The sequence below is a fragment of the Streptomyces sp. NPDC059002 genome (assembly GCF_042740435.1).
In the GTDB taxonomy this organism is placed as follows: domain Bacteria; phylum Actinomycetota; class Actinomycetes; order Streptomycetales; family Streptomycetaceae; genus Streptomyces.
The window spans coordinates 55,580-170,922 of sequence record NZ_JBHYJI010000002.1 but is presented as its reverse complement, the minus strand read 5'-3'; the positions used below and the strand labels follow the sequence as shown (position 1 = coordinate 170,922).

92 protein-coding genes and 3 pseudogenes (2 of these 95 running past the window's edge) are annotated in these 115,343 nt (G+C 71.7%); 49 read left to right on the top strand and 46 right to left on the bottom strand.

Going from position 1 to position 115,343, the window contains the following annotated elements:
* Positions 1-667, top strand: the 3' portion of a protein-coding gene (locus ACFWZ2_RS02705; protein ID WP_384541254.1) for an MFS transporter. 455 nt of this gene lie to the left of the window's left edge; only the last 667 of its 1,122 coding nucleotides appear in the window; its start codon lies off the left edge, out of view; its stop codon occupies positions 665-667.
* On the opposite strand, the gene ACFWZ2_RS02700 is transcribed toward ACFWZ2_RS02705, so the two are convergent.
* Positions 645-1,379 carry a class I SAM-dependent methyltransferase gene (locus ACFWZ2_RS02700; protein WP_384540752.1) on the bottom strand — a complete coding sequence of 245 codons (735 nt, stop codon included), beginning with the start codon at positions 1,377-1,379 and terminating at the stop codon, positions 645-647. The genes ACFWZ2_RS02705 and ACFWZ2_RS02700 overlap by 23 nt on opposite strands.
* Positions 1,380-1,426: 47 nt before the next feature.
* A complete protein-coding gene (locus ACFWZ2_RS02695) occupies positions 1,427-1,645 on the bottom strand; it encodes a DUF5999 family protein (RefSeq protein ID WP_384540750.1) in 219 nt (72 codons plus the stop codon).
* Between the two features lie 153 nt (positions 1,646-1,798).
* On the opposite strand from ACFWZ2_RS02695, the gene murJ reads away from it, so the two are divergent.
* Together murJ and ACFWZ2_RS02685 are read left to right on the top strand one after the other, a co-directional pair.
* On the top strand, positions 1,799-3,400 hold the full coding sequence (gene murJ / locus ACFWZ2_RS02690) for a murein biosynthesis integral membrane protein MurJ (protein WP_384540748.1): 1,602 nt from the start codon (positions 1,799-1,801) through the stop codon (positions 3,398-3,400).
* Positions 3,401-3,472: 72 nt separating this feature from the next.
* Positions 3,473-4,801 carry an ROK family protein gene (locus tag ACFWZ2_RS02685; protein WP_384540745.1) on the top strand — a complete coding sequence of 443 codons (1,329 nt, stop codon included), beginning with the start codon at positions 3,473-3,475 and terminating at the stop codon, positions 4,799-4,801.
* Between the two features lie 60 nt (positions 4,802-4,861).
* Here the strand turns inward: ACFWZ2_RS02685 and ACFWZ2_RS02680 are convergent, their stop codons facing one another.
* Positions 4,862-7,024, bottom strand: coding sequence for an ATP-binding protein (locus ACFWZ2_RS02680; protein WP_384540743.1), 2,163 nt, complete (start codon positions 7,022-7,024; stop codon positions 4,862-4,864).
* Between the two features lie 418 nt (positions 7,025-7,442).
* Here ACFWZ2_RS02680 and ACFWZ2_RS02675 point away from each other — a divergent pair, with 418 nt between their 5' ends.
* The 3 genes from ACFWZ2_RS02675 (at position 7,443) to ACFWZ2_RS02665 (ending at position 11,654) form a co-directional block, all read left to right on the top strand.
* Complete coding sequence (locus ACFWZ2_RS02675; RefSeq protein ID WP_384541250.1) at positions 7,443-9,236, top strand: ABC transporter ATP-binding protein; 1,794 nt, start codon at positions 7,443-7,445, stop codon at positions 9,234-9,236.
* A gap of 179 nt (positions 9,237-9,415) precedes the next feature.
* On the top strand, positions 9,416-10,228 hold the full coding sequence (locus ACFWZ2_RS02670; protein ID WP_384540741.1) for a maleylpyruvate isomerase N-terminal domain-containing protein: 813 nt from the start codon (positions 9,416-9,418) through the stop codon (positions 10,226-10,228).
* A gap of 202 nt (positions 10,229-10,430) precedes the next feature.
* The gene (locus ACFWZ2_RS02665; RefSeq protein ID WP_384540739.1) at positions 10,431-11,654 is read left to right on the top strand and encodes a serine hydrolase domain-containing protein; all 1,224 of its coding nucleotides are present in this window, start codon (positions 10,431-10,433) and stop codon (positions 11,652-11,654) included.
* Positions 11,655-11,717: 63 nt separating this feature from the next.
* On the opposite strand, the gene ACFWZ2_RS02660 is transcribed toward ACFWZ2_RS02665, so the two are convergent.
* Positions 11,718-12,326 carry an NADPH-dependent FMN reductase gene (locus tag ACFWZ2_RS02660; RefSeq protein WP_384540737.1) on the bottom strand — a complete coding sequence of 203 codons (609 nt, stop codon included), beginning with the start codon at positions 12,324-12,326 and terminating at the stop codon, positions 11,718-11,720.
* 184 nt (positions 12,327-12,510) lie between these two features.
* Between ACFWZ2_RS02660 and ACFWZ2_RS02655 the strand changes: the two genes are divergently transcribed.
* Both ACFWZ2_RS02655 and ACFWZ2_RS02650 read left to right on the top strand, forming a co-directional pair.
* A complete protein-coding gene (locus ACFWZ2_RS02655; protein WP_384540734.1) occupies positions 12,511-13,944 on the top strand; it encodes an MFS transporter in 1,434 nt (477 codons plus the stop codon).
* A gap of 111 nt (positions 13,945-14,055) precedes the next feature.
* Positions 14,056-14,922: an ABC transporter substrate-binding protein gene (locus ACFWZ2_RS02650; RefSeq protein ID WP_384540732.1), complete on the top strand. Its 867-nt coding sequence runs from the start codon at positions 14,056-14,058 to the stop codon at positions 14,920-14,922.
* Positions 14,923-14,976: 54 nt separating this feature from the next.
* On the opposite strand, the gene ACFWZ2_RS02645 is transcribed toward ACFWZ2_RS02650, so the two are convergent.
* Together ACFWZ2_RS02645 and ACFWZ2_RS02640 are read right to left on the bottom strand one after the other, a co-directional pair.
* Positions 14,977-16,269 carry an LCP family protein gene (locus ACFWZ2_RS02645; protein WP_384540730.1) on the bottom strand — a complete coding sequence of 431 codons (1,293 nt, stop codon included), beginning with the start codon at positions 16,267-16,269 and terminating at the stop codon, positions 14,977-14,979.
* A 115-nt stretch (positions 16,270-16,384) separates the two neighbouring features.
* Positions 16,385-17,851: an NB-ARC domain-containing protein gene (locus ACFWZ2_RS02640; protein ID WP_384540727.1), complete on the bottom strand. Its 1,467-nt coding sequence runs from the start codon at positions 17,849-17,851 to the stop codon at positions 16,385-16,387.
* A gap of 354 nt (positions 17,852-18,205) precedes the next feature.
* On the opposite strand from ACFWZ2_RS02640, the gene ACFWZ2_RS02635 reads away from it, so the two are divergent.
* Positions 18,206-18,856: a hypothetical protein gene (locus tag ACFWZ2_RS02635; protein WP_384540724.1), complete on the top strand. Its 651-nt coding sequence runs from the start codon at positions 18,206-18,208 to the stop codon at positions 18,854-18,856.
* A complete protein-coding gene (locus ACFWZ2_RS02630; protein WP_384540721.1) occupies positions 18,853-19,455 on the top strand; it encodes a hypothetical protein in 603 nt (200 codons plus the stop codon). The genes ACFWZ2_RS02635 and ACFWZ2_RS02630 overlap by 4 nt, the downstream gene beginning before the upstream one ends.
* A 120-nt stretch (positions 19,456-19,575) precedes the next feature.
* Here the strand turns inward: ACFWZ2_RS02630 and ACFWZ2_RS02625 are convergent, their stop codons facing one another.
* Positions 19,576-20,037, bottom strand: a complete 462-nt coding sequence (locus ACFWZ2_RS02625) for an ATP-binding cassette domain-containing protein (RefSeq protein WP_384540718.1) — start codon at positions 20,035-20,037, stop codon at positions 19,576-19,578.
* A gap of 107 nt (positions 20,038-20,144) precedes the next feature.
* On the opposite strand from ACFWZ2_RS02625, the gene ACFWZ2_RS02620 reads away from it, so the two are divergent.
* Both ACFWZ2_RS02620 and ACFWZ2_RS02615 read left to right on the top strand, forming a co-directional pair.
* The gene (locus ACFWZ2_RS02620) at positions 20,145-20,471 is read left to right on the top strand and encodes a DUF952 domain-containing protein (RefSeq protein ID WP_384540714.1); all 327 of its coding nucleotides are present in this window, start codon (positions 20,145-20,147) and stop codon (positions 20,469-20,471) included.
* Between the two features lie 18 nt (positions 20,472-20,489).
* Positions 20,490-21,164: a M15 family metallopeptidase gene (locus ACFWZ2_RS02615; RefSeq protein WP_384540710.1), complete on the top strand. Its 675-nt coding sequence runs from the start codon at positions 20,490-20,492 to the stop codon at positions 21,162-21,164.
* Here the strand turns inward: ACFWZ2_RS02615 and ACFWZ2_RS02610 are convergent.
* Together ACFWZ2_RS02610 and ACFWZ2_RS02605 are read right to left on the bottom strand one after the other, a co-directional pair.
* Entirely contained in the window at positions 21,104-21,895 is a 792-nt protein-coding gene (locus tag ACFWZ2_RS02610) for a TioE family transcriptional regulator (protein ID WP_384540707.1), read from the bottom strand. The two genes, ACFWZ2_RS02615 and ACFWZ2_RS02610, sit on opposite strands and share 61 nt — an antisense overlap.
* A gap of 70 nt (positions 21,896-21,965) precedes the next feature.
* Positions 21,966-22,220, bottom strand: a complete 255-nt coding sequence (locus ACFWZ2_RS02605; RefSeq protein ID WP_384540704.1) for a Rho termination factor N-terminal domain-containing protein — start codon at positions 22,218-22,220, stop codon at positions 21,966-21,968.
* A 150-nt stretch (positions 22,221-22,370) separates the two neighbouring features.
* On the opposite strand from ACFWZ2_RS02605, the gene ACFWZ2_RS02600 reads away from it, so the two are divergent.
* Positions 22,371-22,757, top strand: coding sequence for a PPOX class F420-dependent oxidoreductase (locus ACFWZ2_RS02600; RefSeq protein WP_384540701.1), 387 nt, complete (start codon positions 22,371-22,373; stop codon positions 22,755-22,757).
* Here the strand turns inward: ACFWZ2_RS02600 and ACFWZ2_RS02595 are convergent.
* The 6 genes from ACFWZ2_RS02595 to ACFWZ2_RS02570 all read right to left on the bottom strand — a co-directional run bounded on the left by ACFWZ2_RS02595 (position 22,747) and on the right by ACFWZ2_RS02570 (position 28,045).
* The gene (locus tag ACFWZ2_RS02595) at positions 22,747-23,775 is read right to left on the bottom strand and encodes a tetratricopeptide repeat protein (protein ID WP_384540698.1); all 1,029 of its coding nucleotides are present in this window, start codon (positions 23,773-23,775) and stop codon (positions 22,747-22,749) included. The genes ACFWZ2_RS02600 and ACFWZ2_RS02595 overlap by 11 nt on opposite strands.
* A gap of 127 nt (positions 23,776-23,902) precedes the next feature.
* Positions 23,903-24,970 (bottom strand): hypothetical protein, encoded by a 1,068-nt coding sequence (locus ACFWZ2_RS02590; RefSeq protein ID WP_384540695.1) that lies wholly within the window; start codon positions 24,968-24,970, stop codon positions 23,903-23,905.
* Positions 24,971-25,065: 95 nt separating this feature from the next.
* On the bottom strand, positions 25,066-25,656 hold the full coding sequence (locus ACFWZ2_RS02585; RefSeq protein WP_384540692.1) for a vitamin K epoxide reductase family protein: 591 nt from the start codon (positions 25,654-25,656) through the stop codon (positions 25,066-25,068).
* Between the two features lie 104 nt (positions 25,657-25,760).
* Positions 25,761-26,390, bottom strand: coding sequence for a disulfide bond formation protein B (locus ACFWZ2_RS02580; protein ID WP_384540689.1), 630 nt, complete (start codon positions 26,388-26,390; stop codon positions 25,761-25,763).
* Positions 26,391-26,400: 10 nt separating this feature from the next.
* On the bottom strand, positions 26,401-26,565 hold the full coding sequence (locus ACFWZ2_RS02575; protein ID WP_384540687.1) for a DUF5993 family protein: 165 nt from the start codon (positions 26,563-26,565) through the stop codon (positions 26,401-26,403).
* Between the two features lie 109 nt (positions 26,566-26,674).
* Positions 26,675-28,045, bottom strand: coding sequence for an NAD(P)/FAD-dependent oxidoreductase (locus ACFWZ2_RS02570; protein ID WP_384540684.1), 1,371 nt, complete (start codon positions 28,043-28,045; stop codon positions 26,675-26,677).
* A 409-nt stretch (positions 28,046-28,454) separates the two neighbouring features.
* Between ACFWZ2_RS02570 and ACFWZ2_RS02565 the strand changes: the two genes are divergently transcribed.
* Together ACFWZ2_RS02565 and ACFWZ2_RS02560 are read left to right on the top strand one after the other, a co-directional pair.
* Positions 28,455-29,579: an alpha/beta hydrolase gene (locus ACFWZ2_RS02565; RefSeq protein ID WP_384540681.1), complete on the top strand. Its 1,125-nt coding sequence runs from the start codon at positions 28,455-28,457 to the stop codon at positions 29,577-29,579.
* Positions 29,580-29,779: 200 nt separating this feature from the next.
* Entirely contained in the window at positions 29,780-31,726 is a 1,947-nt protein-coding gene (locus ACFWZ2_RS02560; RefSeq protein ID WP_384541247.1) for a collagenase, read from the top strand.
* 5 nt (positions 31,727-31,731) lie between these two features.
* Here ACFWZ2_RS02560 and ACFWZ2_RS02555 read toward each other — a convergent pair whose 3' ends face one another.
* Genes ACFWZ2_RS02555 through ACFWZ2_RS02535 form a run of 5 tightly spaced genes read right to left on the bottom strand, consistent with a single transcriptional unit; the run spans position 31,732 to position 39,058 of the window.
* Complete coding sequence (locus tag ACFWZ2_RS02555) at positions 31,732-33,903, bottom strand: trehalase family glycosidase (protein ID WP_384540678.1); 2,172 nt, start codon at positions 33,901-33,903, stop codon at positions 31,732-31,734.
* Entirely contained in the window at positions 33,900-35,927 is a 2,028-nt protein-coding gene (locus ACFWZ2_RS02550; protein WP_384540676.1) for a beta-galactosidase, read from the bottom strand. The genes ACFWZ2_RS02555 and ACFWZ2_RS02550 overlap by 4 nt, the downstream gene beginning before the upstream one ends.
* Positions 35,924-36,763, bottom strand: a complete 840-nt coding sequence (locus tag ACFWZ2_RS02545) for a carbohydrate ABC transporter permease (protein ID WP_384540672.1) — start codon at positions 36,761-36,763, stop codon at positions 35,924-35,926. Before ACFWZ2_RS02545 ends, ACFWZ2_RS02550 begins: the two co-directional genes overlap by 4 nt.
* The gene (locus tag ACFWZ2_RS02540; RefSeq protein WP_384540669.1) at positions 36,760-37,692 is read right to left on the bottom strand and encodes a carbohydrate ABC transporter permease; all 933 of its coding nucleotides are present in this window, start codon (positions 37,690-37,692) and stop codon (positions 36,760-36,762) included. Before ACFWZ2_RS02540 ends, ACFWZ2_RS02545 begins: the two co-directional genes overlap by 4 nt.
* Positions 37,693-37,696: 4 nt before the next feature.
* Positions 37,697-39,058: an ABC transporter substrate-binding protein gene (locus ACFWZ2_RS02535; protein ID WP_384540666.1), complete on the bottom strand. Its 1,362-nt coding sequence runs from the start codon at positions 39,056-39,058 to the stop codon at positions 37,697-37,699.
* Between the two features lie 153 nt (positions 39,059-39,211).
* On the opposite strand from ACFWZ2_RS02535, the gene gcvPA reads away from it, so the two are divergent.
* The 6 genes from gcvPA to ACFWZ2_RS02505 all read left to right on the top strand — a co-directional run bounded on the left by gcvPA (position 39,212) and on the right by ACFWZ2_RS02505 (position 46,884).
* Positions 39,212-40,597 (top strand): aminomethyl-transferring glycine dehydrogenase subunit GcvPA, encoded by a 1,386-nt coding sequence (gene gcvPA, locus ACFWZ2_RS02530; protein ID WP_384540664.1) that lies wholly within the window; start codon positions 39,212-39,214, stop codon positions 40,595-40,597.
* Positions 40,594-42,183 (top strand): aminomethyl-transferring glycine dehydrogenase subunit GcvPB, encoded by a 1,590-nt coding sequence (gcvPB, locus tag ACFWZ2_RS02525; protein WP_384540661.1) that lies wholly within the window; start codon positions 40,594-40,596, stop codon positions 42,181-42,183. The genes gcvPA and gcvPB overlap by 4 nt, the downstream gene beginning before the upstream one ends.
* On the top strand, positions 42,180-43,340 hold the full coding sequence (locus ACFWZ2_RS02520; RefSeq protein WP_384540658.1) for an ATP-NAD kinase family protein: 1,161 nt from the start codon (positions 42,180-42,182) through the stop codon (positions 43,338-43,340). Before gcvPB ends, ACFWZ2_RS02520 begins: the two co-directional genes overlap by 4 nt.
* Positions 43,341-43,367: 27 nt before the next feature.
* Positions 43,368-44,114 (top strand): SDR family NAD(P)-dependent oxidoreductase, encoded by a 747-nt coding sequence (locus ACFWZ2_RS02515; protein ID WP_384540656.1) that lies wholly within the window; start codon positions 43,368-43,370, stop codon positions 44,112-44,114.
* Positions 44,115-44,163: 49 nt separating this feature from the next.
* Positions 44,164-44,805 carry a GntR family transcriptional regulator gene (locus tag ACFWZ2_RS02510; RefSeq protein WP_384540652.1) on the top strand — a complete coding sequence of 214 codons (642 nt, stop codon included), beginning with the start codon at positions 44,164-44,166 and terminating at the stop codon, positions 44,803-44,805.
* 111 nt (positions 44,806-44,916) lie between these two features.
* Positions 44,917-46,884, top strand: coding sequence for a M13 family metallopeptidase (locus tag ACFWZ2_RS02505; protein WP_384540649.1), 1,968 nt, complete (start codon positions 44,917-44,919; stop codon positions 46,882-46,884).
* 56 nt (positions 46,885-46,940) lie between these two features.
* Here the strand turns inward: ACFWZ2_RS02505 and ACFWZ2_RS02500 are convergent, their stop codons facing one another.
* Entirely contained in the window at positions 46,941-47,483 is a 543-nt protein-coding gene (locus ACFWZ2_RS02500; RefSeq protein ID WP_384540648.1) for a DoxX family protein, read from the bottom strand.
* A gap of 1,000 nt (positions 47,484-48,483) precedes the next feature.
* Here ACFWZ2_RS02500 and ACFWZ2_RS02495 point away from each other — a divergent pair.
* Positions 48,484-49,620: an FAD-dependent oxidoreductase gene (locus tag ACFWZ2_RS02495; RefSeq protein ID WP_384540645.1), complete on the top strand. Its 1,137-nt coding sequence runs from the start codon at positions 48,484-48,486 to the stop codon at positions 49,618-49,620.
* A 29-nt stretch (positions 49,621-49,649) separates the two neighbouring features.
* Here ACFWZ2_RS02495 and ACFWZ2_RS02490 read toward each other — a convergent pair whose 3' ends face one another.
* Positions 49,650-50,117 (bottom strand): cupin domain-containing protein, encoded by a 468-nt coding sequence (locus ACFWZ2_RS02490; protein WP_384540642.1) that lies wholly within the window; start codon positions 50,115-50,117, stop codon positions 49,650-49,652.
* Positions 50,118-50,185: 68 nt separating this feature from the next.
* Between ACFWZ2_RS02490 and ACFWZ2_RS02485 the strand changes: the two genes are divergently transcribed.
* On the top strand, positions 50,186-50,737 hold the full coding sequence (locus tag ACFWZ2_RS02485; protein WP_384540639.1) for a TetR/AcrR family transcriptional regulator: 552 nt from the start codon (positions 50,186-50,188) through the stop codon (positions 50,735-50,737).
* Positions 50,738-50,750: 13 nt separating this feature from the next.
* Here the strand turns inward: ACFWZ2_RS02485 and ACFWZ2_RS02480 are convergent, their stop codons facing one another.
* Both ACFWZ2_RS02480 and ACFWZ2_RS02475 read right to left on the bottom strand, forming a co-directional pair.
* A complete protein-coding gene (locus tag ACFWZ2_RS02480; protein ID WP_384540637.1) occupies positions 50,751-51,212 on the bottom strand; it encodes a VOC family protein in 462 nt (153 codons plus the stop codon).
* Positions 51,209-51,829 (bottom strand): DinB family protein, encoded by a 621-nt coding sequence (locus ACFWZ2_RS02475; RefSeq protein WP_384540635.1) that lies wholly within the window; start codon positions 51,827-51,829, stop codon positions 51,209-51,211. Before ACFWZ2_RS02475 ends, ACFWZ2_RS02480 begins: the two co-directional genes overlap by 4 nt.
* 62 nt (positions 51,830-51,891) lie before the next feature.
* Here ACFWZ2_RS02475 and ACFWZ2_RS02470 point away from each other — a divergent pair, with 62 nt between their 5' ends.
* Together ACFWZ2_RS02470 and ACFWZ2_RS02465 are read left to right on the top strand one after the other, a co-directional pair.
* Positions 51,892-52,914: a helix-turn-helix transcriptional regulator gene (locus ACFWZ2_RS02470; RefSeq protein WP_384540633.1), complete on the top strand. Its 1,023-nt coding sequence runs from the start codon at positions 51,892-51,894 to the stop codon at positions 52,912-52,914.
* Positions 52,915-52,925: 11 nt separating this feature from the next.
* The gene (locus tag ACFWZ2_RS02465) at positions 52,926-53,150 is read left to right on the top strand and encodes a hypothetical protein (RefSeq protein ID WP_384540631.1); all 225 of its coding nucleotides are present in this window, start codon (positions 52,926-52,928) and stop codon (positions 53,148-53,150) included.
* A gap of 25 nt (positions 53,151-53,175) precedes the next feature.
* Here ACFWZ2_RS02465 and ACFWZ2_RS02460 read toward each other — a convergent pair whose 3' ends face one another.
* Complete coding sequence (locus ACFWZ2_RS02460) at positions 53,176-53,763, bottom strand: TetR/AcrR family transcriptional regulator (RefSeq protein WP_384540628.1); 588 nt, start codon at positions 53,761-53,763, stop codon at positions 53,176-53,178.
* Positions 53,764-53,866: 103 nt separating this feature from the next.
* Between ACFWZ2_RS02460 and ACFWZ2_RS02455 the strand changes: the two genes are divergently transcribed.
* Complete coding sequence (locus ACFWZ2_RS02455) at positions 53,867-54,310, top strand: nuclear transport factor 2 family protein (protein WP_384540625.1); 444 nt, start codon at positions 53,867-53,869, stop codon at positions 54,308-54,310.
* Positions 54,307-55,165, top strand: a pseudogene (locus ACFWZ2_RS02450) (NAD(P)H-binding protein). The gene ACFWZ2_RS02455 and the pseudogene ACFWZ2_RS02450 overlap by 4 nt, the downstream one beginning before the upstream one ends.
* A gap of 4 nt (positions 55,166-55,169) precedes the next feature.
* Here ACFWZ2_RS02450 and ACFWZ2_RS02445 read toward each other — a convergent pair.
* A complete protein-coding gene (locus ACFWZ2_RS02445) occupies positions 55,170-55,559 on the bottom strand; it encodes a hypothetical protein (protein ID WP_384540622.1) in 390 nt (129 codons plus the stop codon).
* Positions 55,560-55,564: 5 nt separating this feature from the next.
* Positions 55,565-57,292, bottom strand: coding sequence for a cytochrome c oxidase subunit I (ctaD, locus tag ACFWZ2_RS02440; RefSeq protein WP_384540619.1), 1,728 nt, complete (start codon positions 57,290-57,292; stop codon positions 55,565-55,567).
* Between the two features lie 105 nt (positions 57,293-57,397).
* Here ctaD and ACFWZ2_RS02435 point away from each other — a divergent pair, with 105 nt between their 5' ends.
* The 3 genes from ACFWZ2_RS02435 to ACFWZ2_RS02425 are packed head-to-tail and all read left to right on the top strand — an operon-like array spanning position 57,398 to position 59,548.
* Positions 57,398-57,970, top strand: a complete 573-nt coding sequence (locus ACFWZ2_RS02435) for an RNA polymerase sigma factor (RefSeq protein ID WP_384540616.1) — start codon at positions 57,398-57,400, stop codon at positions 57,968-57,970.
* Complete coding sequence (locus ACFWZ2_RS02430; RefSeq protein ID WP_384540614.1) at positions 57,960-58,997, top strand: CU044_5270 family protein; 1,038 nt, start codon at positions 57,960-57,962, stop codon at positions 58,995-58,997. The genes ACFWZ2_RS02435 and ACFWZ2_RS02430 overlap by 11 nt, the downstream gene beginning before the upstream one ends.
* A gap of 56 nt (positions 58,998-59,053) precedes the next feature.
* On the top strand, positions 59,054-59,548 hold the full coding sequence (locus ACFWZ2_RS02425) for a hypothetical protein (RefSeq protein ID WP_384540611.1): 495 nt from the start codon (positions 59,054-59,056) through the stop codon (positions 59,546-59,548).
* Positions 59,549-59,582: 34 nt separating this feature from the next.
* On the opposite strand, the gene ACFWZ2_RS02420 is transcribed toward ACFWZ2_RS02425, so the two are convergent.
* Positions 59,583-61,844 carry an FUSC family protein gene (locus ACFWZ2_RS02420; protein WP_384540608.1) on the bottom strand — a complete coding sequence of 754 codons (2,262 nt, stop codon included), beginning with the start codon at positions 61,842-61,844 and terminating at the stop codon, positions 59,583-59,585.
* 207 nt (positions 61,845-62,051) lie between these two features.
* Here ACFWZ2_RS02420 and ACFWZ2_RS02415 point away from each other — a divergent pair, with 207 nt between their 5' ends.
* The gene (locus ACFWZ2_RS02415; protein ID WP_384540605.1) at positions 62,052-62,522 is read left to right on the top strand and encodes a peroxiredoxin; all 471 of its coding nucleotides are present in this window, start codon (positions 62,052-62,054) and stop codon (positions 62,520-62,522) included.
* An 18-nt stretch (positions 62,523-62,540) separates the two neighbouring features.
* Here the strand turns inward: ACFWZ2_RS02415 and ACFWZ2_RS02410 are convergent, their stop codons facing one another.
* Together ACFWZ2_RS02410 and ACFWZ2_RS02405 are read right to left on the bottom strand one after the other, a co-directional pair.
* Complete coding sequence (locus ACFWZ2_RS02410) at positions 62,541-63,941, bottom strand: 2-oxoadipate dioxygenase/decarboxylase family protein (protein ID WP_384540602.1); 1,401 nt, start codon at positions 63,939-63,941, stop codon at positions 62,541-62,543.
* 59 nt (positions 63,942-64,000) lie between these two features.
* A complete protein-coding gene (locus tag ACFWZ2_RS02405) occupies positions 64,001-65,185 on the bottom strand; it encodes an NAD(P)/FAD-dependent oxidoreductase (RefSeq protein WP_384540599.1) in 1,185 nt (394 codons plus the stop codon).
* A gap of 193 nt (positions 65,186-65,378) precedes the next feature.
* Here ACFWZ2_RS02405 and ACFWZ2_RS02400 point away from each other — a divergent pair, with 193 nt between their 5' ends.
* Positions 65,379-66,353 carry a LysR substrate-binding domain-containing protein gene (locus ACFWZ2_RS02400; protein ID WP_384540597.1) on the top strand — a complete coding sequence of 325 codons (975 nt, stop codon included), beginning with the start codon at positions 65,379-65,381 and terminating at the stop codon, positions 66,351-66,353.
* A 169-nt stretch (positions 66,354-66,522) separates the two neighbouring features.
* Here the strand turns inward: ACFWZ2_RS02400 and ACFWZ2_RS02395 are convergent.
* Both ACFWZ2_RS02395 and ACFWZ2_RS02390 read right to left on the bottom strand, forming a co-directional pair.
* Positions 66,523-67,170 (bottom strand): annotated as a pseudogene (locus ACFWZ2_RS02395) (hypothetical protein); the annotation flags it as partial.
* A 223-nt stretch (positions 67,171-67,393) separates the two neighbouring features.
* Positions 67,394-68,824: a helix-turn-helix domain-containing protein gene (locus ACFWZ2_RS02390; protein ID WP_384540594.1), complete on the bottom strand. Its 1,431-nt coding sequence runs from the start codon at positions 68,822-68,824 to the stop codon at positions 67,394-67,396.
* 205 nt (positions 68,825-69,029) lie between these two features.
* Here ACFWZ2_RS02390 and ACFWZ2_RS02385 point away from each other — a divergent pair, with 205 nt between their 5' ends.
* Positions 69,030-70,373: a M64 family metallopeptidase gene (locus ACFWZ2_RS02385; protein WP_384540592.1), complete on the top strand. Its 1,344-nt coding sequence runs from the start codon at positions 69,030-69,032 to the stop codon at positions 70,371-70,373.
* Between the two features lie 153 nt (positions 70,374-70,526).
* On the opposite strand, the gene ACFWZ2_RS02380 is transcribed toward ACFWZ2_RS02385, so the two are convergent.
* The gene (locus ACFWZ2_RS02380) at positions 70,527-71,507 is read right to left on the bottom strand and encodes a LacI family DNA-binding transcriptional regulator (RefSeq protein ID WP_384540589.1); all 981 of its coding nucleotides are present in this window, start codon (positions 71,505-71,507) and stop codon (positions 70,527-70,529) included.
* A 279-nt stretch (positions 71,508-71,786) separates the two neighbouring features.
* Here ACFWZ2_RS02380 and ACFWZ2_RS02375 point away from each other — a divergent pair, with 279 nt between their 5' ends.
* From ACFWZ2_RS02375 to ACFWZ2_RS02365, 3 genes are all read left to right on the top strand, one after another.
* Entirely contained in the window at positions 71,787-72,734 is a 948-nt protein-coding gene (locus tag ACFWZ2_RS02375) for a nucleoside hydrolase (RefSeq protein ID WP_384540586.1), read from the top strand.
* Positions 72,731-74,182, top strand: coding sequence for an MFS transporter (locus ACFWZ2_RS02370; protein ID WP_384540583.1), 1,452 nt, complete (start codon positions 72,731-72,733; stop codon positions 74,180-74,182). The genes ACFWZ2_RS02375 and ACFWZ2_RS02370 overlap by 4 nt, the downstream gene beginning before the upstream one ends.
* Before the next feature lie 165 nt (positions 74,183-74,347).
* Entirely contained in the window at positions 74,348-74,938 is a 591-nt protein-coding gene (locus ACFWZ2_RS02365) for a lytic polysaccharide monooxygenase (RefSeq protein WP_384540580.1), read from the top strand.
* Between the two features lie 36 nt (positions 74,939-74,974).
* Here the strand turns inward: ACFWZ2_RS02365 and ACFWZ2_RS02360 are convergent, their stop codons facing one another.
* On the bottom strand, positions 74,975-75,901 hold the full coding sequence (locus tag ACFWZ2_RS02360) for an SMP-30/gluconolactonase/LRE family protein (protein WP_384540578.1): 927 nt from the start codon (positions 75,899-75,901) through the stop codon (positions 74,975-74,977).
* 85 nt (positions 75,902-75,986) lie between these two features.
* Here ACFWZ2_RS02360 and ACFWZ2_RS02355 point away from each other — a divergent pair, with 85 nt between their 5' ends.
* Positions 75,987-76,439, top strand: coding sequence for an Lrp/AsnC family transcriptional regulator (locus ACFWZ2_RS02355; RefSeq protein ID WP_384541245.1), 453 nt, complete (start codon positions 75,987-75,989; stop codon positions 76,437-76,439).
* A 17-nt stretch (positions 76,440-76,456) separates the two neighbouring features.
* Here the strand turns inward: ACFWZ2_RS02355 and ACFWZ2_RS02350 are convergent, their stop codons facing one another.
* The 4 genes from ACFWZ2_RS02350 to ACFWZ2_RS02335 all read right to left on the bottom strand — a co-directional run bounded on the left by ACFWZ2_RS02350 (position 76,457) and on the right by ACFWZ2_RS02335 (position 82,232).
* On the bottom strand, positions 76,457-77,332 hold the full coding sequence (locus ACFWZ2_RS02350; RefSeq protein ID WP_384540575.1) for a 4Fe-4S domain-containing protein: 876 nt from the start codon (positions 77,330-77,332) through the stop codon (positions 76,457-76,459).
* Between the two features lie 170 nt (positions 77,333-77,502).
* Positions 77,503-79,938, bottom strand: a complete 2,436-nt coding sequence (locus ACFWZ2_RS02345) for a GMC oxidoreductase (protein WP_384540572.1) — start codon at positions 79,936-79,938, stop codon at positions 77,503-77,505.
* 1 nt (position 79,939) lies between these two features.
* A complete protein-coding gene (locus ACFWZ2_RS02340; protein ID WP_384540569.1) occupies positions 79,940-81,034 on the bottom strand; it encodes an alpha/beta fold hydrolase in 1,095 nt (364 codons plus the stop codon).
* Positions 81,035-81,323: 289 nt separating this feature from the next.
* A complete protein-coding gene (locus ACFWZ2_RS02335; protein ID WP_384540566.1) occupies positions 81,324-82,232 on the bottom strand; it encodes a LysR family transcriptional regulator ArgP in 909 nt (302 codons plus the stop codon).
* Between the two features lie 68 nt (positions 82,233-82,300).
* On the opposite strand from ACFWZ2_RS02335, the gene ACFWZ2_RS02330 reads away from it, so the two are divergent.
* Entirely contained in the window at positions 82,301-82,915 is a 615-nt protein-coding gene (locus ACFWZ2_RS02330; RefSeq protein WP_384540563.1) for a LysE/ArgO family amino acid transporter, read from the top strand.
* 10 nt (positions 82,916-82,925) lie between these two features.
* Here ACFWZ2_RS02330 and thrS read toward each other — a convergent pair.
* Together thrS and ACFWZ2_RS02320 are read right to left on the bottom strand one after the other, a co-directional pair.
* A pseudogene (gene thrS, locus ACFWZ2_RS02325) lies at positions 82,926-84,164 on the bottom strand (threonine--tRNA ligase); the annotation flags it as partial.
* A gap of 300 nt (positions 84,165-84,464) precedes the next feature.
* Positions 84,465-85,007, bottom strand: a complete 543-nt coding sequence (locus ACFWZ2_RS02320) for an AAA family ATPase (protein ID WP_384540560.1) — start codon at positions 85,005-85,007, stop codon at positions 84,465-84,467.
* Between the two features lie 152 nt (positions 85,008-85,159).
* Here ACFWZ2_RS02320 and ACFWZ2_RS02315 point away from each other — a divergent pair, with 152 nt between their 5' ends.
* The 3 genes from ACFWZ2_RS02315 to ACFWZ2_RS02305 all read left to right on the top strand — a co-directional run bounded on the left by ACFWZ2_RS02315 (position 85,160) and on the right by ACFWZ2_RS02305 (position 87,354).
* Positions 85,160-86,734, top strand: a complete 1,575-nt coding sequence (locus tag ACFWZ2_RS02315; RefSeq protein ID WP_384540557.1) for an alpha/beta hydrolase — start codon at positions 85,160-85,162, stop codon at positions 86,732-86,734.
* A 155-nt stretch (positions 86,735-86,889) separates the two neighbouring features.
* On the top strand, positions 86,890-87,063 hold the full coding sequence (locus ACFWZ2_RS02310) for a hypothetical protein (RefSeq protein WP_384540554.1): 174 nt from the start codon (positions 86,890-86,892) through the stop codon (positions 87,061-87,063).
* Between the two features lie 27 nt (positions 87,064-87,090).
* The gene (locus ACFWZ2_RS02305; RefSeq protein ID WP_384540551.1) at positions 87,091-87,354 is read left to right on the top strand and encodes a hypothetical protein; all 264 of its coding nucleotides are present in this window, start codon (positions 87,091-87,093) and stop codon (positions 87,352-87,354) included.
* Here ACFWZ2_RS02305 and ACFWZ2_RS02300 read toward each other — a convergent pair.
* From ACFWZ2_RS02300 to speB, 5 genes are all read right to left on the bottom strand, one after another.
* Positions 87,351-88,586 carry an MFS transporter gene (locus ACFWZ2_RS02300; protein WP_384540548.1) on the bottom strand — a complete coding sequence of 412 codons (1,236 nt, stop codon included), beginning with the start codon at positions 88,584-88,586 and terminating at the stop codon, positions 87,351-87,353. The two genes, ACFWZ2_RS02305 and ACFWZ2_RS02300, sit on opposite strands and share 4 nt — an antisense overlap.
* The gene (locus ACFWZ2_RS02295) at positions 88,567-89,538 is read right to left on the bottom strand and encodes a MerR family transcriptional regulator (RefSeq protein ID WP_384540545.1); all 972 of its coding nucleotides are present in this window, start codon (positions 89,536-89,538) and stop codon (positions 88,567-88,569) included. Before ACFWZ2_RS02295 ends, ACFWZ2_RS02300 begins: the two co-directional genes overlap by 20 nt.
* Positions 89,539-89,646: 108 nt before the next feature.
* Positions 89,647-90,585 carry a class A beta-lactamase gene (bla, locus tag ACFWZ2_RS02290; protein WP_384540542.1) on the bottom strand — a complete coding sequence of 313 codons (939 nt, stop codon included), beginning with the start codon at positions 90,583-90,585 and terminating at the stop codon, positions 89,647-89,649.
* 248 nt (positions 90,586-90,833) lie between these two features.
* Positions 90,834-92,951, bottom strand: a complete 2,118-nt coding sequence (mrdA, locus tag ACFWZ2_RS02285; protein WP_384540540.1) for a penicillin-binding protein 2 — start codon at positions 92,949-92,951, stop codon at positions 90,834-90,836.
* A gap of 169 nt (positions 92,952-93,120) precedes the next feature.
* A complete protein-coding gene (gene speB / locus ACFWZ2_RS02280; RefSeq protein WP_384540537.1) occupies positions 93,121-94,062 on the bottom strand; it encodes an agmatinase in 942 nt (313 codons plus the stop codon).
* Between the two features lie 466 nt (positions 94,063-94,528).
* Here speB and ACFWZ2_RS02275 point away from each other — a divergent pair, with 466 nt between their 5' ends.
* The 8 genes from ACFWZ2_RS02275 to ACFWZ2_RS02240 all read left to right on the top strand — a co-directional run bounded on the left by ACFWZ2_RS02275 (position 94,529) and on the right by ACFWZ2_RS02240 (position 114,610).
* Positions 94,529-96,181 carry a penicillin-binding transpeptidase domain-containing protein gene (locus ACFWZ2_RS02275; RefSeq protein WP_384540534.1) on the top strand — a complete coding sequence of 551 codons (1,653 nt, stop codon included), beginning with the start codon at positions 94,529-94,531 and terminating at the stop codon, positions 96,179-96,181.
* Positions 96,182-96,267: 86 nt separating this feature from the next.
* Positions 96,268-97,059, top strand: coding sequence for a BTAD domain-containing putative transcriptional regulator (locus ACFWZ2_RS02270; protein ID WP_384540531.1), 792 nt, complete (start codon positions 96,268-96,270; stop codon positions 97,057-97,059).
* A 292-nt stretch (positions 97,060-97,351) separates the two neighbouring features.
* On the top strand, positions 97,352-98,719 hold the full coding sequence (gene lat, locus ACFWZ2_RS02265) for an L-lysine 6-transaminase (protein WP_384540528.1): 1,368 nt from the start codon (positions 97,352-97,354) through the stop codon (positions 98,717-98,719).
* 88 nt (positions 98,720-98,807) lie between these two features.
* Positions 98,808-109,985, top strand: coding sequence for an amino acid adenylation domain-containing protein (locus ACFWZ2_RS02260; RefSeq protein ID WP_384540525.1), 11,178 nt, complete (start codon positions 98,808-98,810; stop codon positions 109,983-109,985).
* A gap of 30 nt (positions 109,986-110,015) precedes the next feature.
* Positions 110,016-111,005, top strand: a complete 990-nt coding sequence (locus ACFWZ2_RS02255; protein WP_384540522.1) for a 2OG-Fe(II) oxygenase family protein — start codon at positions 110,016-110,018, stop codon at positions 111,003-111,005.
* A gap of 37 nt (positions 111,006-111,042) precedes the next feature.
* Entirely contained in the window at positions 111,043-113,487 is a 2,445-nt protein-coding gene (locus ACFWZ2_RS02250) for a glycoside hydrolase domain-containing protein (RefSeq protein ID WP_384540519.1), read from the top strand.
* A gap of 18 nt (positions 113,488-113,505) precedes the next feature.
* The gene (locus ACFWZ2_RS02245; protein ID WP_384540516.1) at positions 113,506-113,949 is read left to right on the top strand and encodes a hypothetical protein; all 444 of its coding nucleotides are present in this window, start codon (positions 113,506-113,508) and stop codon (positions 113,947-113,949) included.
* Positions 113,930-114,610: a hypothetical protein gene (locus ACFWZ2_RS02240; protein WP_384540513.1), complete on the top strand. Its 681-nt coding sequence runs from the start codon at positions 113,930-113,932 to the stop codon at positions 114,608-114,610. The genes ACFWZ2_RS02245 and ACFWZ2_RS02240 overlap by 20 nt, the downstream gene beginning before the upstream one ends.
* Here ACFWZ2_RS02240 and ACFWZ2_RS02235 read toward each other — a convergent pair.
* On the bottom strand, positions 114,588-115,343 hold the 3' portion of the coding sequence (locus ACFWZ2_RS02235; RefSeq protein ID WP_384540510.1) for an MFS transporter. Its footprint extends 675 nt past the window's final position; only the last 756 of its 1,431 coding nucleotides appear in the window; its start codon lies off the right edge, out of view; it ends in the stop codon at positions 114,588-114,590. The two genes, ACFWZ2_RS02240 and ACFWZ2_RS02235, sit on opposite strands and share 23 nt — an antisense overlap.

The following is a 115,343-nucleotide window of genomic DNA, read 5'->3' as shown; positions in this document are numbered from 1 at the left end:
CGCGGCGGCCGCCGCCCCCGCGCTGCTCCACGCCGAACGCGCACCGGACGTACGCAAAGCGGAGGTCGCCACTCGGACCGGACGCCGAACTCCCCGCAGGATCTGGCTCCTTGCCGCTCTCGCCCTGATGCTGATGCTCTGCGAGGGAGTCGCCAACGACTGGAGCGTGCTGCAACTGCGCGACGTCCTCGACGCACCCGCCGCCACCGCCGCCCTTGCCTACGGGGCGTTCGCCACGGCGATGACGGTCGGCCGGCTGCTCGCCGACCGGGTGGCCGCCCGCCTCGGCCCGGTGGCGATCCTCCGGTACGGCGCGGGCGTGGCCGCGCTCGGCCTGACGGCGGCGGCGCTGTCCCCGTGGATACCCCTGGCGCTGATCGGCTGGACCGTGTTCGGCGCGGGCCTCTCCGGGTGCATACCTCAACTCTTCAGCGCCGCGGGCCACGCCGACCGGGACGCGGCGGGCGCCAATGTCTCGCGCGTCGCGGGGCTCGGCTACCTCGGCATGCTCGCGGGACCCGCCGTCATCGGACCGCTGACCCACTTCATGCCGCTCAACCTGACGTTCTTCCTGCCCGTGGCGTTCTGCGTGGTCGCCGCCTGCACGGCCGGTGTCCTGCGTCCCCGCCCGGCGCCGAGCGACGCTACTCGCGCCGTGCGATCGTGACGATCTCGCGGCTCCCGGCGGTGACGGGGCCGCCCTCCCAGTCCCCGTACTGGGCCTCGACGGCGAGTCCGGCCCCGGCGAGGAAGTCCCCCAGCGTCCGCGCGTCCAGGAAGCGCAGGGTCGCGCGGTCGACCCGCAGGACGCCGCCGTCGGGGGTGCCGACGGATTCGGTGAACGTCACCAGGTCCCCGGCCGCTTCCTCGACCTCGTGCCACACCCGCACGGTCCTGCCCGCCGCGTCCGTGAGCTCCCGCGCCCCCGACGGATTCCACTGCTCCCAGGCGCGGGCCCGCGGATTGCGGGTCTCGAAGGCGAAGCGGCCGCCGTCGCGCAGCGCGGCCCGCACGGCGGCGAGCGAAGCGCGGAGCTCGTCGTCGCCGACCAGGAACTGGAACGCGTGGCTCGCCATCGTCACCAGGTCGAACTCCCGGTCCCAGGAGGCATCCGAGGCCACCCCTTGCACCCACTCGACGTCCGTCGTACGCCGCCGGGCCGCGTCCAGCGACGCGCCGGACGGGTCGAGCCCGACGAGCCGCCCGGAGTGCCCGCACGCGCGCGCGTGATGGAGCATGGCGCCCGTGCCGCAGCCCACGTCCAGAACGGCGTCGGCCTTCATCACGAGCCCGTCGTAGAACGCGTCGCTGGGCGCGCGCGTCCCGTCCCACGGGTTGAGGAGGTCGTAGAGGGCTGCGGTGTCGGCGTCCGAGTACATCGGGGCAGTATGCGGGAGCGGCTGACGGGGGCCGAGCGGATTTCCGCTCAGGCCGCCATCGCGAGGGCCGTCGGGCGGCGCCCGCCCGGCGGCGTGCGCAGCGGGGGCAGGACCCGCCCGTCCGGGAGGAGTTCGCCGGTGTCGTCGAAGACGATCGTGCCGTTGCACAGCAGGCTCCAGCCCTGTTCGGGGTGGGCGGTCACGACGGCGGCGGCATCGCGGTCGGAGCTGTCGGCGCCCGGGCAGAGCGGCTGGTGGGAACACATGACGCACCTTCTTCCGATATCCGTTCCTGGTACGAGTAATGACTCCGCGGAGGCCGCGAAGTCATCGCTGCCACGTCGCTCACGTCGAACGCCCGCCGCCCGGCGATCCGCGTCGTCGCCACCGCCCCGGAGCCGCGTGCAAAGATCAAGTGCATGGCAACCCTCGCGCGTTCCTCGCTCCTGATGGCCTTCGGCACCGTGGTGTCCCGTGCCACGGGCCTGATCCGGCAGGTGCTCCAGGGCGCCGCCCTCGGGACCGGCCTCCTGGCCAGTACGTACAACACCGCCAACACCGTTCCCACCAGCCTCTACACACTGCTGATAGGCGGCGCCCTGAACGCCGTCCTGGTGCCCCAACTCGTGCGCGCCAGAGCGACCGACCCGGACGGCGGCAGGGCGTTCGAGCAGCGCCTTGTCACCCTCGTCGTCTGCGTCCTCGGCGTCGGCACGGCCCTCGCGGTGTGGGCGGCCCCGCAGATAGTCGGCCTCTACATGCGGGACACCCCCGCGAACCACGAGGCGTTCCAACTGACCGTGGTCTTCGCCCGGTTCCTGCTGCCGCAGATCTTCTTCTACGGACTCTTCGGCATCCTCGGCCAAGTCCTCAACGCCCGCGAGAAGTTCGGCGCGATGATGTGGACCCCGGTCCTGAACAACGTGGTGCTCGTCGCGATGTTCGGCGCCTATCTGGGCCTGATGACCGTGCCCGACAGCGTGAACGACATCACCCCGGCCCAGGTCGGGCTGCTCGGCGTCGGCACCACCGTGGGCATCGCCCTGCAGGCCCTCGCGCTCGTGCCGTTCGTGCGCGCGGCGGGGCTGCGCCTGCGGCCCCGGTTCGACTGGCGCGGCACGGGACTCGGCAAGAGCGTGCGGGCCGCCCGCTGGACGCTGCTCCTCGTCCTCGCCAACCAGGTCGCGCTGACCGTCGTCACGAACTACGCCATGGCCGCCGACCAGCGCCTGCCGCACGCGGGCGCCGGGTACACGGCCTACACGTACGCGCAGACGATCTGGCTGCTGCCGCAGTCCATCGTCACCGTCTCCCTGGTGACCGCGCTGCTGCCCCGGATGAGCAAGGCCGCGGCAGACGGACGCACCGCCGATCTGCGCGGCGAACTCTCCCGCGCGCTGCGCGTCACCGGCACCGTGATCGTGCCCGCCGGATTCTTCTTCCTCGCCTTCGGGCCGCAGACCGCCGAACTGCTCTTCGCCCACGGCGCGTCCGACGCCACCGCCACCGAACCCCTCGGCCACATGCTCCAGGCGTTCGGCCTCGGTCTGATCCCGTTCTCCGCGCAGTACCTGCTGCTGCGCGGCTTCTACGCCTACGAGGACACCCGCACCCCGTTCTGGATGGCGGTCTGGGTGGCCGGCGTCAACATGGCCCTGGCCACCGCCTGCCACCTGCTGCTGCCCGCACGCTGGGCGGTCACCGGCATGGCCGCCGCCTACACCCTCTCGTACGCCGTCGGCCTGCTGCTCACCGCACGGCTGCTGCGCCGACGGCTCGGCGGCTACCTGGACGGGCGCCGACTCACCCGCACCTACGGCAAGTTGATCGTCGCGTCCGCCCTCGCCGGAGCGCTCGGCCTGGCCGCCGCCCGCGCCGGGGCCGAGGCGTCGCCGACCGGCACGACGGCGACGGCCCTGGCCCTTGCCGCGGGCGCCGTGACGATGGTGCTCGGCTATCTCGCCCTCGCGCGCCTGCTGCGGATCGCGGAGCTGCGGATGCTGCCCGGCCTGCGCCGCTGACGCCGCGCGGCGATCTGTCGGTCCGTGCCGGTGCGGCGGGCGCGGGTATGTTGCAGACCGGAGAGGAGCCACATGGCCGAGCGGAGCAGTCGAACGGTGCGCGACCTGCGCGTGGCCAACCGCGCCACGGTGCTGCAACGCCTGTACTTCGGCGGGCCGATGAGCCGCCAGGCGCTCGGCCCCGCCACCGGACTCAGCGCGGGATCCGTGAGCAACGTCGTCGCCGAACTCGCCGCGGAGGGCCTCCTGGAGGAGGCGGGCGTCGTCGAGTCCGACGGCGGCCGCCCCCGCACGCTCCTGCGGGTCGCCCCGTCCAGCGGCCGCCTGATCGGCGTCGACGTGGGGGAAACGCGGGTGCGCGTGGAGGTGTTCGACCTGGCGCTCACCGAACTGGCCCGCACGGAAAGGTTGTTGACGGACTCCGGCCACGATGTCGAGCTGATCGTCCGTCACATCAGGGACGGGATCACGGAGGTGCGGGCGGCGGCGGACGGCAGTGATTCTGCGGGCGGCACCGGCGAGCTGATCGGCGTCGGCGTGGGCGTGCCCGGGATCGTCGACCGGGACGCCGCGGGCGACACCGTCGTGCACGGCCAGACCATCGGCTGGGACGCCGTCCCGCTGGAGGCCATGCTGCGCGATGCTGTCGAACTCCCCTCCTGCACCGCCTACTTCGTCGACAACGGTGCGCGGGCGCTCGGCCAGGCGGAGATGTGGTTCGGCGGCGGCCGCGGCGCGCGGGACGCGGCGATCGTCCTGCTGGGCTCGGGCGTGGGCGCGTGCGTGGTCACCGGAGGCGTCATCCACGGAGGCGCGCGCGGCGGCCCCGCGGAGTGGGGGCACCTCACCGTCAGCGTCCGCGGCCGCAGGTGCCGCTGCGGGGCGCGCGGCTGCCTGGAGGCGTACGCGGGCGCCGAGGCGCTGCTGGCACGGTGGCAGGAGGCAGGCGGCCAACTGCCCCCGGGCGCCGACGAGGAGACCGGCGTGGGCGCACTGATCGCCGCCGCGCACCCGCGGGACGGCGGCGCGCCCGACCCGGTCGCGGCGGCCGTGCTCGACGAGACCGCCGAGTACCTCGGCGCGGGCATCTCGGACCTCGTCAACCTCTTCGGCCCCGAACGCGTCCTGGTCGGCGGCTGGGCGGGCCTGCAACTGGGCCCGCTGCTGCCCGCCGTACGGGAGTACGCCGACGCGTACGCCCTGCGCCACCCCGCCGCCCGCGTCACCATCGACCTCGGACAGCTCGGCCCCGACGCCGTCACCGTGGGCGCGGCGACCCTGCCCCTCGCCGACTTCTTCACCCGCGGCGGCCGCCGCCGCACGGCACCGTCCCGCACGGAGTCGGCGACACCGGGCGTGCCCGACTGGCAGACGGTGCTGGAGGGGCGGGGAGCGCGGTGAGCGGATGGGGGCGTGGCGGGCCGAACTCCTCTGCGAGGGCGGGGACATGGCCGTGCGGCGTCAGGCGGGTGGGGGGCCCGTCTCGATGTCCGTGATCAGTTGATGGATGAGTGCGGCGCCGGGTGGTCCGGCCGGGGTGGTGACCCCGGTGATGCCGATCGCCCCGGCCAGGGCCTTGTGGGCCCGGCGCCAGGCGCGGCTGCGGCGGCCGCGGAGATGGTCGACGAAGGCCTGCGCGTACTGCGTCATGGAGCGCGTCCAGAGATCGTGCCGTGGCTGGGGCTCCGCCGACGCGCGGCGGATGCTGCGCCGCGCGTCGCCGGGTCTGACCCGCGCCTGCGCCACGGCGAGCAGGGCCCAGCTGACCGCGACCGGAGGACCGTGCTCCGCGTGCACGGGAATGGTCTCCGCGGCCTCGCGCAGGTGGGCGATGGCCCGCTCCGTCCTGCCCTCCTCCAGAGCGAGCGCCCCGAACACGTGCGACACACGCCCGATCGTGGCGTCGTCGCCCGCCAGCACGGCCACGCGCCAGGCCTGGCCGAGGAGTTCGGCGGCGTCGGGCGCGTCCACGCACACGGCGAGCCAGCCCGCCAGCCACAGCGCCTGACCGCACAGCCGGGTGTCGGCCCGCCCGAGCGGCAGCAGACGCCGCAGCTGCTCGCGCCCCTCGGCGGCGTGCCCGCAGACCGCCCACCAGAACCACAGGTCCACGGCCACGGCGAGCGCCGCCGCCGCGTCGTCGGCGCTGCGGGGATCCCTCGCGAGGGCGGCGCGCAGATTGGTCTCCTCGTCGCGGACGAGCGCGGTGGCCCGTTCGTGCAGGCCCGTGCTCCACAAGTGGTGGGCGCTCGACGCGACATGGCCGTACCAGTACAGATGACGGCTGACCGCGGCGGCCGTCTCGCCCGCCGACTGCAGCCGCTCGGCCCCGAAGCCGCGGACCGCCTCCCCCATGCGGTAGCGCGGCGGCAGCACCCCGCCGGGATCGCGCACCGGTTCGAGGACCGAGGCGAGCACGAGCCGGGCCAGACACACCGGCACCTCCTCCGCGCCGAGCCCGCCGCCCGCGCACACGAACACCGCGGCGTCCTCGTCGAAGTCCCCGATGAAGACACTGAGCCGCGCCCAGGTGGTCCGCTCCGCGGGCCCGCACAGCGCATAGCCCGCCCCCACGGCGGCCCGCAGCGACCGGTGCCTGCGCAACGCCGCGTCCGGCACCCCGAGCCACCCCTGCCCGGCCTCCAGCATCCGTGCGACCTGCCCCAACGAGTACTCCGCCACCTGCGCGGCCGCCAACTCGATGGCCAGGGGCATGCCTTCGAGCCGCCGACAGATACGGAGTGCCAGGTTCAAGTCGTCGGGCGGCGGCTTGCGGTGCGGGTCGTTCCTGGGGTGGTCGTCGGGCGGTGGCTTGTCGTGCGTGGAGTCGGCGTGCCGGGCAGCACCGGTCGGTTCGTCGCGCCCGGCGGGGCCGGGTGGCTTGTGCCCGTGGGGCACGTGACGTACGGGAGGCGCCCCCTCATCTCGTACGGGAGGTGCCGCCTCCCACCCCGCCCGCCCCCGCCGCGCCCGGGCCAGCGCGCCCCGGAGCCGGTGCACCCCGTGCTCACCGCCGCCAGGACGAGCGGCCCGCGCCCGCTCCAGGAACAGCGCGACCGCGGGACCCGGTCCCGCGTCCGTTCCGCCGCCGGGCGGCGCGACGGCAAGCGGGCCGAGGCGCAGCACCGCCTCGTCGCCGAGTCCGAGCGGATGGCGGCCCGCGGCCAGTACCCGTACGCCGGGCGCCCCTTCGAGGAGCGCGCGGACCAGGTGGACGCACTCGACGCGGACCGGATCGAAGTCGTCGAGTACGACAAGGACGCGGCGGGACCGGAGCCGTGCCGCGAGGTCCGCCGCGCCGACGGGCGGTGCCCCGGTGCCCTCGGTCTCCCCGTCGATCGCCTCGGCGACCGCCTGCGCGACCGAACGCCGCCGCGGGGGCCCGCCGTCCCACCACCGCACCCGCACCACGCCGTCCGCCAGCGTTCCGCCCACCGCGGCGGCCGCGTGTTCGGCGAGGAGGCTCTTGCCGACCCCCGCGCCGCCCACCACCGTGACCAGGCGGCGCTGTGCGAGGAGCCGGCGCAGTACGCCCAGTTCCTCGGCCCTTCCGATCAGCCCGCCGGTCCTCGGGCCGGACCGCTCGGGCCGGGCACCACCCACCCCGTTGCCCCGTACTCGCACGCCGCTCCACTCTCTCGCTCGCGTCGTTCACCGCCGCGAGCCTCGCTGCCCGCCCCGTGCCACCCTCTCCGGGCACAGTGCAGAATCGTCACTGCGCCCGTTTCGGCAGACCGTCTAACTCTCCGTCGATATCCGGGGTAGTGAAGCGCCGGGCCGAATCATGCGGGACAGCTAATCGTCGTAACCGTGTACGAGTACCCGGCACGCAACGCCCCCGTGCAAGAAGGCCCCCACGCCAGTCAGGTGGATCACCGCCCAGCGCGTCCTGTCAGACGTGACCGAAGCCCCGCCCTCCGCCAGAGCCACCACCGCCCGATCCGATGACGATGACGATGACAAGGAGAAGGAGAAGGAGAAGGGCAAGGGCAAGGGCAAGGACGACGCCGAAGCCTCCCCGGCCGACGGCGCCTCCGAACGCCTGCCCGCCAAGGAGACCTGGCGCGCCCTGTACCGCCACTTCCGCCCGCACCGCGCGGCCGTGGCCCTGGGCGCCCTCTTCACGCTGATCGGCGCGGCGTCCGGTCTTGCCCAGCCACTGGCCGCCAAGTCGCTCGTGGAGCGGTTCGGCACCGACGAGTCGATCACCGGCGTCCTGCTGCTCCTCACCGGTCTTGTGCTCCTGGGCACCGCGATCGAGGCCGTCGGCGCGTACGTCCTGGAACGCACCGCCGAGTCCGTGGTGCTCGCCGCCCGGCGCACCCTCATCGGGCGGCTGCTGCGGTTGCGCCTCGGGGAGGTGGAGCGGACGCAGCCCGGCGATCTGATGTCCCGGGTCACGTCGGACACGACACTGCTGCGCGCCGTGACCACCCAGTCCGTGGTGTCCGCGGCCTCCGGCGGGCTCACCTTCATCGCGACCATCGTGATGATGGCGCTGATGGACCCGGTCCTGCTCGGCGTCACCCTGGGCGTGATCGTGCTCATCGGCGGCGCGACGGCCCTGGTCATGCCGAAGATCGCGCAGGCGACCCAGCGCGCCCAGGAGGCCGTCGGCACGATATCGACCGCGCTGGAGCGGGCGTTCGGCGCCTTCCGCACCCTCAAGGCGTCCGGCGCCGAGCAGCGCGAGTCGGCCACGGTGCAGCAGGCCGCCCAGGAGGCGTGGCGGCACGGCGTACGGTCGGCGAAGTGGCAGTCGGTGGCGTGGAGTTCGGTCGGCCTCGCCGTGCAGGTGTCGTTCCTCGCCGTGCTCGGCATCGGCGGGGCGCGGGTCGCGTCCGGCGCGATCTCCGTCGCCACGCTGGTGGCCTTCCTGCTCTTCCTCTTCTATCTGATCGACCCGGTCTCGCGCCTGGTCGAGGCGGTCACGCAGTACCAGGTGGGCTCGGCGGCCATCGCGCGCATCGTGCAGGCGGAGCGCTTGCAGACCGAGGAGACCGAGGAGACCGAGGAGACGGAAGGGCCGGCTTCCTCCGGGAAGGGGGCGCAGGAGCCGCTGCGGTCCACGTCGCGGGGTGCCGCATCCGTCACCTTCGAGGACGTCAGCTTCCGCTACCGCGAGGACCTTTCGTACGTCCATCACGGCGTGAGCTTCGACGTGCCGGGCCCCGGCATGACCGCGTTCGTCGGCCCGTCCGGGGCGGGCAAGACCACCGTGTTCGGGCTGATCGAGCGCTTCTACGACGCGTCGGGCGGGCGCGTCCTCGTCGACGGCAAGGACGTGCAGGAGTGGCCGCTCGCCGAACTCCGCGCCGCCATCGGGTACGTGGAGCAGGACGCGCCCGTCCTCGCGGGCACCCTGCGCGAGAACCTGCTCTTCGCGGCGCCCGGCGCCACTGATGCCGAGATGGCGGACGTTCTCGTGCGTGCCCGGCTCGACGGCGTGGTCGAGCGGCTGCCCGAGGGGCTCGAAACGGTCGTCGGCCACCGGGGCTCCAAGCTGTCCGGCGGGGAGCGGCAGCGCGTGGCGATCGCCAGGGCGCTGCTCAGGAAGCCGCGGCTGCTGCTCCTCGACGAGGCGACGTCGCAGCTGGACGCGGTCAACGAACTGGCGCTGCGGGACGTCGTGGCCGAGGTGGCCCGCGACGTGACGGTCCTCGTGGTGGCGCACCGCCTGTCGACGGTGACGCTGGCCGACCGGATCGTGGTGATGGACGCGGGGCGGGTCCGCGCGATGGGCACGCACGCCGAACTGGTGGCGGCGGACCCGTTGTACGGGGAACTCGCGGCGACGCAGTTCCTCGCGACCTCGGCGGGAGCGCCTGCGACATGAGCGCACACGACCCGGGCCACTTGAGCCCTCCGAGCCGCCCGAGCCCCCACCCCGGCTCTCCGAGCCACCACCCGACCCCGCCGTCGGGTCCCGAGCCATACCGGACGCCGGGCCCCGCCGTCCTCAACAGCCCTTGGTTCGTCCCGAGCAGCCTGCAGTCCGTGGTCTATCGTGACGCCATGACGCGTCCGAACTCGAATCCGGTCCACGAACGTTACGCCGCCCGACTCGTCGACCAGACAGCCCTGTTGACCGCCGCGGTGGACGGCGCGGACCGTGCCGCCCCGGTGCCGGGATGCCCCGGCTGGACCCTTGCCCACCTCCTGCGCCACGTCGGCGGCGCGCATCGCTGGGCCGAGACGATCGTGCGGACCCGGGCCACGGAACCCGTACCGGACGAGCAGGTCAACGACGTCACGCCGAAGGAGGACGACGACCTCGGCGCGCTGGCGGACTGGCTCATGGAGGGCGCCGAGCGCTTCGCGGACACGCTGCGCGCCACGGACGAGGACGTGCCGGTGTGGACCGTGGCCCCGGGCGGGACGCCGCGGTTCTGGGCGCGGCGCATGACGTTCGAGACCGTCGTGCACCGCTTCGACGCGACCGCCGCCGTCGGCGCCGCATACGCCCTCGACGCGGACGTCGCCCTCGACGGCCTCGACGAGTGGCTGGAGTTCAGCACGCTGCCGCAGGCGTATGAGTCGCCGGAGGCGCGGCGGGCGCTGATCGGGCCGGGCCGCAGCGTCCACTTCCATGCCACCGATGCCCCCGAGGGCACGGGGGAGTGGCTGATCGACCTCAGCGGTGAGCCGTTCACCTGGAGTCACGCCCACAAGAAGGCGACCGTCGCCGTCCGCGGGCCGCTCGCGGACCTGCTGCTCCTCCTCTACCAGCGCCGCTCGCCGGTCCCTGCCGACGGCATCGAAGTCCTGGGCGACGAGGGCCTGTTCGGCGACTGGGTGACGGGCGCGGGGGCCTGGCTGCGGCGGTGAGGCGCACACCCCCCAAGGGGGGTGGGGTTGTCCATACCCCCTTGTCGGGGGGCTCCGTCATGGCCGTGCAGGGTCCTTCCATGAGGGAATTGATCTTGGAGGGGCCACACCGCACGGCCCGCCCGCCCGACGCCTCAACTCCCGTGCTGTACACGGTGGTTGTGTGCCGTGGGGCGCTCGACGAGCGAGACGAGACAACCACATGGCGCACATACGCAACGACGCCCCCGCCGCCCGCCGCAGGTCCTTCCCGGCGGGCCGCAGAGCCGCCCTCGGCGTGCTGACGGCGGCCACGGTCACGGCGACCCTGGCGATGCCGCTGTCCACCGCCTGGGCGCAGGCGGACGGCGACCGGGCGGCGCGCTCCGGGCGGGCGGCCCTGCAGCGGAATCTCGACGACATCGTCCGCAAGGACGGAGTGGTCGGCGCCCAGGCCGCGTTGGTGGACGGCAAGGACCGCATCTCCGTGCGCAGCGGCACCGCCGAGCGCGGCACGGACCGGCCGGTGCCGCTCGACGGCTCCTTCCGGATGGGCAGCAACACCAAGACGTTCGTCGCCACCGTCGTACTGCAGCTGGTGGCCGAGGGGCGCATGGGACTGGACGACACCGTCGACCACTGGCTGCCCGGAGTGATCGAGGGCAACGGCAACGACGGCAGCCGGATCACCGTGCGGCAGCTGCTGCAGCACACCAGCGGACTGCCCGACTACGCCCCGCACCTGCCCGGCATCTTCGACGAGGAGGGCTTCGAGAAGCACCGCTTCGAGACCCTGCGGCCGCGCCAGCTGGTCGACCTCGCCCTGCAGGACCGGCCCACGTTCGAGCCGGGCAAGGGCTGGAGCTACTCCAACACCGGCTACATCGTCGTAGGGATGATCATCGAGAAGGTGACGGGCAAGAACTGGAGCGAGGAGGTCCGCGACCGGATCATCAAGCCGCTCGGCCTCAAGCACACGTTCTCCGCGCGCGGCCGCTTCGACCTGCCGAAGCCGCACGCCAAGAGCTATATGCAGTTCAAGTCCGGTGGCCCGCTGGTCGAGAGCACCGAGATCAACATGAGCTGGGGCGACTCGGCGGGTGACCTCGTCACCACCTCCAAGGACCTCACGCGCTTCTGGCGGGGGCTGCTCGGCGGCGAGTTGCTCCGGCCCGAGCAGCTGAAGCAGATGAAGTCGACGGTGCCGGCCCCCAGGGAGGGCCACAACCTTCAGGAGCGGGCGGGGCTCGGCATCCTCTGGCGGCCGCTCAGCTGCACAGGCGGCTACTGGGGCCACGGCGGCACCACCCTCGGCCACCTCAACGCCAACGGCTTCACCGGCAAGGGCGAGCGGGGCGTCGTCGTGATGCGCTCCACCAACCTGGCCATGGAGGACCGCGACACCCGCACCGACAAGCTCGTCGACGACGCCTTGTGCCGACGGTAGTGACGGCCAACCCCTCGGCTTGGCTCTGATGAAGGCCGGGCGTCCGTGCGGTGTGACGATCCGTCAGGCGGCGTACGGGCGCGCGGCCTTGCCCTCGCGCAGCGTGTGACCCCACCAGGCGAGCTGGTCGAGCATCGCCTTGGCGGCCGTCAGGGGGATCGTCGGCTCGGTGAGCTCACCGGACTCGTCGAAGCAGTTCCACGCGCCGTGGAAACTGACGCTGTCGCGCACCGTCACCGCGTGCAGTTCGGCGAAGACCTGCCGCAGCTGCTCGACGGCGCGCAGGCCGCCCGCGAGGCCGCCGTAGCTCACGAAACCCACCGGCTTGGCCCGCCACTCCGCGTAGTGCCAGTCGATCGCGGTCTTCAGGGTCGCGGGGAAACTGTGGTTGTACTCGGGCGTGATGATCACGAACGCGTCGGCGGCGTCGATCCGCGGCGTGATGTCGGCGACCTCGGGACCCGGCCGTTCGGAGAGCCCGTCCGGCAGTCGCGCGTCGGCCAGGTCGATCACGTCGACGTCGAGGTCCTCGCGCCGCGCGGTCTGTCGGGTGAACCAGTCGGTGACGGTGGGCGCGAAGCGGCCCTCCCGGGTGCTCGCGACGATGACGGCCACCCTCAGGCGCTCGTCCGTCCGCTGTGCGTCGCTCATGTCCTGTCGTGTGCTGCTCATGGCCTGCCCCCTCGGCACGGTGTGTTCGCTTCCGGCACCGACGACGCTACGGACCCGCACCCCCTGTCCGCCTCTGTCGTACGACCGGGTCGGGGGCCTGCGCTGGGCCTAGGTCGACCGGTGGAGCACACCCCGGTCGTCCGGCAGAGGCGGCCACCCGTGCCCCCTCCGTACCGTCGCCCCCATGACGCACACAGCCGCAACGAAGTCCCCGCTCACGGCAGTTGAGACCCCTCGCTGGGGCCCGGTCGTCGTGATGGCCCTGGCGATGCTGATGGTCTCGCTGGAGATGAGCCTGTCGGCGGTCACCTTGCCGTCCATCGGCCGGGAGCTGGACGTGGGCAGCGGCGCGACGAAGTGGGTGATCCTCGCCTACGCGCTGCCCACCGCGGCCCTCGCCATCCCCGCGGGCCGCTGGGTGGACCACGCCGACCTGCGGACGGTCTTCCGCTGGGCGGTCTCCGCCGTCGGCCTGACCAGCGTCCTCGCGGCCCTCGCCCCCTCCTTCTGGGCGCTGCTGGCCGCCCGCGTCCTGCAGGGCGCCACGGGGGCGATGGTCGTCGCGCTCTACATCCCCATCGTCGCGGCGAGCGTCCCCGCACGGCTGCGCGGCCGCGCCCTCGGATACGTCGCCACGATCATGCCGCTCGGCTCGATGGCCGGATCCTCGCTCGGCGGCTTCATCGCCGACGCCCACGGCTGGCGCCCGGTGTTCCTCGTCAAGATCCCGGTGCTGCTCGTGGTCCTGTGGCTGGGCTCGCGGATGATCCCGCACGGCCACGGCGGCCTCCCGCGGCCCGACCGCACGCTGCTCGCCGACGTGCTCGTGCTCGGCGGCGCGGTGACCGCGCTCCTCGTCGCCTTCGACCGGATCGAGCACGGTTCCCCGTACGCGGCGGTGGCGCTCGCGGTGGCCGCCGCGGTGCTCGCGGTGATCTGGCGGCGGCTGCGCTCCTCGCGCCCGATCGTCGCCCTCGTCAAGCGGCCCGCCTTCGGACTCCCGCTGCTCTCCCTGCAGTTGACGGGCACCTTCGTCGGCCTCTCGCTCTTCCTGCTGCCGTTCTTCGTCGCCGACGTGCTGCACGCGGGCGCCGAGCTGATGGGCCTCGCCATGATCTTCTTCGTGGGCGGCGTCGCCGCGGGCTCGCCGATCAGCGGCCGACTGACGGAACGTCACTCACCGCACCGCATCGCCGCGTTGGGCAGCATCCTCATCCTGACCGGGCTTCTGACCACCCTCACCCTGGACGAACACGCGGGCCTCGCCGACCTGGCCTGGCGGCTCGCGCTCATCGGCATCGGACAGGGCGTGCTCGGCGCCCCCAACAACGCCGCGATGCTCGCCGCGACGCCCGCCGGCATGATCGGCACCGGCGGTGGCGTGGGAGCGACGGTCCGCACCCTCGCGCTGACCGTCGGGCCCGCCGTGGCGTCCCTGGCGTACGGGCTCGGCGGGGGAGGGGCCGCCGGGTTCCGCACCGGCGTCCTCGTCCTGGTGGTGCTCCAGGCCGCCGGACTGCTGGCCCTCGTCGCGGGCGGCGCCGTGGCACGGCGGGCGGACGGGCGGATCGTCGGCGGGCGGCGCGTTCCGGCCGAACCGGGCGCGGTTCGGGCCTGACGCCGGACGGGCCGCCCGGTCTCGTGTACCGGGGCGCACCCCAGGGCAGGTAGCACCGGGACGGCCACGGCAGGACAGGCCACGGCGCGGGAGCATGAGGAGTCGGACACCATGGCACACGACACGGCCCGGTACTGGGAGTTCACCGACGACCGGGACCACCTGGTGAGGGCCGCGGACCGCCCGGCCCGCCTGGTCGCCTACCTACCCACGGGCGCGGCCCTGCACGACCACGGCATACGTCCGGTGGGCGTGTTCGGCTCCGCGCACGACGACCCCGCCGCACCGGATCCCGCCAAGTCGGGCAGTCTCCCGTCGGCGGAACTCGGCTACTTCGGCGCCGGGTCCGCACTGGACCTGGACGCCCTCCTCGGCGCGCGGCCCGACCTCGTCGTCGCGGTCACCTACGGCGGCGGTCAGGTGTACGGCATCGACCCGGAGGCCGCCAAGCACCTGGAGGAGCAGGTGCCGGTCGCCGTGCTCGACGTCGGGCACGGCCGCAGCCTGGCCGGGATCAGGGAGCGCCTGACGGAACTCGCCCGCAGCCTCGGCGCACCGGAACAGGCCGACGCGGACGCCGAACTCACCGCCGCCGAACGCCGGTTGAGTGCCGCCGCGGCCGGGTCCGCGCATCCCCGGGTGCTCGCCCTCTCCCCGGCAGGACCCGACACGGTCCACCTGGCGAGGCCGTCCGCCTGGCCCGACCTCGCCGCACTCGCCGCGCTCGGCGTCGGCCTCGTCGACCCCGCGCCCGGACAGGGCGTCGCCAACTGGGCCACGACCACCTGGGCCGAAGCGGCCGCACTGGAGCCCGGCCTCGTCCTCACCGACGTACGCTCCAACGCCACCCCGCTGGGCGACGCACTCGGCCCCGGACCGCGGACACTGCCGTGGAACCCCGAACTGCCGCCCAGCGCACGGGAACACGCCCGCTTCCACACCGCGCTCGCCGAGGCGCTGGCGGCCGCGCGCCCCTGACCGAGAGGTCCGTGCGGACGGGAGCCGCCCCGTCCGCACGGACCGGACACGACGTCAGCCGCAGCGCAGCCGGTCACCGGTGACGGGCGCGCCCTCCACCATGCTGCGGTCGTACGCCACCGCCACCACGCGCTGCTTCGCCGCACCCACCGTGACCCGGAAGACCGGCCCCTGACCGGCGACGGGGCGCAGCCGGGAGCCGGGCAGCGCGGCGGCGAGCGTGTCGACGTACCGGGCCTGGCCGGGGTCGTACGAGATGACCGTCGGCCCCGCGGCCCGGCCCCCGGGCCGCTCGGCGGCGGTCACGTCGAAGCCGTTGGCCCGCAGTCCCTCGGCCGTCGCGGGATCGTCCACCCGGACGCGTACGCTCGCGGGCCGCATGTCCACGGGCGCGGCATGCCCCCGGTGGTGCGTGACCAGCGTCCGGTCCTCGCGCACGGCGTCGAACAGCGCCTTCGCGCGGGGCCTGTCCCACAGCAGCGTCGAGCCCCAGCCCGGCACCCGGTGGTCGAAGTCGGCCATCGGGACGGTCGCGAACTCGGTGTGCGCGAGGTCCAAGTGGCGCAGCGAACGGCCGAGTTCGTACAGCGTGCGCAGGGACGTGTGCTCGTCGGCGCGTACGTGCTGCGCGAGGGCGTAGGCCGTGCGGCCGGTGGCCAGGGGGCTGGTGAAGGCGCCCGCGTCGGCGAGCCGGGCCAGCATGCCGAGGACGAGGCGCTGCTGACGGCGGACCCGGCCCAGGTCGCCGGGCGGCGAGACATGGCGGGCCCGCACATAGCGCAGCGCCTTCCTGCCGTCGATCGCATGGGTGCCGGGAGCCAGCTTCAGGCCGGAGTTGAGATCCCTGAGCGGGGTCGCGGTGCACACCTCGGCGCCGCCGAGCCGGTCGACGGCCGCCACGAAGCCCAGGAAGTCGGCCTCCAGATAGTGGTCGACGCGGACGCCGGTGGCCCGCTCGACCGTCCGTACGGTGAGGTCGGCGCCGCCCTCGGCGAAGGCGCCGTTAATCTTCCCGCTGTGCGCCCCGTGGCTGTCGTGCGGCGCGAACGGCACGTACGAGTCACGGGGAATGGACACGACGCTGAGCCGCCGCCCGTCCGGGGCGACGTGGACCAGCATCATCACGTCGGTGCAGTCGCACTCCTTGCCGCCGACGTGCAGCCGCTGGATGTCGGCGCGGGACATGCCGCTCCTGCGGTCGAGGCCGACGAGGAGGAGGTTGGTGCCCCGGGCCTGCGACGGTGCGGGGGACGTCGGACGCGGGGCGGGGGACGGCGCGGCGGACAGCAGCGACGCGGTGAGCAGAGCGGTGAGGGCGAAGCGGCGCAGGATGCGTCGTGACGGCACGGATGCCTCCCTGGGGCAGGTGAGATCCATTGCCGCAGGCTAGGCCGCCGCCCGGCCGATTCCCTGTCTTGACCGGGCGGGTTCGGCAGGGTGGGTGAGGGTTCGGGTGCGTCGGTCAGTCGGCCCCCCGCCGCTTGGCCGTGGCGACGGCGCGGGCGCCCTCCCCGTTCCGGTTCGCCGACCGCAGGGCGAAAAGACGGGTGAGCGGGTGGAAGCGGTAGCGGCCGGGGGCGCGGGACTCCAGGAGCTGCACGTCGACCAGCTGCTCCAGGATCACCTCGGTCGCAGGCGGCGCCCCGCCGGTCGTCGCCGCCGCGTCCGCCACGGTCAACTCCCCCTGTTCCGCGGCGAGAAGGGGCAGCACGCGAGCCGCCGCCCGGCCGCTGGCGCCGCGGGCGAGGAGCTCCCGGTGGCCCGCCTCAAGGGCCGCGCGCATGTCCAGATCCGCGAAGGACAGCTCCGCCAGGCGGCGCGCGGGGTCGGCGAGCCGGTCGGCGAGTTCCCGCACCGGCCACCGGGGGCGTGCCGCGAGCCGGGCGCCCGCGATGCGCAGGGCCAGCGGGAGGTGACCGCAGTGGCGTGCGATCGCCTCGGCGGCACCGCGCTCGCCGGTCAGCCGCCCCCGCCCCGCCCAGAGGCCGAGCACCGCGACGGACGCGGGCGGCGGCAGCGGGGCGAGGTGGAGGTGGACGGCGCCGTTCAGGGCGGCGAGGACGCCGCGGCTGGTGACGAGGACCGCGCAGCCGTGCGCCGCGGGCAGCAGCGGACGTACCTGGGTCGCGTCCACGGCGTTGTCGAGGACGATCAGCATCCGCCGCCCGGTGAGCAGCGTGCGGTAGGCCGCCGCCGCGTCCGACGCGCTGCCCGCGTACAGCGTCGGCGCCCCCAGCGCGCAGAGGAACCGCCTGAGGACCACGGCGGGCGACACCCGGCGCTCGCCCCGCAGATCGGCGTAGAGCTGGCCGTCGGGAAACCGCTCGCCGAGCCGATGGGCCGCGTGCACCGCGAGCGCCGACTTGCCGACACCGCCGGGGCCGTCGAGCGCGACCACGAGGGGCCCAGCGCCCCGTGGCGCGGGCCTGAGCACGTCCAGGGCGGCCAACTCCCCTTCCCTGCCGGGGAGTTCGGGGATGCCCGCGGGCAGCTGGCGGGGGACCGGCGGAACGGGCCGGGCGTCGTCCGTGCCGGGCGGGCCCCCGTCGGGCGGGCCCGCCCGGCCATGGACGCCGGGGCGGGAGCGGCGCGCCTCCTCCACCCGGTCGCGGGCCGTCGCGAGCAGCCGCAGTTCGAGGCTCGTGGCGCCGAGCAGCTGCACCAGCGTGTCGAAGCGGTCGGTCGGCGGCAGCGTCTTGCCCGCGAAGTAGTCGCCGATCACCCCGTGCGCCCAGCCCGTGCGCGCCGACAACTGACGGTAGGTGAGCTGGGCGCGCCCGTTCCTGCGCGCGGCGCGTCTGCGCAGCTGCCGCAGCAGCGCGGCCAGCGCCTCCGTCGTGTCCACGGAATCGACCGGGCCGATGCCCGCCGCCGCGTCCCGCTGTTCCCCGTCCGGCGGTTGTCCCGCCGCCCCCGTTCCCCCTGGCACCGTTCGCAACCTCCGTGCCGGTCGTGCGCTCGCCGCCGGCTGGCCGAGGCCATCCGGATCTGTCCGGTGGTGCCCGATTTCGGCAACTGCCCCCAGGGACGCGCTGCGAGCATCCCTCTACCGCTCGGATCCCGCGTCTCGGCGACCGGGCACCGCACCGGCTGTCAGTACGACATTCGTGGAACGCCACCCACCGGTTTGGTGCGAATTCTCGCCGGACACCGGGCGTCGATCACGCACGAGCGATCTGGGAGCACACGGAACAGAAGGAAGCGACGGCACAAAGGAACAGAAGGAAGCGAAGGGACAGATGGCAGAGAAGGAACAGGCGGAACAGAAGGAGACACGACCCCTATGAGCAGGGTGTGCAACAAAGCCCCCGACCTGCCCGACGGCAGCATCGCGGAACAGGACCTCTACGAGCGCGTGGACGGCCCCATCGCCACCGGTTCCGCCCACTTCATGCGGGCGGGCAGCGAACTGCACCTGATGCACGCCGACCTGGAGCTGAACGACCAGCGCCGGGCCGCCCTGCGGGTGCGCTGCGCGGCGGCGGCCGTCCGGGCCGCCCTCGTGGAGTACCGCACCTCGCATCGCGTCGCCCAGGAGCTGGGCTTCTACCCGGTGCACGACGGGCGGCTGCGTCTCGCGGGCGGCGGTGCCGCCCCGGTGCGCAAGACGCTCGGCGCCGCCCGTGACGCGGACCTGGTCCAGTTGGACGAGGCCGCCGTGGAGAGCGTCGCGCTGCGCTACGAAGAGGGCGGTGACGAGGCGGCGTTCGGCCACTTCGTGACCGAGCTGACCGCGTTCTCGGCGGACCTCGACGGCTTCGCGGCACGGGCCGTCGACGCACCCGCCGCCGACTGGCAGCACCTGGCCTGGCAGTTCCTCACCGTGTTCGACCGCATCAGGATCTACGGGCAGGCACTGGCCGTCATCAACATTCTCGGCACGACCTCTGACGCCGTCGCAGGGGTCGGCCACGGAGAGAGGAACGGGACATGAGCGCCGTCTGCAACAAGGCCCTCAGCCTGAGCGCCGAGGACCTGCGGGACAAGAAGCGGCTCGCGCAGACCGCGGGCACCGAACAGACCGCGGCCACCGGCGAGTTGTGCCGGGCACTCGAACTCGCCGAGCGCGGCGACGGTCTCGCGGGGGCCGCGGTGTACGCCGCCGCGGCACGGGACCGGCTCGTCGGCGCGGCCCGGCTGCTCGGCGAGGTGGCCGACATCCTGGCCACGGGCGGCTTCAGCCAGGAGACGGCCGAGTGGTACCGCAAGCTCGACTACGACCGGCTCTACCGCTCGGGCGTCGGCCTCGGCGAGGTGCCGCACGCCGCCGAACTGTGGCAGGTGTTCGCCCTGCGGGCCGCGACGGGCGGCCCGCTCGGCATCTGCCACGACCTGCGCGACCGCACCGTCGCGGTGGCCGCGCTCATCGACGAGTGGCTGGCGCGGGCCGAAGGACCGGAGGCGCTCGCCGCGCTGCCGCGGATCCAGTCCGCGATGGCCGACCTGGCCGCGTACGCCCAGATCGTGGCCTTCGCCAACAAGGTCGAGCCCAGGGACCCGGCGTGGCTGGTGCCGCAGGGAGCGGTCGCGTAGCCCTTGACCGACAGAGCGGCCCGTAGACAGAACAGCCCGTACACAGAACGGGGGGTGGGAGCGCCGGCCAAGGTGGTCGGCGCTCCCAGGGCGTTCCCAGCACGCCCCGGGGCGTTGCCGTCACCGGTAGGCCCGCGCCTGGAGCGCGTACATCTGTGCGTAGAGACCGCGCCGCGCGAGGAGTTCGTCGTGACCGCCCGTCTCGACGATCCGGCCCTGGTCGCGTACGACGATGAGATCGGCGCCGCGTACGGTCGAGAAGCGGTGCGAGACGAGCAGCGTGACGGTGCCCGCGTCAGCGCCGTCCGGCCCGGGGCGGCGCGCGGCATCGGCGTGGCGCGCGGAGACGGCATGCTCGGTCTCCGCGTCCAGGGAAGCGGTCGGCTCGTACATCCGGCACAACAGCTTGACCAGGGTGGACTTCCCCGAACCGTTCTCCCCGACGAGGGCCACCACCGCGCCGGGCGCGGGGGACTGCGCGGGAGCCGCGGGCGCGAGGCTCGCCCGCTGCGCGTACGCCCGCAGCCACGGCAACCGCTCGGCGCCGTGCAGGAGTTCGACGACGACCCCCGTCGACTGCACGAGCCCCACCACATGCCCGGTGAACCGTCGCGCCGGGCCCGTGGCGGGTGCACGCGTCCCGTTCGGCGCTCGTGGGACGCTCCGCCCCTGCCACGTACCGTGGCCCCATGACGCAACTCCTGCACATCACCGAACGCGCCTTGTGGGACGCCGCCCGCGCCACCGGGACCTACGAGATGTCCACACGCGGCAAGACGCTGAGCGAGGAAGGGTTCATCCACTGCTCGCTGCCGGAACAGCTGCGGGGCGTCGCCGACTTCCTCTACGGCGGCTACACCGGACCCGACGAGCTCGTGGTGCTCAGCATCGACAGCGAGCGGCTGACCGTGCCCGTCCGCTTCGAGGCGCCGGAGCCCGGCGGCACCGAATTCCCCCACATCTACGGACCGTTGCCGGTGAGCGCGGTGACCGACGTGACGCCGTGGCCCGCGTGAGCCGGGGATGATCTCTTCATGAACATGCGCATGAACGCCAGTGACATCGTCCTGATGGCGGACCCGAGGGTCGCCGCCGTCCCCGTGCGGGAGTGCGGGGAGCCCCTCGTCGACGTACGGGAGGACAGCCCGCTGCTGGTCGACGCGCGCCAGCAGGCGGGGCCCGACGCCGCGTTCGCGCGGCTGCGCGAGGGCGTCGTGCGGCGCCTGGAGCGGGCGGAGGAACTGCTCCCGGACGGGCTGCGGCTGCTGTTCGTCGAGGGGTACCGGCCGCCCGCGCTGCAGCGGGAGTACTTCGAGGAGTACGCGGAGCAGCTGCGCGCCCTCCATCCCGGCCGGCTGGCCGAGGAGATCCACGCGGCGGCCAGCCGCTATGTCTCGCCGCCCGACATCGCCCCGCACAGCGCCGGGGCCGCCGTCGACCTGACGCTCGCCGACGCCGAAGGACACGAACTCGACCTGGGCACCCGGATGAACGCCGACCCGGAGGAGAGCGCGGGCGCCTGCTACACCGACGCGGACAACATCACCGCCGAAGCGCGCGCCCACCGGAAGATCCTCGGCGCCGCACTGACCGGTGCGGGGCTGGTCAACTACCCCACCGAGTGGTGGCACTGGTCGTACGGCGACCGCTACTGGGCGCTGTCCTCGGGCGCGGAGTGCGCGCTGTACGGGCCGCGCGACCCGGACTGACCGGACGGCGGCCCCTCCGCGAGATAGTCGTGCAGCCGGGCGGCGCCCTCCAGCATCGCGCGCGTGCGCTGGTCCAGTGCCTCGCCGCGGCGGGCCACGGCGGCCCGCAGCGCCTCGACGCCGCCGCTGCGGCGCAGGTCGTCGAGGACGGGCCGGATCTGCGGCAGCGGGTACTGGCTCTGCCGGAGCATGTGGATCACGCGCGCGTCGCGGACGTCGGCAGGCAGGTACCAGCGGTAGCGGGTGCCCGGATCGCGCGAGGGCGTCAGGAGCCCGGCCGCCTCCCACACGCGCAGCGCCGAGGTGCGCACGCCCAGCTGGGCGGCGACCTCCCCGACGCGCAGCCGGGAGCGCGTCGGCGCAGGCGCGTCCGGGTCCTCGTCGGCGACGGCCTCCAGGGCCTCACCGGTCGCCGCCAGGGCGAACCGCTGCTCGTGCAGGGAAGCGTGACCGGCGTCGACCAGGGCGAGCGCCCGGGGCACGTCGTCGGCGTGCACGGCCCGCATGATGCCCTGCGCGGTCGCGGGGCCGTACCCGCGAATCAGCGCACGGTAGGTGAGCAGCGCCTGCCGGTGCCGTTCGTCGAACCTGCGGTACCCGGCGGGGGAGCGCGGGGCGGGCGGCAGGATCCCGGCGTCCGAGTAGTTCCGGATCTGCTGGGTCGAGACGCCCGCGGCCCGCGCCAGATCGACGGGCCGCAGCCCCGCTGGTCCCGCTTCCCGACGGCTCATCGACGGCCCTTCCCCTGACATGGCGCAGGAGCGTATCCCGTCGGGGAGATCCGTGCGGCGCCGGGCGCGGTCAGTGGTGGCGCAGCGCGTCGATCAGCTCGGACTTCCGCATCGTGGAGCGTCCTTCGATGCCGACCTTCTGGGCCTCGCGGTAGAGGTCCTCCTTGGAGCGGTCCTCGTACGCCCCCGCCCTGCCGCCCTTGCGGCCGGTGGCCGAGCGCGAACCCGCGGAGTCGTTGGCGACGCGCGCCGCCTTCTCCTTGCTCGCGCCCTCGCGGCGCAGCGCCTGGTAGACCTTCTCGTCCTTGATCTGTGCCCTCGGCACGTGGATCGCCTGATTCCGGATGGGGGGTCCTACCTTTCCCTTCCATGCGTACCCCGTAAGACGACGTCGTGCCATGCGAAGTCGTGCCATGCGAACCCGGCCCGATCCGGAGGGAGGCGGAGCCGGGTGCCCGCGGCCTAGAATCGGCGCATGGACGACACACTCCTGGCGCGGCTCGGCACGGGAAAGTATCTGCTGGTCGGCAGCTACCGGAAGGACGGCACGCTGGTGTCGAGCCCGGTCTGGGTCGTGCGGGACGGTGACGCGCTCGGCGTGTGGACGCCCGCGGAATCGTGGAAGGTGAAGCGGATCCGGCGCCGCGCGGACGTCCTGGTGGGGCCGTGCGACGTGCGGGGCAGGCCGACGGGGGAGCAGGTGCCCGCCACCGCCGAGATCTGCCCGCCGGACGTGACCGCGCGCTACCGCACCCTCATCACCCGCAAGTACCACGTGATCGGCTTCTTCACGCTGCTCGGCAGCAGGATCCGGCGCGGCCTCGACGGCACCGTGGGGATCCGCATCACCCTCACGCCCTGACGGCGGGCGCCACCGTCTCGGCACGGAACGCGACGACCATGTCGCGGGCGTGCCGCAGTCCCATGCGGGCGAAGTCGTCCTCCAGCACGGCGAGTTCGGCGAGCGTGGCCTCGCGGTCGCGGCCCAGGCGCGCACGGCACTTGGCGAGACCGAGCCGGGACAGCGCGGTGCCGCGCGGCTCACGCATGGCCGTGAACTCGTCGAGGGCCGTGGCGTACACCTCGCGGGCCGCCTCCCAACGCCCGGCGCGGTAGAGGACGTTGCCCCGCATCTTGTGGTTGTAGGCGAGCGCGCTCGCCAGGTCCATGGCGCGGCACACGTCCTCCGCCTCGGACAGCAGCGCCAGCGCCCGGTCCGGTTCGCCCCGCAGCGAGAGGACGTCGGCCACGCCCCGCAGCGACCAGGCGCGCCCCCGCGCGTCGTCAGCGTCGGTGGCGATGCGCACGGACTCCTCGAACAGCTCGAGGGCCTTGGCGTGCTCGCCGGTGTTGCGGTGCATCTGCGCTATGCCGGTCATCGCCCACACCATGTGCCGGGCCTCGCCGTGCGCCCGCCCCTGTTCGAGCAGCTCCTCGTGGAGCGCGGCGACGGCGGCGTAGTCGCCCTGGATACGGCCGGTCTCCGCGAGGCCCGCGAGCGCGTAGCCGTGCGCGAGCCGGTCGCCGCTGTCCGCGGCGAGCCGCACGGACCGGGCGAGCAGCCGCCGGGCCAGCGGCAGCGCCCCGCACTGCCGGGCGAGGGTGCCGCCGCTCCACAGCGCCCACGACATGGCGCCCGCGTCCCCCGCGGTGCGGGCGCTGCGGTAGCTCTGCCGCCAGGCGGCGCCCGCGTCGTCCACCCGGCCGAGGCGCCGGTTCGCCTCGGCCACCGCGAGGGCGGCGCGGGCCCGCTCGGCCGCGCCGCCCGCACGGTCGAGCGCGCGGCCCGCCGTCGCGAGGACCTCCTCGTAGGAGGAGTTCACACTCAGCTCCGAGCCCAACTCGCCCTGGTACTCGGGGGCGAATGCCTTCACGTACATGTACCGCAAGCCTCTCGATCGTGCGTCCACTGACGTGATCAAGAAACTACGAGCCGGGGCCGGGGCGGCGAATCCGTCCCGCTATGGGTCATCGCGTACGACTTGAGTGCTACGGGCGGGGCGGTGATCAGCCCTGGGGCGTACGGGTCGCCGTCTGGAGCGCCGTGATGCACGCGTTGATCGCCTGCTGGAGGTCTTCGAGGCGCTTCACCATGTCGTCCTCGTAGATGTCGTCGATGTCGTCCACATCGTCGAACGTCAGCTCCTCGAAGACCTTCGTCGCCTTCTGCAGGCTGCTGTAGAACTTCGCGCGCCGCTCCTGCACCCGCAGTTGCGGGTCGCTCTGGACGGTCTGGGCGACCAGGTCGCGCACCGTGTCGTACGCCTCACGCGCCCACTCGCCGGACTCCTCGCCGTCGTCGAGCTCGTCGATGAGGGACAGGTGCCGCTCGGCCTCCTCGCGCAGCTCGGACGGCGCGTCGATCATCTGCCCCGCGGGCGTCTTGACCTGGCCCTTCTCCACGATCTGGCGGACGTAGTCGACCCGGTCGCCGGCCTTCGCCTCGGCGCTCACGGCCTTCTTGAGGTCGTCGGTGCGGACGATGTCGCGGACCAGTTCGGTGCGCAGCGCCGGGTCCTCCTCCAGGCGGTCCATCAGGGCCTTGCGCGCGGCCTCGGCGGTGCCGGGGTCGGCGAGGATCGCGGCCCGCAGCGCGGTCGGGTTCTCGGCGACCTCCAGGGCCTTGGTGGGGCGGATGCCCTCGGCCTCGGCGGCCTCCGTGATCGCCTCGCCGCGCGGGGTGAGGGCGCTGGAGCGCGACGTGTAGTACGACAACCAGACGTCGCCGTCCGGGAGTTCGATGTCCTGGCCGGGCTCGAGGACCTCGAAGTGCGGCACGAGACCGTCGTCGGCGGCCTTGTCCCAGGCCTTGTAGTAGCGCATGACGCGGTCGGCCGAGCAGCCGGCGAGCTCGCTGAACTCCTTGGCCGAGATCTTCGGCGTCTCGCCGGAGCTCTGCCCGCCGGGACGCACGCTGCGCGCCACCTTGAGGGCGAAGGTCCAGCCGCCGGTCCGCGCGTAGGCCCCGAAGGTGCGGGCGTCCTCGGCCACCAGGCTCGCCGCGTCGGCGGCGGGGGCGACGGCTTCCTCGGACGGGGCGGTTGCTTCCTCGGACGGGGCGATGGCTACGGTCACAGATGTTCTCCTGGGGTCACAGGTGTACGAAGGTTGACGCGATACTTTATCGCTCCTATTGGGATGTTTTGCGCGCGAGTTGGTGTGTGCCCCGTTCACCACAGCCGATCGCCGAAGCGGCTGAGGATCAGTACGGCCAGGACGCCGTACATCAGGACCGGACCGAGCCATGCGTAACGGTACGAGATCCGGCTCAGGCCGCGCGGCGCGGGCAGGACACCGGTGCGCAGCGTGTGCACGGTCACGTACCAGAAGAGCGGGATCACGACCGCCCAGACGAGCATGCACCATGGGCACAGCGCCCCGATGACGTACAGGCACTGGCTGATCAGCCAGACCACGAAGCCGAAGGCGGCCGTCACCGCGGCCTGGAGCAGCAGCCACAGCCGGCGGGGGAGTCCGACGCCCGTGCACAGGGCGAGGCCGAGGGCGGCGAGCGCCGAGAACCCGGCGATGCCGAACAGCATGTTGGGCACGCCGAGGACGACGTTGCTCTGCCAGGCGGTCATGATGTCGCCGCAGCTGATCACCGAGTTGATGGTGCAGCTGGGCCGGAAGGCGGGGTCCGCGAGCGACGCGATGCGGTCACGGGTCAGTTCGCCGGAGGCGAGGGCGCCGAGCACGCCCGCCAGCAGCAGGAACAGACTCAGGCCGCGACCCGCGCGGATGTACGTGGTCTCGGGCATGCATCCCAACGCTGCCCGGCCGCGGGCGGGCGGACCAGGGACGATGGTCCCTGCCCCGCCCGCTCTTGGACCCGGGCTCCTGGCCGTCGAGCGCGGCCGCGTCGTCAGAGGAGGTGCACGTCGTAGAAGAACTGGTACTGCGACGGGTCGTCGGGCAGGAACCAGTGGAAGCCTTCGAGCAGGAAGACGGCGACGAGGTTCACGGCGATGACCAGCGCCATGAAGCCCAACACGGCCTTCCCCACGGCCTGGTGGGGCGCGGTCGGAATGCCGCGGTCGGCGGTCACGTGCGCGAAGGCCAGGACGATGCCGACGGCGACGACCGAGGCCATGAAGAGGATCCACGCCCATACGTACATGTGCAGGCCGAGGACCGGCTCGCCGTAGCCCTTGTCGCCGGGCAGGATGTGCAGCATCGTCTGCCGCCACGAGGCGAAGCCGCCCGCGATGCAGGCGACGAGCGCGAGGCCCCAGCCCATCATGTAGTCGCGCCCGGTGATGGTGCCGGTCATGCCCTTGCGGACGATGTACGCGGCGCCGAGCGCGGCGAGCATCATGAACATCCGCTGCACCATGCAGAGCGGGCACGGATAGTCCCAGCTCCCGAACTGCACCGCGAGACCGGCGCACACCACGCCGGTCCAGCCGACGGCGAAGAAGCAGGCGAACCAGTACTGGATCTGGCCGAGGAAGCCTTCGTGGTCGCGCTCGTCGAGCGGCGCGGCAGTCGTCACGCCCGCCATGTCAGTAGCTCAGCCCCAGCTTGAGGCTGCTCGTGATGTGGTGCGAGAGCAGCAGGGCGGTGGCGATCAGCACGATCCACCAGGCGCCGAGCACGATGGTCCTTGAGCGCTGCTGGTACAGCGCGACGAGGGTGGCCAGCAGGCCCCCGAAGATGAGGGTGTCCATGCGGCGGACGGTAGAAGTCGGGGCGCCCGGTCCGTGTCACCACGCGCGGGACGCGCCCCGAAGCCCCCGGGACGGACGAATCGCGGGCCCGTGCCGTCCGCCGCTGCCCCTAGCGCCCCCGGCGTCCGCGCGACGCCTGGGCCAGGACCTTGGCGAGCACCGTGGGGTGGAACAGGATCGTCGGCGGGGACACCATGTTGATCACGCGGACGAAGCGCCGCCACACGCGCGCGTCACGCACGGCCACCTCGAAGAGGTGCCCGTTGTACCAGTGGGCGAAGCGGGCCGACAGCGGCTGGTGGCTGGGGTGCCACATCAGGTCGGAGTTGCTCGACAGCGTCCATGGCGCCCGCAGGATGCGGGCCACGCCCCGCTGGTAGGCGCGGCTCAGGCCGTCCAGGCCCTGCGTGCGGGCCCGGCGTCGGGCGAGCGTGCGGTGCAGCAGGTCCGCCTCCAGGGCCGCCACGGTCAGCCCCTGTCCGAAGACGGGGTTGAACACGCACACCGAATCCCCCACCGCGAGCAGCCGCTGCGGCCAGTCGGCGCAGGAGTGGTAGGCGTACCACCGGGTGTCGGCGTTGGAGTAGCGGTGCACGGTCTCCTGGCTGGTGCGGCGCTCGATGCGCTCCGCGATGTGCGGATTGCCCAGGGACTTGGCGAACTCCAGGAAACCGGCGTCGTCCTTGGGCGGCAGCTGGTCGCCGTACCCGATCAGGGAACACGTCCAGCGGTCGCGCTCGACGGCCAGGATCACGCCGCCGCGCGCGACGTCCGGCGCGGACGTCATCTGGTAGGCGATGTGGAAGTCCACGGGCATGTCCGGCGGGCGGTCGAAGATCATCGATGTGTACGTGACCTTCGCCTTCACCTCGCGCGGGGCGGGCACCCGCACGCCGAGGGTGTCGAGCCAGTCCGGCAGGGCGCTGGACCTGCCCGCCGCGTCCACCACCAAGTCGGCGTCCAGCGTGGTGAGTTCCTCGCTCCCCTCGCTGCGGTACTGCACGCCGGTCACCGTGCCGGGGCGCTCCTTGAGCAGCCCTTCGCAGCGGGTGGCGGGCAGCAGGGTGACCTCGGGCAGCTTCAGGACCCTGCGGCGCAGACAGCGTTCCAGTTCGTCGCGGGTGAATGACTGGATCCGCACCCCCGTGCGGTCGCGCGGCGCGAGGCCGGAGGGCAGCAGGAAGCTGATGCCCTCGCCGTAGTCGTAGACCGGAGCCCCCTGCTCCTGGAGCTCGGCGCGCAGTCCGGGGAAGTACTTCTCCAGGGTCTCGGTGCCCTTGGCCAGCATGCCGTGGGCGTGGTGGCCCTGCGGGACGTGCGGGTGCACCCCGGTCTCGGCGTCCACCAAGTCCCGTTCCAGGATGACGACTTCATCGAAGTGGGCGGCGAGGACGCGGGCCGTGACGAGGCCCGCGTGGCCGCCGCCGATGACGACGGCCCGGCCCCACCGGGGGCGCGGAAGGGATCGGGGAGCGCTCATGAGGCACCGCCTTTCGTCCGGGCGTTGCCGACTCCCGGCCCCCGGTGAACCGGTGCAGGAGGAGGGTCTCCGCCTGCTCGGGTCCTCATGGTGGGGCGCGGGCGCCGGTGAAGGGAAGACCGCATCGGGGTGGTCGCCGCGATGTCGCCACGGCGGCCGGGGCGTGGAGCGGGCGACGGCCGGGCGGGCCCGCGTACGGCCAGGGTTTACCCGCCTTGCCGCGCTGGTTGTACCGGGGTAAACCCCTGCCGGATGTGCCCCCGGCGTACGCCGTCTACCGTCTCGTGCTGCCCGCACCACCGGTCCGCCGCGAGGCAGCCTTCGGGGAGGTGCCAGGACATCGGAGCCCGGCCGCGCCCGGCCCCTGCGGCGCGCGGCACCGGTGGGCCTTCGACCCGATGGGAGTGCCATGCACCGGTCCCGATCCCTCAAGCGGTGGCTCGCGTCCACCACCCTGGCCCTCGGCCTCGCACTGGCCGGACTGCCCGCCCCTGCCGCATCGGCCGCCGTAGGGTGCCCGGACATCGGGACGGGCGACTCGAACGGCCTGGACCTGCGGTATTGGCAGCCGTCGCCCGACGGGCTGCTCTGCGAGGCGGAGTTCACCACCGGCGCGCTCTACGCCCCGCGCGGTCCCGGGGAGCCGCAGATCGACCCGGTGCGCAAACCCGTGCGGGTGCGGGTCCAACTGCCCGCGGACTACGACCCGTCGGCCGCCTATCCCGTGCTCTATCTGCTGCACGGCGGCGCCGCCGACTACGAGCAGTGGTCGAGCGGCGGTGGCAACATCACCAGGACCGTCCAGGAGGCCGGTTTCAAGGGCATCGTGGTGATGCCCGAGGGCGGCAAGGTCGGCTTCTACTCGGACTGGCAGGGCCACACCTACGGCAACGTCGCCCCGCTGTGGGAGACCTTCCACATCAAGCAGTTGGTGCCGTGGGTCGACGCGCACTTCGCCACGTCGGGCGAGCGGGCCGTCGCCGGGATGTCCATGGGCGGGTACGGCGCGCTGAAGTACGCCGCCCAGCACCCGGACGTGTTCAGCGCCGTCGGCGCCTTCTCCGGCGGCACGGACATCGGGCTCCCCGACCATCAGCAGATCGTCGGCAACGGCACCACCGTGTACGGCGCCCGCTTCTGGTCGTACGGAACGGGAAGCGACCTCGGGAACTACTGGAAGTACCTGTTCCCCGGCAACCCCGACGCGCTGCAGCGCACGGAGCTGGTGTTCGGGCCGCAGTCCACCTGGCCGGCGTTCAACCCGGCCCAGGTCGCCACGTCCCGCCCTGATGTGTACCGGTCGTACGCCGGGAGGATGGCGCTCTACGCGGGACGCGGCGAGGACCCGTACGCGTGGAACAACGCGCTCCACACGACCCTGAAGCAGCAGGACGTGCCCCACGTGTACTGCTCCGGTTCCGGCGGACACGACTTCGCCACCTGGACTCCGGCGCTGCGGCACTTCCTCCGCTTCATCGCCGGGACGGCCTCGGCGGCCTGCCCGGGGGAGAGCGGCTGGCGGCAGGAGCCCTGACGAGGTTTTTCAACTCCCTTGAATCCGGAGCCTGTTCAAGCCATGTGACGTGTGCAATGGTACATGTCACACATCGAACGTGTGCATGACATGGGTGGGGCAACCACCCATCCGCCATGGCCCGTTACATCCCCCCACCGCCGTGCCCAGGCGCGGCGGCAACCGGCCTGGAGGCCACCTTGAGACCAAGATCCTCCGCACTGAGAGAGCGCGCCAGATTCCTCATAACCGCCCTGATCGCCTGTGTGGGCCTGACCCTGCTCGCCCCCGCGAGCCCGGCGGGCGCAGCGGGCGCGGCCGGTGCCACCCCCGGCACGCGGCCCGCCACGGCCACGCCCGACAAGCCGGGCCTGGACCCCGCTCCGCGGCCCGCCACCCCCACCCGGGCGCCCGCCAAGGCGGATCGCCTGGACGAGCCCGCCAAGGACGTGGCCAACCGCCCGCCGCTGCAGGCCACCCCGAAGAAGGCCGACAAGAGCAGCGGCAAGGGCAAGGCCAAGGCCGCCGAGTGCCGGATCTCCGACTTCACGTCGAAGACCGGCGACGCCCTGGTCCAGCAGATCAAGAGCGTCGAGACCGACTGCATCAACACGCTGTTCTCCGTGACAGGGCCGGACGCCAAGGCGCTGTTCCGCGAGGAGCAGATGGTCACGGTGGCCAACGCGCTGCGCGACGTCGGCTCCAACTACCCGGGTGACAACAGCACGTTCGCCGCCCAGGTCGTCCTGTACCTGCGCGCCGGGTACTACGTGCAGTGGGGCAACGAGGACGAGGTCGGCCCGTACGGTCCGGCCCTGAAGAGCGCCATCCAGGGCGGCCTCGACGCCTTCTATGGCTCGTCCCACGCCTTCGACGTCACCGAGGCCAACGGCATGGTGCTGTTCGAGGCGGTCACCCTGATCGACAGCGCCCAGGAGAACGGTCGCTACCTCAATGCGACCAAGCGCCTCCTGAACGGCTACGACGCCTCGTACGACAAGTTCTGGGGCATGAAGGCCGCGGTCAACAACACCTTCCAGGTCTACTTCCGCGGCCACCAGGTCCCGGAGTTCCTCACCGCGGTGAAGGCCGACCAGAGCCATCTGACGATCCTGCGCGACTTCGCCGTCAAGCACGACGACCTGCTCGGCACCGACCGGTCCTACCTCGTCTACAACGCCGGGCGTGAGCTGGGCCGCTTCCTCCAGCACGCCGACTTCAGGCCCATGGTCGCCCCGCTGGCCAAGGAGCTGCTCGGCCGCAGCGAGATGACCGGCCGCACCGCCCAGCTCTGGGTCGGCGTCGCCGAGATGACCGACGCCTACGACAAGGAGAACTGCGCCGACTACGGCACCTGCGACCTCGCGAACCGGGTGCGCGACGCCGTGCTCACCGTCAAGCACACCTGCAGCGACAGCCTGAAGATCGCCGCCCAGCAGATCACCGCGGAGGAGCTGACCGCCTCCTGCGACAGCCTGAGCAAGCAGGACGCCTTCTTCCACGGCGTGGCCAAGGACAGCGGCCCGGTGAAGGACGACAAGAACACCCAGCTCGAAGTGGTCGCCTTCAACTCCAGCACCGACTACCAGACCTACGCCGGTGTCGTCTTCGGCATCGACACCAACAACGGCGGCATGTACCTGGAGGGCGACCCCTCCGTGGAGGGCAACCTGCCGCGCTTCATCGCCTACGAGCAGCCCAAGCAGGACGGTTCCTTCCAGATCTGGAACCTCAACCACGAGTACACGCACTACCTCGACGGCCGCTTCAACATGTACGGCGACTTCGAGGAGGGCATGAAGACGCCGACCGTGATGTGGGTGGAGGGCTTCGCGGAGTACATCTCCTACTCCTACCGCGGCGTGACGTACGACAGGGCGGTCGAGGAGGCGGGCAAGAAGACGTACAAGCTCAGCACGCTCTTCGACACCACCTACGAGAACACCAACCAGACCCGCACCTACCAGTGGGGCTACCTGGCGGTCCGCTACCTGCTCGAGTCCCACCCGCAGGACGTGGCCACGCTCCTCGGCCACTACCGCGCGGGTGAGTGGGACCAGGCCCGCACGCTGCTCACCAGCACCATCGGCAACCGCTACGACGCCGACTTCGACGCGTGGCTCGACAAGTGCGCGGCCGGCGCCTGCAAGGCACCGGCCGCGGGCTGACCACGTCATCGCGAGCCGAGCAACGGCAGCAGCAACGCCGCCGACCAGCTGAAGTTCGGTGAGTTCAGCGGGGCCCCGGTCATGGGGTGGTAGTTCTCCATGACCGGGGCCTTCCCCGTGAGCCCCGACGCCGTGCCGAGCAGCCGGTCCGTGAGGGTGTCGGCGTCGCCGTCATAGCCGTAGCGGCGCAGTCCTTCGAGGGCGAAGTACGCCTGGTCGAGCCAGACGGGGCCGCGCCAGTACCGGGTCGGGGTGAAGTACGGCGACGACTTGGCCACCGTCGGGAACGGCACCGCCGTCGCGAACTCGCCCGGGTCGGTCAGCTTGGCCCGCACCGCGCGCGCCTGCGCCCGTGACGCGGTGCCGGTCCACAGTGGCACCGCGCCCTCGATGCCGCGGCCGCGCGCGGTGAGCCGGGTGCCGTCGGCGAGGCCGATGTCGTGGAACCAGCCGTCGCCGGGGTCGTACATCGTCGCGCGCACGGCGGCGTGGGTGGCGGCGGCCCTGCGCTGCCAGCGCGCGGCGTCGGACCGCTTGCCCAGGGCCTGCGCGATGCGCGCCAAGTAGCCCTGGTCCAGGGCGAGATAGGCGTTCAGGTCGACGGACTCCTGGGTGAGGGAGTAGCCGAGCAGGGTGCCGTCGGGGGCGTGGTTGGCGACGACGGACGTGCCGAGGTCGGCGTCGAAGCGGGGAGCGTTGTCCATGCCGCTCTCCCAGGCGGCGGCGAGACGGCGCTGCTCGGCGGAGTCGTTGGCGGGGTCGACGGTGGCGCCGTACTCGGCGAGACCGTCCCCGTCGTGGTCGCGGTTGCGGTACCACCAGGCCTGATAGGCGGCCAGCTTCGGGTACATCTCACGCAGGAAGTCCCGGTCGCCGCTCTTGCGGTACACCTCCCACACCGACCAACCGGCCAGTGGCGGCTTGGAGTTGCGTTCGTTCCAGTTGCCGCCGCCGCGTGCGGGATCGTTGTAGAAGAGCGCGTCGGGGATCATTCCGGCGTCCTGCGGTCGGGTCGGGGAGTCCGCGGTGATCTGCCGGTCGAACATCGACCTGATCTGCGTCTGGGCGAGCCCCGGGTCGAAGCGGGCGGTGCCCACGGCCTGCTTCCAGGTGTCCCAGGACCACAGGCCGCCCGCGAACCACTTGTACGAGATGGACGGCGTGATGCCGTCGTGCTGCAACTGCCCCGCCGCCGAACGCCAGTTGGTGACCAGGGTCTCCAGCGACTTGACGGCCGTCCTGCGCCGGTCGGCGGGCACACCCCGCGTCACCCCTTCCACATAGCCGCGCCAGCGGGCATCGGCGGCCGAGGCGTACGCCCGGGGGTGGGCCAGGACCGCCCGGACCCGCCGCATCTCACGGGCGCGCTCCGCCGCGGTGAACGTGTACGACTCGGTCCAGTCGAAGCGGTGCGTGGCGCCGGGCCCGAGGGAGACGGGCGCGGCGGTCTCGGTGCGGTAGGAGTCGCCGTCGACCGTGGTGCGCACGCGATCCCGGTGGGTGACCTCGAAGCGCTCGGTGCCGTCGGTGAGGTAGTCCCAGGTCTCGCGGACCTTCGCGAAGCCGACGCCGACACCGGAGGTGGTCGCCCTGAGCGACGGCGCGTCCCGCATCGGGGCGTCCGCGGGCCGCAGCAGGCTGCCGGTCCAGTCGGCGCTCAACTGGCGAGGTGTGGCACCCGTGTTGCGGACCTCGGCGCGCACGAGGGCGCTGCGGTCGGTGGCGAAGCGCAGCGTCAGCGTGAGGCGCAGACCGCGCCCGAGGTCGTAGGACTGGACGAGCCTGCCGGGCTGTGATGTCAGGCGCGGGGTGCCTCCGGCGGCGAGGTCGAGGGCACGGCCGCCCTCGGTGAGCCGGATCCGGCTGAAGGACCTGCTCAGCCACCACGGGTATTCCTGGGCGATGTACAGGGGCCCGCTGAACCCTCCGTAGGAGGCGGGGTCGTCGGCGTCGGGCAGCGCGTAGGCGTGCCAGGCGCCCCGGTCGGCGAAGACGTTGACGCGGTTGACGTCGTCGGCGTCACCGGGCAGCGCGGCGGCGGGCGTGCCGTGCAGGTCGAGGACGTCGGCGTAGTCGCCCGTGGCGGCGGCACCGGCCGGTGGCGCGGCAAGGGTGGAGCCGCCCACGAGGAGCAGGGCCGCAAGGACGGCGGCGCGGGCTGTGCGGGGTCCGGTCACGAGGGTGTGTCTCCAAGGGAATGGGGGGTGCGGAGCACGGCCGCGCCGAGCGGTGCGAGGCGCACGGTGCCGTGCACCGGGGCGCCGGTGAGCAGGTCCGTCCCTGCGGCGTCGACCGCGACGGTCCGGTCCGTGTGATTGAGGAGGAAGAGGAACGAGGCGTCGACGCCGGTGCGGACGGTGGCCTCGACGCCCTCGGGGACCGGCGCGCACGGCGTGACGCCGGCCTCCGCGAGGGCCTGGTCGAGCACGTCCCCGATGTGGTCGGGCAGATGGCAGCTCACATACCGGGCGACGCCCGCGCCGTACGCGCGGCGGGTGACGGCGGGCTGCCCGGCGAGCGGACCCGCGGCATAGCGGTCGACGGTCTCTGCGCCCTCCGGTTCGAGCCACTCGCTCCACACGGTGGCCCGCGCACCGGACGTGAGCGGCACCGCTTCGGCGTCCGGCACCGGCCAGAACTCGTCGACGGACACGCCGAGCACCTCCCTCAGCGGGCCCGGCGCACCTCCGTCGTGCAGATGGTCGTGCTCGTCGACGACGCCGCTGAACGGTCCGACGACGAGATGGCCGCCCTCGCGTACATACGAAGCGATCCGCCGGGCGTCGTCGGTGCGCAGCAGATGCAGGCTCGGCGCGAGCACGGCCCGGCGGCCCGACAGATCGGCGTGCGGGGGCACGAAGTCGACGGTGATGCCGCGTGCGTGCAGGGCCGCGTACCAGGGGCGGAGCAGATCGGGCCAGCGCATCCGGGCCGAGGGGTGGTCGGCGCCCTCCAGGGCCCACCACGACTCCCAGTCGAGGACGAACGCCACGGACGCGGTGACACGGCTGCCCGCGACCTCGGCGAGCCGGGCCAGTTCGGCGCCGAAGCGGACCGTCTCGCGCCAGCCGCGCGATGCGGTGCCGCGGTGCGGGAGCAGCGCGCTGTGGTACTTCTCCGCGCCCGCACGCGAGGCACGCCATTGGAAGTACAGGACGCCGTCGGCGCCGCGGGCCACCGCCTGGAGGGACCAGAGGCGCTGCAGTCCCGGCTTCTTGGGGACGTTCACCGGCCGCCAGCTCACCGCCGAAGGGGCCTGTTCCATCAGGAGCCAGGGCCTGCCGCGCTTGAGGGAGCGCATCAGGTCGTAGTTCAGGGACGCGGTGACGTGCGCCCGCGGGTCGGCCGGGTCCGGGTAGGCGTCGTCGGAGACGAGGTCCTCGTGCTCGGCCCACCGCCAGTAGTCGAGGTCCCTCATCATCGACATGAAGTTGGTGGTGGCGGGGATGCCGGGACTCGTCTCGGCGAGGACGTCCCGTTCGGCGCGGTGCAGGGCCAGCAGGGCGTCGGAGCAGAAGCGGCGCCAGTCGAGGAGCTGGGTCGGATTGACCGGGCCCGGCGCGGTGCGGGGCGGTTCGATCTCGTCGTACGTGCTGTAGCGCTGGGACCAGAAGGCGGTGCCCCAGGCGTGGTTGAGGGCGTCGACGGTGCTGTACTTCTCGCGGAGCCAGGCGCGGAAGTGCGCGGCCGAGCGCGGGCAGAAGCATTCGGTGACGTGGTCGCCGTACTCGTTGTGGATGTGCCACAGGGCGAGCGCCGGGTGGTCGGCGTACCGCTCGGCGAGCGCGCGGGTCAGGCGCAGCGCCGCCTGCCGGTACTGCGGGGAGGACGGGCAGTAGTGCTGCCGCGAGCCGAATTCGAGGCGCACGCCGTCCGCGGTGACCGGCAGGATCTCCGGGTGGGCGCGCACCAGCCAGGCGGGCGGCGACGCGGTGCCGGTGGCCAGGTCGACGGCGATGCCGCGGGCGTAGAGCAGGTCGAGGAGCCGGTCGAGCCAGCCGAAGTCCCAGGTGTCGGGCCCCGGTTGGAGCCCCGCCCAGGAGAAGACGCCGACGGTGACCATGGTGACCCCGGCCTCCCGCATCAGCGTGACGTCCTCGGCCCAGGTCTCCTCGGGCCACTGCTCGGGGTTGTAGTCGCCGCCGTACAGCAGTCCGGGCACGGAGGTCAGACGCTCGGCGGGGTTCTGGCGGGGGCTCATCCCTTCACCGCCCCGCCGAGCAGTCCGGCCACGAACTGCCGCTGGAACAGCAGGAACAGCAGCATGAGCGGCAGCGTCGCGAGCAGTGAGCCGAGCATCAGGCCGGAGTAGTCGACGCGGGAGAGACCGGTGAGGGTGTTCAGGGCGACGGGCACGGTGTATTTGTCCTCGGTGTTGAGCATGAGCAGGGGCCAGATGAAGCTGTTCCACGCCGACATGAACGTGAAGATCACCAGGGCGCCCAACTGGGGCCGCACGCACGGCAGTACGACGCGGTAGAAGGTGCGCAGCTCGCCGCAGCCGTCCATCCGCGCCGACTCGATGAGCTCGTCGGGGAAGTCGACGAAGCCCTGGCGCATCAGCAGGATCCCGAAGGAGTTCGCGAGGAACGGCAGGATCACCGCCTGGTAGGAGTCGATCCAGCCGACGCTCGCCATCATCTGGAAGAGCGGCACGAGCAGCACCTGGAAGGGGATCATCATCGTCGCGAGTACCGCGGCGAGCACGAGGCCCCGGCCCCGGAAGCGGAACTTGGCCAGGCCGTAGCCGCACATCGCCGAGACCAGGGAGCTGAGCGCGGTCTGCACGACGGCGATCCCGATGCTGTTGGCCATGACCCGGCCGAAGCCGATGGTGTCCTGGAGCCGGGCCAGATTGTCCAGGAGCCGCCCGCCGGGCAGGAACGGCGGCGGCGAGTGGAACAGGTCGGCGGAGGAGTGCGTGGCGGCGATCGCCATCCACAGGAACGGCACGAGGCTGACCACCCCGCCGAGCACGAGCACCGTGCGCACGGCGAACCGGCCGACGCGCCGGACAGCGGCAGGACTGCGGTTCATCGGCGGCGCTCCCGTCCGAAGGCGAGGTACTGGATCGCGGAGATCGCGGCGATCAGCGCCACGACCACCCAGGCGATGGCGGCGGCATAGCCGAAGTCGAACTGCTGGAAGCCGACCTTGTAGAGGTAGACGACGGGTGTGAGCGTCGCGTCGTCGGGGCCGCCGCGGGTCAGGACGTAGTTCTCGTCGAAGAGCTGCAGCGTGCCGATGGTGGAGGTGATGACGCAGAACAGGACCACGGGCCGCAGCTGCGGCAGGATCACCCGCGTATATGTGGTGAAGGCGGAGGCGCCGTCGAGCGCGGCGGCCTCGTACTGCTCCTTGCCGATGGCCTGCAGACCGGCGAGCAGGATGATGGCGTTGTAGCCGGTCCAGCGCCAAGTGAGCGTCAGGACAAGGGAGACGCGCGCCCAGGTCGGGTCGTTGAGCCAGTCGACCGGGTCCATGCCGAGGGCGCCGAGCGCCTGGTTCGCGAGGCCGTTGTCGGTCTTCAGGAGGACCTGGAACACCACCGCGTACGCGACGAGCGTGGTCACCGCGGGCAGGAAGTGCACGGCACGCCAACTGCCGCGGAAACGCAGCCACGACTGGTTGAGGAGCGCGGCAAGGAGCAGCGCGAGACCGACCATCACCGGGACCTGCACGACCAGGATGAGACCGGTGTTGACGAGCGCGTCGGCGAACGCCGGGTCGTGCAGCAGGCGTTGGTACTGATCGAGCCCCACCCAGCGCAGGGAGCCCGCGTCCTCGGTGGTGAACGACTGCAGCAGGCTCGCGCCGAGGGGATAGGCGAAGAAGAGGGCGAACAGCGCGGCGGCGGGGCCCGCGAACAGCCAGCCCGTCGGCCGCGGCCGGCGTCGGGGGCGGCGCGCCGTACCGGGGGAGCGGGCGGGTGCGGCGGTGTGCTTCCCGGAGTCCAGGGCAACCATGGGGCTACGCCACTCTCCTTCGTCCGGTCGCGTCGGCGAGCCGCCGGGCCGCCGAGGCGAGGGAGGCGCGCGGGTCCTTGCCGTGCAGCAGCACGCCGTTGACGGCGGAGATCGTGATGTCCTTCTCCTTGGCGTCGTCCTTCGTGTACTCGACGGGCGGGATGTGCCGCGCGAGCCGGGCGAACACGGCGTTGGCGCGCTGCCCGCCGAAGTACTCCTGCCGCTCGCTCAGATACGGGTCGTCGAGCGCGGGCAGATAGGCGGGGAAGAGGCCCTCGCGTTTGAGCATGGCGACCTGGTTGCTCTTGTCGGTGAGGACGAAGCGGATGAACTCCCAGGCGGCCTCGGGGTGTTCGCTCTGGGCCGGGATGCACAGGGTGGAGCCGCCGATGTTCGAGGTGCGCACCCCGGCGGCGGTGAATCCGGGCAGCGGAAGGACCCGGAACCTGCCCTTCAGCTCGGGCATTTCGTCGGTGAGCGTGCCCGTCCACCAGGCGGCGATGGGGTTCGTGGTGACCTTGCCGTCCTTGTGGGCGGTGACCAGGCCGTCCCAGTTCTTCTCGTAGGCGAGGAGCCCTTCGTCGGCGAGACGTTTCATCAGCGTCAGGGCCCGCACGGCGGCCGGGGTCTCCAGGGCGATGCGGCCGTCGCGGAACGAGGACTGGCCCTGCTGCTGGAGGAGCATCGGGAACATCCCTGCTCCCGTCGGATCGTGGACGAGGAGCTTGTGCCCGGTGGCCCGCTTGATGCGGACGCCGGCGCGGACGTAGTCGTCCCAGGTCCGCAGGGACTTGGGGTCGACGTCCGCGGCACGCAGGTGGTCGGTGCGGCAGTAGAGGGCGCACGGGCCGATGTCCCACGGGATCCCGAAGACCTTCGTGCCGCCCGCGCCCCCGGTGACGGTGCGCCAGGCGGCCCGGTCGAAGTCGGCGCGGTGACGGTCGGCGCGGCGCGCCAAGTCGTAGAAGCCGCCGGGGAAGTTGGCGGTGTAGCGGGGCAGATAGCTGCCCTCCAGGGTGAGGACGTCGGCGAGTCCGGTGCCGCCCCGCAGCCCCACGGTGATCTTGTCGTAGGCGTTGTCGTACCCGATGTCGACGACGTCGACGGTGACGTCGGGGTGCCGTTCCTCGAAGGCGCCGCGCAGCCGCTTCAGCGCGGTGGCGGCCACGTCCCACGACCAGACGGTGAGCTTTCCGCTGAGTCTGCCGCTCCCTCCTGAGCCGTCCTCCTCGTCGTCGCCGCCCAGCTCGCGCGGGGCGCCGTCCGCACCGCCCGCGCCTCCCATCGCGCAGGAGCCGAGCAGTGCGGACGCCGATGCGGCGAGACCCGCGGCCACAACGCGCCGCCGGGGTGGTCGTGTTGACACTCTTGCCTCCCGAGGACTGAATGCCTAATGCTGTATTCAGAACACTGAATGACGGGACCGGCCGTCAAGGGTCCTGCACACAAAGACCGTTCCGCTCCTCGTGCCCTCTGCTCACTCCGCTTCTCGTGCCTCTGCTCACGCGAAAGGTGCGGCATGACGTCGTCCCAGGCCCAGCCCTCTGCCCACCCGTACATCCCGAACGCGGTGCCCGCCGTCCGGCAGGCGATGCTCGACGAGATCGGCGCGGCGAGCGTCGAGGAGTTCTACGCCGACATCCCCGACGCGATCCGTCTGCACCGCCCCCTCGACCTGCCGCCCGCACTGCACTCCGAGGCCGAACTCGTCCGGCACATGGAGGAGTTGCTCGCCCGCAACGTCACCACCCGGCAGGCCCTCAGCTTCCTCGGCTCCGGCTGCTACCAGCACCACGTCCCCGCGGTGGTCGACGAGATCGTCAACCGCGGCGAGTTCCTCACCGCGTACGCGGGCGAGCCCTACGAGGACCACGGCCGCTTCCAGGCGCTGTGGGAGTACCAGTCGATGATGGCCGAACTGCTCGACGTCGACGTCGTCAACGTCCCCGTGTACGACGGCTTCCAGGCAGCGGGCACCGCGCTGCGCATGGCGGGCCGGATCACCGGACGCCGCCGTCTCGTCGTGGCGACGGCGACCGACGCCGACAAGCTGTCGCGCATACGGGACTACGTGCGCCCCGACCACGACGTGACGGTCGTCCCCGTGGACCCGGAGACCGGCCGCGCCGACCTGGACGCGGTGAGCGAGGCGCTGGCCCCCGGCGACACGGCGGCCCTGTACGCGGAGTCCCCCTCGGCCACCGGAATCGTCGACGAGAACCTCCCCGAACTCGCCGAACTCGCCCACAGTGCCGGGGCGTTGTACGTGGTCGGCTGCAATCCGCTCACCCTCGGCGTGCTCGCGCCCCCCTCCTCGTACGGCGCGGACATCGCCTGCGGCGACATCCAGCCGCTCGGCATCCACCAGAGCTTCGGCGGCGGCAACGCCGGGTTCATCGCCACCCGTGACGAGGAACGGCTCGTCGCCGAGTTCCCGTCCCGGCTCTTCGGCCTGGTGCCCACCGCGGTCGACGGCGAATACGGCTTCGGCGACGTCGCGTACGAAAGGACCTCCTTCGCCCGGCGCGAGGAGGGCAAGGAGTGGGTCGGCACCGCGGCCGCGCTGCACGGCATCGGCGCCGGGGTGTATCTGGCGCTGATGGGCCCGCGGGGCATGCGCGAGATCGGCGAGACGATCCTCGCGCTCACCGCGTACGCACGCCGACGCCTCGCCCAAGTCCCCGGCGTGGAGCTGCCGTTCGGCGACGCACTGCACTTCGCCGACTTCACCGTCCGCTACCCGGGCTCCCGCACGGCCGCCGAGATCCGCGACGCCCTCAAGAAGCGCGGCATCTTCGGCGGCCTGCCGACCGGTGAACGCGAGGCCGCCTACTGCGTCACCGAGGTCCACACCAAGGCCGACATCGACCGGCTCGCCACGACCCTGGAGGAGATCGTCAAGTGAGCGCCCACCACGCGCCCGTGTCCGTGACGCCGGAGGAGGCGCGGATCGCACCGAAGCCGCGGCTGCGCCGGTTCCAGCAGGCGTCCTGGGACGAGAAGCTCATCTTCGAACTGGGGACACCGGGCGAGCGCGGCGTCCTCGTCCCCGCACCCGACCCGTCGATCGACGTGCCGGAGATACCGGCGGCGCTGCGCCGCGACACCCCGCCCGCGCTGCCCGAACTCTCCCAACAGCAGGTCCTGCGGCACTACATGAGGCTCTCCCAGGAGAACCTGGGCGCCGACCTGAACATCGACGTCGGCCAGGGCACCTGCACCATGAAGTACAGCCCCAAGGTCAACGACCAGTTCGTGCGCGACCCGCGCATCGCCGCCCTCCACCCGCTCCAGGACGACGACACCGTCCAGGGCGTGCTGCGCATCATCCACGACCTGGAGCAGCTCCTGAAGGAGATCTCCGGCATGGACCGGGTCTCCCTCCAGCCCGCCGCGGGCTCCGCCGCGATCTACACCAACGTCGCCATGATCCGCGCCCACTTCGCGGCACGCGGCGAGCTCGAACAGCGCGACGAGATCATCACGACGGTCTTCTCGCACCCCTCGAACGCGGCCTGCGCGAAGACGGCGGGCTTCAAGGTGATCACTCTGCACCCCGACGCGGACGGCTACCCCGACATCGAGGCCCTCAAGGCGGCGGCGGGCCCGCGCACCGCGGCCCTGCTGATCACCAACCCCGAGGACACGGGCATCTACAACCCGCGCATCGAGGAGTTCGTACGCATCGTGCACGCGGCCGGCGGCCTGTGCTCCTACGACCAGGCCAACGCCAACGGCATCCTCGGCATCACCCGCGCCAGGGACGCGGGCTTCGACCTGTGCCACTTCAACCTGCACAAGACGTTCTCGACGCCGCACGCGTGCGGCGGACCCGCGGCCGGAGCCTGCGCGGTCACGGAGGAACTGGCGCCCTATCTCCCTTACCCCACCGTCGAGTTCGACGGCACCCGGCACTTCCTGGACTCCGACCGGCCCTCCTCGGTCGGCAAGATGCGCCCGTTCCACGGCGTCGTGCCGAACCTGGTGCGCGCCTACGCCTGGATCAGGTCCCTCGGCGCCGACGGACTGCGGGCCGCGGCCGAGACGGCCGTCCTCAACAACAACTACCTGCTCCACAAGGTCCGCCGGATCCCCGGCGTCTGCGTCCCCTACGCCGAAGGACGGCCGCGCGTCGAACAGGTCCGCTACAGCTGGCAGAAGCTGTACGAGGACACCGGCGTGCACTCCGAGGACATCGGCCTGCGCGCCGCCGACTTCGGCACGCACTACTGGACCAGCCACCACCCGTACGTCGTGCCCGAGCCGATGACCCTGGAGCCGACCGAGTCCTACTCACGGGCCGACCTCGACGAGTACGCGGAGATCCTCGCGGAGGTGGCACGCGAGGCGTACGACGACCCGGAGACCGTACGCACGGCCCCGCACCGCTCCACCGTCCACCGCGTCAGGCCCGAGGCCCTCGACGACCCGAAGACCTGGGCGGTTTCCTGGCGGGCCTACCGCCGCAAGATCCTCGGCGAACAGGCGTGACCCGCGTCGGCCTCGTGGTCAACCCGGTCGCGGGCCTCGGCGGCCGCGTCGGCCTGGGCGGCACGGACGGTCCCGAACGCCCGCGCCGCGCCGTCGCGTTGGGCGCACGCCCGCCGGCGGGACCACGGGCGACGCAGGCCCTGCGGGCGCTGCGGGAACGAGGCCGTGCGCTGGGCCTGGACCTGGTGGTCGTGACGGTGCCGGGGGCGATGGGGGCGGACGCGGCGCGGGCGGCGGGGGTGGCGCCGGTGGTGGTCGGCGACACCTGGCCCACCCGCACCGCCCCTCCTGACACCACCCCCGCCGACACCGTCTCCGCCGCGCACGCCCTCGTCGACGCGGGAGTCGAGCTGCTTCTCTTCGCCGGAGGGGACGGCACCGCACGGGACCTGCTGGGCGCGCTGGAGGGCGCCCGCTGTCCCGTCCTCGGCATCCCGACCGGCGTCAAGATGCACTCCGCGGTCTTCGCGGTCGGCCCGGGCGCGGCGGGCGAGGTCGCGGCGGCGTGGCTGGCCGGGGGCGGGGGTGTGCGGCTGCGGGAGGGCGAGGTCATGGACCGCGACGACACCGCGCTGAGCGAGGGGCGCGTGGCCTCGCGCCTCTTCGGGTGGCTGCCCGTGCCCGACGTGCCCGCGCGGGTGCAGCAGCGCAAGACGGGCAGTACGGCCACCACAGGGGAGGCGTCCGCGGGCATCGCGTCGGAGATCGCAGGACGCGTCGGCGACGGCCTGCTCGTCCTCGGCCCCGGCAGCACCACGCACGCCGTGGCCGGTGCCCTCGGCGCCGACGCCTCCCTCGCGGGGGTCGACGTGCTCGCCGTGCGCGCGGGCCGCGCCGAGGTCGTCGCGCGCGACACCGGCGAGACCGGGCTGCTCGCCCGGATCGGCAGCGGCCCGTGCTGGATCGCGCTGTCCCCGATCGGCGGCCAGGGCTTCCTGCTCGGCCGGGGCAACCAGCAGATCTCGCCGCGCGTACTGCGCGCCGCGGGCGGCCGCGAACGGCTCCTCGTGCTGTGCCCGGAACACAAGCTGGCCGCGCTCGGCGGCCGCCCGCTGCTCCTGGACACCGGCGACCCGGACGTGGACGCCGAACTGACCGGATACCTGCCCGTGCTCACCGGGCACCGCCGCATCTCCCTCTACCCCGCCACCGGCTGACAACCCCTCAGGGACAAGGAGCACACGATGATCTCTCTGGACGGCAAGCGCGCCATCGTCACCGGCGCGGCCGCCGGCATCGGCCGTGCCACGGCACAGGTCCTCGCCGAGCTCGGCGCCCGCGTCGTGCTCGCCGACATCGACACCGACGGCGGCGAGCAGACCGCGAAGGACACCGGCGGCACCTTCGTGCGGTGCGACGTCTCGCGGCGCGAGGACTGCGAGAGCGTGGTCGACACGGCGCGGCAGCGGTTCGGCGGCGTCGACGTCCTGTTCAACAACGCGGGCATCATCCGCCGCTCCACGGTGTGCGACATCACCGAGGACGACTGGGACCTGGTGATGGCGGTGAACGTCCGCTCGATCCTGCTCCTGAGCCGCCTCGTCGTCCCCGGCATGGCGGCCCAGGGCGGCGGCTCGATCGTCAACACCGGTTCCGGCTGGGGGATTTCGGGCGGCGCCCGCGCGGTGTCGTACTGCGCGTCGAAGGGCGCGGTCGTCAACATGACCCGTGCCATGGCGATCGACCACGGCCCCGACAACATCCGCGTCAACTGCGTATGTCCCGGTGACACCGCCACCGGCATGCTCGCGGAGGAGGCCAGACAGCTGGGGGAGCGGGCGGACGCGTTCTACGCCGACGCCGCCGACCGCCCGCTCGGCCGGATCGGACAGCCCCGCGACATCGCGCGGACCGTGGCGTTCCTGGCATCCGACGCAGCTGCGTTCATCAGCGGCGCGATCATTCCCGTCGACGGCGCCGGTACCGCTTGACCTGCCGGTAACGGATAATCGAGCACACCTAAGGGGAGGGCCGTCGTACATGCCAATCGAGAACCGTCCGCTGCGCGAGCAGGTGAAGGAGGAACTGCTCAGGCGCCTCGGCAGCGGCACGATCGCGACCAGCGAGACGATCAACGAAGTGCAGCTCGCCACCGAACTCGGCGTCAGCCGCACGCCGTTGCGCGAGGCGCTGATCACGCTGGAGCGCGAGGGCGTCATCACCAGTGAACGCGGCAGGGGCTTCCGCTTCACCCCGCTGAGCGCCCAGGAGTTCCGCGATCTGACGGCCATCGTCGCCACCCTGGAGTCGCTGGCCCTGCAGTCCAGCACCCCCGAGCACCTCGCGGACATCGCCCCGCGCCTCCTGGAGGAGGCCCACGCCTTCGCCGTCCCGCAGGCCCCGCACGAGGTCATCGAGCGCTACGACGACGCCTGGCACGACCTCCTCCTCTCGGGCTGCACCAACGACCGCCTGATGAAGCTGATCACGTCCCTGAAGGTCACCATGCACCGCTACGAACGCGTGGCCCTCGGCGACCAGGACGTCCTGGAGCGCTCGGCCGCGGAGCACGAGCGGATCGCGCTGTGCCTGCAGCGCGGAGACCTGGACGCGGCGGTCGCGGCGCTGAAGGAGAACTGGAACAGCGGGATGGACCGCATCCTGGAGCGGTTCACGGACTGAACGGACGAACGGGCTGAACAGAGCGAACGGACTGAAGGGCCGCGGGCCTGTCCGCCCTGGGCGGACGAAAGCTCCTTCGTGCCGGGCTGATCGCTCGCATAGGCTGCATGGATGAGCATTCTGGATGACGCCCGCGCGGGCATGAACCCCGAGATCCGACCGCAGGACGACCTCTTCGGACACGTCAACGGGCACTGGCTCGACACCGAGAAGATCCCCGAGGACCGCTCCAGCTGGGGTCCCTTCGTGCAGCTGGCCGACACCGCCGAGCAGCAGGTCAAGACGATCATCCAGGAGCTGGCCGAGGAGGCCTCCGCCGAGGCGGGCACGGCCTCCGACGACGCCCGGAAGATCGCCGCGCTGTACGCCTCCTTCATGGACGAGGAGGCCATCGCGGCCCGCGGCCTCGCCCCCGCGCAGCCGCTGCTCGACGAGGTGGCGGGCCTGGGCAGCACCCGGGAGCTGGCCGCGTTCCTCGGCCGCTTCGAGCGCGTCGGCGGCTCGGGCCTCTTCGGGGCGTACATCGACTCGGACGACCGCGACTCCGACCGCTACCTCTTCAACATCCTCCAGGGCGGCCTCGGCCTGCCCGACGAGTCGTACTACCGCGACGAGAAGTTCGCCGAGATCCGCGACAAGTACGTTGCCCACCTCACCGAGCTGCTCACGCTCGGCAAGCACGCCGAGCCCGCGGCCGCCGCGCGCGGTGTGCTCGCCCTGGAGACGAAGCTCGCCGCGGGCCACTGGGAGCGGGCCGAGACCCGTGACGTGCTGAAGACGTACAACCTCACCACCCTGGACGAACTCACCGCGCTCGCCCCGGAGTTCGACTGGCGCGGCTACGCCGAGGGCCTCGGCGGCTCGGACGCCACGATCGCCGAGACCTGCGTCCGCCAGCCGTCCTACCTCGCGCACCTCTCCACGCTCCTCGCGGAGGTGCCGATCGAGCAGTGGCGGGACTGGACGCTGACCCGGGTGCTGCGCGCCTGCGCGCCGTACCTCTCCGATGAATTCGTCCGCAACAACTTCGAGTTCTACGGCCGCACCCTCAACGGCACCCCGGAGCTGCGGGCCCGCTGGAAGCGCGCGGTCGCGTTCGTGGAGGGCGCCATCGGCGAGGCCGTCGGCAAGGAGTACGTCGCCCGGCACTTCCCGCCGTCCTCCAAGGCGATGATGGACGACCTCGTCGCCAACCTCCTGGAGGCCTACCGCCAGTCGATCACCCGTCTGGACTGGATGACCGACGAGACGAAGGAACGGGCGTACGAGAAGCTCGCCACGTTCCGCCCCAAGATCGGCTACCCGGACGCCTTCCGGGACTACTCGGCGCTCCAGGTCAGCGCCGACGACCTGCTCGGCAACGCGCAGGCGGCCGCCGCGTTCGAGTCCGACCGGCAGATCGCCAAGATCGGTTCGCTGGTCGACCGCGACGAGTGGTTCATGCTGCCGCAGACGGTCAACGCGTACTACAACCCGGGCACCAACGAGATCTGCTTCCCCGCGGGCATCCTGCAGCGGCCGTTCTTCGCGCCCGACGCCGACGTGGCGGAGAACTACGGCGGCATCGGCGCGGTCATCGGCCACGAGATCGGCCACGGTTTCGACGACCAGGGCGCGCAGTACGACGGTGCGGGCAACCTCAACGACTGGTGGACCGCCGACGACAAGACGGCGTTCGAGGCCAAGTCGAAGGCGCTCATCAAGCAGTACGACGGCTTCTCGCCCCGCAATCTGCCCGGCGAGTTCGTCAACGGCTCCCTGACCGTCGGCGAGAACATCGGCGACCTGGGCGGCCTGACCATCGGGCACACGGCGTACCTCATCTCGCTGGCGGGCGGTGAACTCCCCGCGGCGGACGGGCTCACCGGCACCCAGCGGCTCTTCATGAACTGGTCGTACTGCTGGCGCACCAAGCGGCGCAAGGAGCAGGAGCAGCAGTACCTGACCATCGACCCGCACTCGCCGCCGGAGTTCCGGGCGAACATCGTCCGCAACCTCGACGAGTTCCACGAGGCCTTCGGCACGGCGGAGGGCGACGGCCTGTGGCTCGACCCGGCGGAGCGCGTACGGATCTGGTGAGTCCGGCACCCCGGGGCCCCTGCCGGAAGGGGCCCCGGGGGTGTGGCGTGCGGCATTCAGTCGCGGAGAGCCACCAGCACGATCGCGGCCGTGAGGGCGCCGAGCGCGATGGCTCCGGCGCCGTGGGCCGTCCGGTGCGCACGCAGGGCGGGCAGCAGTCGGTCGGCGGCGAAGCGGCCGGGGCCGGTCAGTGCCAGGCCCGCGGCGGCGGCAAGGAGCACGAGGTCGTACTCGATGCCGCTCGGGTTGAAGAAGCCGTTGCCCCACTTCGTGGCGATGGCATTGAGCATGATGCCGATGATGCCCGCGGCCGCGAGCGGATGGAGCAGGCCGATGGCGAGGCCCAGACCGCAGAGGGTCTCGGTGAGCCCGGCGACCACGGCCATGGTCTCGGCGGCCGCGTAGCCGTCGGCGGCGAAGTGGTCCGCGGTGCCGTCGATCCCGGATCCGTCGAACCAGCCGAAGAGCTTCTGCGTTCCGTGCGTGGCCATCGTCAGGCCGACCGTGCCGCGCAGCAGCACAAGGCCGATGTCATGGCCGGGACGCGAGGAGGCGGCGTGGGCGGGGGGAGCGGTGCGTGTGCGGGAGGAAAGGGACATGGGAACTCTCTCTCGTTGACGAAGGTGCAGCAGGGGAGCCCACCGGCGGTGCCGGTGGGGTGGGGACGGAGAGAGACCGTCTAGGTTCTGATCACTTGCGTTCTGAACAGGTCTACGGAGCTCGCTGCGGGGTGAGTTGAGGCCAGGCCGCTCGGCACGTCGTCGTGCGGGGGAGGCGACGGGGGAGCGCACTGGGGGCTGGGCGGTGCGGGCTGCTCGGGTCCCGGCAGCGCCTCCGGTCCGCGGGGCGTTCCTGTCCCGCTTCCGCGGCAGCTGCCGGTTCCGTCGCGTTCCGCGGCCTGTGGGGCGGAGACGCCGAGAGGCGCTCCGCGCTCGGGGGCGACTGCCGCGGCGGGCGAAGCCGATGGCTCCGCGTCACCGGGCACTCCGGTCAGGAGGAGGACGACGAGGAGCAGGACCGCGCGTGCCGCGCCGCCCGGGGATCGGATCGCCCTCGTGGCCATGTCACCCCGATGGTAGGTCTGGACCAACGGTGAAGTGAAGACGCGGATGCGCCAGAGGCGGCGGGTGGTCGGTGGCGGACAGTGGACGCCCCCTGATCCGCCGGACAGGCCCTGGGCTCGCCGCATGGTGCGGAGCGAGGCGGCAGACGTCGACGGGTATCCGGCCGAGGTGCCGGTCGAGCGCAGGGAGGCCCTCGCCGGGCTGCGACGGCTGTGCCGTGCCGAGTTGGCGGGGCTCAGCGAGGTGATGTACTGCCGCCGGCTCACGAAGGCGATCTCGGCGACACCGTCCCGCTCATGGACCGGCACGCCGTACGCCATGACAGGCCCGACGCCGTCGACTTCGACCTGGTGCGCGACCTGCTCAGGGCGACGGCGGCCGCCCCGGGCGAGGTCTGCTGACGCGTGGCTTCTCGGGGATCTGCCGCTTGTCGGCGGCTGTCGGTGCGCTGTCGGTGGCCTGTCGGAGGGGTCCTGCACCGTGCCAGGGACGGCCGCCGGAGACCACCGGGCGGTCCCGACCCGGAGGAGCCACCATGCACACCCCCGTCACCATCGTCGGCGCAGGACTCGGCGGGCTCACGCTGGCCCGTGTCCTGCACGTCCACGGCATCCCGGCCACGGTCTACGAAGCGGAGTCCTCCCCGAGGGCGCGTGCGCAGGGCGGGCTGCTCGACATCCACGACTACAACGGCCAACTCGCCCTCGCCGCCGCCGGTCTGATGGACGCGTTCCACGCCGTCGTCATCGAGGGCCGCCAGGCGCTGCGGCTCGTCGAGCGGGACGGGACCGTCCTGCACGACCAGCCCGACGACGGGACGGGCGGACGCCCCGAGGTGCAGCGCGGCGAGCTGCGGCAGATCCTGCTCGACTCGCTCCCGGCGGGGACCGTGCGATGGGGTCACAAGGTCGGCGGCGTGCGCGCCCTCGCCGGAGGCCGCCATGAGGTGACCTTCGCCGACGGCACCGCGATCACCACGGGCCTGCTGGTCGGCGCGGACGGCGCATGGTCACGCGTGCGGCCGCTGCTCTCCACCGCCGTACCCGCGTACACGGGCAGGTCGGTCGTCGAGACCTATCTGTTCCACGCCGACACCCGTCACCCCGCGGCCGCGAAAGCGGTCGGCGGCGGCATGATGATCGCGCCCTCGGCGGACCGGGAGATCTTCGCCCACCGGGAGAAGGGCGACACCCTGCACGCCTATGTGGGTCTCCACCGGCCGCAGGAGTGGTTCGATGCCATCGACTTCACCGACGCCGCCGCGGCCGCAGCGCGGATCGCCCGGGAGTTCGACGGCTGGGCGCCCGAACTCACCGCGCTGATCACCGACAGCGACACCGCGCCGGTCCTGCGCGCCCTGTACACCCTGCCGACGGAGCACCGCTGGGACCGGGTGCCGGGCGTGACCCTGCTCGGTGACGCCGCCCATCTCGCGCCCCCGAACGGCGAGGGCGCCAACCTGGCCATGCTCGACGGCGCCGAACTCGGCAAGGCCCTGGCCGCGCGGCCCGACGACGTGGAGGCGGCCCTCTTCGCGTACGAGCAGGCCATGTTCCCCCGCTCCGCCGAAGCCGCCGCCTCCGAGGGCCTCGGGGGCCATGACGACGACCCCGACGTCAGTACGGCCCAGGCCATGCTCAAGCTGATCACCGAGCAGGGCAGCCCGGCCTGATCGCCCGGTCCCGCGTCAGCGCGAGAGGCTCACGCCGGGGTCTCCTCGTACGTGATCTGGTACTTGGCGGCAATCCGGTTGAGCGCGGCGGGGTCGAGGCTGCCCTTCCTGCTGATCTGCGTACGGTTCTCGATCATGTCCTCGAGGAAGCACTCCCAGCCGCCGGGCGAGGAGATCTGGAGCACGCGGGGCGGTGGGGTGCTCGCGGGGCGCAGGGCGTGCGGGATGCCGTGCGGCAGCAGGACGAACTGGCCCGCCCCGACCGTCCGGGTCCGGTCGTCGAACTCCACGGTGAGCTCGCCGTCGAGCACATAGACGCATTCGTCGGCGACGTGATGGACATGCCGCGGGATGGCCTGGGCGACGACGACCTCCATCAGGGAGAACCGGCCCTCGGTGTCGTCGGTCCGTGCCTTGACGGTCATCGAGGGCGGCAGCGGTACGCGGGTCGGGCGCGAGGCTCCCGGCTCCAGGAGGATGAAACGGTTCTCGGGCATGAGCTATCCTCTCGTAAACGGATGCGGAATCCGATTCCGTTTACGAGCTGACCAGAGGAAGCGGCGAGATGTCAAGACCGTCACGGGCCGACGCGGAGCGCAACCGTCTGCGGGTCCTCGAAGTCGCGGGGAAGCTCTTCGCCGAGCGCGGGGACGAGGTGCAGATGGCGGAGGTGGCCCGGGCGGCCGAGGTCGGCGTCGGGACCGTCTACCGGCACTTCCCGACCCGGCAGGCCCTGATCGAGGCCATCACCGAAGAACGGTTCGCGGGGATCCTCGCCCACGTCGAGCAGCAGTGCCTGCCCGAGCCGGACACCCGCCGGGCGCTGCTCTGCTTCCTGACCCACGTGGGCGAGGTGCACGAGCAGGGCCGCGGGCTCTCCGGGGTGATCGAGGCGACCTTCGGATCCACCGCTCCCCGGGGCGCGGTCGGCGACGCGCTCCTGGCGGTCGGCGAGACGCTGGTGAGCCGCGGCCGCGCGGACGGCGCCCTGCGTGATGACGTGACCGTGGCCGACCTCTATATGACCGTCGGCGCCGTGGCGATCCTCAGCCGCAACGCCATCGGCGACTGGCGCCGGTTCATCGACATCACGCTGGACGGTCTGCGGCCGCGCTGACGGCCGGGCGGTCTCAGTCCAGACAGAACTCATTGCCCTCGGGGTCGGTCATCACGATGTGACCGGCGCTCAGCGGGGGAGCGGGCTCGTCGCGGCGCACCCGCGTCGCGCCCAGGGCGACGAGCCGGTCGCACTCGGCTTCCAGCGCCGCCATCCGCGCCTCTCCCTGGAGTCCCGGGGCCGCGCGGATGTCGAGGTGGACGCGGTTCTTGGCGACCTTGTCCTCCGGCACCCGCTGGAAGAACACCCGCGGGCCGTGCCCGTCCGGGTCCTCGATGGCCGAGCGCAGGCTGCGCTCCTCCTCCGGCACACCGATCCGCACGAGGAACTCGTCCCAGGCGGCCATCACGTCGGCGCCCTCGGGCAGGTCGACTCCCGGCGGGGCGGGGTGGACATAGCCGAGCGTGTCGCGCCAGAAGGCCGACAGGGCCCGCGGGTCGTGGGCGTCGAACGTGACCTGGAAGGTGCGGCTCATCGGGTGGCTCCGTTCATCGTGTGACGCGTGTGCGGATAGAGGTCGCGCAGCAGGCAGACCTCGGACAGATGGTGGATCAGCTCGCGGTTGACGTGCAGCACCAGATCGGCCATGGGGGTGTCCGGATAGGGCTCCTTCGCGCCGACCGGGACCCGGAGCGCGGCCTTGTCGAGTCCGGACACCCCGGCCAGCCAGATGGCGAGCTGCGCCTCCAGCTGGTCGAGCGCGGTGGCGGCGCTGCCGGCGTACTCCCATGTCTCGTACGACGCCGCGGGCGCGCCGAAGTGCGTCGCGTTCCGCATGGCGAGCACGCCGGCGACGACGTGCCCGAGCCGCCAGGCGATCGTGGTGAAGGGCGCGGGTACCGGTTCGGGGAAGGCGTAGTCGATCGTGAAGTCTCCGGCGCCGACCTGAAGGGGCGCCGTCGAGGTGCCGCGTGGCCGCACGCTCCAGGAGGCCGGCACGGGCGACCAGAAGTACTCGTCGTCGGTGAGGCCCGTGAGCCGGGCCCGGATCTGATGGTTCCAGTGGAATTCCCACTGCTCGCGCAGCGTCCTGTTCCAGTCGAATGCGTCAACTGCATCCATATGTACGTCTATGTCTGCGTCTGCGTCCATGGAGCCACCCTGACACCCCTGGCGGACAGGATCGTTCCGCCATCTCTGTCAGGGTGGGCGCCATGAACGCGGCGAACGGTGACGAACGAGGTACGACGGAGCGGGTGCTCACCCTGCTCGGGCTGCTGCAGCGGCGCCGGGTCTGGACGGGCCCCGAGCTCGCCGAACGGCTCGGGGTCACGACGCGCACGGTGCGGCGCGACGTCGAACGGCTGCGCACGCTCGGCTATCCGGTGCATGCGGGCCAGGGCGTCGGCGGCGGCTATCAGCTCGGCCCCGGGCAGGACCTGCCGCCGCTGCTGCTCGACGACGAGGAGGCGATCGCCACCGCGGTCTCGCTGATGGCGGGGGCGGGCGGCGCGGTCGCCGGTGCCGGTGACGCCGCGCTGCGGGCCCTGACCAAGCTCGACCAGGTGCTGCCCACCCGGCTGCGGCACGAAGTGCGCGCGCTCGCGGGCTCGGTGGAACTGTTCGGCGCGGGCCAGGCACCGGTCGACCCCGTGGTCCTCATGACGCTGGCCAGGGCCTGCCGCGACGAGGTCGAGGCCGGTTTCACCTACCCGTCAGGGGGCGAGGTGCGGCAACGGCGGGTCGAGCCCTACCGCCTGGTCGCCTCCGACCGGCGCTGGTACCTCCTCGCGTACGACCTCGACCGCGACGACTGGCGCACCTTCCGCGTCGACCGGATGACGGACGTGTCCGCACGGACCTGGCGCTTCGCCCCGCGCGATGCGCCCGACGCGGCGACGTACGTGCAGGAGGGCGTGGCGAGCCGGGCCTACCCGCACCGGGCGAGCTTCCTCGTGCACGCGTCGGCCGACACGGTGCGCGCACAGATCCCGGCGTCGGCCGCCGTCGTACGAGAGCGGGGGAGCGGCCGCTGCGAGGTGCTCAGCGGCGCCGGCGGCCTGGACCGGGTGCTCATGCATGTGCTGCTGCTGGGGCACGACTTCGAGGTCATCGACCCGCCGGAGCTGACGGAGCGCTGCCGTGTGCTGGCGGAGAAGCTGCTGGCCGCACGGTCCGCGGCCGCACCGGTGCGTCGATCGGGCCCCGGCCGCGGGGCGCGGGAAGAGCGTCCGTAGGCTCCATGATCATGCGCATATCGACATCCGCGTGGTTCACCCGGCGCCGTCTGGGAGCCGCCGCCGTCCTGGTCGCCGTGTTCGCGTCCGGCTGGTACCTGGGGCAGCCCGTCGTTCCCGCGCGCTGCTTCGCGCCGCCGGTCGTGCGGTACGGCGACCACCTGGAATCCGAGCTGCTCAAGGGCTGCGACGAGAAGCCCCGCGTCCTGGCCTGGTTCGACGGCACCTTCCGGTAGGCGGCGGCCCTCCGCGCGCCCGGGTTCAGGCCTCCGTCGCAAGGACCGCCCGGGCGAGCGCGGCCACCCCGTCGTGGATCCGCCGGGGCGGGGTGCCGCCCGCACTGAGGTGCTCGATGAGGTCGCTGCGCACGGCGGCCAGCAGGGCGTGCGCGAGGAAGTCGGCGTTCTGCTTGCCGCGGGCCTCGGTGAGCAGGGCGGTGAGTTCGGCGTGCCACAGGCTGTACGTGGTGTTGAGGTAGGGGCTGCCGCTGCCCGCGTTCTCCAGGGCGAGCATGAGCGGACGGGTGTCCAGCTTGAGTGCCAGGAGGGCGTCGAGCAGCGCGAGGGCGCGTTCGTCGGCGGGGGCGCCGGGGCCGAGCGGCGGGGGACCCGCGACCACGTCGGCCCGCAGTTGCTCGGTGCGCCGCTCGACGAGTTCCTTGACCAGTCCGACGCGGTCCCCGAAGCGGCGGAACAGCGTCCCCTTGCCGACCCCGGCCGCCGTGGCGATGTCGTCCATGGAGACCCGGTCGGGGTCGCCGCGCTCGGTGAACAGCCGCTCGGCGGCGGCCAGTACGGCCTCGCGGTTGCGCTGGGCGTCGGCGCGGACCTTGCGCGGGGGTGGTGTCACGGTGCCTCCACTAGAAAAACGGACCGGCGGTCCGTATAGTCGATCCGGACCGCTGGTCCGCATGCTATCGCGGGCTCAGCCGTGACCAGGGAAAGGCATCGCCATGACCGGAACGAACGGCACCACCCCCGAAGGCCTCTTCAGGCACGGCCTCACACTCCTCCTCGCCAAGGACTACGGCGGCTGGGTCGACCTCTGGGCGGACGACGGCGTCATGGAGTTCCCCTTCGCCCCGCCCGGCGCCCCGCGCAGCCTCGACGGCAGGGCGGCCATCCACGCCTATATGACCGCGTTCCCCGACCACATCGACCTCGCCGCCACCCCGTACGCCGAGATCCACCGGACCGGCGACCCCGACGTCGTCATCGTCGAAATGCGTTCCGAGGGACGGTCGGTGGCCACGGGGGAGCCCTTCGAGATGGCGTACGTCGCGGTCGTCACCGTCAAGGACGGGCTGTTCACCCACTACCGCGACTACTGGAACCCCCTGGTCGCCCTGGAGATCGCGGGCGGCACCGACGCGCCGTTCGCGGGGTGGGCCCGATGACCGGCCACGGCGGGACGATCCTGGTGACGGGCGGCACCGGCACCACCGGCAGCCGCGTCGCCGCCCGCCTGACCGCCGCGGGCCACCGGGTCCGGACGGCGAGCAGGCACCCGGACCGAGGCACCGGCGGCGCCGCGGTGCGCTTCGACTGGCAGGACACCGCGACCCACGCCCCGGCCCTCGACGGCGTACGCCGCGTCTACCTCGTGCCGCCCACCGCCGCACCGGACCCCGCCGCACACCTGCTCCCGTTCCTCGACCTGGCACGCGGGGGCAGGGGTCGACCGGGTGGTGCTGCTCAGCTCGTCGGCGATCGCGGCGACGGACGGCGGCCTGGGCGAGGTCCACCGCGCCCTGCCCGCGCGCTTCCCGCAGTGGGCCGTGCTCCAACCCTCCTGGTTCATGCAGAACTTCACCGGCGACCACCTCCATGCCCACAGCATCCGCGACCACGACGAGATCGTGACGGCCACCGGCGAGGGCCGCGTCGCCTTCGTCGACGCCGAGGACATCGCCGAGGTCGGCGCGCGGGCCCTGATGGACGAGCGGCCGCACAACACCGCCCACCTCATCACCGGCCCTCAGGCGCTCAGTTACGCCGCCGTCGCCGAGGCGATCTCCGGCGCCGCCCACCGAACCGTGCGTCATCGCCCCGTCCCGTACACGGAGTTGCGGGACCGGCTGACCGCCACGGGCATACCCGAGCCGTTCGCCGCACTCCTCGCGGGCATGGACGAGGCCATCGCCGAGGGAGCGGAGGACCGCACAAGCCCGGCCGTGGAGCGCGTCACGGGCCGGCCACCGCGCTCCTTCGCCGACTTCGCCACGGCCCACGCGGCCCGGTGGAAACGGTGACGTCCTAGCGGCCCGCCACCTCAAGCGCCAGGACGACCGCCAGCAGACAGCCGACCACCACCTGGCAGCGCACGAGGAGGCGTCGGCGCAGCAGCCGGTACGTCTCCTCGTACTCGGTGCGCAGCTGCCCGGTCCGCCGGGCGATGTGCTGCCAGCCGAGCCGGGTGAGCTCCACGTGCTCCTCGGCGTACCACCGTTCGGTCTCGGCGCGTTGGGCGTCGGTCAGCCAGGGGAGCCGCTCGGTGAACCGCTCGGCCGCGGTCCGGCCCTCGGCGCGGGCCGCCTCGACGAGGAGATGGCCCTCGATCTCGTTGACCAGGGTGCGGGCGTCCACCCTGCAGTCGTGCACCGCGTGGCCGTCCCTCGCGCGGTCGTTCACCGGGCGGTCGTCCATCGCCGTCATCGCAGGGCCCGGTGTTCGGCGGCCGCGATCTCGGGGTGGTGCAGGTCGAACGCGGGGGATTCGCTGCGAATGCGGGGCAGGGATGCGAAGTTGTGCCGCGGCGGCGGGCACGACGTCGTCCACTCCAGCGAACGGCCCCATCCCCAGGGGTCGTCGACCTCGATCTTCTTGCCGTACTTGGCGGTCTTCCAGACGTTGTAGATGAAGGGCAGGAAGGACAGGCCGAGCAGGAAGGAGAAGATGGTCGAGACCGTGTTGAGCGTCGTCAGCCCTTCCGCCGCCAGATAGTCCGGCACCCGGCGCAGCATTCCGTTGGTGCCCAGCCAGTGCTGCACCAGGAACGTGCCGTGGAAGCCCACGAACAGCGTCCAGAAGGTGATCTTGCCGAGCCGCTCGTCGAGCATCTTGCCGGTGAACTTGGGCCACCAGAAGTGGAATCCGGAGAACATCGCGAACACCACGGTGCCGAAGATGACGTAGTGGAAGTGCGCGACCACGAAGTACGACTCCGAGACGTGGAAGTCCATCGGCGGCGAGGCCAGGATGACACCCGTCAGGCCACCGAACAGGAACGTGATGAGGAAGCCGACCGCCCACAGCATCGGGGTCTCGAAACTCAGCGATCCCTGCCACATGGTGCCGATCCAGTTGAAGAACTTCACTCCTGTCGGCACGGCGATCAGAAACGTCATGAAGGAGAAGAACGGGAGGAGCACGCCGCCCGTGACGTACATGTGGTGCGCCCACACCGTCACCGAAAGGCCCGCGATCGCGATCGTCGCGCCGACGAGACCCATGTAGCCGAACATCGGTTTCCGCGAGAACACCGGAATGACTTCGGAGATGATGCCGAAGAACGGCAGGGCGATGATGTACACCTCTGGATGGCCGAAGAACCAGAAGAGGTGCTGCCACAACAGCGGGCCGCCGTTGGCAGCATTGAAGATCTGGGCACCGAATTTACGGTCCGCCTCCAGGGCGAACAGCGCGGCCGCGAGGACCGGGAAGGCCAGCAGGACCAGCACACCGGTCAGCAGCACGTTCCACACGAAGATCGGCATGCGGAACATCGTCATGCCGGGCGCGCGCATGCAGATGATGGTGGTGATGAAGTTGACCGAGCCGAGGATCGTGCCGAAGCCGGAGAAGGCCAGACCCATGATCCACATGTCCGCGCCGATGCCCGGCGAGCGGACCGCGTCCGACAGCGGGCTGTAGGCGAACCAGCCGAAGTCGGCGGCGCCTTGGGGGGTGAGGAAGCCGCCGACCGCGATGAGCGAGCCGAACAGGTACAGCCAGTAGGCGAACATGTTCAGTCGCGGGAAGGCGACGTCCGGTGCACCGATCTGCAGCGGCATGATCCAGTTCGCGAAGCCCGCGAACAGCGGCGTCGCGAACATCAGCAGCATGATCGTGCCGTGCATCGTGAACGCCTGGTTGAACTGCTCGTTCGACATGATCTGCGTGCCGGGACGGGCCAGTTCGGCGCGCATGAAGAGCGCCATGACTCCGCCGATGCAGAAGAACACGAACGACGTGACCAGATAGAGCGTGCCGATCGTCTTGTGGTCCGTGCTGGTCAGCCACTTGATGACGGCCCGTCCGGGACTGAGGGACCGACCGTCCGTACGTACGGGGACGGAGCGGGAAGCGGGAGCGGGACCGGCGTGGGAACCGGCATCTGAGGCACGCGCGAGCGGCGGCTTGACGGTGTTGCTGTCCATGCCCCGCCTGTGTCCGGCGGACCCGGTTCTGTGACAGCGGGCGGGAGCGACATGGATCACACCCGCAGGTGTGACGACCGGGGCCGTGCCGGACACTTCAGGACTGTGAGCGACGACGAAAACTTCGCCGCTGCCTATCGCGAGCACTACTGGGCGGTCAGCCGCTACGTGGCACGGCGGCACGGCGGCCCGACGAGCGACACCGAGGAGGTGGTGGCCGACGTGTTCGCCGTGGCCTGGCGCCGCCGCGCCGATCTGCCGCCGTTCGCCCTGCCCTGGCTGTACGGGGTGGCGCGGCACTGTCTGGCGAACACGGTGCGCGGATACGGGCGCCGCAGACGCCTGGTCGAACGGCTCGGCAACGACGAGGCCCGGCACCGCAGGGACGTCGTGGCGGGCCCGGAGGCCGACCGCCCCGGCGAGTGGGTGCACGACGCCCTGCACCTCCTCTCCCCGTCCGACCAGGAGGTGCTGCGCCTGACCGCCTGGGAGGAACTGGACACCGAAGAACTCGCGGTCGCCCTCGGCTGCGGCACCCGTGCGGCGGCGATGCGGCTGCACCGCGCCCGCCGCCGGCTGAGAGCCGAGATAGACCGCATGCGGCCCGCCCCCGCCGAACGGCCCGCCCCCGAAGAGACCCGCGCCACTGTCCCGGAGGACCACGGCCATGGCACCTGACGACGAACTCGCCCTGCTGCGCGGCGCGAACCCCGTGCCCCGCGACGACCCCCGGTTCCACGAAGGGCCCGGCAGGCCCCTGCCCCCGCACGCGGAACGGCAGTTGAACCAGCTCCTGCACAGCGCCTCCGCGCCCCGGCGGCGGGAGGCGCGGCCGCGCCCCGTGCGCCAGGTGCGGCGCCTGGTCTGGGGCATCGAGATGATCGGGGCCGCCGCAGCGGTCGCCCTCGCGCTCGTGCTCGCGGGCCCCACCAGCGCGCCCGCGGTCGCCGCGCCCCACCCCCTGAGCCTGCGGGCGGGCTCCACGCCGCTGCCGCTGGAGCGGCTCGCCGACCGGGCGGCGGCCGCCGCGGAGGCCGAGGACGCGACCCGGCTGCGCCGCGGCACCCACGTCCAGACGTGGAACCTCGCCCTGGAGTCGGGGCCCGGCGCCGCCGCGCCGATCACGCTTCCCGAAGAGCGGGTCACCCGCTGGAAGGCGGACGGGAGTCACACGGAACTGGTCGTGGCGTCCGACCCCCGCCGCCCCGGCAAGTCCGTCATCGCCGACGGGGACGGCGGCCTGCGCACGGTCACCGACGGCAAGGTGCTCAGCGACCGCACGTTCCCGCCGAGCCGCGGGACCGCCCCTCCGCAGTCCCGCCCCCCGCACACCCCCGAGGCCCTCCGCGCCTACCTGGCCGAACTCGGCCACCCCGGCGACCGCACCCCCCTCTCCGGCACCGGCGAACTCCTGGACGCGGTGGCCACGTTCCTCGACCACTGGACCCCGGGCGCACGCGAGTCGGCCGCCCTCATCCGGATCCTCGCCGACGCCGAAGGACTGCGCCCCGCCGGAGCGATCACCGACCGCCTGGGCCGCCCGGGGCAGGTCTATGTGTACGAGGCCGCAGGACTGCGGCGGATGCTGATCCTCGACCCGTCCACCGGCGCCGTCCTCGGCCTGGAGGACACCTACACCAAGGGCGACCGCACCTATGGGGTGCAGGCCGGGGACGTCATGTCGTACAGCGCGTGGGTGCGGTGATCGCCGGGGGACGGGGGCCCGACGACTCCCGCACAGTGATCGTTAACATGTACTAGATGGGCGTAAACAAGCAGGAATCGGACGAGCGGGCCGAAGTGTCCGAGGAGCAGGTGACCGAGGCCAAGTCGCGGGCGGCCCGGTTGCTGCTCGCGTTCCGGCACGGGAACCAACTCGCGTACGACGCCCTGGTCGAGGAGTTCGGCGCGGACGAGCGGACCACCGATCTGGTGTCCGCGCTGTGCTGGATCGCCAACGAGGGCGTTCGCAAGGCGTATCTGCCCGAGGCGGGGGACCAGGTGCTGCGGCACATGGTGCGCAGGGCCGACTTCGGCGACCGCGACGTGCTCACCGAGGGCGGTGCGGGGCCGGACGTGGGGGAGCTGCTGGAGGCGGTCGCCAGGGAGGACGTGAGCGCCGTTCAGGAGATCGTCCGCAGGACGCCGGACACCACGTTCCTGCTCGGCAGGTTCGTGCTGGCCTTCGCGATGCTGCTGCCGGAGATTCCCCGGCCGGTCCTGCGCGAGGTCGTCGAGGAACTGCGCGGGGAGTGACGGGCCGGGCGCCCGTCCGTACGCCGCTCCGGCCTCAGGACTTCGCCGCGGCCGCCGCCTTCTCCTCGCGCCCCGCGAGCGGCACCCCGAGCGGCCGGGCCAGACCCACGATGCCCTCGTCGAGCCGCTGCAGATGCCGCAGCACACGGAAGGCCACCGAACCGGTCCGCAGCACTTCGTGACGGCCGCTGTCCAGCATGGCGGCGATGCTGGCACCCGACTCGATGGCGCCATCGGGCTCCTCGTCGCGCACCTGCGCGGCGATCAGATCGATGTTGTGCGTGATGCGCCGCCCGGCCAGCGCGAGCCGCGCGTCGGCGGCGACGCTCTTGCTGGACGGCACCAACTCCGCGGTCGCCGCGAGGGACCGCGCGTGATACGCGCACGTCTCCAGGAGCGCCACCACATAGCGGGCGGTCTGCCGCCTGGCCCGCAGCGGGGCGATCGGATGCGTCAACGGCTTGGTGGAGCTGCGCAGATCGTCCAGGGCGGTGTCCAGATCCCGTGCCAGGTCGACGAGATCGACCGCGGGCCCGCCGCTGAGCTGGGCGACCGCCGCCGACACGACGTCCCGCAGCCGCGCGAGGACGGTGCCGAGCTCCTCGTCGGTGCGGTGCGAGGTGCGCACCGGCAGGACGAGCACGGCGGCGATGATGCCGCAGGCCGCGCCGAGCGCCGTCTCCTCGATGCGCAGCACGAGCACGTCGAGGCTGTAGGTGTTGAGGAGGGTGTAGAGCAGGCCCAGCATGGCCGTGACGAAGAACGACATCATCGCGTACGACAGCGGAGCGGTGAAGAACATCCCGAAGACGCAGAGCAGCACGAGGGCGAACGCGATCCAGGTGTGGTTCCCGACGGCGCCCGCGAGCGCCACGCCCGCCACCACGCCGAGCACCGTGCCCACCAGACGGCGGTAGCCCTTGACCACGATCTCGCCGGTGGACGCGGTGTTGAGGAAGACCACCCAGCAGGTCAGGACCGCCCAGTACCAGCGCTGCGTGGACAGGAACTCGCCCCCGACGATGGCCAGCGCCGAGCCCACGGACACCTGCACGGCCGCCCTGGTCGTGGGCCGTCTCAGCCCGGTCCGCTCCTCCTCGTCCTCCTCCGCCCCGCCGGAGAAGGAGATCTCCTCGGCCTCGAACTCCTCGCGGGAACGCGCCGCTTCCGGGGTGTCGTACTCCTCGTCCCGCGACCCGTCGACGGCGAGACGCAGGCCCAGGATGGCGCGCGCGGCCTCACCGACGGCACGGAAGCAGTCCTGGACGGCGGGCGGGCCCTTGGGGAGGCCCTGCTCCTCGCGGTAGCCGAGCAGCCTGTTGCGTACGTACGGCAATGCGGTGCCGCGGTCGTCGGGCACCAGGCGCACCACGAGCAGATGCAGCGCGTTCAGGTCCCTGCGCAGCGCCGTGCCCGCGTCCTCGGCGATCTTCGCGCGGGGCGGCATGGCCGACGCGTCCGGCAGATGCAGGGTCAGGGTGTCCACGCGCTCCGCGCTGCGGGCGTTGAGCAGCAGTACGCCGAGGCGTTCCGCGGCGATCTCGGCGTCGGCGACCCTGCGCTGCAGGAGCGCGGCCGCCGCCGCGTCGCGGGTGCCCTCCTCCAGGCGGCCCTGGATCATCAGCGCGGCCTCGTGCAGCCGGGCGGTGCTGCGCCGCAGGGCGTCGAGGACGTCGTCCACGTCGTCGGTGCCGGCGTCGAGCAACTCGATCTGGTGGGCGATGAGCTGGGCGAGCCGCGCCCGGAACGCCTCGCGCAGGCGCTGCAGGGTCCGCTCGGGCGTCTCGGGCACCACCGCGAACCGTACGACCGCGCTGGCCGCGAAGGCGACGGCGAGCGTCAGGAAGAGTCCCGGCAGCGCCGAGGCCTCGGCGTTCACGAAGAGGGAGACGAAGTAGACCTGGAAGCCGATCAGGCCGAGCGCGGTGCCGCGGTCGCCGAACCGGCGCGAGTACACCGCGCCGAAGATCAGCAGGACGAAGAAGACGTCACCGGCGACGACACGGGAGTTGAGCAGCGCGCCCAGGGATATCGCGGCGAGCGCGACGGGCACGCCGAGCAGCAGCGTGACGGCCTGCCCGCGCACCTCCTTCTCCTGGATCGCGAACGTGGCGACCATGGCGGTCATCGCGCCCGCCACGAGATGGGTGACCGAGGTGCCGAGCAGGGCAAGGACGGCGAGGGCGAGCAGGATGGCCCCGACCGTGCGCAGCCCCGCCATGAGGCGCAGGAGTCCCGGGTCGGACGCCGAGAAACGGTCCCAGACGCCCTTCGCTGTCCGTCGTGCCGCTGCCATCGAGATGCCGTTCTCTCCCTCGCCATCCGCCCGGCCGCCGTCCCGGGCCGCGCGCGTGCCCCAGCATCGCACGAGGTCAGCACGGAAGATCCGGCCTGGTCGGGAGGCCCGTCGACGGCCCGCGCCTACCATCGAGTAGGGTTTCGCTCCCGTCGAACGAGGAGGCACCGTGCAGCGTTGTGACCGTGGGGCGTGGGGGAGCGGACGATGACGGCGCGCGTGGCGGTCGGTGACACCGTCGAGGACTTCACGCTGCCCGACGAGACGGGCACCCCGAGGCGGCTCGGCGCGCTCCTCGAAGACGGTCCCGTGGTGCTGTTCTTCTACCCGGCGGCCCTGACGCCCGGCTGTACGGCGGAGGCCTGCCACTTCCGCGATCTGGCCGCGGAGTTCGAGGCCGCGGGGGCGCGGCCCGTGGGCATCAGCGGCGACGCGGTGGAGCGCCAGCGGGAGTTCGTGGGCAAGCACACGCTGGGCTTCCCCCTCCTCTCGGACCCCGAGGGCGAGGTGCGCGGCCGGTTCGGTGTGACGCGCGGCTTCTCCCTGGCGCCCACCAAGCGCGTCACGTTCGTCATCGGCAAGGACCGCACCGTCGCCGAGGTGGTCCGCAGCGAGCTGCGGATGAGCGCCCACGCCGACCGCGCCCTGGCGGCCGTGCGCCGCCTGTCGGCGAAGTGACCTGGGCCCGGCCCTGACCTAGGCGCCGGGTGCGGGCGGGCCGGGCAGACCCAGTGCGGCGGCGACCCGGTCCAGGGAGCGGCTCTGCTCCCGCCCGTACAGTGCGAAGGGGTCGAGCACGTCGCGCTCCAGCGCACCGGCCAGCCACGCGGCGTCGTACGAGACGCCGTCCGCCCCGCTGTTCCTCGACCCCTTGTCGCCGAGGTTGGACTGGAAGATGCCCGCGGCGGACCGGGGCAGGAAGTCCTCGTAGACGATCGGCTCGGCGCGCACCCAGCCGTCACGCAGGAGGGCGCCGATGCCGGAGGGCGGGCTGCCGCCGTCCAAGGGGCGCTCCGGCACCGCGTCGTAGGTGAAGAACCCGAGCCCCTGGGCGGCGAGTTCGCGTTCGGTCGCGGGCAGGTGCTCCGTCCACAGGGCGCGGGCGATGCCGTCGCGGTCCGCGGGCGGCCGATGCGCCGCGCGCTCGTCGACGAGGGCGAGCAGCCGGTCGTACAGCGCGCGGCCCTCGTGGGTGAGGGCGATCCCGCGCGCCTCGACCTCGCCGAAGCGCACCCGCAGCGCGCCGCGGGTCACATGGCCGTCCGGGGTGCGCAGGGCGCGCGGTTCGGCGAGGGCGCGGAAGGACGTCTGGCGCAGGAGGACGTCGGGGCCGGGCCAGCGCGGCGGGCCCTGAATGGTGTCGATCATCTCGATGCCGCGTGCGGTCATGCGCCGGTACAGCTCGTCGATGTCCAGGACGCGCGGGGTGAGGTGATTGATGTGCGTACTGCGCACGCCGCCGATGTCCGCGGCGACGGCGGAGACCCGGGCGAGGGTCTCGTACCAGGCCCTGTCGACGGGTTCGGCCGACAACTCGAAGGCGTGCACGGCGAGATGGAGGAACCGCTCGGCGGCGTCCTGCGGCAGTTCCCCCTCGGCCTCGGCGCGGTCGGCGAGGGCGAGCAGCTCCGGCGGGAACAGCGAGCGCCCGGCGAGGAACGCGGTGAGGCGGGTGCGCAGGCCGGCGTCGAAGAAGCGCGGGTCGTCGACGGTGAGCAGGGAGGTGAAGACGCGGAAGGGATTGCGGGCCAGCTCGTCCGCGGCGACGGGGCGGAACGCTGTCGACACGACGGGCAGCGCGCTCGCGGCGGTCTCGCGCAGGTCGTAGAAGCCGACCGGGCGCATGCCCAGTGCGCCGAAGACGCGGGCGACCTGGCGCAGTTCGGCGGGCGTGCCGACCCGGATGGCGCCGTGCCGCTCGGCGGTGACCCGGCCGATGGACCCCAGGCGCTCGGCGTCGGCGCCCCGTGCGCGCAGGACGTCCTCGTTGACCTCGCGGGAGACGTCCACGAGCGTCGTGTACGCGGGGACCTCCCGCCCGTACATCTCCGAGAGCCGCGCGGCGAACGCGGTACGCAGCTGCCACTGCCGGATCATCGGCACGTCGTCCTTTCGGTCGGCCGGGCCCGGTGAACTGGGCCGGGGCGTACGGGCGTTCACACCACATGCGCCTCGGGGCGGCTTGCGGCCCCCGCGCCGAACCGGTCGGCGCCGAGCGGCGTGACGTCGACGAACGGCTCGCGGCCCAGATGCAGATCACGGACGATCTCGCCGACGGCGGGGGCCTGGAGAAATCCGTGGCCGGAAAACCCGGTGGCGTAGAGGAAGTTGGGCAGGGCGCCGGAGCGGCCGATGAGCGCGTTGTGATCCGGGGTGACCTCGTACAGGCCCGCCCAGCCGCCGTCCGTCTCCATGTCCGCAAGGGCTGGCGCACGATGCCGTACGACCTCGCGGAACAGGTCGAGCCACTCCGGCGTCCACGTCGTGTCGAAGCCGTCGGGCTGCGCCGGGTCGGCGAGGCCTAGGAGCAGCCCGTCGTCGCTGTTGTGGAAGTACGCCGACGACGCGAAGTCGATCGTGAAGGGGATGCGCGGCGCGGCGGGCGACAGCGGGACGGTGAAGGCGAGTTGACGCCGCACGGGACGCACCGGCAGATCCACGCCCACCATGGCACCGACCCGCGCCGACCAGGCCCCGGCGGCGCACACGACGGCCGAGCAGGAGACGGGGCCGCGGTCCGTGTGCACGACGGAGACCCGGTCGCCCACCGTGTCCATGCCGAGCACGGTGGTGTGCGTCGCGAGGACGACTCCGGCCCGGGCCGCGGCGCGCGCGTAGCCCCGGACGACGCGGCCGGGACGCGCATGGCCGTCGGTGGGGGCGTAGGCGGCGGCGACGAGCCCCTCGGTCCGCAGATAGGGGCACAGCTCCCGGGCCTCGCGCGCACCGATCATGCGGCTGGGGACGCCGAGTTCGTTCTGCGTCCGTACGGAGGACTCGAACTCCGCCGCCTGTTCCCCGCTGGTCAGCAGGAAGAGATAGCCCACGGTGTCGAGCCCGATGTCGGCCCCCGGGCGCCGCGGGAAGTCCTGGTAGGCGCGCAGACTCCGCAGGCCGAGCTCGATGTTGAGCGGATCGGAGAACTGTGCGCGGACCCCGCCGATCGGCTTGCCCGAACTGCCGTGTCCCAGCTCGTCGCGCTCGACGACGACGATGTCGCGCACGCCCGCCTCGGCGAGATGGAAGGCGATGCTCGTCCCCATCACCCCACCCCCGATGACGACGACGTCGGCGGAGGACGGCAGGGCATGGACGTCCGACGGATCCGATGAGGAGGCCAAGTGGCCGCTCCCTTCCACGGGCCGTCACCCGAGCCGGGTCCTGGCCCCGAAGGGGCGCTGGCCGCACGGGTGTTGGCCGGGGCTGTCATGGCGTGGTGCGAAACGCTGAACAGCTTTCTGCCCGTCATCGTGCAGTACCCCGGTCGTCGACGTCCATGAACACTTCGTGCGACAGAACCATTACGATCGCTATATGTATGGGGCGAGCTCCCAGTTGAGATCCCTGGTGGAACTGACCAGGCGGGGCACCATCACGGCGGTCGCCGAGGCCCTCGGCTACACCCCCGGCGGCATCTCGCAGCAACTCGCCGCGCTGGAGCGGTCCACGGGCGTGGAACTGCTCCGACGCGTGGGCCGCCGGGTGGAGTTGACCGACGAGGGGCTGACCCTGGCGCGGTACGCCGAGCGGATCCTGACCACGGAGGCCGAGGCCCTCGAGGCGCTCGCCGGTGGCCGCGGGGACGTCGGCGGAGTGCTGCGCGTCGGCCTGTTCGCCACGGTCGCCGCCGACCTGCTCCCCCTCGCCCTGCGCAGGACCGGCGAGGTGCTCCCCGGACTCACGGTGCGCAGCAGGGACATGGACGTCGACGAGGTGTACGACGCGGTCGCGTCCGGCGGCGTCGACCTGGCCATCGGCCTCGACTACCCCGACGTACCCATCCCGCGCGATCCCGCGCTGCGCATGCTGCGCCTGTACCGCGAACGGTTCGCCCTCGCGGTGCCCGCGGGCTCGATGAAGGGCACGGCCTCTGCGCAGGAGGGCACGGCCTCGATGAGGGGTGTGGAGGTCATCTCCCTGGCGGACACGGCGGACCTCCCCTGGATTCTCCCGCCCGAGGACAGCTACTACGGGCGTGCCGTACGCACCGCCTGCCGCCGGGCGGGCGTCGAGCCCGTGGTGGAGCACGAGGTGACCGACACCGCCGCCACCCTCGCGCTGGTCGAGGCGGGCGTCGGCGTCAGCACCGTGACGGATCTGATGCTCCGTCTGCGCCGGTCGCGCTTCGACGTGGTGCCGCTGCGCGAGACCGTGGAGCGGCACATCGTGGTGGTGTTCCGCGCCCAGGCCGAGCACCGGCCGACGGTGGCGGCACTGGTGGACGTACTGCGGACGGTGGCCCGGCCACGAGACGGAGACGGGGACGCCGGTCGTCAGCAGTCCGCGTAGGCCGCCCCCGCGCCCCCACCCTGCGCCACACCGCGAACCCCGCCATGGCGACCAACAGATAGAGCGGTACGAGGAGTTCGGCCTCCGGTCGTACGTTCTCGGCGTACCACCCGGCGTCGCGCCGATCGCCCTCGAAGGTGACACGGTTGACGGTCAGGAACGTCAGATGGGTGCCGATGGCGGCGTACAGCGGGGCGCCACGGACCGCCGTGCGGGCCGCCACGAGCGTCAGGCCGAACACCGTGAGCAGGACCAGGTAGTCGACCGGGTGCTGCCCGGCGGGAGCCCATCCGATGGGCCCGGGGTCGCCGCCGACGAGCCGCGCGGTCCAGGCCCCGACCACCGTCGAGAGACCGGGCACGGCCAGGAACACCGCCGTCGTGGCGCATGCTGCGCCCGGGCCGCCGAGCCGTCCGCGCAGCGAGGTCCACGCGTAGCCCCGCAGCGTCGTCTCCTCGGGCAGCGCTTCCAGGAGCAGGGCGATCACGCCGTTCGACACGAGGAACGCGGCGAGCGCGAACGGATCGGGGCGCGACCAGCTCAGCCACCCCGCCGCCGTACCCGCGCCGAGCACGAGCACCGCGGCCCCCGCCGTCACGGCCACCCCGGTCAACAGCGCGCGCAGACCCGCCCCTGCGCCGCCGAACCCGATGGACGTCGGGGAGCGCCGCCCGCGCCGCAGCGCCACCACGACCAGCGGCACGGCGATCGCGCTGACGAGGGCGGCAGGCAGCAGCCTGGCCGCGAACCCGGTGAGGCCCAGCGCGTCGGCGGCCACCGGGCCCGCCGCCGTCCCCACGCCCAGTGCCACGCCCATGACGAGACCGCCGCCGAGGGCCCGCGCCGCCGCGCGGGCGAGCGAGGGGGCGGGCGGAGCGGTCCGCGGCTCTGACATGTGCCTCTCCTCGTGCGCCTGTCCCAGCTGATGATCACCATCCTCGGCGCGGCCGCGGGCACGGGAGTCGTAGCCATGGAGGAATTCGCGCTACATCTTTCGATGCAGACGGGCCTGCAGACGGGCGGGCCTGCGGACGGGCCCCTCACATCGGCGGTGTCGCGGGCGCTGGCCCCAGCGTCGTCGTGCCGGGCGCGGCCCGGTGGCCGAGCCCCGTGCGGTACGCGTCCATCGCCGCCTCCACCCGCCCGGAACGGCGCAGCAGATCGCCCAGGAGGCGGCACAGATCCGCCAAGTCACCGGCCGCGCTGGAGCGTTCGAGCAGGGAGAGGGCCGCGCAGTAGTGCTCCTCGGCGCGCTCGGTGTCGCCCCGCTCCTCGGCGATGAGCCCGAGCAGCCGGTGCGCGCCGCCCGCGTGCACGGCGCCACGGCCCGCCCCGAGCGTCCCCGCCTCGTCACCGGCCTTCGCGTCACCGCAGACGTCGTCCTCGCCGGACATCAGGAGCGGCCGCAGCAACTCCTGTGCCTCGTCGGTCTTGCCGCGCCGCCGCAGTACGTCCGCCAGCTCCACCTCGACCTGCCCGGTGAACAGCGCGGCCCGCTTCGACGCGTGGATGGCGCGGGCGGTGCGCAGTTCGTTCTCGGCGTGTTCGAGGTCGCCGTGCTGGGCGTGGACGTAGCCGCGCATCCAGTGGCAGTGGGCGAGTTCGGTACGGATGTGCAGCTGGCGGTAGAGCTCCTGGGCCTTGGCGAGCGACGCGTCGGCCTCGGCGATGCGCCCCTCGGCGATGAGTGTGCGGGCCACCCCGCGGTGCATGCCCGCGACCAGTGCGGGATCGCGGACGCTCGGCGCGAGCGCGAGGGCGAGTTCGGCGGCGTGCGCGGCGCGGGCGTGCGCGCCCATGTCCATGTACGGCGCGATGGACGCGGTGTAGAGCAGCAGCAGCGCCTCGGGGTCGTGCAGTCCCGCGGAGTCGAGTTCGTCGAGGGTGCTCTCCAGGAGGTAACAGGCGTACCGCAGCTCGCCGGTGAGGAGGTGCGCGGTGGCGCGCCCCCGGATCGCGGGGACCCGCCGCGGCAGCGGGTCGTCGCTCAGCAGCCGTTCGGCGGCGGCGAAACAGTCCCGGGCGTCGGTGAGTTCACCGGATTCGAGCAGGCAGTCACCGAGGCCGAGGAGCGCGTCGGCCTGCTCGGGGGCGAGTTCGTGCGCGACGGCTTCCTCGTGGAGCGCGCGAAAGAGCGCGGCGGCGTCGCCGGGCGCGCCGGTGGCCAGGGCGCGCCGGGCATCGGTCAACCGCAGGCGCAGCCCTGCGGCGAGCCGGGCGGGGCGTCCGGTGGCCAGCTCGTCGTAGCTGACGCCGAGGCGTTCGGCGAGGTGCCGCAGCGCCGCCTCGGACGGCCGCACCTTGCCCGACTCCAGGGTGGAGACATACGCGGGCGTGTAGGCGGGCTCGGCCAACTGCCGTTGGGTGAGGCCGCGTTCGCCGCGCAGCCGCAGGACGCGCCGCCCGATCTCGGCCGGATCGTCGGGCCGCGTCCCGTCGCCTCGTACGTCATCGGAAGTGTTCCGCGCCACCGCTGCCTCTCCGTATGTCTCATCGCCCGCATGCCGCGCACGTCGCACGCATTGTCGCGCGGACGGGCCGGACGGCGTGAACTCGCCCTCCTCGTGGGCGACTTGACGCACACCCATTGCCTGACGCCTCACGAACCTCTACGTTGAGCGGCGCCTTAATCCCGTTTAACCCGCCATTTATATCGCGGACTTCGAAGGGAAGCACATGCCCCCCACGCATCGAATACCGGCCCGGACCTCCGGCCGTGTCAGACGCACCCCCCTGCGCATCGCCCTCGCCTCGGGCATCGCCCTCACCGCGGCGCTCGCCGCGACGGGACCCGCGGGCACGGCCACCGCGGCAGGACCCGACCCGGCAGACCGCGCCCAGCAGGTCGAGTACTTCACGGGCCCCGGCGGCCATCCCCGGCACACCGAGGTCCCCGCCTCCGAGCCGCTCTCCCCGAAGGAGCGCACGAAGATCAAGGGCGACGGCGACGTCGTCCCGATCGTGCAGGCCGGGCCGACCGACTCCAAGCTCGACGTCGTCGTCATCGGCGACGGCTACACCGCGACGCAGCAGGAGGACTTCCACGCCGACGTGCGGGCGAAGTGGGCGAAGGTCTCCGCCGTCGAGCCGTACGCCTCGTACAAGGGGCTGTTCAACGTCTGGGCCGTGGACGCCGTATCGCGGCAGTCCGGCGTCTCCGGCGACCCGACGAGCGGCACCGTCAAGGACACCGCGCTCGGCTCCGCCTTCTTCTGCGACGGCATCGAGCGCCTGCTGTGCGTCGACACCAACAAGGTCGAGTCGTACGCCAGCAAGGCCGCCGACCCCGACCTCGTCATCGTCCTCGCGAACTCCACCAAGTACGGCGGCGCGGGCTACAACGACATCACCTCGCCGTCCGGCTACGACGGCATCGCCACCGCCTCCTCCGACCACGCCCAGTCCGACCAGGTCGTGGTCCACGAGACGGGGCACTCGCTGGGCAAGCTGGCCGACGAGTACTGGTACGACGAGTACGGCACATACACGGGCGCCGAGCCCTGGGAAGCGAACATCAGCAAGCTCACCGCCGCCCAGCTCACCGCCCAGAAGAAGAAGTGGTACCGGTGGATCGGCCAGACCTCGCCGGACGGCGGCACCGTCGGCGCCTATGAGGGCGGCGGCTACTACCCGCGCGGCCTCTATCGCCCCACCACGGACTCGATCATGCGCACGCTCGGCAGGCAGTTCAATCTGCCCGGGCGCGAGGCGATGATCGCGGGTTTCCACCGGCACGCCTCCGTCGTCACCGCGGCCACCCCGACGGACCGCGCGGTGCGCCGTGACGCCAAGGTCGCCGTGCGGGCGGCCGACGGCATCCAGCTGCGCTGGAGCGTCGACGGCCGTGAGGTCAGGCGCGCGAGGGGCGACAGCGCCGTGTCGCCGCGCGCCCTCGGCGTACCGGCCGACGGCCGCGCCCACACCCTGTCGGTACGCGCCACGGACCCGACCAAGGCGGTCCGCGACCCGCAACTGCGCACCCTCCTGACGGACACACTCACCTGGCAGGTGACGCGCTGACCCTCTGACTGACGCGCCGCTCGTTCCCGGCGGGCCCGGTTTCCGGGGTCCGCGGGAACGAGCGGCGCGGTGTCGTGCCCCGCAGGGGCGCGGGGAACTGCGCGACCAGCCCCCATCGGCCCGAGGACGACGCACTCCACACCCCGCGGAGCGCTACGGCACGAGTGACGTCGACTCGCGCACGACCAGCTCGGGCGCGAGCCGTATCGCCCGCTGCGGCCCGTCCTCACCGCCGGACAGGCGACGGCCGAGCAACCGCGCCGCTTCGGCGGCCAGTTCGGCGACGGGCTGGCGGACCGTGGTGATCCCCGGGGCCGACAGCGCCGCCATCGGGATGTCGTCGAAGCCGGTGACGGCGATCTCGCCGGGGACATCGGCGCCGAGCTGCTGGAGGCGCTGCAGCGCGCCGATCGCGATGAGGTCGTTGGCGCAGACGAGCGCGTCGGGCCGGGCGTCCCACACCCGGTCGACGGCGGCCCGGCCCCACTCCACGGAGAAGTCGCCGAGGAACACCCGCTCCGGCGCGCCGGGATCCAGGGCCGCGGACCCGGCCGCGTAGGCGGCGCGCCGCTCGGCCGCCGCCGATGCCGTCCCCGCCGCGCCCAGGAAGCAGACGCGGCGGCGGCCCGTGGCGGCGAGATGGTCCAGTACGAGCGCCATGCCCGCGGTGTTGTCGACCGCGACGGAGTCGGCGATGCCGGGACCGCAGCCGCGGTCCATGAGCACCAGCGGGACCCGGGCCGCCGCCGATGCCACCGCGTCCCTGCTGCGCTCCTCGTGGGCCGGGATGACGAGCAGGGCGTCGACCTGCCGGCCCAGCAGATCGCCGATGTACTCCGCCTCGGCCGCCGGGTCGTCGTCGCAGTCGGCGAGGAGCACCGCCCGCCCCTCGGCGTGCAGCGCGTGCGTCAACTCCCGCACCAGGGCCGGGTAGAAGGGGTTCGTGATCTGCGGCAGGACGAGCCCGACCGTGCCGGTGGAGCGGCCGCGCAGCGCGCGGGCCGCGTGATTGGGCCGGTAGCCGAGGGACTCGGCGGCCTCGCGCACCCGGCGCGCGGTCTCGGCGCCGACCGGGCGGGTGCCCGCGAGGACCCGGGAGACCGTGGCGACGGAGCAGCCGGAGGCCCGGGCCACGTCTCGCAGTGTCACGTCGGCCACGCCCGGCCCGCCCTTCGCAGAGTTTCGGCAAACGTTATCAGCGGGGGTTGGCGGCGACCAGGCCTCATTTTCGAGGTAACTTCTCCGCTTTGGGGTACTTCTGTCCCAGGCTGAACTGTGTCCGATCCGGGCGAGTTTGCCGGGGTGTGTCGTCGGCCATTGACATAATTCGCACCTGTGCACAGAGTCTTGGGAGAACGTTTTCCCGAGTTGCCGCCCCGGAGCGGCAACTCAGCCGAACAAAGAGGTTCCGCGATGCCCCGAAAGATCATCCTGGACTGCGACCCCGGACATGACGACGCGATCGCCATGCTCCTGGCGCACGGAAACCCGGATGTGGAGCTGGTCGCCGTCACCACCGTGGTGGGCAACCAGACCCTGGAGAAGGTCACCCGCAACGCACTCTCGGTGGCCCGCATCGCGAACATCACCGGCGTCCCCTTCGCCGCCGGCTGCCCCCGCCCCCTCGTACGCGAGGTCGAGACCGCCCCGGACATCCACGGCGAGAGCGGCATCGACGGCCCGGTCATGCCCGAGCCGACCCTGACCCTGGACGAGCGGCACGCCGTCGACCTCATCATCGACACGGTCATGGCGCACGAGCCCGGCGAGATCACCATCGTCCCCACCGCGGGCCTGACCAACATCGCCCTCGCCGCCCGCAAGGAGCCCCGCATCGTCGAGCGGGTCCGCGAGGTCGTCCTCATGGGCGGCGGCTACCACACGGGCAACTGGAGCCCGGTCGCCGAGTTCAACATCAAGATCGACCCCGAGGCCGCGCACATCGTCTTCAACGAGAGCTGGCCCGTCACCATGGTCGGCCTCGACCTCACCCACCAGGCCCTCGCCACCCCCGAGGTCACCGAGCGCATCGCGAAGGTCGGCACCAAGCCCGCCGTCTTCGTGGGCGAACTCCTCGACTTCTTCGGCGCCATGTACCTGGAGGCCCAGGGCTTCGACGCGCCGCCGGTCCACGACCCGTGCGCCGTCGCGTACGTCATCGACCCCAGCGTCATGACGGTCCGCAAGGCCCCCGTCGACATCGAGCTCACCGGCACCCTCACGCTCGGCATGACCGTCACCGACTTCCGCGCGCCCGCCCCCGACGACTGCCACACCCAGGTCGCCGTCGGCCTCGACCACCAGCGCTTCTGGGACCTGATCGTGGACGCCCTCGAGCGGATCGGCGACGTACGCGCATGAACGCATCCTTCACCGAACCGGCCGCCGCACCCGGTGGCGCCCGGAGCTCGCGCCCGGTGCGCGTCGGCGTCCTGGTCACCGCGCTCCTCGCGGCCTGCTTCGCCTTCCAGCTCAACGCGAGCATGCTCAGCCCCGCCCTGAAGAACATCGAGGACTCCCTCGGGGCGACCTCGGCCGAGGTCGGCCTCACCCAGACCGCGTTCTTCACCTCGGCCGCGCTCTTCTCGCTGTTCCTGCCGCGCCTCGGCGACCTGATCGGGCGGCGCAAGGTGCTCGCCGGAATGCTGGCGCTGATGGTCGTCGGCTGTGTGGTCGCCGCGCTCGCCGAGAGCGTCCCGATGCTTTTTGCGGGCCGCGTCATCCAGGGCGTGTCGGGCCCCACCGTGCCGCTCTGCCTGATCATGCTGCGCAACGAGGTCCACGAGCCGAAGAAGTACGGCACGCTCCTCGGCGTCATCACCGCCGTCAACGGCGGCATCGCGGGCGTCGACTCCCTCGCGGGCGGCTACCTCGCCGACCACCACGGCTTCCAGTCGGTGTTCTGGGCGATGGCGGGCGTCGCCGCGCTCGCCACGGTCCTGGTTGCCACTCTCACCCCCGAATCCAAGGCGACGGACACCGCCGACAGCCGCATGGACTGGCCCGGCGTCACCCTCCTGGTCATCTCCGTCGGCGCGGCCCTCATCGCCCTGAACGAGGCGGGCAAGCTCGGCGACGCCAACTGGCCGCTCGTCGCGGGCCTGTTCGTGGTCGCGGCCATCGCCTTCGCCCTGTTCTGGCGCACCGAGGACCGCAGCAGCCACCCCCTGGTCGCCACCCACCATCTGCGCCAGCGCTCCACCTGGGCGCTGCTGCTCACCACCGTGCTCACCATGACCGGCGTCTTCGCCGTGATGAACGGCATGATCCCCGCCTTCGCCCAGGACGCGCAGGCGGGCTTCGGCATGAGCGCCGAGCAGTCGGCCTGGTGGACCCTGACGCCGTACGCCCTCGCGGGCCTCGCCATGGGCCCCCTCGCCGGACGCCTCGCCGCCACCCACGGCTACGGCCGCATCCTGCGCATCGGCCTGATCGGCTCGGCCGTGACGGTCACCCTGATGCTGTTCACCCTGCACGCCGACTCGCGGCTGCTGCTCCTCGCCGCGTCGATCCTGATCGGCATCACCTACGCGGGCGTCGGCAACATCGTCCTGAACGGCCTCGGCATCGTGCTGTCCCCGAAGGAGAACCCGGGCTTCCTGCCGGGCCTCAACGCGGGCGCCTTCAACCTCGGCGCGGGACTCAGCTTCGCCGTCCTGTACGCCGTGCAGACCGCCGCGGCACCGGCCGACAAGACGTCCACCGCCGGATACACGGCAGGCATGATCGCCGGAGTCGTCCTCATCGCTGCGGCCTTCGCGACGTCCTTCCTCATCCCCAAGCCGGTGGAGGCGGAAGCCACGCAGTGAGCGGTGCGGGTGGCACCCGCGGATGGAGCCCCGCCGCCCGTCGGCCGGGGCTCCATCTGTCGGGTCTCCATTGGTATGGACATGACCAACGCCTCGGGCTAGTCTCGGACTTGGTCTAGACCGCGTCCGACTCCCACCCGCAACCTCGGACCACGGGAGCACATCATGCGCAAGAAGCTCACCTCGTTACTCCTGGGCCTCGGCATCGCAGGATCGGCCATGCTGGCCACCAGCGGCAGCGCCCAGGCCCACGGCTACACCGACTCGCCCGTCAGCCGCCAGCAGTTGTGCGGCAACGGCACCGTCAAGAACTGCGGGCAGATCCAGTGGGAGCCGCCGAGCGTGGAGGGGCCCAAGGGATTCCCCGCGCGCGGACCCGGCGACGGCCACATCTGCTCGGGCGGCATCGGGCGCTTCTCCGAACTGGACGACCCGCGAGGCGGGAACTGGCCGGCCACCAAGCTGACCGCGGGCCAGAACCACACCTTCGTCTGGCGCATCACCGCCCGGCACGCCACCACCGACTTCCGCTACTACATCACCAAGGACGGCTGGGAGCCCACCAAGCCGCTGACCAGGGCGGACCTGGACCTTCAGCCGTTCCTCTCGGTGCCCTACGGCGGCCGCCTGCCCGGCTCCACGGTCACCCATGACGGTGTCCTGCCCCAGAAGACCGGCCGGCACATCATCCTCGGCGTATGGACCATCGCGGACACCGGCAACGCCTTCTACGCCTGCTCCGACGTCCGCTTCTGACGCGCCGCGTCCCCGGGGCACGCCAGGGGTCAGGGCTCAGCGGAGCACGCGCGGCAGCCCGGTGACGGACATGACCAGTGAGTACAGCGAGCTGGTCGCGGTGATGAAGAGCCGGTTGTTCTTCGGGCCGCCGAACGCGATGTTCGACACCGGCTCCGGCACCCGCAGCCGCCCGATGAGGGTGCCGTCGGGGTCGTAGCAGTGCACCCCTCCCTCGATGGCGGCCGCCCACAGGCGGCCGCCGTCGTCGAAGCGGAGGTTGTCGAACCGGCTCAGCTCGTCCTTCGCCTCGGCGAACACCCTGCCCTCGGAGAGCGTGCCGTCCTCGCGTACGTCGAAGACGCGGATGCACCCGGCCCGGGTGTCGGAGACGTACAACTGCCGCTCGTCGGGCGAGAAGACGAGCCCGTTCGGCGCCCCGAAGCAGTCCGCGACCAGACGCACCTCGCCGGTCGCCGGGGCGATCCGGTAGACGTGGCAGCCGCCGATCTCGGGCTCGGCGCGGATGCCCTCGTAGTCGCTGGTGATCCCGAAGTCCGGGTCCGAGAACCACACCGAGCCGTCGGAGCGCACGACCGCGTCGTTCGGGCTGTTGAGCCGCTTGCCGTCGTACCGGTCCGCGAGCACGGTGATCCGGCCGTCGGGCTCGGTGCGGGTGACCCGGCGATTGCCCTGCTCGCAGCTGATGAGGCGACCCTCGCGGTCCAGGGTGTTGCCGTTGATGTGCCCGGCGGGGGAGCGGAAGACGGAGACCGCGCCCGTCGTCTCGTCCCAGCGCAGCAGGCGGTCGTTGGGGATGTCGCTCCAGACGAGCTGACGCCAGGCGGGGAGGTACAGCGGTCCTTCGGCCCACCGGCAGCCGCCGTACAGCTTCTCCAGACGGTCGTCCCCGTTCGCGCACCGTCCGGTGCGGAACCGCTCGTCCAGGATCTCGTACATCGAGGTGCTGTCATTGCCGGACATGGTTACCCCTTAGCGCACTGCTTCTGAATTCTGTTCGGTGAATCGAGACTATGCCAGAACAGGATATGGTTTCGCCATGGTGACTCTGGATGAGATGGACCGTCGGCTGATCGCTCTCCTGCAGGAAGACGCGACGATCGCGTACGCCGCACTGGGCAAGGAGATCGGGCTCTCGGCGGGCGCCGCCCACGAACGCGTGCGCAAGCTGCGCGAGCGCGGTGTCATCCGGCGCACGACCGTCGAGGTGGACCCCGCGGCCCTCGACCGCGGGGTGCTGGCCTTCGTGATGGTCGAATCGACCGCGTGGATGGGGGAGTCGGCGGCCGCGTTCGCGGCGATCCCCGAGATCCAGGAGGCGCATGTCATCGCGGGCAGCGCCTCGGTCCTGGTGAAGGTCCGCACGGCGACGACCGAGCAACTTCAGGACGTGCTGCGCAGGTTGTACGCGATCGAGGGGGTGAGCGGGACCCAGGCGACGGTCTCGCTGGAGACGTTCTTCGAGCGGCCGGTGGCTCCGCTGCCTCCCGCGGATGTCTGACCCCCCGCCTCAGCTCCTCACCAGCGGACCGCGGTGAAGTCGATGGGGCGCGGCCGCAGGGTGCGGGTGCGCGCCGTCAACTCCCGCATCCGGGCGGCCATGTCGGCGGCCGGGAGCCGTTTGCGGTCGCCGTGGCCCGGCAGCAGCCACTCGAAGTGGAGCCGCTCGGCGGTGCGGGCCAGGGACGCCGCAAGCTCCTCGACCGAGTACCAGGTGACGCTCTCGGCGACCTCGATGTCCTGCGTCGTGCGCGACCAGTAGAAGCTGTCGCCGCTGAAGCAGTACCGCTCGTCGGCGACGTACAGGACGCTGCCCTCCGTGTGGCCCGGCAGCGGGTGTGCGAGCACGCCGTCGGCGATCTCGACGCTGCCGGTGCCGCGCAGCACGCAGTCGGCGTCGGGCGCGGAGGCGAGGTCGCCCTCGTGGACCCAGAGCCTGGCCTGGAGCCGGTCGGCGTACCTGCGGCCGTGCGCCGCGTGGTCCCGATGGGTCAGGAGCACGTCGGTGACGGGCCCGATCGTCTCGAACCGCCTGGCCAGCGGCTCGCTCCAGCGCGGTGTGTCCACCATCATCAGGCTCCCCGAAGGGCGCCGCAGCAGATAGGAGTTGGCGCCCGCGGTGCGCGGCGAGTTGTGTCCGCAGAATAAGACGGTGTCGTCGACGGGGAGCGGGTAGAGGTCCTGCTCCGGGTCGAGCCGGCCGGACGACGGCCGGATGGAGCGGGTGTGGCAGGCGAACGCGGCCGCGTGCATCAGGCGTTCCTCCGCCGCGTCGCGCGGCTGGCGCAGGATCTCGGAGCGGCCGTTCGCCTCGACGATCAGGTCCGGCGCGATCTGCCGGGCGACGTCGCAGTTCGTGCAGCGGTCGTCCACGTACCAACCGGAGTCGTTCACGGTGTGACCCACTTCCTGCGGGGTGGAGAAGTTCTTGTCGCACCAGGGGTATCGCGGTGGCGGGCGGAAGGGGAAGGGGGGATCGGTCTTGTCTCTGCTGGTGGGGGTGTATCTCATGAACCTCGGTCTCACGGGCCCCGGTGAGGGGGACCCGGCAGCGTGAACGGTCGTCAGTTCCGGTGGAACGGCCGGTAGATCCGGCGCAGTTCGGCCAGGAAGAAGGCGTGGAAACGGGCGAGCGCCGCCGCGGCGTGCGGACCCGTCGTACGGAACGTCGTGAGCTGACGGAGGAAGTCGGGCACGGAGATGCGCAGCGTCCCCGCGGCGACGACATCCGCAGACCCGTCCTCGCCCTCGGCCGGGTGCCCGTTCAGGAGGACGTACGGCAGCGTGGTGGTCGCCGGCCACAGCCTGGTGAGCCCCGCGGGAGCGAGGTCCTTGACGCCGATCATGGTGCGGGCGGTGCCCGCGCCGTCGGTGAGGAACAGCCGGTAGCGCAGCTCGCGGTGGTCCGGTGTCCGGCCGGTCGCGAAGACCTGGAACTCGCCCCCGGTCACCGGACGCCGCCCGCCGAGGCCTCGCGCCTCGATCCAGCCGTCGGCGCGGGCGGGATGCTCGGGCCGGGCCAGGAAATCGTCCATGTCGTCGATGGTGAGGGTGAGCCGGGCGCGGAGCGGTTCGCGGGCCGGGGAGCGCCGGGCGGCCCCCGGATCACTCACCCCCATCGCACAGCTGCCCCGCATGGTCTCGGTGAACTGCACCGAGGTGTGCGGTATGTAGGTGACCGGGGCTTTCACGGGCATGCCGGACGGGGCTGGCGCGCCGGACGGGATCGGCACGCCGCCGGACGGGATCGGCGCCCCGGAATCCCGCTTCTCCAGGAGCCGGGTGCACGCCCGGTCGGCCAGTGCGGCCACGGTCAGGGCGGGGTTGGTGCCGACCGGGCCCGGCAGCGCGGCGGCGTCCATGACGTACAGGCCCGGATGTCCGTGCACCTCGCCGAACTCGTCGCAGACACCCTCCACCTGGTTCTTGCCCATCGGCGCACCGCCGCAGGGATGGACGGTGATGATCCGCTTGAGCAGCCAGTGCGGGCTGTCCGCGTACCGCCCGTCGAGCGCCTCGGACACGGCACGCAGGGCGGCGCGCAGCCGTGCGTAGTGCTGGGCGCTGCCCGCGGTGGACCACTCGGCCTCCAGGGCGCCGCGCCGCAGCACCAGCACCCCGTCCGGCGTGTCCCTGCCCATGCCGAGCAGCGGCAGCGAGGTGTCCGAAAGGACGCCGTCGTCGAGGAGCCCGGCGAGCGAGGCCGATGTGACGCCCGGGTCGCCCGCGGCATGCCCGGCGAGCTGCCGCAGCAGGAAACGTCCCGCCCGCCCCGCGTCCTGGGGCAGCGCGGCCGCTTCGACCAGCCAGCCGACGAAGCCCGGATAGCCGCCGTCCTGGATGTAGGCGCCCCGTCCCGGCGGCACACGTCCGGAGCGGTCCTGCCCGTCGAGGTCGTCGGGCAGCCGGATGGTGCTGGTGATGACGGGGCCGCGGCTGGGGTCCACGCTGGACGGGCGGGCGCCGTGGGCGTCCTTGGTGCGGACCGCGAACGAGAGTATGTCGCCGTTGCCGGAGAAGCGGGTTCCCAATGCCCCGCCGATTCCCGGGAGTTGTCGGCGGCTGCGCAGCAGGAGGTGCGAGGTGCCGTAGGTACCGGCGGCGAGGACCAGGCGGTCGCAGCCGAGGGTGCGCACGGGGAGGCGGTCGGTGGGCAGGCCTTCCCGCGCGGGCTCGGGCAGGCCGTCCCTTGCGGGCTCGTGCTGTACGTAGTCGACCTCGTACCCGCCGTGGGGCGCGGGGCGGATCGCGCGGACCTCGTGCCGCGTGCGCAGGTCGGCGCCGTGCCGTCGGGCGGTGGAGAGGTAGGTGAAGTCGAGGCTGTTCTTGGCGCCCTCGTTGCAGCCGATGTTGCACTCGCCGCACAGTCGGCACGTCCGGCGGGTGGCCCCGTGCAGATTCCCGCCGTCCGGTTCGACGACCGGCAGGCCGATGCCGGGCGGGGCGCCGGGCTCGGGCGCGAAGCTGACGGCGAGCGGCGGCAGGAAGTGCTCGAGGCCGAGCCGGTCGGCCGCGGCGCGCATCGCCAGGGTCTTGGGCGCGTCGTCGTAACCGGGGTGGTCCAGGGGGTAGGGCGTGGGGGTCAGCACCCGCTCGACCGCGTCGTAGTGGGGGTCGAGGTCCGCGCGGGTCACGGGCCAGGATTCGTAGCCCCCGCCGGGCAGTTGCTGGCGGTCGACGAACCAGTGCTCGTCCTTGCGCAGCAGCACATTGGCGTAGACGAGCGAACCGCCGCCGAGGCCGCTGGCGACGACCGAGTCGAAGCGGCGGAAGTTCCGCACGTCGAACAAGCCGTACGAACCGGCGTCGGGGGCCCACAGGGCGCGGGCCGCCTGGGCGGGCGTACGGGCGAAGCTGCCCGGCGGATAGTCCCGGCCCCGCTCCATCACCACCACACCGAGACCCGCCTGCGCCAGTCGGGCGGCGGCGACCGAGCCGCCGAACCCCGAGCCGACGATCAGGACGTCCACGTGCTCGGTCGCTGTCCCGTCGCGGGCCATGTCACACCGCCCGCCGCTTGAAGAAGTCCAGGATCAGCGGGAAGACGTCCAGGTGCGCCTTCTTGCCGATGATCGGGTCGAGATAGCCATAGCCGGGCAGCACCGCCAACTCGTGCCGGTCGGGGGCGTCTTGGGAGAGCTTGCGGTGGCAGACGACGTTCGAGTCGCCGAAGACGTGGTTGTTCTGGCCCGTCATGAAGAGGATCGGGGTGCTGATGTCCGCGGCGTGCGCGAGGTAGTCGTCGGGCAGCGCCGCATGACGGCGGTCCTCGGGGGCGTACTTGACCGCATGCCCCGCCCGCACCATCTTGCGGATGTGCCGGTAGTAGTGCAGGCCGGTGGGGCCCAGCAGATCGGCGATCCGGTCGTGCGTCTCCGGCTCCAGGTTGTCGTGGCTGTACAGGGCGGGCCAGCCGGCGCCCCACATCAGACTCACGAGGTGGCAGGCGGAGTTGTCGCACTCCGGGTGCCCGAGCGACACCAGCTTCGACAGCGCCCAGGAACGCGTGAACCGGGCGGATTCCCCCATCCTGGGGTCGATGGCCGACACCCCCAGCACGTGCTCCAGCAGGGTCGGGGCGAGTTCGATCTTCCACCGGGACCAGCCGGGCACCTTGACGACCAGGCCCACGCTCTGCGCGACCAGGCTGGAGATCCCCGTGACCGTGCCCGCGGCCAGACTCATGGAGAACGACGCGGAGCCCAGGCAGTGGGCGACGACATGGATGCGCCGCTGCCCGACGTGCCGACGCAGCTCGGCCAGCATGGCGGGATGGTCGTAGTGCACGACGTCGTCGATGGAGGAGTCACCCGGCTCGGTGTTGTACGGATACCTGTTGCTCATCCGGAGGTCGACCGTCCACACATCGGGGAAACCGTGGTCGAGGAGGTAGGTCGCCATGTTGTAGTGCTCGGGCATGATGAACAGGTCGCTCGACGCGGTCAGGCCGTGCATCAGGAGCACGACGTCGTCGCCGTCGCCCCGCCGGAAGCGGGTCAGGTCCAGGGCCAGCCCGTCCGCGGTGGTGAACGGATGCGTCGAGATCTCCGCGTCGGGCACCCCTTCGAGCGTGTGCCGCGCAATGCCGTGCCGCATGGATGAGCCCCCGTTTCCGCGTCGTGCTCCGCAGAGTGGAAAGCGTAGGCGCTTCGGCCAAGTGGCCACATCGGTCCGGCGGTTGAGCTGTTTCTAGACCTCTGGGTGGAGAGAAGCGGTGGCTCCAACCAGTGAGGTACGGACGGTAACTCGCTGGTATGAGGGACCGCTCGGCACCGCTTCTTGAGCGTCTCTTCGGCGGCGATGATCCCGTCCGCGACGACCGACGTTTCACGGGCCCTTCCGCGACGACCGACGTTTCACGGCCCCCTCCGCGATGACCGACGCCTCAGTGGCGCAGCTGTTCCCCCGCCGCCTCCGCCACCGCGTCCGCCAGGGTGGCGAGTGCGGGGGAGTCGAGCTTCCACTGCTGCCAGAACAGCGGGACGTCCACGGTGCGTTCGGGGTCCAGAAGCACCAGCGAGCCGGAACGCAGCAGCGGTTCGGCCTGCTGCTGCGGCACCACGCCCCAGCCGAGCCCCGCCTCGATCGCGTCGACGAAGCCCCGCGACGAGGGGACGTAGTGCCGCAGCGGACTGGCCCCGCGCCCGCCCGTCACCGCGCGGGCGAAGTGGTCCTGAAGGGAGTCACGGCGGTCGAAGCAGACCACCGGCGCGTCCGCGAGGACCTTCCGCAGCGGCACCCGGGGCCAGTCGCCGAGCCGCCGTGCGGCGAACTCCGCCGAGGCCGCGGGCAGATACCGCATCCGGCCGAGCCGCCGCACCGTGCAGCCCGCCACCGCGTCCGGCGACGACGTCACCGCCGCCATCACCGCGCCCTCGCGCAGCAGCGCGGTCGTGTGGTCCTCGTCCTCGCGGCGCAGCTCGAAGCAGATCCGCAGCTCGTCGGGGATCCGGGCGAGCGCGGACAGGAACCAGGTGGCAAGCGAATCCGCGTTCACCGCGACCGGCAGGAGAGCGGGCTCCCCCGTACCGCTGATGCCCAGATCGGCCCGCGCGTCCCGCTCCAGGCGCGCCATCTGCCGGGCGAACCGCACCACGACCTGCCCCGACTCGGTGGGCCGCACCGGCTTGGTCCGCATCAGCAGGACGCGGCCCGTTCGGCGCTCCAGCGCCTTGACGCGCTGGCTCACCGCGGACGGCGTGACGTGCAGGGCCGCCGCGGCCGCGTCGAAGGTGCCTTCGTCGACCACGGCGAGCAGGGTCCGCACCTGTTCGAGCGGCAGTTCCGTCATCACGATTGCTTAAGCTACATGAGAATCTTTAGCTGTACTTATGGAGTCGGTGATCCTTAACGTCGGTGCCCATGGGAACAGCACTGACCGCCGCAGCAGCCGGATTCGGCACCGGACTCTCGCTCATCGTCGCCATCGGCTCGCAGAACGCCCTCGTCCTGCGCCAGGGCATCCGACGCGAGGCCGTGCTCCCCGTGGTGGCCATCTGCGCGGCGTCCGACGCCGTACTCATCGCGGCGGGCGTCGCCGGGGTCGGCACCGTCGTGACGGCCTGGCCCCCGGCGCTGACCCTCGTCGGACTGATAGGCGGCGGATTCCTGCTGTCGTACGCCGTACTGGCCGGTCGCCGGGCCCTGCGCCCCTCGACGATGACCGCGACCGGCGCGACGGCGGGCTCACGGCGCGGCGCGCTCCTCGCATGCCTCGCCATGACCTGGCTCAACCCGCACGTCTACCTCGACACCGTCCTGCTGCTCGGCTCCGTCGCCGCCGGTCACGACACGCTGCGCTGGGCCTTCGGGGCCGGCGCGATGCTCGGCAGCCTCTGCTGGTTCACCGCGCTCGGCTACGGCGCCCGGCTGCTCAGCGGCTTCTTCGCCCGCCCCGCTTCGTGGCGGGCGCTGGACATCGTGATCGCCGTGACGATGGCGGTCATGGGGGCCACCCTCGTCATCAAGGCCGTCTGAGCCCCCGCCCCTACCGTGCCGGGGCGTCCCCGTCCCACAGCCCGGTCCCGTGCGCCGAGACGAGCGCGTCGATCCGGGCGACGACCTCGGCGGCGGGCAGGGCGTCGATGCGGCGCCCGTCGCGCAGCCGCAGGGCGACGCGGTCGTCGACGGCCTCCTTGGCGCCGATCACCGCCTGATACGGCACAAGACGGGCCGACCGGATCCGGGCCCCGAGACTCCCGTGCTCGGGGCCAGCGAGCTCGGCGCGCAGCCCGTGCTCGACGCACCGCCGCACGAACTCCTGTGCGCCGGGCAGTTCGGCGTCGGAGATCGGCAGGACCACCACCTGGGTCGGGGCGAGCCAGGCGGGGAACGCGCCGCCGTGCTCCTCGATGAGGTGGGCGACCGCCCGCTCCACGCTCCCGATGATGCTGCGGTGCACCATCACAGGGCGGTGCTTCGCGCCGTCGGCGCCGATGTAGCGCAGGCCGAACCGCTCGGGCTGGTGGAAGTCGACCTGCACGGTGGAGAGGGTGGACTCCCGCCCCGCCGCGTCGGCGACCTGGACGTCGATCTTGGGGCCGTAGAACGCGGCCTCCCCCTCGACCGCCTCGTAGGGCAGCCCCGACCGGTCGAGCACGTCGGTGAGCAGGGCGGTGGACCGCCGCCAGTACTCGGGCGCCGCGACGTACTTGCCGCCCGGCGCGGGCAGCGAGAGCCGGAAGCGGGCCGCGCGGATGCCGAGCGCCTCGTACGCGCGGCGGATCATCTCCAGGGCGGCGTGCGCCTCGTCGGCGACCTGGTCCAGGGTGCAGAAGATGTGCGCGTCGTTCAGCTGGATGGCCCGGACACGGTTCAACCCGCCGATCACGCCCGAGAGTTCGGCGCGGTACATGCCGCCGAGCTCGGCCATGCGCAGCGGCAGCTCACGGTAACTGCGGGCGCGGGAACGGAAGATCAGCGCATGGTGCGGACACAGGCTCGGCCGCAGGACGACCTCCTCGCCGCCCATGTCCATCGGCGGGAACATGTCGTCGCTGTAGTGCGACCAGTGCCCGGAGATCTCGTACAGCTCCCGCTTGCCGAGCACCGGCGAATACACGTGCCGGTAGCCCGCGCGCCGCTCGGCGGCACGGATGTACTCCTCAAGGGCGTGGCGTACGGCGGCGCCGTCCGGCAGCCAGTACGGCAGGCCCGCGCCGATCAGCGGATCGGTGCCGAACAGGTCGAGCTCGCGGCCGAGTCTGCGGTGGTCGTGCATGGCGGTCTCCTCGTGGACATCGGACGAGTGACCACGGCGAAGCCCCGGGGCACTCGCCCCGGGGCTTCGGACTCGAACATCGGTCAGCGCGCCGGGACACTCTCCGGCGTCGTCGTCATCGCAGCGCGCTTCTCCATGCCGGTGAACGTAGCAGCCGCGGGATCGGCGGGCGAGTGATTATCGCGGGCTCGGCGCCGGACCGGGCCGCTCGGCCACGGCGGCGGAACCGGGGAAGCGGGACGCCGACGTACGGCACCTCTCAGAAGGCGGCGGGGAGGCGCGCGAGGAGCGGTCCGGGGTCCGGCATCAGTCCGTGACCGGGTGCCCCGCGGGCGCGACCGTGGCGGCGATGCGCCGTGCCACGTGGTCGGCCGTGACGTCCGTCGTGTCGATGACCTCGGCCTCCTCGCGGAGCCAGGGCAGGGCCTCCTCGTACGGGGTGAGGTGGTCGTGACGCCACTGCCGTGCGGGGATGGTGTCGGGCTTCGTGTCGGTGTCGATGCGGTGCGCGAGGGTGGCGCGGTCGGTGTGCAGGACGAAGTGGTGCACCGGGATGCCCGCGGCCGTGAGCCCTTCGTGGATCTCTTGCCAGTACGGGCGCACCAGCACCGTCTGCGGGACGACGAGGCTGCCGCCGAAATGGTCGAGCAGCTGGGACGCGGTCGCCACGACCAGGCCCCGCCACGGCTTCGCGTGCTGGAAGTCGCCGTCCACGAGATCACGCACGTGCCGCAGCATGAACCCGACGTGTTCGGTGTCGAAGATCCGCGACTCCGGCAGGAGCGCGGTCAGTTCGTGTGCGGTGGTCGTCTTGCCCGCGCCGAAGGTTCCGTTGAGCCAGATGATCATGGCGGCCGAGCATACATCGGCGGGGTGCGCGGGCGCCGTGGAGGAGCGCCGTGCGAGCGCCTGCCCCTAGGTGCTGGATCAGGGTAAACCCCCATCCGCTGTTGCCAGTTGGGAGGATGTGACGGCCGAAGCGATCGACGAGGCTCTACCGCATGACGAAGCCCACGACCACGAGTACGAGTACGACGGCGACCAAGCCCGAGGTCAAGACCAAGCCCAAGACCAAGCCCAAGACCAAGCGCAACGCCGCGCTGCTCGCCGCCTCCGCCGCCGCGCTCGGCCTCACCGCGACCCTCACCTCCCCTCTCACCGCGACGGCCGCACCGTCGGGCGCCGCCGGGGGAGCGGCCCTCAAGTGGGCGCCCTGCGAGGGGAGAGGCATCGACGCACGACAGGAGTGCGCCACCGTCGAGGTCCCCATGGACTACGCCGACCCCGGCGGCAAGAAGATCGGCATCGCGATCTCGCGGATCCCCGCCGAGAAGCCCTCCGCGCGCAGGGGAGTCCTCGTCCTGGTCCCCGGCGGCCCCGGTGGAGCGGGCCTCGACAACCCGTCGGGCAAGGGCCAGGCGCTGCCCCAGGATGTCCGCGACAGCCACGACCTGATCGGCATCGACCCGCGCGGCATGGGCCGCTCCGCCCCCGTCGACTGCGGCTTCGACATCGCCGACCTCGGCACGTCGAAGCAGCGGCCGTGGCCCGCCCCCGACGGATCGATCACCGGGAACATGGCGGACGCCCGCCGCATGGCCGACGCCTGCGGCCGCAACGGCGGCGAGCTGATGCGCCACATCTCCTCCGTGAACAACGCCCGCGACCTCGACCGCGTCCGGGCGGCCCTCGGCGAGCGGAAGCTCTCCGCCTGGGCGAGCTCGTACGGGACGTATGTCACCGCCGTCTACAGCCAGCTCTACCCGCACCGCACCGACCGCGTCGTCCTGGACAGCATCGACAACCCCGACCCGAAGCGGGTCGGCCGTGGCTGGATCGCCGCGCACGAGCAGGGCGTCGCGGACACGTTCCCCGAGTTCGCCAAGTACGCGTCGGATCCCGGCACTTCGGGCCGCCTCGCCGAGACGCCGGAGCAGGTGCACGCCCTCGTCCTGAGCCTCGCCGCACGCCTCGACCGCGAGCCGATCCCGTGGCCCGGGGCGAATCCGGCCGAGCTGAACGGCGACGTCCTGCGCCAGAACGTACTCACCGCGATGTACGAGCCCGACGACTTCCCCCAACTGGTGCGGCTGATCGGCGCCGCCAAGGACGGCAAGGTGCCGCCCGCGCCGCCCGCCCCGCCGGAGGAGCTGGTGCAGAACTCCGTGGCCGTCGGCTCCGCGACGCTCTGCAACGACGTCGCATGGCCCAGGACGGCTGCCGCGTACGAGAAGGGGGTGGCCGAGAGCCGCGCCAAGAACCCGCTCATGGCGGGTATGCCGCGCAACGCGATGCTCTGCGCGGCCTGGCCGTACGCGCCCAGGGAGACCCCCGTGCGCATCACCGACGAAGGCCCCTCCAACATCCTGCTCGTCCAGAACGAGCGCGACCCCGCCACCCCGCTGGCCGGTGCCCTCAAGATGCGTGCGGCGCTGGGCGGCAGGGCCGTCATGGTGACCGTCAACTCCACGGGCCACGACGCCTACCTCGTCAACGGAAACGAGTGCGGCGACCGCACCGTCTCCCGCTATCTGGCGACCGGGGAACGTCCCGACCAGGACACATATTGCGCCTAGTATCCGGCCGTGTGACGTCATTCACAGACGTCACACGGCCGTGGCCCCATGATCGGGGGCGGGTACGGCGGACGCCGGGGATTCGCGTAAGGTCGCGGATCGGCCGACTGCGGCCGACCCGAAACACCCCGTCCCCGAACAAGGAGCCGCTGGTCATGCCGGCCAATGACGCCACCCAGGCGCCGATCTACCACACCCTCGTCCAGGAACACGGCGACGTGCTCGCCACGGCCCGCCGCGCGGCCGAGGAGACCAAGCAGACCGCCGAGGACGTACTCGACTTCAGCACCCCGACCCGGACGGGCACCCCCGACCCGGCTTCGCGCTGACGGCTCTCCATCCGCCAGGATGGCGGGATGGACTACGAGTTCTGGAAAGAGATTCATGAACGCGGCGGCATCCCGGCGGTGCAGAGCGCCCTCGCGGACCTCCCCGACGACATGAACGCCGACGAGGCGGGCGCCGCCGCCGAGGTGGCCCTCAAGGTCATCGAGGACGACATCGCCCGCATCAACGCCCGCGCGGACCGCGCCGAGACAAGGGCCCGCGAACTGGCCGAACAGACCCGCGAGGTCAACCAGCAGCTCACGGAGCATGCCGAGGGGCGTGTGACGGGTTAGGGGCGGGGCGACGCGGCCCCGACCCGGATGCGGCGGCCGAGGAGCGCGGCGGCGACGACCACGGCCGGCACGAGCAGAAACGCGGTCCTGCTGCCCTCGGCGGCCGCGACGTACGCGAACACCGCGGCCCCCACCGCACCTCCGGCCATGTCGAGACTGCTGAGCCACGACATGGTCTCGGTCACGCGTCCCCGCGGCGCGAGATCGCCCCCGATGGTCCGCAGAGCGGCGAAGGCGGAGCCGATCACGAGTCCGGCGAGCGGGCAGACCAGCAGCACGACCGTCGGGGAGCACCGGGCGGCCACGGCCAGCGCACCGGCGCCCGCCGCGAACACCCCGAGCAGAACGGGGAGCCTGGACCCGCCGGGCGGCAGCGCGGGCAGCGCACCCAGGGCGAGGCCGCCCAGGACGCTGCCGATCGACAGGGCGCCCAGATACAGCCCCGTGTACGCGGCCGCGTCGTACTCCTGCGCGTAGCGCGGCAGAATCACGTCGATGCCGGTCACCGCGGCGACGAACAAGGCGTCCGCGGCCAGCAGGCGCCGCAGGGGCGCCGAGGCCGGAGGGCCGAGCCGGTGCCGGGTCCTCGCCGGGCACGACGGTACGGACGGCGCGCCGAGGAGGCCGACGAGCAGCGCGACGGCACCGGCGGTCAGCAGCGCGACGGCGACGAACGGCGCCACCGGTGACACCGACATGCTGAGCCAACTGGCCAGCAGTGGACCGGAGATGAGCGCGGCCCCCGTCATGGCGGAGTCGAGCGCCATCGCCGTGGCCAGGGTCCGGGTGCCCGTGGCCCGGTGCCAGACCGTGCGCATCATGACGGCGACGGGCGGCGCGGTGGCCCCCAGGGCGGCGGAGAGCGCGAGGACGACGGCGAAGGGCCCGTGCCCCCGCACGGCCGTCACGAGGGCGGCGACGGCCGTGAGGTACCCGGTCAGACAGCCGAGCAGGACGAGGCGCGGGGAGCGCCGGTCGATGAGCCGCCCGCGCAGGGGCGCGGTCAGTCCCTGCCCGATGGCCGATCCGCTCACGGCGAGGCCCGCGGCGCCGTACGAGTGGTCGCGACCGACCAGGAGCAGCAGACCCAGCCCCGTCATGCCCGCGGGCAGCTTCGATGCCATGCCCACCACGGCCAGCCGTCCGAACCCCGGCACGTCCACCAGATCCCGGTATCCGCCGAGCCGTCGGCGCGGTGGCGCCCCGGTCGGTTCAGCGGGCGCCGTGGGCATCGCGCGCCGACTCCTGCCGGGGCAGCCGGGCGCGCAGGGCCAGGACGGACCAGTGGAGTGCGGGCGCCAGACTCTCCGGGGCGGGCCAGCCGTTGATCACCGCGAGCAGGCGCAGGTAGCGGTCCCTGCGGGGGTCGTCCATGCTCTGCAGGCGATCCGCCAGGAGTTCGCGGAGCCCGGTGTCGTCGGGGCGGTCGAGGACGAGGGCGTAGTGGCCGGTGAGCGCCGCGACGATCGGGTCGGCCTGCGGGGAGGCCGGGGCGATGCCGGCGGCCAGCGCGGGGGAGATCTGGGCGCGGACGGCCTCGGCGAGGACCCGGGGCAGGGCGGTCATGCCCTCGGGGGTCCGGTCGGTGGCCAGGTTCGAGGCCATCTCCCGGATCGTGGCGCAAAAGTCCCGGTCCTGGAAGAGCTCGGCCAACTCCACCCATGCCGCGACCTGTTCCGCGTCGGGTTCGTCGGGGAGCTGGGGAGTCATCGAGCGCACGACCGCCGCGAACGCGGGGTGGGTGCGCAGTCCGTCGAAGACCGTGTCGAGGAAGTCGTCTATCAGACGTCGGCGTTCTTCCTCGGAGAGTTTGGCGAGTCTGTGCATGAGGTCCAACTCCTCGGGGGTGGAGCCGCGTCGGGCCACCGCTGTGAGCACCGCGCGCCGCAGCCGCAGCACGCGGATCTGCACGTCGAGCGCCTCGGCGTGCGCCGCGGCGACCTCGGGCAGCGGGACCTCACGGTCGACGACCCTGCGGATCGTGGGGAGGTCGAGCCCCAGTTCGCGCAGGGTCCTCACGAGGTCGAGGCGGGCGACGGCGGCGGTGCCGTACAGCCGGTAGCCGGCGGGGCTTCGGTCGGTCGGCGGCACGATTCCCGCGTCGGAGTAGAACCGTACGGTCTTGACCGTGAGACCGGTCCGCCGTGCCAGATCGCCGATCGAGAAGAGTGTGTCGCCGTTCATGTCCCCCACCGTCGCGTCTCCCCCTACTGGAGACTCAAGTCCCTGAAGTTGCAGCAGGGACGTCCGGGGGAAGTACAGCACCCGTGCCGAGGAAGGGGACAGCAATCCTCAGGTGAGAGCGGTCACGACTGCCCTCGTGGCCTCGGCGATCAAGGTGTCGCTCGGGCGGGCCCCGTAGCCGGAGCGGTCGGACATGATGGCCAGGACGAGGGGGGACGTGCCGGGGGGCCAGATGACGCCGATGTCGTTGGCTCTGCCGTAGACGCCGGTTCCTGTTTTGTCCGCGACGGTCCAGGCCTTGGGGACTCCGGCGCGGATGCGTTGGGCGCCGGTGGTGCTGCGTTGGAGCCAGTCCTTGAGGAGGGCGCGTTTGTCGGCGGGGAGTGCGTCGCCCAGGATGAGTTTGCGGTAGTCGGCGGCGATGGCGCGGGGGGTGGTGGTGTCGCGTGGGTCGCCGGGGCGGGCCCTGTTGAGTTCGGGCTCGTACTGGTCCATGCGGCTTGCCGTGTCGCCGAGTTCGCGCAGGTAGGCGGTCAGCCCGGCCGGGCCGCCGAGGTCGCGCATCAGGAGGTTGCCGGCCGTGCCGTCGCTGTAGCGCACGGCGGCGTCGCACAGCTGCCGGATGGTCATGCCGGTCGCGATGTTGTCCTCGGTCACCGGTGAGATCGAGTTGACCTGGGCCTTGGTGTAGGTGACGTGCGTGTCCAGGTGGCTGAGCGGGTTGTGGTCGAGGACCGCCGCCGCGGCGAGTGCCTTGAAGGTGGAGCAGAACGCGAAGCGTTCGTCCGCGCGGTGGGCGAGGGTGGCGCCGGTGCCGGTGGCCAGGGCGTACACGCCGAGCCGGGCGTCGTGCTTGCGCTCTAGGGCCTTGAGCCGCGAGGGGTCCAACGGGGTGGGGCTCGGGCCGGACTTGGGGCTCGCGGAGCGGCTGTCCGGTGCGGGGAGCGTCCCGGAGGCCGATCCGGCGGCGCCGCACCCGGCCAGGGGCACGGCAGCGGCCGCTAACAGGAAGAGACGGCGGGAGGGTCCCGACTGCTCGAAGGACATGCGGTGGTACCTGCTTTCACTTGCCTGGGCCCGGCCGTCGACGCCGCCACGTCTGGGGTGGGCCGGGTGTGCCCCGATCCTCTCTGATGAAGATCGGGGCACGCATGCAGGCAGGGCCGGGGTTCACCCGCGCGATGGACCTCATGGATCCGGTGCGGGTGCCCGTTGCCGGGGAAAGCAGGGTTTCGACGCTCGATTGCCGTACGTGACTGCGGTGTTCCACTGCCGTGCTCAACTGCCGTGCTCAACTACCGCTTCTGCGGCTTGTACTTCTCGGTCTTCGGCGCCTCGAACTGTGCGTCGGGGCCGATCTTGGGCAGGTTCTTCTGCGGTTCGGGGAGGAGCGCCTTCTTGTTGTCGACGGTGCCGTCCGGGGAGACGCCGTAGAGCGCGTTGTAGATCTTGCGCACGGCGGGGGCCGAGGCTCCGGAGCCCGTACCGCCCTGGGAGATCGTCATCACGACCGAGTACTCCTTGGTGTACGTCGCGAACCACGAGGTGGTCTGCTTGCCGTACACCTCGGCGGTACTCGTCTTGGCGTGCATCGGGATCTTGTCGTGCGGCCAGCCGCCGAAGCGCCAGTCGGCCGTGCCGCGGGTGGCGACGCCGGCGAGTGCCTCGTCTATCTGGTCGCGGGTCCTGCCCGACATCGGCAGCTTGCCGTGGGACTTGGGCTTGATCTTCTCGACCTTCTTGCCGTCGGCGCTGATGATCGCCTTGCCGACGGTGGGGTCGTAGAGGGTGCCGCCGTTGGCGATGGCGGAGTAGATCGTGGCCATCTGGATCGGCGTGACGAGGGTGTCGCCCTGGCCGATCGAGTAGTTGACCGAGTCACCGGCGCGCAGCTGCATTCCCTCGTGGCAGTTCTCGTAGGCGATGCGCTCGGTGTAGGTGCCGTTCCGCTTGCCCTGCTTGCACCAGGTGTCCTTGTTGGCCTTCCAGTAGTCCTTCTTCCACTGGCGGTCCGGGACGCGTCCGGTGACCTCGTTGGGCAGGTCGACGCCCGTCTTCTTGCCGAGGCCGAACTGGTGGGCGGTCTTGTAGAACCAGTCCTTGGGGTTCTTCTTCGGCTTGTTGCCGCCGTCCTTGGCCCACTGGTCGTGGCTGAGCTTGTAGAAGACGGTGTCGCAGGAGACTTCCAGCGCCTTGCCGAGGGAGATCGCGCCGTAGGGCTTGGACTCGAAGTTGGTGAAGGTCTGGTTGCCGATGGAGTACGAACTGGGGCACGGATAGCGGCCGTTGAAGTCGTAGCCCGCGTTGACCGCGGCGGTCGTCGGGATGACCTTGAAGATCGAGCCGGGCGCCGCCTGGCCCTGGATCGCGCGGTTCAGGAGCGGGTAGTTCGACTTCTTGCCGGTGAGCCGGTCGTACTCCTTGGCGTCGATGCCGCCGACCCAGGCGTTCGGGTCGTACGTCGGGTTGGAGGCCATGGAGACGATGCGGCCGGTCTTGTTCTCCATGACGACGACGGCACCGGAGTCGGCCTTGTAGTACGCGTTGGTGTTCTTGTCCCACACCTTGCGGGCGTCCTTCATCGCCTTGTTCAGCTCGTACTCGGCGACGCGCTGGACGCGGGCGTCGATGCTGGTGACCAGGTGCGAGCCGGGCTCGGCCTTGTCGGACTCGGCCTTGCCGAGCACCCGGCCGAGCTTGTCCACCTCGTAACTGGTGACGCCCGCCTTGCCGCGCAGCTGCTTGTCGTACTCGCGCTCCAGACCGCTGCGCCCGATGTGGTCGGCCCTGAGATAGGGCGAGTCGGTGTCCTGGGCCCGCCGGACCTCGTCGTCGGTCACCGGGGAGAGGTAGCCGAGCACCTGCCCGGTGTTGGCCCCGCCGGGACTCGGGTAGCGGCGGACGGCGGTGGGCTCCGCGGTGATGCCGGGGAAGTCCTCGGAGCGCTCGTGGATCTGCAGGGCCTGCTTGGTGCTGGCCTCGTCGGTGATGGGGATCGGCTGGTAGGGCGAGCCGTTCCAGCAGGGCTGCGGCGTCTTGGAGTCGCACAGGCGGACCTTGTCGGCGACCTCGTCGCGGTCCATGCCGAGCACGTCGGCGAGCTTGCCGAGGACCGCCTTGCCCTCGTCCGGCATCTTCATCAGGTCCGTACGGGACGCCGAGACGACCAGCTTGGTCTCGTTGTCGGCGATCGGCGCACCGCGCGCGTCGAGGATGGAGCCGCGCACGGCGGGCTCGACCACGCGCTGCACACGGTTGCCCGACGCCTTCTCGGCGTACTCCTCGCCGTTGCGGACCTGGAGGTACCAGAGGCGTCCGCCGAGGGTGAGCAGGAACGAGACGACGAGTATCTGGATGACGACGAGGCGGATCTGGACCCTGCGGGTACGGCCCGTCTCCGGAATGTTGGTCACGCGTCAGTTCTCTTCGGCCGGGGTCAGGAACGGGTGCGGAAACATGGCAGAACGGGGCGGAAGGTCGGATCGGATGTCGAGCCTAGGCGACGCCCCGGCCCCTGCGTAGATCGGTATCGGTCACCCTCGAAGGGCAGATACCGGACCGTCGCGCCCCGGTCAACTCCCCTCAGCCCGGGGCGAGATGGGCCCGCGTGTACTGGTGGAGCAGCTCCGCCCCGATCTCCGTGGCGAGGAGCGAGGTGATCCCGCCGTGGTCGTAGAGCGGCGACACCTCCATCACGTCGAAGCCGACCGGTTTGAGGTCGCCCACGCAGCGCAGCAGGGCGAGGACCTCGCGCGAACTGAGGCCGCCCGGCGCCGGCATGCCGGTACCGGGCGCGAAGGCGGGGTCGACCACGCCGATGTCGACGGACACGTACAGCGGTCTGCGGTCGACCCGCGCGCGGATGACGTCGGCGGTGCCGCGCACCCCCAGCTCCTCGAACTCGGCGGCGGTCACCACGCGGACGCCGTGGCCGCGGGCGTAGTCGAGCGAGTCCGGCCTCGGGGTGTGGCCGCGGATGCCGATCTGGACGGTCGCCGCGGGGTCGAGGAGCTTCTCCTCGATGCCGTGCCGGAAGGGGGTGCCGTGGTGGTAGCGGCCGCCGTGCGCGACCGGGTCGGTGTCGGAGCGCGCGTCCAGGTGCACCACGGCGACCGGACCGTGCTGCTCGGCCACCGCACGCAGGGCCGCCACGGTCAGTGAGTGGTCGCCGCCGAGCATCAGGAAGGCGGCGTTGACCGTGAGGAGCGACGACAGGTGCTGCTGTGCCGTCTCGATCGCGATGCCCATGTCGTACGGGGCCAGATCCATGTCGCCCGCGTCCACGCAGTTGATCAGGTCGAAGGTGCCGGGGCCGCGGTCGACGCCGACGCCGTGGATGAGGCCCGATTCGTTGCGGATGGCCCGTGGGCCGAACCGGGCACCGGGGCGGTGGCTCGCCCCGCCGTCGTAGGGGGCGCCGATGACCACGACGTCGTAGCCCCGTGGATCCTGTTCGTGCGGCAGGCGCATGAACGTGGGGATCTGGGCGTAACGGGGTGAAGCGTGTGAGTCGCTGCTCTCCACGATTCGGCTTCCTCCTGGGGATCGACGGCGTCCGGGGGTCATGGGGGGTAGTAGGGGTGGAAGGGCAACCCTGTCCCGGCGCGCTCTTGCCGTCCTCTCCCGCACGTATCGGAGAGAGGGGGGAGAGGGGACGAAGAGGGGAACAGACACCGAGGCGGACGGCGGGAAGGGCCATTAAACGTCGAGATCGACCGGGTCGACGGGATTCAGTCATTTCGGTTGCCAACGGGGCCCGCACAGACGGGAGTTCCTTCAGTGGTCTACGCCAATCGTCGCGCGTCGACCGACCGATTCGCGTCGACCTTGCCCCTTTTCTTCTCCGGTACGGGGTTCCTGTGACGGCACCTCACCTGTGAGTTCGGGCAACCGTGGCGGTTGTTCGCCATGCAAATGTCCTTCTCCCCGGCTGTCCTGAACGCCGCATACGGGCAGTGACAAGGGAGTAGTCCCGCATAGCCTGGGCCCCATGACGCACTCCAGCAGCTATGGCGATTACTCGCCGTACCGCAGGCCCCGTTTCTCCGGTCGGGCGATAGGCTTGACCGTCGCGGCGCTGGCCGTGACCGCGGGGATCGGCTATTGGGGGTACTCGAGCCTGATCGCCGACGACGACTCGGATGATCCCCAAGTGGTGGCTGCGGCTGCGGAGTTCGAGAAGTTCATCGGGGCCTGGGAGGCGGGTGACGCCCGCCGGGCGGGACGCCTTACGGACACCCCGGACAACGCCGAGTCATTGATCAAATCTGTGACGACCAACCTCAAGCCGTCGAAGACCGAGATCGACTCCGGTGACGGCAGCAGGAAGACGGACGGGGAAGTCTTAATTCCGCTCACCGTGAAGATGGATCTTCCCGGTGTGGGTGAATACACGTGGGACTCGAAGGCCAAGGTCGTCGAGAGCGGGGGGAAATGGAAGGTTGAATTCCATACCGGAATGGTCCACCCGGCGATGGTGCCGGGGCAGACGCTCGCTCTCAAGTCACGGGACCGTGCGGCCATCCTCGACGCGAACCGCGGCGAGCTGCAGTCCGCATCCCTCGTCGGTGTGGTCGACGAGAAGACCGGCAAGGGCAAGTCGGGTCTCCAGGCGCTGTACGACAAGCAACTCACCGGCGGCCCGGGCCCGTCGAAGTCGGTCGTGGTCGTCGACCGGCAGTCCGGCCGCGTGGTGAAGAAGCTCACCGGAACCAAGGTGCCGAAGGGCAAGCCGGTGCGGACCACCATCGACCCCGAGGTGCAGGGGGCCGCCGCCGAGGCGCTTGCCGGGGTGAAGAAGAACGCGGCGATCGTCGCCGTCGACCCCTCCAACGGGCACATCCTGGCGGCCGCGAACATGCCCTCGGGCATGAACCGCGCACTGGAGGGCCGCTACGCCCCAGGATCCACCTTCAAGGTCGTCACCGCCGCCGCCCTGCTCAAGCAGGGAATGAAGCCGACGGACCCGGGACAGTGCCCGAAGTTCGCCCGCGTCAACGGCCAACGCTTCGAGAACCAGGACCAGTTCACGCTGCCCGCGGGGTCGACCTTCCGGGACAACTTCGCGCACTCCTGCAACACCTTCTTCGTCAACTCCCGGGACAAGCTCTCCGACTCCGCCCTGCACGACACCGCGAAGGCGTTCGGCATCGGCGGCACCTGGGACGTCGGAGTCACCACGTACGACGGCGGCGTCCCGGTCACCGACAGCGAGAACGCCAAGGCCGCGAGCACCATCGGACAGGCCGAAGTGCAGGCGTCGCCCCTCGTCATGGCCTCGGTCGCGGCCACGGTGAAGGACGGTGCCTTCAAGCAGCCCGTCCTGGTGCCGGATGCCGTGAAGAAGCGGCACGAGGCCCCCGCCCGCCTCGACTCCGCCGTCGTCGACGCGCTGCGCGGCATGATGCGCGCGACCGTCACCGACGGGGCGGGCCGGGCCCTCAAGGGAATTCCCGGTGCACCGCATGCCAAGACGGGCACGGCGGAGTTCGGCACCGAGAATCCTCCGCGCACGCACGCCTGGATGATCGGCTACCAGGGGGACCGGAACCTCGCCTGGTCCGTCCTGCTCGAGGACGGCGGATCCGGCGGGTCCGACGCGGGCCCCATCGCGGCGAAGTTCCTGGAGAACCTCGCCGGCTGACACTCACAGATCCACTTCCACAGGTTCGGCTGCCATGTCCACCCTTCTCGGGCGAGGGGGTGGTTCCTTCACAGGGGGGACCCGCCATGAACACCTGGAAAGACGTGACGATCCGGCTCCTTGGCCCGGTGACGCTCGTGAAAGACACCGTGCCGACCCCCATCAGGGGACAGCGGCAGCGGCGCTTCCTCGCCTCCTTGGCGCTGCGCCCCGGGCAGGTCATCTCCAAGGAAGCCATCATCGAGGACTCGTGGGACGGCGAGCCCCCGCTGACCGTGTCGGGACAGCTGCAGACCTCGGCCTGGATGATCCGCACCGCGCTCGTGGAGGCCGGGCTCCCGCGCGAGGCCCTCGGCTCGCACGACCGGGGCTACGAACTGCGGGTGCCGCCGACGTCGATCGACCTGTTCGCCTTCCGCGAGGCGGTGCGCGCCGTCCGGGACCTGTACGCGCGACGGCAGCACCAGGAGGCGGCCGTCCGGCTCGACGCGGCCCTGGCCCTGTGGAAGGGGCCCGCCTTCGCCGACGTCACGTCGAACCGGCTGCGGCTGCGGGGCGAGACCCTGGAGGAGGAGCGGACGGCGGCGGTCGAACTGCGCGCCCTGATCGACGTCGGCCTCGGCCACTACGGCGACGCGATCGCGCAGCTGTCCGAACTCGTCGACCGCGACCCCTTCCGCGAGGACCTCTATGTGAGCCTCATGAAGGCGTACTACGCGGAGGGCCGGCAGGCCGACGCGATCCAGGTGTTCCACCGGGCCAAGGACATCCTGCGCGAGCAGATCGGGATCAGCCCCGGGGGACGGATGACCAAGGTGATGCAGGCCATCCTGCGCCAGGACGAACAGGCGCTGAGCGTCAGCCCCGGCGTGCGGTGAATCGTTCTTTCTGACCGGCCGCGGGGCAGGCCGGGGCCGGAGCGCGGTCTCCCGTGCGCTCCGGCCCTTTCCCATGCCCGCGCCCGGAGCCGATAGAAATTCCCGGACGACATTCTCTTTTCGTCACGGATACCCGACTCGATACGCGAAGAGGAGTCCGAGAGAGCAGGAAGAGGACCCCAAGAGCAGTGCGAGGCAGTATATGGGAGTCCCGAATATCCAGTTCACCGCCCCGGCAAGCCGGCACGAGAAAAGTTCTGACAATTCATCCTGCCTACGGGAGTTTTCGCACATGGGTGAAAAAGAACGTTGTCCTGACCTCGGCCCCTCGGAAACGGCACGTCTGAACCCCCGGGACGTGCATCGAGCGCTCGAGCCCCACGTGCTCGTGGACGGCTACGATCTTGTTCTCGACTTTTCCGCGAGCTCCGGGACCTGGCTTGTCGACGCCGTCACCGGCAAGCGCTATCTCGACCTCTTTTCGTTCTTCGCTTCGGCTCCGCTCGGCATTAACCCGCCGTGCATTGCCGACGATCCCGAATTCATGCGGGAGCTTGCCGCCGCGGCGGTGAACAAGCCGTCGAACCCCGACCTGTATTCGGTTCCGTACGCCAGGTTCGTGCAGACCTTCGCCCGGGTGCTCGGCGACCCGCGGCTGCCCCACCTGTTCTTCGTGGACGGCGGGGCGCTCGCCGTGGAGAACGCGCTCAAGGCGGCGCTCGACTGGAAGGCGCAGAAGCTGGGCCTCGACGAGCAGGCCGTCGACGGGCTGCACGTCATGCACCTGGAGCGGTCGTTCCACGGCCGCAGCGGCTACACCATGTCGCTGACGAACACCGAGCCGTCGAAGACCGCCCGCTACCCCAAGTTCGGCTGGCCGCGCATCCCTTCGCCCGCGCTGCGGCACCCGCTGTCCCAGTACGCGGGCGCGAACGAGGCGGCCGAGCGGCATGCCGTCGAGGCCGCCGAGAAGATGTTCCTGGCCGCCGACGGCATGATCGCCTGCTTCGTCGCCGAACCGATCCAGGGCGAGGGCGGCGACAACCACCTCAGCGCGGAGTTCCTCCAGGCCATGGAGCGTCTGTGCCACGAGCACGACGCGCTGTTCGTGCTCGACGAGGTGCAGAGCGGCTGCGGGATCACCGGCACCGCGTGGGCCTACCAGCAACTGGGCCTGCGGCCCGACCTCGTGGCGTTCGGCAAGAAGACCCAGGTGTGCGGCGTGATGGGCGGCGGCCGCATCGACGAGGTGCCGGAGAACGTCTTCACCGTCTCCTCCCGGATCAGCTCCACCTGGGGCGGCAACCTCACCGACATGGTCCGGGCCACCCGGATCCTGGAGACGATCGAGCGCACGGAACTCTTCGACACCGTCGTACGCCGCGGCGCGTACTTCCGCGACGCCCTGGAGGCCCTGGAGGCCGAGTACCCCGAGACCGTGAGCAACGCCCGCGGCCGCGGCCTGATGTGCGCGGTCGACCTGCCGGACCCGGGGCTCCGTGACGACGTGCTCGGCCGGATGTACCGGGACCACCTGGTGATCGCCCTGCCGTGCGGGGAACGCGGCCTCCGGTTCCGCCCCGCGCTGACGATCACCGAGAGCGAGATCGATCAGGCCATCGAAGCCCTGGCACGGAGCGTCGAGGCGCTCACCGCCTGACGCGCACCGCGCAACCGCCGTGGGCGAGAGCCCCGATGAGAACAGCACGGCACGCTCGCATACATCCCGCATGACGGAGAGCCCACGAATGATGTCAGCACGCTACCCGAGGACTGCCGCGGACTGGACTGCCCGCATCGAAGGAGTGTCGAGCGAGCGCTGCGACCTGGAGATGCTGCTCAAGGACGAGTGGCGCAACAAGATCGCGGTACGGGACGACGATCCTGGTGTTCGTGCGACGAAGCACCGACAAGTGTCCTTCGGCGGACGGGAGTACACCGCGCTGAAGGACGCCCTGCGCGCCGGCTCCGGTGTCTCGGCGGGGGCGTTCGCGCTCGCCGCGCTGCACAGCGTCATGCGCGCCTACGGCCACGGGAACCGGACGGTCGCCGCCCTCGTCGACGCCACCGGAGCGGACGGCCTGCCGAAGGCCGCGGTGCTGCCGGTCGTCGTCGACCACACCGAGCAGGCGCGGCTGAGCTGCGCGGCCGCGGTGCGGGAACTCGACGAGGCGCTGCGCACGAAGGACGCGTACGCGCGCCAGGACGAGCTGCTGCAGCGCGGCCTCTTCGACGCGCTGCTCGTGCTCGCCGACCGTGAGGTGGACCTGGCCGAGCTGCCGTCGGCCCCGCTCGCCATGATCGTGCGGGACGACGAGGCGGGCGGCTGCCTGCGGTGGACGATGGCCTATGCGGGGGACCTCTTCGAGGACCGGACGGTCGCCGGTGTGCTCGACGTCGTGCGCGAGGTGCTCGCCCAGTTCGTGCACCGGCCCGACGACCTCGTCGCCGACATCGAGCTGGCGTCGGCGAGCCAGCGCGCGCAGCTGCACGCGTGGAACGACACCGACGGCGACTTCCCCGCGGGCAAGCGGCTCAACGACCTCTTCGAGGACGCCGCGCGGCGGTCGCCGGACCGCGAGGCCGTCGTCTTCGGCGACACCACGCTGACGTACCGCGCGATCGAGGAACGGTCCAACCAGGTCGCGCACTGGCTGCTCGGCCCCGCGATGGGCGTGCGGCCGCAGGAACTGATCGGTCTGTACCTCGACAAGAGCGACCTCGGCGTCGTCGCCACCCTCGGGATCTGGAAGGCGGGGGCGGCGTATGTGCCGATCGACCCGGCCTACCCGGCCGAGCGGGTGCGGTTCGCCGTGGGCGACACCGGCCTCACGGGCATCGTCACCAACCGGCGGCACGCGGCACGGCTGCGGGAGCTGCTCGGCCCCGAGCACGACGCCGTGCGGGTCATCGAGATCGAGGCGGTCGTCGAGGAACAGGAGGCGGGCGGCAGCGAGTTGCGCGAGAAGCCGCGACTCTCCTCGCTGGGCAGCAAGGACCTCGCCTATCTCACGTACACCTCGGGAACGACCGGTGTGCCCAAGGGAGTTCCCAAGTACCACGACAGCGTCGTGAACAGCATCACGGACCTGTCCGAGCGCTACGACATGCGCAGGCCCGGCGAGGAGCGGGTCGCGCTCTTCGCCTCGTACGTCTTCGAACCGCATCTGCGGCAGACGCTGATCGCGCTCATCAACGAACAGACGCTGGTGATCGTCCCCGACGAGATCAGGCTGGACCCCGACCGCTTCCCCGAGTACATCGAGCGCCACGGCGTCACCTACCTCAACGCCACGGGATCCGTGCTCCAACACTTCGACCTGGGCCGATGTCCGCGCCTGAAGCGGCTGTTGCTGGTCGGCGAGGAACTGACGGCTGCCGGGCTCCGCCAATTGCGCGAGAGGTTCGCGGGCCGGATCGTCAACGAGTACGCCTTCACCGAGGCGGCCTTCGTCACCGCGGTGAAGGAGTTCGCGCCGGGCGTGACCGAGCGCACGGACCGCAGCATCGGCCGCCCGGTGCGCAACGTGAAGTGGTACGTCCTGAGCCAGGACCTCAAGCAGCTGCCCGTCGGCGCCATCGGCGAGCTGTACATCGGCGGCTGCGGGGTCGCCCCTGGCTATCACAACCGGGACGACCTGACCGCCGAGCGGTTCATGCCGAACCCGTTCCGCTCCGAGCGGGACAGGGCGCGCGGCATGAACGCCCGCATCTACCGGACCGGCGACCTGGCACGCGTCCTGCCCTCGGGCGAGGTCGAGTTCATGGGGCGCAGCGACTTCCAGCTGAAGCTGAACGGTGTCCGGGTGGAGCCGGGCGAGATCGAGGCGCAGGCGACGGAGTTCCCCGGCGTACGCAAATGTGTCGTCGTGGCCCGCGAAGGGGCGGGCGGCGGCAGCGACCGCCATCTGGTCGGCTACTACGTGACCGGGCCCGGGGCCGAGGTCGGCGAGGACGACCTCATCGCGTTCCTCGAGGAGCGGCTGATCCGGATCATGGTCCCGGCCCGGATGGTCCGGCTCGACGCCATCCCGGTCAACGTCAACGGCAAGGCGGACTGGCGCGCGCTGCCCGAGGTGGACATCGCCCGCCCGGCCGCGCCGACCGGTGACCGCGGACCGGCCGCGGACGGCGGTGTCATCGGCGAACTCCGCGAGATCTGGAGCCAGGTCCTCGGCGTCCCCGCCGAACGCATCGGAGACGGCGACGACTTCTTCCGCCTGGGCGGGCAGAGCATCTCCTGCATCCTGCTCATCGCGCGCGTACGCCGCCGCCTCGGCGTGTTCATCGGAGTCGAGGAGGTGTTCGCCCTCAGGACGCTCGACGCGCTCGCGCGGTGCCTCGAGCAGCGGCAGGGCGAGGAGCCCGCGCCGCAGGAGGGGCCCGCCGCCGAACGGGACCCGGCCGACGGCGAGCCGGTGCGGCTGCTCGCCAACGGCCTGCAGCAGGGCCTGCTCTACCACGCGCTCAAGCGCAGGAACGGCGACGACGCCTACGTCATGCAGTCGGTGCACCGCTACCACTGCGCGATACGCCCCGAGCTGATGCGTCAGGCATGGCAGCACGCCCGGCGCACCTATCCGGCCCTCAGGCTGCGGTTCGAGTGGGCCGACGAACCCCTCCAGATCATCGACAACGACGACAAGCCCTTCGCCTGGCGGTTCGTCGACCTGAGCGACGTGGCGGACTCCGGCGAGCAGGACGCGCGCATCAAGGAGCTGCAGGAGAGGGACAGGACCGAGCCCTACGACCCGTCCGCGGGACGGCTGTTCAGGGTCTACCTGATCAAGCAGCGCGACGACCTGTTCGCGCTGCTCTTCAGCTGCCACCACATCATCCTGGACGGGTGGAGCCTGCCGGTCCTGCACGACGCCGTGCACCGCGACTACCTCCGGCTGCTCCAGGGCAAGGAGCTCGAACCGGCCGCGGACACCGCCTACCCGACGGCCCAGCGGCACTGGGAGGCGCACCGCGACGACGACGTCGCGTACTGGACCCGGCAGGTCGAACGCATCGACGAGCGCGGTGACTTCGGCGGCCTGGTCAAGGAGGACATCCGCTACCAGACCTCGCTGAGCGAGTACGACCACGTCCGCGAGCACCGGACGAAGAAGCTGCGCCTGGGCGCGGAGCGGACCGCCGAGCTGAAGGCCGTGTGCGCGGCCCACCAGGTCACCCTGCACTCGGTCCTGCAGTTCGTCTGGCACAAGGTCCTGTACGCCGTCGGCGGCGGCAACACCACGGTCGTCGGGACCATCGTGTCCGGGCGCGACCCGCACATCGAGGGCATCGAGGACTCGGTCGGCCTGTTCATCAACACGCTGCCCCTGATCGTCGACCACGACGACCAGGCGACGAAGAGCGTCGGCGAGGCCGTCGGCGAGATCCAGACCGCCGTGAACACCATGAACGCCAAGAGCGTCGTGGAGCTCGGCAGGCTGGAGACCGGCGGCATGAAGCGCAGGCTCTTCGACACGCTGCTCGTCCTGGAGAACTACCCCCGGCTCCTGGACGAGGACGAGGAGCGGGAGCACGACGCGCTCCTGCGCTTCGAGAAGGCCTACGACGCCGACAAGGTCGACTACCCCCTGGCCGTCGTGGCGCGCGAGGAGGGCGACGAGCTGACGGTCACCCTCTGGTACGCGGGCGAACTCTTCGACGACACCACCATCGACACGCTGCTCGATGTGACCCACACGCTGTTCGACCAGGTCACGGACGACATCGCGCGGCCCGTCGACGCCCTCGAACTCGTCTCCCCGGCGATGATCGAACGCTACGACGCCTGGAACCGCACCGAGGCCGACTTCCCCGCCGACACGACCCTGCACGGCGTGTTCGAGGAGAAGGCCGCCGCCTGGCCCGACGAGATCGCGCTGGTCTACCGCGACACCCGGCTGACGTACCGCGAACTGAATGAGCGGGCCAACCAGTTGGCGCACTACCTGCGGTCGGTCGTGCAGCTGCGGCCGAACGATCTGGTCGGACTCGTCCTGGACAAGAGCGAGTTGATGATCACGGCGATCCTCGCCGTGTGGAAGACGGGGGCGGCGTACGTACCGATCGATCCGGGCTATCCGGACGACCGCGTCGCGTTCATGCTGGAGGACACCCAGGCGCGCCTCGTCGTCACCAACCAGGCGCACGGGGAACGCCTGCGCGCGCTGCCGACCGCGACCGAGCTGCACGTCCTGGACATCGAGCGGCTTCCGATGGGCTACCGGTCGACGGAGAACCCCGACACCGAGGTCACCAGCACCGACCTGGCGTACGCGATCTACACCTCGGGCACCACCGGCAGGCCCAAGGCCGTGCTCGTCGAGCACCGCGGCGTCGTCAATCTGCAGACGTCCCTGGCCAGGCTGTTCTCACTCGACAAGAGCGACGGCGACGAGGCGCTCCTGTCCTTCTCCAACTACGTCTTCGACCACTTCGTCGAGCAGATGACCGACGCCCTGCTCAACGGGCAGAAGCTCGTGGTCCTGGACGACACGATGCGCACGGACGCCGAGCGCCTGTACAAGTACATCAACGACGAGAACGTCACGTACCTCTCCGGCACGCCCTCCGTCCTCTCGCTCTACGACTACTCGACGACGACGTCCCTGACCCGCATCGACGCGATCGGCGAGGACTTCACCGAGCCGGTGTTCAACAAGATCCGCGGGATGTTCCGGGGCACCATCATCAACGGGTACGGCCCCACCGAGATCTCGATCACGAGCCACAAGCGGCCGTACGCGGACGGGGAGCGGCGGGCCACCAAGAGCATCGGTCACCCCGTGGAGAACTACACGGCGTACGTCCTGAACAAGTCGATGCGGCGCGTCCCGGTCGGCGGCATGGGCGAGCTCTACATCGGCGGCGTCGGTGTCACCCGCGGCTACCTGGGCCGCGACGAGCTGACGGCGGAACGCTTCCTGGACAACCCCTTCCAGACGCCCGAGGAACGCGCGACGGGACGCAACGCGCGCCTGTACAGGACCGGTGACCTCGTCCGGTGGCTGCCCAACGGCGAACTCGAATGCCTGGGCCGCACCGACCTCCAGGTCAAGATCCGCGGCCAGCGCGTCGAACTCGGCGAGGTCGAGGCGGCGCTGTCGTCCTACCCCGGCGTCACCCGGTCCCTGGTGATCGCCCGCGAGCACCGGGCCGCGGGGTTCGCCGCGGCGCAGAAGTACCTCGTCGGCTTCTACGTCTGCGACGGAGACCTCGACGAGCAGGACGTGAAGGAGTGGATGCGCACCAAGCTGCCCGAGGCCGTCGTGCCCTCGCGCATCCTGCGGATCACGGACATCCCGGTCACGCCCAGCGGGAAGCTCGACACCCGGCGGCTGCCCGAGACGGACTTCGCGACGGCCGAGGGCGACGGGTACGTGGCGCCGTCCAACGACGTCGAGGCCAAGCTGGTCGGCATCTGGTCCACGGTGCTCGGTATCGCACCGGACCGCGTCGGCGTGCACGACGACTTCTTCGCGCTCGGCGGCGACAGCCTGCGCGCGATGGTGCTCGCCCAGGCCATCACCACCGGCTTCGGGCGCGGCCTCGGCGTCGGCACCGTGCTCCAGCACACCACCCTCGGCGCACAGGCCCGGCACATCAGGGACACGGCCGCGCAGACCGACGAGGACCAGAGCGGGCCCGCCGTCGCCCGCGCCGCGGCCGGCAGCGGGAACCCGCCGGTGTCCCTCGCCCAGGAACGCCTCCTGTTCATCGACGAGTTCGAGGGCGGCACCGCCGCCTACAACATCCCGTTCGTCCTGCGGATCGCGACGGACGACACCGTGTCGCGGGAGTCGGTCACGCAGGCGCTGCACGCGCTGCTGCGCCGCCATCCCGCGCTGCGCACCCTGCTCAGGACGGACGGCGACGGCGTGCGGCGCCAGCACGTCCTCGCGGAACAGGACGCGGCGGCACGGTTCGACGTGCCCGTGCACACGGTCGGCAGCACCACCGAACTGGACGCGCGGCTCGTCGAGCGTTCCGCGTACGTCTTCCGGCTGCATGAGGAACTGCCCCTCCAGGCTGATCTGTTCGAGCTGGCCACGGCGCCGGGCGAGCTGTACCTGAGCATCGTCCTGCACCACAGCAGCTTCGACGGCTGGTCCTGGAACGCCTTCCGCGAGGAGCTTGCGGCCCTCTTGCGCGGTGTGCCCGCGTCGGACCTCAAGGCGATCCACGGCACCTACGAGGACTTCGCCGTATGGCAGCGCCAGTACCTGACGGGGCGGCGCCTCGCGACCCTCACCGAGTACTGGACGGAGGCGCTCGCCGGGTTCGAGACGGTCAGGCTGCCGCTCGACCGGCCGCGTCCGCCGCGGTTCGACTACCGCGGCAGGGAGATCGAGTTCGCCCTGGACGAGGAGACCACCGAGGCGCTGCGGGCCCTGGCCCAGTCGGCGCGGGTCAGCCTGTACAGCGTGCTGCTCGGCGCCTGGAGCCTGATGCTCAACATGTACTCCGGCCAGCACGACTTCGTCGTGGGCACGCCGTCCGCCAACCGCGGACGCCCGGAGTTCGACCGCACCGTCGGGTTCTTCGCGAACCTGCTCGCGCTGCGCGTGCGGGTCGACCCGGATGCGACGCTCCTCGACCACGTCCGCTCGGTCGGCGCCGGTGTCGTGGCCGCGCAGGTGCACGGTGAGCTGCCGTTCGAGCAGCTCGTCAAGGAACTCGACGTGACGAAGGACCCGAGCCGCCACCCCGTCCTGCAGGTCAACTTCACCCTGCAGAACGTCACGGAGCGCACCGGCGACGCGGCCGCGGCGCCGATCGAGTACAAGCCCGACGGCGGCGGCTGGACGGCCACCAAGTTCGACCTGTCAGCCACCCTCACCGAGACCGGCGGCGGACTCGCGGGCAACCTGACGTACGCCGCCTCGCTCTTCGACGACGCGAGCGCCGAGGGCTTCATCGCCACCTTCCGGGCGATCCTCGGGGAGTTCGCACGGCTCTCCGCCGAGGGCGAAGGGGCCGGGCTCGCGGACGTCGCCCTCCTGGACGACGCGGCCCTGCCGTCCGCGGTCGGCGGCGGCGTCCCGCAGGTTTCCGCCGCGGGACGGACGCTGCACGGCGTGTTCGAGGAGATGGCCGCCAGGTGGCCGGACGAGATCGCGGTGGTCTACCGCGAGACGCGGCTGACCTATCGCGAACTGAATGAGCGCGCCAACCAGTTGGCGCACCACCTGCGGTCGGTCGTGCAGCTGCGGCCGAACGATCTGGTCGGACTCGTCCTGGACAAGAGCGAGTTGATGATCACGGCGATCCTTGCCGTGTGGAAGGCCGGTGCGGCGTACGTACCGATCGATCCGGGCTATCCGGACGACCGCGTCGCGTTCATGCTGGAGGACACCCGGGCCCGCCTCGTCGTCACCAACCAGGTCCACGGGGAACGGCTGCGCGCGCTGCCGACCGCGACCGACCTGCACGTCCTCGACATCGAGGCGGCGGACCTCGGCGAACCGGCAGGACCTGCCGCCGGGAACCCGGTCACGCCCGTCACGAGCGCCGACCTGGCGTACGCGATCTACACCTCGGGCACCACCGGCAGGCCCAAGGCCGTACTCGTCCCGCACCGTGCGGTCGACAGCTTCCGCGAGCAGGTGAGCGGGCGCTACTTCGGCACACCCGACGAGGCGCGCGAAGGCGTCCTGTTCCTGGCGAACTACGTCTTCGACTTCTCCGTCGAGCAGTTGGCGCTGTCCCTCCTCGGCGGCCACACGCTCGTCGTCCCGCCGCCCTCGCCCGCCCACGACGACGGCTTCTACGCGTACGCGAACCGCGCGGGGCTCACCTATCTGAGCGGCACGCCGACGCAGATCCAGCAGTTCGACCTCGCCCGCCTCGAACACCTGAAGTGCGTGCTGGTCGCGGGGGAGTCGTTCCACGAGAACCACTTCGAGAAGATCCGGCGCGAGTACGCGGGGCCGCTCGTCAACGCGTACGGCACCACGGAGACCGCCGTCTACAACACCTACCGGCTCTTCGCACCCGGCGAGCGCTACCGCAACACCTTCGGCCGGCCGCTCGGCAACAGCCGCCTGTACGTCCTCAGCGACTCGATGAAGCCGCTTCCCGCCGGGGCCGTCGGCGAGCTGTACATCGCGGGCGCGTGTGTCACCGACGGATATCTGAACCGGCCCGACCTCACCGGCGAACGCTTCCTGCCGAACCCGTTCCGCACCGAGGCCGAGGTCCGCGACGGCCTCTGTCCGGTCATCTACCGGACCGGCGACCTGGTGCGGCCGACCCGTGACGGCGAGATCCAGTACGTCGGACGCAATGACGCACAGGTCAAGATCAACGGTCTGCGCATCGAACTCGGCGAGGTCGAAGCGGTCCTCGCCACCTGCCCGAACGTCCGGGAGTGCGCCGTCGTCGTGGCCTCCGACGAACGGTCACCGGACAGCAAGCGCCTCGTCGGCTACTACGTGGCCGAGGGCGACGCGAGCGTCGACGAGGACGAGGTCTTCGCGACCCTGCGGGCCAAGCTCATGCCGAGCATGGTGCCCGCCGTGCTCGTACGGCTCGACCGGGCACTGCCGTTGACCGTCAACGGCAAGCTCGACACCAAGGCGCTGCCCCAGGCGGGCCTCACCGCACAGCGCGCGGCCTACGCGGCACCGCGCAACCGCACCGAGGCCCGGCTGTGCCAGCTGTGGAGCGCGCAGCTGCCCGGCGGCACGGTGGGCATCGACGACGACTTCTTCCGGTCCGGCGGCGACAGCATCAGCGCCCTGCACCTGGCGAGCCGCATCCAGCGCGAGGCCGGACGCAAGGTCAACGTCAAGGACGTCTTCGACCACCCCACGGTCCGGCGTCTCGTCGACCACGTGCTGACCGGTCCCGTACAGCGGGACGAGGTGAAGGAGGGCCAGGGCGAACCGCCCGAGCAGGGCCGCCTCGGCGGCGACTGCCCGCTGCTGCCCATCCAGGAGTGGTTCTTCGCGAAGCCGCTCGCGGACCGCGGCTGGTGGAACCACAACTTCGCCGTGACGGTGCCGCCGCTGGACACCGCACGGCTGCGGTCGGCCCTCGTACGGCTCGTCGACCACCACGACGCGTTCGGCCTGCGCTACACCGGACCCGACGAGAACGGCACGATCACCCAGACGTACACCGCCGAGCGGCCGGACGTCGTCCTGCACGAACTCGACGTACGCGGCCTGGACGACGAGGAGATCGGCCGGCGGCTCGCCGCCTGGCAGAGCGGCTTCGACCTGGCGCAGGGCCCGACCCACTGCGTCGCCCACCTGCGCGGATTCGACGACGGCACGGAGCGGATCTGGTTCGCCCTGCACCACCTGATCGTCGACAGCGTCAGCTGGCAGATCCTCGCGCAGGACCTGGAGATCCTCTACCACGGCGGTGATCTCCAGGAGAAGACGAGCAGCTACCGGCAGTGGGCCCAGGCCCTGAGCCGCTATGTGCCCGGCGACGACGAGCGGCAGCTCTGGGCGGAGGTCGTCGAGGGCATGGCGGCCGCACCGGCCGACCTGTCCGTCCGGACGAAGGACGCGGACACGCACCGCGAGGAGTTCGCGCTGAACCCCTCCGACACCCGGACGCTGCTCACCGAGAGCCACTGGGCGTACGACACCACGATGAACGACCTGCTCCTGACGGCGACCGGACTCGCCCTGCGCGCGGTCACCGGGCGGGCGACGCACCACATCACCGTCGAGGGCCACGGCCGGGAACGGTTCGACGGCGCCCCCGACGTCCGGGACACGGTCGGTTGGTTCACGACGATGTACCCGCTGGCCGTCGAGGCCGACACGGAAGACCTCGGGGGCAGCATCCTGCGGACCAAGGAGAACGCACGGCGCGTGCCGCACCACGGCGTCGGCTACGGAGCGCTCTTCGGCAAGTACGGCGGCGCCCGGGCCCCGCTCGCGCCGGTCAGCTTCAACTACCTGGGACGCGTCGCCGACGAGGCACCGCAGGGCCCCGACCGCCCCGCGGGCTGGCGGCTGGACTCGGCGATGTCGGGCAGCAACATCTCCGAACGCAACCGCGGGGCCGACCAGTTCGGCATCGACGTGACGATGCGGTGCACCGGAGGCCGCCTCGTCACCGTGGTCGACAGCAGGCTCGACCGGGCCACCACCGAACGGTTCACCGGTGAACTCCAGGTGTGGCTCGAACGGTTGGTCGCCCACACGTCGAGCGTGGCGAACAGCGGGCAGGGCCGGGCACGGACCGAAGCCCAGCCGGTGCCCGAGGACGACTTCGAGCCGTACATCCTCGTCGACGAGGACAGCGCGGAGCACACCCTCTTCGTCTTCCCGCCCGGCGAGGGCGGCGCCGAGAGCTATCTCAGCAACATCGCCCAACGGCTGCCAGGACACCGGCTCGTGCTCTTCAACAACGTGCACCTGCACGCCCCGATGGGCTCGTTCGGGGAGCTGGCCGAGTACTACATCGGCCACATCAGGGCCCTGCAGCCGGCCGGACCGTACAGCCTGCTCGGCTGGAGCTTCGGAGGGGTGCTCGCCCTGGAGGTGTCGCTGCAGCTGACGCGTGCGGGCGAGAAGGTGGACGACCTGTTCCTCATCGACTCGTACTTCAACATGCGCCACGCGGCGGCCCGGATCGGGTATCCCGATGTGGAGGACATCCTCGACCCGATCAACTACCACTACGTACCGGACCGGGCGGATCTGCAGCGGTTCGGCGCCCGCGTCGGGAAGCTCGTGATGTTCAAGGCGGGCGAGCCGAACGAGATCGTCCGGGACGAGCAGCAGCGGCAGTTGTTCGACTTCTATCTGCGCTCGTCGCACAACGGCCTGGACACGCTCCTGCCGGCCGACTCCATCGAGGTCCACCCGCTGCACGGGGAGACCCACCACTCGTGGGTCAGGAACGAGCGCCTGGTCTCCGCCATGTGTGCACGCATGACCGCGTCGTCGTCCGACGCCTGGTGAACTGACAGACCACTGCCCGAGGAGGGTCCCATGCCCGTACTGATGCCGTCGGCGGAGGTTCCGACCATCGACATCTCCCCGCTGTTCGGGGACGACGCGAAGGAGAAGACCCGCGTCGCCGAGGAGATCAACAAGGCGTGCCGCGGTTCCGGGTTCTTCTACGCCTCGCACCACGGCGTGGACGTCCAGCTGCTGCAGGACGTGGTGAACGAATTCCACCGGACCATGACCGACCAGGAGAAGTACGACCTGGCGATCCACGCGTACAACAAGAACAACTCGCACATCCGCAACGGCTATTACATGGCGACCAAGGGGAAGAAGGCGGTCGAGTCCTTCTGCTACCTGAACCCCAGGTTCACCGAGGAGCACCCGATGATCGCGGCGGGGACGCCGATGCACGAGGTGAACCTCTGGCCCGACGAGGACAGGCACCCGCGGTTCCGGCCCTTCGGCGAGCGCTACTACACGGAGATGCTCCGGCTCTCCACGGTCATCATGCGGGGCATGGCGCTCGCGCTCGGCAAGCCCGAGAGCTTCTTCGACGCCGCGCTCGCGGAGGACGACACGCTCTCCTCCGTGTCGCTGATCCGCTACCCGTACCTGGAGGACTATCCGCCGGTCAAGACGGGCCCCGACGGGACCAAGCTGAGCTTCGAGGACCATCTCGACGTCTCGATGATCACCGTGCTCTTCCAGACGCAGGTGCAGAACCTCCAGGTCGAGACGGTCGACGGCTGGCGTGACCTGCCGACGTCCGAGGAGAACTTCCTCGTCAACTGCGGCACGTACATGGCCCACGTCACGAACGACTACTTCCCGGCCCCGAACCACCGCGTGAAGTTCGTCAACGCCGAGCGGCTCTCCCTGCCGTTCTTCCTCAACGCGGGGCACCACAGCGTCATCGAACCGTTCCTGCCCGAGGGTGCGACCGGGCGGGTGAAGAACCCGCCGCTGGCGTACGGGGACTATCTGCAGCACGGCCTGCGTGCTCTGATCGTCAAGAACGGCCAGACCTGAGCGTGACCGGTGACAGGGGAGAGGGGCAGGGGGAATCGTGGCGGACGAGAAGGTTCTCGAAGCACAGAGATGGGTGAACGCCACCTACGGCGGCGTGGCGGGGTACGAACGGTGTCCGGAGACCGGCCGCACGGGCTGGTCCACCATGAACGCGCTGATCATGGGCCTGCAGCACGAGTTGGGCATCAGCCCGGTCGTCGCCGGATTCGGCCCCACCACCCTGGCCAAGGTGGCGGCGCTCGGCGAGATCGGCTTCGGCTGGGACAAGAACCGCAACATCGTCGCGATCCTCCAGCACGGCCTGTTCTGCAAGGGCTACTGGGCCGTCGAGCCCGAGAGCTACGGCTGGTACACCGGCGTCACCCGGCAGGCGGTCAAGGACCTGCGCGCCAACATGGGCATCCCCGAGGGCGAGGGCACGGTCAGCGCCAAGATCTTCAAGTGCATCCTCAACATGGACGCGTACGTCGTCGTCGCCGGGGGCACGGACAAGATCCGCGGCATCCAGCAGTGGCTGAACGGCCGCTACTGGCAGAAGGACGCCTACGGCATCGGGCCCTGCGACGGGATCTACTCCCGTGACGTGCAGAAGTCGCTGATGATCGCCATCCAGTACGTGCTGGGCATCGCCTCCCCGAACGGCAACTTCGGCCCCGCCACCCAGGCGGGGCTGCGCGCCAACAACCTCGGCCCGGGGTCCACCGGCGTCTTCGTCGAACTCTTCTCCGCGGCCTGCGTGTTCAACGAGCCGATCGGCGACTACCGCACCAACCAGCGCGACACCTACGACGGCGCTCTCACGGACTACGTCAAGGCGTTCCAGCGGTTCTCGCAGATCTCCAAGGAAGGCGAGGCGAACTACGGCCGCGGGGACTACACGACCTGGGCCCAGCTCCTGGTGTCCATGGGTGACGCGGACCGCCCCGCGAGCGCCTCCGACACCCGCTTCGAGATCACCGCGTCACGGGCCAAGTGGCTGCACGCCAACGGCTACCGGATCGTGGGCCGCTACCTGTACGACCCGCCGGGCTCCGATCTCGACAAGGAGATCAAGCCCGGTGAGCTGAAGACCATCTTCGACAACGGGCTCAGGGTCTTCCCGATCTACCAGGACAACGCCCGCCGACTCGTCGACTTCACCTACACCCACGGCTACGAGCACGCCCTGAACGCCCATAAGCTCGCCTCCGACTACGGCTTCAACCGCGGCACCGTGATCTACTTCGCCGTCGACTACGACGCGACCCAGGACGAGATCGACTCGGCGATCGTGCCGTACTTCCAAGGGGTCTCCGCCGGTCTCGCCAGCCAGGGCAAGAAGTACGTGCACGGCGTCTACGGATCGCGCAACGTGTGCACGAACGTCACCAACAAGACGTTCGCCCGCTTCTCGTTCGTGTCCGGCATGTCCTGGGGCTTCTCCGGCAACCTCGGCTTCACGCTCCCCACGAACTGGTCGTTCAACCAGATCAAGGAGTTCAAGGTCAGCAACGGCTCCGACTCCTTCGACCTGGACCGCGACGTGTGGCGCGAGCGGAGCGACCCCGGCACCGGGTCGATCAAGGACCCGGCGGGCCCGGCCGACGCGTTCATCGCCTACATCCAGCGGCTGTACGACGTCGCGGTCGGCTACACGGGTTCGGACCGGAGCCCCTCGCAGCTGGTGATGGAGTACATCCGGCACGCCGAGTACGGCAACAAGGACTGGCAGAACGAACTGGGCTGGTGGTTCCTGATCGGCGGCTACGACGAGGGGTTCGTCAAGCACGCCAACGACCGGGGCATGACCATCATGAAGAACTTCACCGACCCCTACACGGGCTACGAGCTCGGCGCCGAACACCTGATGGCCACCGCCAACGGCCACTTCCTCACCCCGCAGGAGTCCAACCAGAAGAGCGCGAACGGCGGCGACGTCGCGGGCTGGGGCGGCGACCTCATGACGTTCTTCGCGGAGTGGCGCAACTCCGAGGAGCAGTACGCGTCGGGCAAGGCGTTCTGCGAGGCGAAGCTGGCCGTGCCGACCGTGGCGTCGTCGTTCGGCTTCGCCGACCTGATCGAGGACGCCGACGGATACCGGCTCGCGCGTGCGGTGCGCGGCGGCAAGACGATCGTCCAGGCCGTCAAGGACCACTACGACGGAGGCGGCGGCCTGCGCCGCTTCAACACCTACTTCGAGGACCGCTGGGGAACGGCCGAGAACTGCAAGTTCGCCGCCCACAACGTCCTCACCGCCAGCGACATCACGCTCGGCCTCGGCCGCAAACAGCTCATCACCATGGCCGGCGCGATGCTGCCCTCGGTACTGCAGAACCTGCCGGGCGGCGCCGACAAGCTGGACTCGTTCGAGCAGGGTTTCGTGAGTGCGATCCTGCGTCGTACGGGCATGGAGAACCGGTTGGCCGACACCTACCGGGCCAACCACGAGAAGTATCTGCACGCCGCCCGTACCCGCGAGTCGGCGCGCGCACGGGAGAACTGACGGCCGGGAGTACAGCGCGTGCGGGAACTGGTGGTGCTCCTTGCGGTGATCGCGCTCGGCGCATGGTGCGTGTGGAGTGCCTGGAGCGCGGTCGTCGCGGTGAAGTGGCTGCGCACCGGCGAGTGGCGGCGCCCGAGATGGTGGGTGCACGTCGCGTCCGCCCTGCTCTTCGCGGACGTCGTGGTGTGGCTGCGGGGCGCCTTCGCGGGCGGCCTCGACGCGGAGAAGACGTGCCGCTTCGCGGACCACACCGTGTACGACCGCTCCTACCGCGAGCGGCACCCGGACGAGTCGGGGCGGCTTTTCCCGCTGCACAACAAGTGCAACGCGCACCACGACCTCGTGCCCGCCTGGGTGAATCCCACTGTTGTCGCCCTCACCCTCTGCATTCTCGTCGCGCTGTGCGGCGCGCTGTGGTCGGTGACTGATCGAAGGAAGAGTCATGCGGGATCAACTCATTGACCGTCGACGGGTCCTGGTCACCGGCGCCGGCGCGGGCGTCGCCCTCGCGGTCGCTCCGGTGCCGGTCCTCTCCGGTACGGCACGGGCCGCGGACCCCGGGCACGGCAGCGTGTGGAACGGGGCGAGATCGGCCAACGGATGGCCGGTGCTGGAGAGAGCCGACGAGCTGGGGATCGAAGGGTCCGGACGCTCGGTACGGCTGGCCCCGGGGGACGCGGCGGTGCTCCTGCTGCATGTGGCACGCCGCTTCCACTACGAGATCGACCAGCTCCGCGAGGACGACGTGCGCGGCCACACGACGTCACGGCACATCGTCGAGCGGTACGAGTCCAACCACCTGTCCGGCACCGCCCTTTCCGTGCGCGCCGACGCCTACCCGGTGGGCGTCAAGGGCGGCCTGTACCCGCACGAGCTGGTCGTCGTCCGGGACATCGTCGCGGAACTCGACGGAGCGGTGGCGTGGGGCGGCGACTTCGCCACGCCCAAGGAGTCGCACTTCGAGATCGCCCACCGGCCGGGCCATCCGAAGGTGAAGGGCGTCGCGCGGAAGATCCGAGGCTGGGACGCGGGCCCCGGCGGCCGGGGCGCGGGCGCCACGGACGCCTTCGACCCCGAACGCCGCGCCCGCGCCCGGTCGTTCAGCGCCCGACGGCGGGGATAGCGGCCGCGGCCGAGGCCTGTGCGGCGGCGCGCCGCTCCCTGGCCCGCGCCAGCAGGAAGAGACCGGCCAGGGTGGCGCCCGACGTCAGCGTCAGGAAGACGAGGCCGTGCCGGTAGCCGGTGGTGATGTGCGCGGCGTCCAGGGACGCGTGCCGGGAGACGCCGTAGAACACGATGCCGATGACGGACAGGCCGACGGCGCCCGCCACTTGCTGCGTGGTGGCCAGCAGTCCGCTGGCCGTGCCCGCCTGCTCGGGCCTCATGCCCTCGAGGATGAGCCCGAGCAGCGGCCCCATCACGGCCCCGGTGCAGGCGCCGTTGACGGCGAGGAGTGTGCCGAGGGCCGCCATGTTCACGTCGCGGGGCTCCGCGAGGAGCAGCAGGAACTGCGCGGCGTACCCCACGATCTGCACGCACATCGCGACCTTGAGCGGCCGCATGCCCCACCGCGCCGTCAGGGAGTGCGAGCCCATGCTGGCCACGCAGAAGCCGACGGCCAGCGGGGTGGAGATCAGGCCGGACTGGAGCGGGCTGAGTGCGCGCCCCTCCTGCAGCAGCAGCGACAGGACGTACAGGAACGAGGACAGGGAGGCGTAGAAGGCGAACACGGTGAGCAGGCCGATGCGCAGCGCGCCGACGTGCAGCAGGCTGGGCGGCAGGATCGCGTCGAGCCCACGGGACTCGACGCGGCGCTCCCAGAGCCAGAAGCACGGCAGGACCACGGCCGCCCCCGC

Bases quoted from the DNA above. Each gene is read 5' to 3' on its own strand.
- ACFWZ2_RS02700 (WP_384540752.1), bottom strand. From the start codon at position 1,379: ATGTACTCGGACGCCGACACCGCAGCCCTCTACGACCTCCTCAACCCG.
- ACFWZ2_RS02695 (WP_384540750.1), bottom strand. From the start codon at position 1,645: ATGTGTTCCCACCAGCCGCTCTGCCCGGGCGCCGACAGCTCCGACCGC.
- murJ (WP_384540748.1), top strand. From the start codon at position 1,799: ATGGCAACCCTCGCGCGTTCCTCGCTCCTGATGGCCTTCGGCACCGTG.
- ACFWZ2_RS02685 (WP_384540745.1), top strand. From the start codon at position 3,473: ATGGCCGAGCGGAGCAGTCGAACGGTGCGCGACCTGCGCGTGGCCAAC.
- ACFWZ2_RS02670 (WP_384540741.1), top strand. From the start codon at position 9,416: ATGACGCGTCCGAACTCGAATCCGGTCCACGAACGTTACGCCGCCCGA.
- ACFWZ2_RS02665 (WP_384540739.1), top strand. From the start codon at position 10,431: ATGGCGCACATACGCAACGACGCCCCCGCCGCCCGCCGCAGGTCCTTC.
- ACFWZ2_RS02660 (WP_384540737.1), bottom strand. From the start codon at position 12,326: ATGAGCAGCACACGACAGGACATGAGCGACGCACAGCGGACGGACGAG.
- ACFWZ2_RS02655 (WP_384540734.1), top strand. From the start codon at position 12,511: ATGACGCACACAGCCGCAACGAAGTCCCCGCTCACGGCAGTTGAGACC.
- ACFWZ2_RS02650 (WP_384540732.1), top strand. From the start codon at position 14,056: ATGGCACACGACACGGCCCGGTACTGGGAGTTCACCGACGACCGGGAC.
- ACFWZ2_RS02635 (WP_384540724.1), top strand. From the start codon at position 18,206: ATGAGCAGGGTGTGCAACAAAGCCCCCGACCTGCCCGACGGCAGCATC.
- ACFWZ2_RS02630 (WP_384540721.1), top strand. From the start codon at position 18,853: ATGAGCGCCGTCTGCAACAAGGCCCTCAGCCTGAGCGCCGAGGACCTG.
- ACFWZ2_RS02620 (WP_384540714.1), top strand. From the start codon at position 20,145: ATGACGCAACTCCTGCACATCACCGAACGCGCCTTGTGGGACGCCGCC.
- ACFWZ2_RS02615 (WP_384540710.1), top strand. From the start codon at position 20,490: ATGAACATGCGCATGAACGCCAGTGACATCGTCCTGATGGCGGACCCG.
- ACFWZ2_RS02610 (WP_384540707.1), bottom strand. From the start codon at position 21,895: ATGAGCCGTCGGGAAGCGGGACCAGCGGGGCTGCGGCCCGTCGATCTG.
- ACFWZ2_RS02600 (WP_384540701.1), top strand. From the start codon at position 22,371: ATGGACGACACACTCCTGGCGCGGCTCGGCACGGGAAAGTATCTGCTG.
- ACFWZ2_RS02595 (WP_384540698.1), bottom strand. From the start codon at position 23,775: ATGTACGTGAAGGCATTCGCCCCCGAGTACCAGGGCGAGTTGGGCTCG.
- ACFWZ2_RS02585 (WP_384540692.1), bottom strand. From the start codon at position 25,656: ATGCCCGAGACCACGTACATCCGCGCGGGTCGCGGCCTGAGTCTGTTC.
- ACFWZ2_RS02575 (WP_384540687.1), bottom strand. From the start codon at position 26,565: ATGGACACCCTCATCTTCGGGGGCCTGCTGGCCACCCTCGTCGCGCTG.
- ACFWZ2_RS02570 (WP_384540684.1), bottom strand. From the start codon at position 28,045: ATGAGCGCTCCCCGATCCCTTCCGCGCCCCCGGTGGGGCCGGGCCGTC.
- ACFWZ2_RS02565 (WP_384540681.1), top strand. From the start codon at position 28,455: ATGCACCGGTCCCGATCCCTCAAGCGGTGGCTCGCGTCCACCACCCTG.
- ACFWZ2_RS02550 (WP_384540676.1), bottom strand. From the start codon at position 35,927: ATGAGCCCCCGCCAGAACCCCGCCGAGCGTCTGACCTCCGTGCCCGGA.
- ACFWZ2_RS02545 (WP_384540672.1), bottom strand. From the start codon at position 36,763: ATGAACCGCAGTCCTGCCGCTGTCCGGCGCGTCGGCCGGTTCGCCGTG.
- ACFWZ2_RS02540 (WP_384540669.1), bottom strand. From the start codon at position 37,692: ATGGTTGCCCTGGACTCCGGGAAGCACACCGCCGCACCCGCCCGCTCC.
- gcvPA (WP_384540664.1), top strand. From the start codon at position 39,212: ATGACGTCGTCCCAGGCCCAGCCCTCTGCCCACCCGTACATCCCGAAC.
- ACFWZ2_RS02515 (WP_384540656.1), top strand. From the start codon at position 43,368: ATGATCTCTCTGGACGGCAAGCGCGCCATCGTCACCGGCGCGGCCGCC.
- ACFWZ2_RS02510 (WP_384540652.1), top strand. From the start codon at position 44,164: ATGCCAATCGAGAACCGTCCGCTGCGCGAGCAGGTGAAGGAGGAACTG.
- ACFWZ2_RS02505 (WP_384540649.1), top strand. From the start codon at position 44,917: ATGAGCATTCTGGATGACGCCCGCGCGGGCATGAACCCCGAGATCCGA.
- ACFWZ2_RS02500 (WP_384540648.1), bottom strand. From the start codon at position 47,483: ATGTCCCTTTCCTCCCGCACACGCACCGCTCCCCCCGCCCACGCCGCC.
- ACFWZ2_RS02495 (WP_384540645.1), top strand. From the start codon at position 48,484: ATGCACACCCCCGTCACCATCGTCGGCGCAGGACTCGGCGGGCTCACG.
- ACFWZ2_RS02490 (WP_384540642.1), bottom strand. From the start codon at position 50,117: ATGCCCGAGAACCGTTTCATCCTCCTGGAGCCGGGAGCCTCGCGCCCG.
- ACFWZ2_RS02485 (WP_384540639.1), top strand. From the start codon at position 50,186: ATGTCAAGACCGTCACGGGCCGACGCGGAGCGCAACCGTCTGCGGGTC.
- ACFWZ2_RS02480 (WP_384540637.1), bottom strand. From the start codon at position 51,212: ATGAGCCGCACCTTCCAGGTCACGTTCGACGCCCACGACCCGCGGGCC.
- ACFWZ2_RS02475 (WP_384540635.1), bottom strand. From the start codon at position 51,829: ATGGACGCAGACGCAGACATAGACGTACATATGGATGCAGTTGACGCA.
- ACFWZ2_RS02470 (WP_384540633.1), top strand. From the start codon at position 51,892: ATGAACGCGGCGAACGGTGACGAACGAGGTACGACGGAGCGGGTGCTC.
- ACFWZ2_RS02465 (WP_384540631.1), top strand. From the start codon at position 52,926: ATGCGCATATCGACATCCGCGTGGTTCACCCGGCGCCGTCTGGGAGCC.
- ACFWZ2_RS02455 (WP_384540625.1), top strand. From the start codon at position 53,867: ATGACCGGAACGAACGGCACCACCCCCGAAGGCCTCTTCAGGCACGGC.
- ACFWZ2_RS02445 (WP_384540622.1), bottom strand. From the start codon at position 55,559: ATGGACGACCGCCCGGTGAACGACCGCGCGAGGGACGGCCACGCGGTG.
- ctaD (WP_384540619.1), bottom strand. From the start codon at position 57,292: ATGGACAGCAACACCGTCAAGCCGCCGCTCGCGCGTGCCTCAGATGCC.
- ACFWZ2_RS02430 (WP_384540614.1), top strand. From the start codon at position 57,960: ATGGCACCTGACGACGAACTCGCCCTGCTGCGCGGCGCGAACCCCGTG.
- ACFWZ2_RS02425 (WP_384540611.1), top strand. From the start codon at position 59,054: ATGGGCGTAAACAAGCAGGAATCGGACGAGCGGGCCGAAGTGTCCGAG.
- ACFWZ2_RS02420 (WP_384540608.1), bottom strand. From the start codon at position 61,844: ATGGCAGCGGCACGACGGACAGCGAAGGGCGTCTGGGACCGTTTCTCG.
- ACFWZ2_RS02415 (WP_384540605.1), top strand. From the start codon at position 62,052: ATGACGGCGCGCGTGGCGGTCGGTGACACCGTCGAGGACTTCACGCTG.
- ACFWZ2_RS02410 (WP_384540602.1), bottom strand. From the start codon at position 63,941: ATGATCCGGCAGTGGCAGCTGCGTACCGCGTTCGCCGCGCGGCTCTCG.
- ACFWZ2_RS02400 (WP_384540597.1), top strand. From the start codon at position 65,379: ATGTATGGGGCGAGCTCCCAGTTGAGATCCCTGGTGGAACTGACCAGG.
- ACFWZ2_RS02385 (WP_384540592.1), top strand. From the start codon at position 69,030: ATGCCCCCCACGCATCGAATACCGGCCCGGACCTCCGGCCGTGTCAGA.
- ACFWZ2_RS02375 (WP_384540586.1), top strand. From the start codon at position 71,787: ATGCCCCGAAAGATCATCCTGGACTGCGACCCCGGACATGACGACGCG.
- ACFWZ2_RS02370 (WP_384540583.1), top strand. From the start codon at position 72,731: ATGAACGCATCCTTCACCGAACCGGCCGCCGCACCCGGTGGCGCCCGG.
- ACFWZ2_RS02365 (WP_384540580.1), top strand. From the start codon at position 74,348: ATGCGCAAGAAGCTCACCTCGTTACTCCTGGGCCTCGGCATCGCAGGA.
- ACFWZ2_RS02360 (WP_384540578.1), bottom strand. From the start codon at position 75,901: ATGTCCGGCAATGACAGCACCTCGATGTACGAGATCCTGGACGAGCGG.
- ACFWZ2_RS02345 (WP_384540572.1), bottom strand. From the start codon at position 79,938: ATGGCCCGCGACGGGACAGCGACCGAGCACGTGGACGTCCTGATCGTC.
- ACFWZ2_RS02340 (WP_384540569.1), bottom strand. From the start codon at position 81,034: ATGCGGCACGGCATTGCGCGGCACACGCTCGAAGGGGTGCCCGACGCG.
- ACFWZ2_RS02330 (WP_384540563.1), top strand. From the start codon at position 82,301: ATGGGAACAGCACTGACCGCCGCAGCAGCCGGATTCGGCACCGGACTC.
- ACFWZ2_RS02320 (WP_384540560.1), bottom strand. From the start codon at position 85,007: ATGATCATCTGGCTCAACGGAACCTTCGGCGCGGGCAAGACGACCACC.
- ACFWZ2_RS02315 (WP_384540557.1), top strand. From the start codon at position 85,160: ATGACGAAGCCCACGACCACGAGTACGAGTACGACGGCGACCAAGCCC.
- ACFWZ2_RS02310 (WP_384540554.1), top strand. From the start codon at position 86,890: ATGCCGGCCAATGACGCCACCCAGGCGCCGATCTACCACACCCTCGTC.
- ACFWZ2_RS02305 (WP_384540551.1), top strand. From the start codon at position 87,091: ATGGACTACGAGTTCTGGAAAGAGATTCATGAACGCGGCGGCATCCCG.
- ACFWZ2_RS02300 (WP_384540548.1), bottom strand. From the start codon at position 88,586: ATGCCCACGGCGCCCGCTGAACCGACCGGGGCGCCACCGCGCCGACGG.
- ACFWZ2_RS02295 (WP_384540545.1), bottom strand. From the start codon at position 89,538: ATGAACGGCGACACACTCTTCTCGATCGGCGATCTGGCACGGCGGACC.
- bla (WP_384540542.1), bottom strand. From the start codon at position 90,585: ATGTCCTTCGAGCAGTCGGGACCCTCCCGCCGTCTCTTCCTGTTAGCG.
- ACFWZ2_RS02275 (WP_384540534.1), top strand. From the start codon at position 94,529: ATGACGCACTCCAGCAGCTATGGCGATTACTCGCCGTACCGCAGGCCC.
- ACFWZ2_RS02270 (WP_384540531.1), top strand. From the start codon at position 96,268: ATGAACACCTGGAAAGACGTGACGATCCGGCTCCTTGGCCCGGTGACG.
- lat (WP_384540528.1), top strand. From the start codon at position 97,352: ATGGGTGAAAAAGAACGTTGTCCTGACCTCGGCCCCTCGGAAACGGCA.
- ACFWZ2_RS02260 (WP_384540525.1), top strand. From the start codon at position 98,808: ATGATGTCAGCACGCTACCCGAGGACTGCCGCGGACTGGACTGCCCGC.
- ACFWZ2_RS02255 (WP_384540522.1), top strand. From the start codon at position 110,016: ATGCCCGTACTGATGCCGTCGGCGGAGGTTCCGACCATCGACATCTCC.
- ACFWZ2_RS02240 (WP_384540513.1), top strand. From the start codon at position 113,930: ATGCGGGATCAACTCATTGACCGTCGACGGGTCCTGGTCACCGGCGCC.